This is a genomic window from Marinobacter sp. (assembly GCF_040882185.1).
Taxonomy (GTDB): Bacteria; Pseudomonadota; Gammaproteobacteria; order Pseudomonadales; family Oleiphilaceae; genus Marinobacter.
The window spans coordinates 1-109,044 of record NZ_JBBEBW010000017.1 but is presented as its reverse complement, the minus strand read 5'-3'; the positions used below and the strand labels follow the sequence as shown (position 1 = coordinate 109,044).

General features: G+C 56.2%; 93 protein-coding genes, 2 pseudogenes and 1 riboswitch. Of the genes and pseudogenes, 47 read left to right on the top strand and 48 right to left on the bottom strand.

Annotation, left to right across the window (positions count from 1 at the left end):
- The 4 genes and pseudogenes from WEB64_RS10090 to WEB64_RS10075 all read right to left on the bottom strand — a co-directional run.
- A pseudogene (locus WEB64_RS10090) lies at positions 1-279 on the bottom strand (energy transducer TonB); the annotation flags it as partial.
- A complete protein-coding gene (locus tag WEB64_RS10085; RefSeq protein WP_368058952.1) occupies positions 276-686 on the bottom strand; it encodes an ExbD/TolR family protein in 411 nt (136 codons plus the stop codon). The pseudogene WEB64_RS10090 and the gene WEB64_RS10085, both read right to left, overlap by 4 nt.
- 3 nt (positions 687-689) lie before the next feature.
- The gene (locus tag WEB64_RS10080; protein ID WP_368058950.1) at positions 690-1,091 is read right to left on the bottom strand and encodes an ExbD/TolR family protein; all 402 of its coding nucleotides are present in this window, start codon (positions 1,089-1,091) and stop codon (positions 690-692) included.
- Positions 1,078-1,845, bottom strand: a complete 768-nt coding sequence (locus tag WEB64_RS10075) for a MotA/TolQ/ExbB proton channel family protein (RefSeq protein ID WP_368058948.1) — start codon at positions 1,843-1,845, stop codon at positions 1,078-1,080. The genes WEB64_RS10080 and WEB64_RS10075 overlap by 14 nt, the downstream gene beginning before the upstream one ends.
- Positions 1,846-2,004: 159 nt before the next feature.
- Between WEB64_RS10075 and WEB64_RS10070 the strand changes: the two genes are divergently transcribed.
- Positions 2,005-4,365, top strand: coding sequence for a diguanylate cyclase (locus tag WEB64_RS10070; RefSeq protein ID WP_368058946.1), 2,361 nt, complete (start codon positions 2,005-2,007; stop codon positions 4,363-4,365).
- A 12-nt stretch (positions 4,366-4,377) separates the two neighbouring features.
- Here WEB64_RS10070 and WEB64_RS10065 read toward each other — a convergent pair whose 3' ends face one another.
- On the bottom strand, positions 4,378-4,665 hold the full coding sequence (locus WEB64_RS10065; RefSeq protein WP_368058944.1) for a ferritin: 288 nt from the start codon (positions 4,663-4,665) through the stop codon (positions 4,378-4,380).
- Between the two features lie 82 nt (positions 4,666-4,747).
- On the opposite strand from WEB64_RS10065, the gene WEB64_RS10060 reads away from it, so the two are divergent.
- Complete coding sequence (locus WEB64_RS10060; protein ID WP_368058942.1) at positions 4,748-5,671, top strand: DMT family transporter; 924 nt, start codon at positions 4,748-4,750, stop codon at positions 5,669-5,671.
- On the opposite strand, the gene WEB64_RS10055 is transcribed toward WEB64_RS10060, so the two are convergent.
- Complete coding sequence (locus WEB64_RS10055; protein ID WP_368058940.1) at positions 5,651-6,424, bottom strand: sulfite exporter TauE/SafE family protein; 774 nt, start codon at positions 6,422-6,424, stop codon at positions 5,651-5,653. The two genes, WEB64_RS10060 and WEB64_RS10055, sit on opposite strands and share 21 nt — an antisense overlap.
- An 87-nt stretch (positions 6,425-6,511) precedes the next feature.
- The gene (locus WEB64_RS10050; protein WP_368058938.1) at positions 6,512-7,609 is read right to left on the bottom strand and encodes a hypothetical protein; all 1,098 of its coding nucleotides are present in this window, start codon (positions 7,607-7,609) and stop codon (positions 6,512-6,514) included.
- 68 nt (positions 7,610-7,677) lie between these two features.
- Between WEB64_RS10050 and WEB64_RS10045 the strand changes: the two genes are divergently transcribed.
- The 3 genes from WEB64_RS10045 to WEB64_RS10035 all read left to right on the top strand — a co-directional run bounded on the left by WEB64_RS10045 (position 7,678) and on the right by WEB64_RS10035 (position 10,505).
- Positions 7,678-8,229 (top strand): glutathione peroxidase, encoded by a 552-nt coding sequence (locus WEB64_RS10045; RefSeq protein ID WP_368058936.1) that lies wholly within the window; start codon positions 7,678-7,680, stop codon positions 8,227-8,229.
- Between the two features lie 82 nt (positions 8,230-8,311).
- Positions 8,312-9,811, top strand: coding sequence for an amidase (locus tag WEB64_RS10040; RefSeq protein WP_368058934.1), 1,500 nt, complete (start codon positions 8,312-8,314; stop codon positions 9,809-9,811).
- A gap of 118 nt (positions 9,812-9,929) precedes the next feature.
- Positions 9,930-10,505, top strand: coding sequence for a hypothetical protein (locus WEB64_RS10035; protein WP_368058932.1), 576 nt, complete (start codon positions 9,930-9,932; stop codon positions 10,503-10,505).
- A gap of 137 nt (positions 10,506-10,642) precedes the next feature.
- Here WEB64_RS10035 and WEB64_RS10030 read toward each other — a convergent pair whose 3' ends face one another.
- The 4 genes from WEB64_RS10030 to WEB64_RS10015 are packed head-to-tail and all read right to left on the bottom strand — an operon-like array spanning position 10,643 to position 14,708.
- Complete coding sequence (locus WEB64_RS10030) at positions 10,643-11,779, bottom strand: HupE/UreJ family protein (protein ID WP_368058930.1); 1,137 nt, start codon at positions 11,777-11,779, stop codon at positions 10,643-10,645.
- Positions 11,776-13,014, bottom strand: a complete 1,239-nt coding sequence (locus WEB64_RS10025; protein WP_368058928.1) for a hypothetical protein — start codon at positions 13,012-13,014, stop codon at positions 11,776-11,778. Before WEB64_RS10025 ends, WEB64_RS10030 begins: the two co-directional genes overlap by 4 nt.
- A complete protein-coding gene (locus tag WEB64_RS10020; RefSeq protein ID WP_368058926.1) occupies positions 12,974-13,216 on the bottom strand; it encodes a hypothetical protein in 243 nt (80 codons plus the stop codon). Before WEB64_RS10020 ends, WEB64_RS10025 begins: the two co-directional genes overlap by 41 nt.
- A gap of 10 nt (positions 13,217-13,226) precedes the next feature.
- Entirely contained in the window at positions 13,227-14,708 is a 1,482-nt protein-coding gene (locus WEB64_RS10015) for a DUF4331 domain-containing protein (RefSeq protein ID WP_368058924.1), read from the bottom strand.
- A gap of 211 nt (positions 14,709-14,919) precedes the next feature.
- Here WEB64_RS10015 and WEB64_RS10010 point away from each other — a divergent pair, with 211 nt between their 5' ends.
- Positions 14,920-15,474: a sigma-70 family RNA polymerase sigma factor gene (locus tag WEB64_RS10010; protein WP_368058922.1), complete on the top strand. Its 555-nt coding sequence runs from the start codon at positions 14,920-14,922 to the stop codon at positions 15,472-15,474.
- The gene (locus tag WEB64_RS10005) at positions 15,471-16,166 is read left to right on the top strand and encodes an anti-sigma factor (RefSeq protein ID WP_368058920.1); all 696 of its coding nucleotides are present in this window, start codon (positions 15,471-15,473) and stop codon (positions 16,164-16,166) included. Before WEB64_RS10010 ends, WEB64_RS10005 begins: the two co-directional genes overlap by 4 nt.
- 74 nt (positions 16,167-16,240) lie before the next feature.
- Here the strand turns inward: WEB64_RS10005 and WEB64_RS10000 are convergent, their stop codons facing one another.
- Positions 16,241-17,629 carry an HDOD domain-containing protein gene (locus tag WEB64_RS10000; RefSeq protein WP_368058918.1) on the bottom strand — a complete coding sequence of 463 codons (1,389 nt, stop codon included), beginning with the start codon at positions 17,627-17,629 and terminating at the stop codon, positions 16,241-16,243.
- A gap of 213 nt (positions 17,630-17,842) precedes the next feature.
- Here WEB64_RS10000 and WEB64_RS09995 point away from each other — a divergent pair, with 213 nt between their 5' ends.
- From WEB64_RS09995 to WEB64_RS09985, 3 genes are read left to right on the top strand one after another with little or no spacing between them, the layout of a single operon-like run.
- Positions 17,843-18,850: a methionine ABC transporter ATP-binding protein gene (locus WEB64_RS09995; RefSeq protein ID WP_368058916.1), complete on the top strand. Its 1,008-nt coding sequence runs from the start codon at positions 17,843-17,845 to the stop codon at positions 18,848-18,850.
- Positions 18,850-19,515, top strand: a complete 666-nt coding sequence (locus tag WEB64_RS09990) for a methionine ABC transporter permease (RefSeq protein WP_368058914.1) — start codon at positions 18,850-18,852, stop codon at positions 19,513-19,515. Before WEB64_RS09995 ends, WEB64_RS09990 begins: the two co-directional genes overlap by 1 nt.
- A 33-nt stretch (positions 19,516-19,548) precedes the next feature.
- Positions 19,549-20,328: a MetQ/NlpA family ABC transporter substrate-binding protein gene (locus WEB64_RS09985; RefSeq protein WP_368058912.1), complete on the top strand. Its 780-nt coding sequence runs from the start codon at positions 19,549-19,551 to the stop codon at positions 20,326-20,328.
- An 89-nt stretch (positions 20,329-20,417) separates the two neighbouring features.
- Here WEB64_RS09985 and WEB64_RS09980 read toward each other — a convergent pair whose 3' ends face one another.
- Positions 20,418-21,071, bottom strand: a complete 654-nt coding sequence (locus WEB64_RS09980) for a peroxiredoxin (protein ID WP_368058910.1) — start codon at positions 21,069-21,071, stop codon at positions 20,418-20,420.
- 253 nt (positions 21,072-21,324) lie between these two features.
- On the opposite strand from WEB64_RS09980, the gene WEB64_RS09975 reads away from it, so the two are divergent.
- The 3 genes from WEB64_RS09975 (at position 21,325) to fghA (ending at position 23,887) form a co-directional block, all read left to right on the top strand.
- Positions 21,325-22,236 carry an alpha/beta fold hydrolase gene (locus WEB64_RS09975; RefSeq protein ID WP_368058908.1) on the top strand — a complete coding sequence of 304 codons (912 nt, stop codon included), beginning with the start codon at positions 21,325-21,327 and terminating at the stop codon, positions 22,234-22,236.
- Between the two features lie 340 nt (positions 22,237-22,576).
- On the top strand, positions 22,577-23,005 hold the full coding sequence (locus WEB64_RS09970) for a CBS domain-containing protein (protein WP_368058906.1): 429 nt from the start codon (positions 22,577-22,579) through the stop codon (positions 23,003-23,005).
- Positions 23,006-23,038: 33 nt separating this feature from the next.
- Positions 23,039-23,887: an S-formylglutathione hydrolase gene (fghA, locus tag WEB64_RS09965; RefSeq protein WP_368058904.1), complete on the top strand. Its 849-nt coding sequence runs from the start codon at positions 23,039-23,041 to the stop codon at positions 23,885-23,887.
- Between the two features lie 4 nt (positions 23,888-23,891).
- Here the strand turns inward: fghA and WEB64_RS09960 are convergent, their stop codons facing one another.
- Entirely contained in the window at positions 23,892-24,782 is an 891-nt protein-coding gene (locus tag WEB64_RS09960) for a DUF6279 family lipoprotein (protein WP_368058902.1), read from the bottom strand.
- A 125-nt stretch (positions 24,783-24,907) separates the two neighbouring features.
- Positions 24,908-26,029: an HD-GYP domain-containing protein gene (locus tag WEB64_RS09955; protein WP_368058900.1), complete on the bottom strand. Its 1,122-nt coding sequence runs from the start codon at positions 26,027-26,029 to the stop codon at positions 24,908-24,910.
- Positions 26,030-26,341: 312 nt separating this feature from the next.
- Here WEB64_RS09955 and WEB64_RS09950 point away from each other — a divergent pair, with 312 nt between their 5' ends.
- Positions 26,342-27,334: a GGDEF domain-containing protein gene (locus WEB64_RS09950; protein WP_368058897.1), complete on the top strand. Its 993-nt coding sequence runs from the start codon at positions 26,342-26,344 to the stop codon at positions 27,332-27,334.
- On the opposite strand, the gene WEB64_RS09945 is transcribed toward WEB64_RS09950, so the two are convergent.
- Positions 27,335-28,723 carry an MATE family efflux transporter gene (locus WEB64_RS09945; protein WP_368058895.1) on the bottom strand — a complete coding sequence of 463 codons (1,389 nt, stop codon included), beginning with the start codon at positions 28,721-28,723 and terminating at the stop codon, positions 27,335-27,337.
- A 272-nt stretch (positions 28,724-28,995) separates the two neighbouring features.
- Here WEB64_RS09945 and WEB64_RS09940 point away from each other — a divergent pair, with 272 nt between their 5' ends.
- The 4 genes from WEB64_RS09940 to msrB all read left to right on the top strand — a co-directional run bounded on the left by WEB64_RS09940 (position 28,996) and on the right by msrB (position 32,935).
- Complete coding sequence (locus WEB64_RS09940; protein WP_368058893.1) at positions 28,996-29,349, top strand: hypothetical protein; 354 nt, start codon at positions 28,996-28,998, stop codon at positions 29,347-29,349.
- A gap of 105 nt (positions 29,350-29,454) precedes the next feature.
- Complete coding sequence (locus tag WEB64_RS09935) at positions 29,455-30,156, top strand: response regulator transcription factor (protein WP_368058891.1); 702 nt, start codon at positions 29,455-29,457, stop codon at positions 30,154-30,156.
- Between the two features lie 4 nt (positions 30,157-30,160).
- A complete protein-coding gene (locus tag WEB64_RS09930; RefSeq protein WP_368058889.1) occupies positions 30,161-31,654 on the top strand; it encodes an ATP-binding protein in 1,494 nt (497 codons plus the stop codon).
- Between the two features lie 132 nt (positions 31,655-31,786).
- A complete protein-coding gene (msrB, locus tag WEB64_RS09925) occupies positions 31,787-32,935 on the top strand; it encodes a peptide-methionine (R)-S-oxide reductase MsrB (protein WP_368058887.1) in 1,149 nt (382 codons plus the stop codon).
- Between the two features lie 63 nt (positions 32,936-32,998).
- Here msrB and WEB64_RS09920 read toward each other — a convergent pair whose 3' ends face one another.
- Positions 32,999-34,021, bottom strand: a complete 1,023-nt coding sequence (locus tag WEB64_RS09920; protein WP_368058885.1) for a methyl-accepting chemotaxis protein — start codon at positions 34,019-34,021, stop codon at positions 32,999-33,001.
- 294 nt (positions 34,022-34,315) lie between these two features.
- On the opposite strand from WEB64_RS09920, the gene WEB64_RS09915 reads away from it, so the two are divergent.
- Complete coding sequence (locus WEB64_RS09915) at positions 34,316-35,428, top strand: App1 family protein (protein WP_368058883.1); 1,113 nt, start codon at positions 34,316-34,318, stop codon at positions 35,426-35,428.
- 53 nt (positions 35,429-35,481) lie between these two features.
- On the opposite strand, the gene WEB64_RS09910 is transcribed toward WEB64_RS09915, so the two are convergent.
- From WEB64_RS09910 to WEB64_RS09895, 4 genes are all read right to left on the bottom strand, one after another.
- Positions 35,482-36,792 carry a TRAP transporter large permease subunit gene (locus WEB64_RS09910; RefSeq protein WP_368058881.1) on the bottom strand — a complete coding sequence of 437 codons (1,311 nt, stop codon included), beginning with the start codon at positions 36,790-36,792 and terminating at the stop codon, positions 35,482-35,484.
- The gene (locus tag WEB64_RS09905) at positions 36,789-37,334 is read right to left on the bottom strand and encodes a TRAP transporter small permease subunit (protein WP_368058879.1); all 546 of its coding nucleotides are present in this window, start codon (positions 37,332-37,334) and stop codon (positions 36,789-36,791) included. Before WEB64_RS09905 ends, WEB64_RS09910 begins: the two co-directional genes overlap by 4 nt.
- 84 nt (positions 37,335-37,418) lie before the next feature.
- Positions 37,419-38,465, bottom strand: a complete 1,047-nt coding sequence (gene dctP, locus WEB64_RS09900) for a TRAP transporter substrate-binding protein DctP (protein WP_368058877.1) — start codon at positions 38,463-38,465, stop codon at positions 37,419-37,421.
- Between the two features lie 145 nt (positions 38,466-38,610).
- Complete coding sequence (locus WEB64_RS09895; protein ID WP_368058875.1) at positions 38,611-40,203, bottom strand: class I adenylate-forming enzyme family protein; 1,593 nt, start codon at positions 40,201-40,203, stop codon at positions 38,611-38,613.
- A gap of 153 nt (positions 40,204-40,356) precedes the next feature.
- On the opposite strand from WEB64_RS09895, the gene WEB64_RS09890 reads away from it, so the two are divergent.
- The 13 genes from WEB64_RS09890 (at position 40,357) to WEB64_RS09830 (ending at position 53,114) form a co-directional block, all read left to right on the top strand.
- Positions 40,357-41,142: an SDR family NAD(P)-dependent oxidoreductase gene (locus tag WEB64_RS09890; protein WP_368058873.1), complete on the top strand. Its 786-nt coding sequence runs from the start codon at positions 40,357-40,359 to the stop codon at positions 41,140-41,142.
- A complete protein-coding gene (locus WEB64_RS09885) occupies positions 41,142-41,600 on the top strand; it encodes a PaaI family thioesterase (protein ID WP_368058871.1) in 459 nt (152 codons plus the stop codon). The genes WEB64_RS09890 and WEB64_RS09885 overlap by 1 nt, the downstream gene beginning before the upstream one ends.
- A 66-nt stretch (positions 41,601-41,666) precedes the next feature.
- Positions 41,667-42,890, top strand: coding sequence for an acyl-CoA dehydrogenase family protein (locus WEB64_RS09880; protein ID WP_368058869.1), 1,224 nt, complete (start codon positions 41,667-41,669; stop codon positions 42,888-42,890).
- Positions 42,891-42,905: 15 nt separating this feature from the next.
- Positions 42,906-43,673 (top strand): SDR family NAD(P)-dependent oxidoreductase, encoded by a 768-nt coding sequence (locus WEB64_RS09875; RefSeq protein WP_368058867.1) that lies wholly within the window; start codon positions 42,906-42,908, stop codon positions 43,671-43,673.
- A gap of 50 nt (positions 43,674-43,723) precedes the next feature.
- Positions 43,724-44,812 carry a phosphotransferase gene (locus WEB64_RS09870; RefSeq protein ID WP_368058865.1) on the top strand — a complete coding sequence of 363 codons (1,089 nt, stop codon included), beginning with the start codon at positions 43,724-43,726 and terminating at the stop codon, positions 44,810-44,812.
- Positions 44,809-45,570 (top strand): 5'/3'-nucleotidase SurE, encoded by a 762-nt coding sequence (gene surE / locus WEB64_RS09865; RefSeq protein ID WP_368058863.1) that lies wholly within the window; start codon positions 44,809-44,811, stop codon positions 45,568-45,570. The genes WEB64_RS09870 and surE overlap by 4 nt, the downstream gene beginning before the upstream one ends.
- Positions 45,571-45,640: 70 nt before the next feature.
- Positions 45,641-47,317, top strand: coding sequence for a long-chain fatty acid--CoA ligase (locus tag WEB64_RS09860; protein WP_368058861.1), 1,677 nt, complete (start codon positions 45,641-45,643; stop codon positions 47,315-47,317).
- Between the two features lie 163 nt (positions 47,318-47,480).
- A complete protein-coding gene (locus tag WEB64_RS09855; RefSeq protein ID WP_368058859.1) occupies positions 47,481-48,344 on the top strand; it encodes a branched-chain amino acid ABC transporter permease in 864 nt (287 codons plus the stop codon).
- Positions 48,345-48,346: 2 nt separating this feature from the next.
- Positions 48,347-49,375 carry a branched-chain amino acid ABC transporter permease gene (locus tag WEB64_RS09850; RefSeq protein WP_368058857.1) on the top strand — a complete coding sequence of 343 codons (1,029 nt, stop codon included), beginning with the start codon at positions 48,347-48,349 and terminating at the stop codon, positions 49,373-49,375.
- Positions 49,368-50,135 (top strand): ABC transporter ATP-binding protein, encoded by a 768-nt coding sequence (locus tag WEB64_RS09845; protein WP_368058855.1) that lies wholly within the window; start codon positions 49,368-49,370, stop codon positions 50,133-50,135. Before WEB64_RS09850 ends, WEB64_RS09845 begins: the two co-directional genes overlap by 8 nt.
- Positions 50,122-50,829, top strand: a complete 708-nt coding sequence (locus tag WEB64_RS09840; RefSeq protein WP_368058853.1) for an ABC transporter ATP-binding protein — start codon at positions 50,122-50,124, stop codon at positions 50,827-50,829. The genes WEB64_RS09845 and WEB64_RS09840 overlap by 14 nt, the downstream gene beginning before the upstream one ends.
- Before the next feature lie 55 nt (positions 50,830-50,884).
- On the top strand, positions 50,885-52,036 hold the full coding sequence (locus WEB64_RS09835) for an ABC transporter substrate-binding protein (RefSeq protein WP_368058851.1): 1,152 nt from the start codon (positions 50,885-50,887) through the stop codon (positions 52,034-52,036).
- 40 nt (positions 52,037-52,076) lie between these two features.
- Positions 52,077-53,114 carry an NADP-dependent oxidoreductase gene (locus WEB64_RS09830; RefSeq protein ID WP_368058849.1) on the top strand — a complete coding sequence of 346 codons (1,038 nt, stop codon included), beginning with the start codon at positions 52,077-52,079 and terminating at the stop codon, positions 53,112-53,114.
- Positions 53,115-53,228: 114 nt separating this feature from the next.
- On the opposite strand, the gene WEB64_RS09825 is transcribed toward WEB64_RS09830, so the two are convergent.
- Together WEB64_RS09825 and WEB64_RS09820 are read right to left on the bottom strand one after the other, a co-directional pair.
- Entirely contained in the window at positions 53,229-54,374 is a 1,146-nt protein-coding gene (locus WEB64_RS09825; RefSeq protein WP_368058847.1) for an acyl-CoA dehydrogenase family protein, read from the bottom strand.
- A 10-nt stretch (positions 54,375-54,384) separates the two neighbouring features.
- Complete coding sequence (locus tag WEB64_RS09820) at positions 54,385-55,581, bottom strand: acyl-CoA dehydrogenase family protein (protein WP_368058845.1); 1,197 nt, start codon at positions 55,579-55,581, stop codon at positions 54,385-54,387.
- A 502-nt stretch (positions 55,582-56,083) separates the two neighbouring features.
- Between WEB64_RS09820 and WEB64_RS09815 the strand changes: the two genes are divergently transcribed.
- Positions 56,084-57,244, top strand: a complete 1,161-nt coding sequence (locus tag WEB64_RS09815; protein ID WP_368058843.1) for a TAXI family TRAP transporter solute-binding subunit — start codon at positions 56,084-56,086, stop codon at positions 57,242-57,244.
- Between the two features lie 97 nt (positions 57,245-57,341).
- Positions 57,342-59,327: a TRAP transporter permease gene (locus WEB64_RS09810; RefSeq protein ID WP_368058841.1), complete on the top strand. Its 1,986-nt coding sequence runs from the start codon at positions 57,342-57,344 to the stop codon at positions 59,325-59,327.
- 150 nt (positions 59,328-59,477) lie between these two features.
- Here WEB64_RS09810 and WEB64_RS09805 read toward each other — a convergent pair whose 3' ends face one another.
- From WEB64_RS09805 to WEB64_RS09740, 14 genes are all read right to left on the bottom strand, one after another.
- Complete coding sequence (locus tag WEB64_RS09805) at positions 59,478-60,821, bottom strand: HlyD family type I secretion periplasmic adaptor subunit (protein ID WP_368058839.1); 1,344 nt, start codon at positions 60,819-60,821, stop codon at positions 59,478-59,480.
- Between the two features lie 50 nt (positions 60,822-60,871).
- Positions 60,872-70,105, bottom strand: a complete 9,234-nt coding sequence (locus WEB64_RS09800) for a calcium-binding protein (RefSeq protein ID WP_368065586.1) — start codon at positions 70,103-70,105, stop codon at positions 60,872-60,874.
- Positions 70,106-70,131: 26 nt separating this feature from the next.
- The gene (locus WEB64_RS09795) at positions 70,132-70,941 is read right to left on the bottom strand and encodes a hypothetical protein (protein WP_368058835.1); all 810 of its coding nucleotides are present in this window, start codon (positions 70,939-70,941) and stop codon (positions 70,132-70,134) included.
- Positions 70,938-71,540, bottom strand: coding sequence for a hypothetical protein (locus WEB64_RS09790; protein WP_368058833.1), 603 nt, complete (start codon positions 71,538-71,540; stop codon positions 70,938-70,940). Before WEB64_RS09790 ends, WEB64_RS09795 begins: the two co-directional genes overlap by 4 nt.
- 1 nt (position 71,541) lies before the next feature.
- Positions 71,542-71,853, bottom strand: a complete 312-nt coding sequence (locus WEB64_RS09785) for a hypothetical protein (protein WP_368058831.1) — start codon at positions 71,851-71,853, stop codon at positions 71,542-71,544.
- Positions 71,854-71,874: 21 nt separating this feature from the next.
- Positions 71,875-72,564, bottom strand: a complete 690-nt coding sequence (locus tag WEB64_RS09780) for a hypothetical protein (protein ID WP_368058829.1) — start codon at positions 72,562-72,564, stop codon at positions 71,875-71,877.
- Between the two features lie 35 nt (positions 72,565-72,599).
- A complete protein-coding gene (locus WEB64_RS09775; protein ID WP_368065585.1) occupies positions 72,600-74,690 on the bottom strand; it encodes a calcium-binding protein in 2,091 nt (696 codons plus the stop codon).
- Positions 74,691-74,798: 108 nt separating this feature from the next.
- Positions 74,799-75,593, bottom strand: a complete 795-nt coding sequence (locus tag WEB64_RS09770) for a hypothetical protein (protein ID WP_368058825.1) — start codon at positions 75,591-75,593, stop codon at positions 74,799-74,801.
- Positions 75,590-76,210, bottom strand: a complete 621-nt coding sequence (locus WEB64_RS09765) for a hypothetical protein (protein WP_368058823.1) — start codon at positions 76,208-76,210, stop codon at positions 75,590-75,592. The genes WEB64_RS09770 and WEB64_RS09765 overlap by 4 nt, the downstream gene beginning before the upstream one ends.
- 1 nt (position 76,211) lies before the next feature.
- Positions 76,212-78,365 (bottom strand): peptidase domain-containing ABC transporter, encoded by a 2,154-nt coding sequence (locus WEB64_RS09760; protein ID WP_368058821.1) that lies wholly within the window; start codon positions 78,363-78,365, stop codon positions 76,212-76,214.
- A gap of 261 nt (positions 78,366-78,626) precedes the next feature.
- Complete coding sequence (locus WEB64_RS09755; RefSeq protein WP_368058819.1) at positions 78,627-79,820, bottom strand: glycosyltransferase; 1,194 nt, start codon at positions 79,818-79,820, stop codon at positions 78,627-78,629.
- Positions 79,821-79,987: 167 nt separating this feature from the next.
- On the bottom strand, positions 79,988-81,154 hold the full coding sequence (locus WEB64_RS09750; RefSeq protein WP_368058817.1) for an acyl-CoA dehydrogenase: 1,167 nt from the start codon (positions 81,152-81,154) through the stop codon (positions 79,988-79,990).
- A gap of 54 nt (positions 81,155-81,208) precedes the next feature.
- Positions 81,209-82,414: a 3-oxoadipyl-CoA thiolase gene (locus WEB64_RS09745; protein WP_368058815.1), complete on the bottom strand. Its 1,206-nt coding sequence runs from the start codon at positions 82,412-82,414 to the stop codon at positions 81,209-81,211.
- A gap of 217 nt (positions 82,415-82,631) precedes the next feature.
- A complete protein-coding gene (locus tag WEB64_RS09740; protein ID WP_368058813.1) occupies positions 82,632-83,561 on the bottom strand; it encodes a 2-hydroxyacid dehydrogenase in 930 nt (309 codons plus the stop codon).
- Positions 83,562-83,866: 305 nt separating this feature from the next.
- Between WEB64_RS09740 and WEB64_RS09735 the strand changes: the two genes are divergently transcribed.
- A complete protein-coding gene (locus tag WEB64_RS09735; RefSeq protein WP_368058958.1) occupies positions 83,867-84,661 on the top strand; it encodes an IclR family transcriptional regulator in 795 nt (264 codons plus the stop codon).
- Between the two features lie 90 nt (positions 84,662-84,751).
- Here the strand turns inward: WEB64_RS09735 and WEB64_RS09730 are convergent, their stop codons facing one another.
- Positions 84,752-86,164 (bottom strand): alpha/beta hydrolase, encoded by a 1,413-nt coding sequence (locus WEB64_RS09730; RefSeq protein ID WP_368058811.1) that lies wholly within the window; start codon positions 86,162-86,164, stop codon positions 84,752-84,754.
- Between the two features lie 352 nt (positions 86,165-86,516).
- Here WEB64_RS09730 and WEB64_RS09725 point away from each other — a divergent pair, with 352 nt between their 5' ends.
- The 6 genes from WEB64_RS09725 to WEB64_RS09700 all read left to right on the top strand — a co-directional run bounded on the left by WEB64_RS09725 (position 86,517) and on the right by WEB64_RS09700 (position 94,841).
- Complete coding sequence (locus tag WEB64_RS09725) at positions 86,517-88,610, top strand: 3-hydroxyacyl-CoA dehydrogenase NAD-binding domain-containing protein (protein WP_368058809.1); 2,094 nt, start codon at positions 86,517-86,519, stop codon at positions 88,608-88,610.
- Positions 88,611-88,624: 14 nt separating this feature from the next.
- The gene (locus tag WEB64_RS09720) at positions 88,625-89,809 is read left to right on the top strand and encodes an acetyl-CoA C-acyltransferase (RefSeq protein ID WP_368058807.1); all 1,185 of its coding nucleotides are present in this window, start codon (positions 88,625-88,627) and stop codon (positions 89,807-89,809) included.
- A gap of 31 nt (positions 89,810-89,840) precedes the next feature.
- Positions 89,841-91,643: an acyl-CoA dehydrogenase gene (locus WEB64_RS09715; protein ID WP_368058805.1), complete on the top strand. Its 1,803-nt coding sequence runs from the start codon at positions 89,841-89,843 to the stop codon at positions 91,641-91,643.
- Positions 91,644-91,864: 221 nt separating this feature from the next.
- Entirely contained in the window at positions 91,865-92,971 is a 1,107-nt protein-coding gene (locus WEB64_RS09710; RefSeq protein WP_368058803.1) for a zinc-binding dehydrogenase, read from the top strand.
- Positions 92,972-92,982: 11 nt separating this feature from the next.
- Positions 92,983-94,398: an aldehyde dehydrogenase family protein gene (locus WEB64_RS09705; RefSeq protein WP_368058801.1), complete on the top strand. Its 1,416-nt coding sequence runs from the start codon at positions 92,983-92,985 to the stop codon at positions 94,396-94,398.
- A 17-nt stretch (positions 94,399-94,415) separates the two neighbouring features.
- Positions 94,416-94,841, top strand: coding sequence for a hotdog fold thioesterase (locus tag WEB64_RS09700; protein ID WP_368058799.1), 426 nt, complete (start codon positions 94,416-94,418; stop codon positions 94,839-94,841).
- Positions 94,842-94,860: 19 nt separating this feature from the next.
- On the opposite strand, the gene WEB64_RS09695 is transcribed toward WEB64_RS09700, so the two are convergent.
- Complete coding sequence (locus tag WEB64_RS09695; protein ID WP_368058798.1) at positions 94,861-95,559, bottom strand: crotonase/enoyl-CoA hydratase family protein; 699 nt, start codon at positions 95,557-95,559, stop codon at positions 94,861-94,863.
- A 210-nt stretch (positions 95,560-95,769) separates the two neighbouring features.
- Between WEB64_RS09695 and WEB64_RS09690 the strand changes: the two genes are divergently transcribed.
- From WEB64_RS09690 to WEB64_RS09680, 3 genes and pseudogenes are all read left to right on the top strand, one after another.
- Complete coding sequence (locus tag WEB64_RS09690; RefSeq protein WP_368058796.1) at positions 95,770-96,039, top strand: hypothetical protein; 270 nt, start codon at positions 95,770-95,772, stop codon at positions 96,037-96,039.
- A 21-nt stretch (positions 96,040-96,060) separates the two neighbouring features.
- Positions 96,061-96,513, top strand: coding sequence for an SRPBCC family protein (locus WEB64_RS09685; RefSeq protein WP_368058794.1), 453 nt, complete (start codon positions 96,061-96,063; stop codon positions 96,511-96,513).
- A pseudogene (locus WEB64_RS09680) lies at positions 96,512-96,751 on the top strand (superoxide dismutase family protein); the annotation flags it as partial. The gene WEB64_RS09685 and the pseudogene WEB64_RS09680, both read left to right, overlap by 2 nt.
- Before the next feature lie 345 nt (positions 96,752-97,096).
- Here the strand turns inward: WEB64_RS09680 and yghU are convergent.
- The 7 genes from yghU to WEB64_RS09645 all read right to left on the bottom strand — a co-directional run bounded on the left by yghU (position 97,097) and on the right by WEB64_RS09645 (position 104,470).
- Positions 97,097-97,981, bottom strand: coding sequence for a glutathione-dependent disulfide-bond oxidoreductase (gene yghU / locus WEB64_RS09675; protein WP_368058792.1), 885 nt, complete (start codon positions 97,979-97,981; stop codon positions 97,097-97,099).
- A 118-nt stretch (positions 97,982-98,099) separates the two neighbouring features.
- Entirely contained in the window at positions 98,100-99,404 is a 1,305-nt protein-coding gene (locus tag WEB64_RS09670) for a TRAP transporter large permease (protein WP_368058790.1), read from the bottom strand.
- Positions 99,394-99,888, bottom strand: a complete 495-nt coding sequence (locus tag WEB64_RS09665) for a TRAP transporter small permease (protein WP_368058788.1) — start codon at positions 99,886-99,888, stop codon at positions 99,394-99,396. The genes WEB64_RS09670 and WEB64_RS09665 overlap by 11 nt, the downstream gene beginning before the upstream one ends.
- 74 nt (positions 99,889-99,962) lie before the next feature.
- Positions 99,963-100,970, bottom strand: coding sequence for a DctP family TRAP transporter solute-binding subunit (locus WEB64_RS09660; RefSeq protein WP_368058786.1), 1,008 nt, complete (start codon positions 100,968-100,970; stop codon positions 99,963-99,965).
- Between the two features lie 135 nt (positions 100,971-101,105).
- Positions 101,106-101,732, bottom strand: a complete 627-nt coding sequence (locus WEB64_RS09655) for a QsdR family transcriptional regulator (protein WP_368058784.1) — start codon at positions 101,730-101,732, stop codon at positions 101,106-101,108.
- A 126-nt stretch (positions 101,733-101,858) separates the two neighbouring features.
- Positions 101,859-102,593 carry a 3'-5' exonuclease gene (locus tag WEB64_RS09650; protein WP_368058782.1) on the bottom strand — a complete coding sequence of 245 codons (735 nt, stop codon included), beginning with the start codon at positions 102,591-102,593 and terminating at the stop codon, positions 101,859-101,861.
- Positions 102,593-104,470: a putative nucleotidyltransferase substrate binding domain-containing protein gene (locus WEB64_RS09645; RefSeq protein ID WP_368058780.1), complete on the bottom strand. Its 1,878-nt coding sequence runs from the start codon at positions 104,468-104,470 to the stop codon at positions 102,593-102,595. Before WEB64_RS09645 ends, WEB64_RS09650 begins: the two co-directional genes overlap by 1 nt.
- A gap of 150 nt (positions 104,471-104,620) precedes the next feature.
- On the opposite strand from WEB64_RS09645, the gene cobU reads away from it, so the two are divergent.
- A complete protein-coding gene (gene cobU / locus WEB64_RS09640; RefSeq protein ID WP_368058778.1) occupies positions 104,621-105,208 on the top strand; it encodes a bifunctional adenosylcobinamide kinase/adenosylcobinamide-phosphate guanylyltransferase in 588 nt (195 codons plus the stop codon).
- On the opposite strand, the gene WEB64_RS09635 is transcribed toward cobU, so the two are convergent.
- Together WEB64_RS09635 and cobT are read right to left on the bottom strand one after the other, a co-directional pair.
- The gene (locus WEB64_RS09635; RefSeq protein ID WP_368058776.1) at positions 105,179-105,784 is read right to left on the bottom strand and encodes a histidine phosphatase family protein; all 606 of its coding nucleotides are present in this window, start codon (positions 105,782-105,784) and stop codon (positions 105,179-105,181) included. The two genes, cobU and WEB64_RS09635, sit on opposite strands and share 30 nt — an antisense overlap.
- Positions 105,774-106,793: a nicotinate-nucleotide--dimethylbenzimidazole phosphoribosyltransferase gene (cobT, locus tag WEB64_RS09630; RefSeq protein ID WP_368058956.1), complete on the bottom strand. Its 1,020-nt coding sequence runs from the start codon at positions 106,791-106,793 to the stop codon at positions 105,774-105,776. The genes WEB64_RS09635 and cobT overlap by 11 nt, the downstream gene beginning before the upstream one ends.
- Positions 106,794-106,975: 182 nt before the next feature.
- Here cobT and cbiB point away from each other — a divergent pair, with 182 nt between their 5' ends.
- Together cbiB and cobD are read left to right on the top strand one after the other, a co-directional pair.
- Complete coding sequence (gene cbiB, locus WEB64_RS09625; RefSeq protein ID WP_368058954.1) at positions 106,976-107,899, top strand: adenosylcobinamide-phosphate synthase CbiB; 924 nt, start codon at positions 106,976-106,978, stop codon at positions 107,897-107,899.
- Position 107,900: 1 nt separating this feature from the next.
- The gene (cobD, locus tag WEB64_RS09620; protein ID WP_368058774.1) at positions 107,901-108,920 is read left to right on the top strand and encodes a threonine-phosphate decarboxylase CobD; all 1,020 of its coding nucleotides are present in this window, start codon (positions 107,901-107,903) and stop codon (positions 108,918-108,920) included.
- Positions 108,921-108,942: 22 nt separating this feature from the next.
- Positions 108,943-109,044, top strand: a riboswitch (cobalamin riboswitch). This riboswitch is flagged as partial in the annotation.

Below are 109,044 nucleotides of genomic sequence, written 5' to 3'. Positions count from 1 at the left end.
TGGCTCTGGCTCTGGCTCTGGCTCTGGCTCTGGCTCTGGCTCTGGCTTGGGTGTTGGTTTTGGTTGTTCCGGTTTCGGGGGTGTTTCAACCGGCTGGAGCTTGGGGGCGGCCGGTTTCGGATTGTCTGCCAGTGAGATCCGAATGGATTGCGCCGTATTGACGGCGCTTTGACCCTCCGGCTGATTGAGCTCGGGAGTGGCGGGAGCGGCCAGCAGCAGAGTAAGTGCCGTCAGCAATAACGATACCAACAGAATACTGATACGTGCGCCTGTGCTCACTGGCGGGGCTCCGTCAACAGTATGACGTTCTCATAGCCGCCGTCTTCCAGCAGACGAAACAGTCGTTCAAGGTCACTCATGGTGACCGTCCGGTCTGCGGCAATGCGCAGCTCCCGGTTGGCCTCGGGCTCTGACAGCGTACTTAGTAACGTGTCTGCATTTACGCTCTGGCCTTCGACGGACCAGTCGGTGCCGCTTTTTACCAGCAAATCTGCTTCCGGGGACTGCGGACTGCGTGGTTCGGACACGTTGGGCAATTCCGGTAACGGTGTCGCCGCCATCTGTCCGGCCACCATAAAGAACATCAATAGCAGGAAGACGAGGTTGATCAGGGGCAACAGGCTGTCTTCAACCCGCTCCATCAGGCTCTTGCCGCTTCCCGGTGGCGGCGGTACCAGTAACTCCATCGCTTAATCGCCTCCGGTTTCCGCTGAAGTTCGCTGCCAGCGTACTTTGAAGCCCGCTCCGTTCAGCTCGCTGAGACTGGTGGTAAAACCGGCCAGGGAGGCATCGCCATCGGCTTTCAGATTCAGCTCTCGGATACTGGCTGCCTGCAGGGCGGATACCAGCTCCTGGAGCTGCCAGCGCTGATCGTTCCAGCTCAGTTCACCGGAGCTTTCCAATATCACCAGTGGATGTGGCTCACCCTGGGTCGTCCCCCGGGAAGCGGTGCTGTTCTCAAGTTCCAGGTGTTCGGTGGGCAACAGCCGGGTCGTCAGCATAAAAAACACCAGCAGGATAAACACCACATCAATCAGCGGCGTGATGCGAATAGGCATCGGCCGCGAGGGTCGCGGACTAACCAGCTGCATGGGCTACTCGGTGTTTATGGACGGCGGGTTCTTCGCTGGCCTGATAGGTTGCGGCTACCTGGTGTGCCGCGGCTTCGGGAGCAGGCAAACGGGTCGAGATTATGCGCACCAGAATATCGTTGAGAGTGGTATTCAGTCGGCGCAGTCGGAACTCGATCCAGGCGGCCAGGGCGGCAAACGGAATCGCGATCACCAGGCCAGCAGCGGTGGTGGTCAGGGCTTCATAAATACCACCGCTGAGCTCGGCGGCCCCTGCCTGTCCGGTTGAGGCTGCCATCGCGCTGAAGGCTGCCATCATGCCCATAACAGTGCCTAGCAGACCCAGTAGTGGCGCCAGAGCGGCGATGACTTCAATGATCTTCAGCGGTGCCTCAAAAGGCTGTAACGCTTTCTGGGACCGGCGAGCCAACTCTTCGCGAAGTGCTGCAGGGTCAAGACGGTCCAGGCGTGCGCTCATCGCATAGGCCATAAGAGGCGCGAGAGGGTTTGCCCGGGCGAACCAGCCCGACGATGCTTCGATCTGCTCCGGTGTCTGCCGCGCCGGTTGCTGCTGCCATTGCTCAAGCGCCGAGCGTAGCCGACGGGTCATGCGGGGGGCGAACACGGCTCCGGATACCATCAAATAAAAAAAGGTAACCAGGCCTGTAACGGCGAGCCCGATCAGTACCAACATGACTGGGCCACCCATTTCGATCAATTGCTGTAAGGGTGTCAGTGCGGCGCCCGATGCTGCGGTGAGAGTAGAGTCCGACATGTGTGAGCCTCGTAAACTGAATAACGAAACAAATGATAACGATTATCGTTAAAGGTTTCCAGCCGTAACCGGAATTTTGAGGACTCTCTGGTACACTTGCGGCCGTAATCGCCCCTTGGGTGCTGTGGCCAGGTTTGACATCGAATATCCGGAGACATTTTGCGAAACACCCTGACACAATGGTTCGACAGTCTCGTCAATAGGGCCGTGCTGCTCGTTGTTGGCGTGACTGTTCTGACCGCCGTTATCGTGACGATAGTCAGTGTGCAGGTCAGCAGACAGGAACTGGAAGTTCAGGCGCGCGCGCAGGTGAAGACGGTTGCGAGTATGGTCGCCCTTGATGTTGACCAGAAATTAGCGGATCGATTTTTAGTCCTGTCCAATGTGGCTGAATCGCTAACGATGGAGCAGCTTACCTTCGAGTTGCGCGCGCAGTTGCTGGTCGAGCGGCAGGTTGCGCTGCATCACCTGTTTAACGACGTCTATTTGTTCGACCACCAGGGAGTGGTGTTGAGCCATTACCCCCTTGATGCGATGGAAATTGGCTTTGACGCCGGTCAAAGGAGTTATTTCAGGCAAACCAGCCTACAGTTGACGCCGATGGTATCGGAACCTTTTATCTCCTTCCCCAACGCTGAGCCTACGGTCATGATGACAGCCCCGGTTTTTGATCATAAAGGCCGGTTTATCGGCATTATCGGTGGCTCGATCGCTCTTGAGAGTGACAATTTTTTGGGTCGGGTGCTCACTAATCGTTTAGGGGAGTCGGGTTATCTCGGTATTGCCACGCGCTCTGGAATCACTCTCGCTCACCCCCGCGCTGATGAGGTGATGCAGCCGCTGCCGCCAGCCAATGAAGCACTGCAAGAGGCGGTGAATGGCTATGAGGGTACGCGATTTACGGTAAACAGCCTGGGGCGAGAGACGCTGGTCTCGGTCCAGCAGATGAATCAGGCACCCTGGTTCGTGATTGCGGTGTGGCCACTGGAGGAAGCGCTTGCTTCAATTAACCGACTTACCAGGCTCCTGCTCTGGGTCTCCCTCGCGGCCATCCTTATGTTGGCGCCGCTGGCGTGGTGGCGGTTCCGCAAACTGCTCGGGCCGTTGGGGAAGCTGGACAAACAAATCAACGAACGTCATCAGGGTTTGCGTACCATGCCCGTCGATGTCACCGGGGGTCGGGAAATTCGCGAGGTTGCGGAAACCTTCAATCAGGTCATGGAGGAGCGGGGACACGCGATGGCGTCCTTGGTCGAGCGTGAAGCTTTTTTCCGGTCACTCTCCCAAAGCGCACCGGTGGGCATCGTACAGACCGATGTGCTTGGTCGCATTGAGTTTGTTAACCCGGCCTTTGAGGCTATTATCGGCCAGTGTCTGGCCCAATTGCAGCGCCAGCACCTGATGACGGGAGTGTATGAGGGTGACCGCACCAGCGTCACAGTGGCCTGGCGGGAGGCTCTCCATCAGGGGCGCACCTATCGGGGTCAGTTCCGCATTTCAGATAAGCTATCCGGCCGGCTGATCTGGGTGGATACCATGACTTCGTCGATACAGACAGCGAATAAGGCTCTCGGCACCATTTCGATTGTCCACGACATAACCCATGAGCGAGAAATCGAAGAGCAGCTTAAAACGGAGCAGAGCCGTGCCGAGGGTATCCTCGGAGTTTTACAGGAGGGCGTTCTGCTGACGGATAACCAGGGTCAGATTCGTTATGCCAACTGGGCGGCCTGCAGCTTTCTCGGCGTGGTGGGTGATTGCGTCGGGCAATCCCTGTTTGATTTGTTCAGCGTTGAAGTCGAGGGTAAGAGTTGGACTATCAATGAATTTTTGGCCAAAGAAGAAATCGAAAGTCTTGATGCCGTGATGCGCAATACCCGTAATCAGGTGTTGGATGTAGAGCTGACAATGTTGCGATTGGGGCGTGACACACTCAACGAGCGTCTGGTATTTGTATTGCGGGACGACCGCGAGCGCCGACGGCACGAAGAGAAGCTGTCCTGGGAAGCAACTCACGATACTCTGACGGGCCTGCTCAACCGTCGTGGTTTCAATGGTACCCTCACCAAGTGGCTAATGGAGGCAAAAAACCTGGCGCGGCCGAGCGTACTGATGCTGATTGACCTGGACCACTTCAAACCGGTGAACGATCGGGGCGGCCATTTGCTTGGGGATGAGCTTTTGCGACGGCTGGCGGGCTGCCTTACCGACGCCGTCCGGCAATCGGATTTTGCGGCCCGGCTCGGGGGAGACGAATTCGGGATTATTCTGCCAGCCTGCGGCCTCGCCCGGGCGGAAGAGTTGGCTGAGCATATCAGGGTATCAGTGGAGAGCCTGCGGATCGAAAAAGACGGTGTATCATACGGCGTCACCGCAAGCATCGGTTTGACAGAGTTATCAGCCGATGACTCCGGCCCGCGCGAAACGGTAGCACGGGCTGATGAGGGGTGTTATGCGGCCAAGGCCCGGGGCCGGAATGCGGTGGTTACCGTACCAGCGCCACTCGTGGACACACTGTAGTTTCGCGATCGGCTAGTGATCGGCAATCTCATCTTCGGTAAACAGGAACTCCCGCAAGTGGCCGTCGAATTCCTTACTGTTGCGGCGCATCCACTCCAGGCACATGGCCGCGTGCTCCATTTCTTCACGCATGTTGTGCAGCAGAATTTTCTTCAGCGCTTCATCATCGCAGTCGTCAGCACGCTGACGGTACCAGTCCACCGCTTCCAGCTCCTCCATGATGGAGACGATACAGTGATGGAGGTTCAGGGTTTCTTTTGACAGTCGTTCGCGTGGTGCGTGCAAGTTGTCGCTGGCCATGAGGCAGGTTCTCCCGAAAGTATTAAGGACATTGAATGAAAGAGGCTCAGGATAGCAGGGATTCCGGTGTGGGTAGACCAACATGAACAAGGTTTCAGGTGATGCCGAAAGCCGTCGGCGTTCGCTGCGCCTGAAGGGCTTTCTTATAGCAGGGCTGGGCGTCTTGCTGCTGTCTCCGGATTCGCTGCTGGTCAAGATCACTGAAGTGTCACCGCTGGTGTTCCTGTTCTGGCGTGGCCTTTTTCTGGCTTTCGGTTTCACCGTGATCAACACCCTGCGTTACGGCCGCAAACTGCCAGTGGCGATGGTGAAAGGCGGCTGGGCCGGATTGTATTGTGCGTTTGCGTTCTTCCTCAGCACCGTTGGGTTTGTGACCGGTATCAAGTACACCGCAGCGGGCAACGTGCTGGTTATTCTTAACACCGCCCCCGTGATTGCGGCATTGCTGGCATGGGCCTTCTGGCGGGAACGTTTGCCACTTCGCACCTGGCTGTTGATTGGTGTTTGTGTGGGAGGCGCTACCCTGATGGCGCTGGGAGAAATGGGCAAAGGCGAACCTCTGGGCCTGATAATGGCCGGTTTAGCGGCCTTTGGGCTGGCTTCTAACCTGGCGGTGGCCAGATCCCGCTCTACCGTGGATATGAGCGTGATGCTGGTACTGGGGGCTTTGCTAACGACAGTGGTCGCAGCCGCATTGGGAGGTGCGCAGTGGCCGGGATGGCCGGACATGGGTTTTATCGCGCTATTGTGTCTGGGGTTTTTGCCTTCCGCCACCATTCTCATCCAGACCGGGCCTCGTTACCTGCCCGCTGCCGAAGTGAGCCTGTTGCTGCTACTGGAAACGGTCATCGGCACGTTTCTGGTCTGGGTGTTTCTGGCGGAGGTGCCGCCACCGCTGAGTTTCGTAGGCGGGGGTATTATTCTCGCGGCCCTGGCTCTGAACGGCGCGTTTGAAGCTTTTCGCCAGCGCCGTCGCAACGGCCGTTCAGGTAGGCCACCAACCTGAGGCCAACGCGGCCTGCCAAAGCAAACGCACTGCGAGCAGGGTCAGCAGCACATTGAATACCTGATGGAAACGCCGGTTGCTGAGCGTTGTCAGCAATCTCAGGCCCACCCAGGTGCCGAGGAAACCACAGGCGATCATGGCGGCAACAAATCCGATCCACTCCCTGAAGACAAAACCGGCGACTCCGAAAATCAGTGCTTTGGGCGCATGCTGGAGGGCCATTGCCGCGGCAAACGTAGCGACTGTGGCGTGCCGGTCGGTATGAATCTGCTTGATAAAGGCGGCCACCAGAGGCCCGCTTGCTCCCACAAACAGGCTGACAAAACTGGTCAGGGCAGAGGCGCAGAAAATACCGACCCGGCCAAAGGCTCGTTTGGGCAAGGCCGGTCCCCAGCAAAGGTAGAGTACAAATACCCCGATCGTCAGTTGCCAGAGATAGGCAGGCAGATCAACCAGTAACCAGGCCCCCAACGCCGCGCCTACCAGGACACCGGGTGCAAACGCGGTGATCACACGCCAGTTGATGTGACGCCAGGTCATGGCTACACGACCGCCGTTGGAGCCCATCTGGATCAGTCCATGCACCGGGATGACAGCAACGGGCGGCACCCAGAACGCCATCAGCACCAGCAGCAGCAGACCGCCACCGGCTCCGAGGCTTGCCGTTATCATGGAGGTAAGGACGGAGCAGGCCAGTAAGAACAGCACCACACTGGCTGGCAGCATTTCGGGCAATAGAATGGCAAGCTCCACAACGATTCCATCCTCACAGGGTGTTGGGTACTTTTAAAAGTACTGCTGGTAATAGTACTACTGGTATGAGTACCACTGGCATGCGTGCTACTGGCAGAAATCGGACGCACGGAGCTGTGAGGAATTGCACAGTGCCTCAGTAGCAAGCTGGACATCGGCCACGTAGTACAACGATGCAAGGCCAAGTCGGTTGCGACCAAGATTATGGAAAATCATGCCAAAGGCAATGTCCCCCGAGGTATAGCGGGCCTGATTCTCGGCAAAATACTCTGCTGGCCGTGCGAGCTCGTCGTCGGTAAGCAAGGTATTCACCCGCCCAACGCCGCCGTGATAGGCCTGAATCAGCAATAGCGTAAATAGCCGGTCGCGTTTCTTCTCCGGCAGATGGCCAAAACGTTCTTCAAAAGCCGGGCGGAGGTTGCGGGCATTCTGGCTCATCAGTTTCAGAGCGCAGTCAATCTGGGCCAGGCGGTGCCAGTGAGACCGGGGAGCGATGCCGCAATCGCTCAGAGCGGCGGGCGACAGCTGCAGGATACCTTTGGCGCCCGCCGTCGAATGAGCACGCTGCTGTCCGCCGCTTTCAATCAATAACTGGCCTGCGAGATAGCGGTGTAACTCCGGGGGCAGGTTAAGGCGCTCTTGTTCCAGCCGTTTGTTATAGACCTGTGCAAAACTGTCATGGAGGGATTTCGGTTCGTCCGCATTGCCCACCACGAGATCATCCCAGGTGCCCCAGATCAGTGCCGACGGAATGGTGCCCAGATAGCGCGCAACCGCGTTGTTCAGATCAACGTGAGGCTGTCGGCAGGCGAGCGCAAACGGATAGCCGGTCTGGCCTTGCTCACCTTTTGCCCAGACGTCTACCTGCCCCCGTTTCGCCAGCGACTGACGGGTTCGGTTCAACCCTGCCTGGGTGGCTTCACGGGTGTCTCCATCATCCAGGTAACTGATAAAACGGCCACGAATGTCATAAAAGATATGGCGGTCCTGGTCCGAGCAATAGCCGGACTCCGTCAGCACCCAGCGCCGGATGGTCGTAATGTTGTCGTAGACACCCTGACTGACCCAGTAAGGTGAATCCCGGACGATGGATTTCCAGTCTTCGCGGCCAGCCTCTACTGCGTAGCCCGGCGCCGCAGTACTCATGAGCAGAGCTATCAGGCCTGCAATGACCAGTGTCTTCATATAGGGCTGTTCCTGAGGGTAAATCCAGTCTAATCTGGAAAGCGTATAGGTTAGCAGGAGAGACGTCTATGAGTGCTAATCGGCTTTTTCTCGGTGGCTTGCTGGCGCTATTTAGTTTGGCTACCTCAGGTATCGCGCAAGCGGCCTGCCCTGACTGGCTCGACCATGACTTCCATGAGCTGCGGTCGAGCACTACCTTCAATATCTGTGAAGCCTACGGTGATACGCCGATACTGGTGGTCAATACCGCCAGCTTTTGCGGTTTTTCAGGCCAGTTCCGGGGGCTGGAGTCGCTCCACAAGACCTATTCCGGGCAAGGTCTGGCGGTGGTCGGCGTACCCTCTAACGATTTTCGCCAGGAAGCCCGCACCGAGGAAAAAACCGCCGAAGTGTGTTTCGTTGATTACGGCGTCACCTTCAAAATGACCTCGCCACAGAGCGTGCGCGGAGAGTCTGCCCACCCCTTATTTCGCAAGCTTGCAGAACTCAGTGGTAGCGAGCCCCAATGGAACTTCAACAAATACCTGATCGATCCGACCAGTGGCCAGGTTTGGTATTTCCCCAGCCATGTCAGACCCGGTGATGCCAAGATGACGGAGCAGATTGAAGCGTTATTGTAGTCGTCGTGTGATCTTTGCTCAGAGGTTCACCCGTCGATGAGTTACGGTATGCTGACAGTCTCCTTTGAAGCTGGAAACCATCATGAAGGAATCGGAATACCTGCGCTTTGATGCCGTAGCCCTGGCCGATCTGATCCGTCGTAAGGAAGTCACCGCGCAAGAGGTTTGTGAAGCCGCCATTGAGCGTGCCGCGGTTGCTAATCCCGGTTTGAATACGATTTGTCAGCCTCAGTTCTCCGAAGCATTCAAACAGTCAGTCCCGGCGGACGCTCCTCTCGGCGGCGTGCCTTTTCTATTGAAAGACCTGTGCCAGGAACAGGCCGGCTTTGCCTGCACTTCTGGCAGTCGCGCGCTACGTGACAACGTGCCGGGCCAGGATTCCGAATATGTCCGGCGCAGCAGAAAAGGCGGCCTGGTGTTTCTCGGCCGCACCGCTACACCAGAATTCGGCCTGAAGGCGGTTACTGAATCGGCCCTTTGGGGGCCAACCCGGAACCCCTGGAATACCGATCTCACGCCAGGCGGGTCCAGTGGCGGTTCCGGAGCGGCTGTGGCTGCGGGCATTGTGCCGATGGCGGGGGCAAATGATGGCGGTGGCTCGATTCGCATCCCGGCAGCCTACTGCGGCCTGTTCGGTCTGAAGCCATCTCGGGGCCGGATTTCGGCCGGGCCCCATGAGAGCGAGCACTGGCTGGGGGCCTCATCAGATCATGTTGTGACCCGGACAGTTCGCGACAGCGCCGCTATGCTCGACGTGCTGGCGGGCCCGGCTTCGGGTGATCCGTTCAGTATCCCGCCCCCCGTCGGACGTTATACCGACCTGATGCAGGAAATGCCCCGGCCACTAAAGGTAGGCCTGTTCACGGCCTCACCCTATGACACCGAGGTTGACCAGGCGTGTATCGAAGGGGTTGAGTCGACAGCTCACTTACTGGAAAGCCTGGGCCACCAGGTCGAAATCGCCAAACCGGAGTTTGACGGTAGGGCGCTGGCAAAATGTTACCTGGGGCTCTATTTCGGCGAAGTGTCTGCGTTGATGGCAAAGGCCCGTACTGACTTCGGGGCCAGGGACGCCGATTTTGAGCTTGAGACTCGCTTGCTTGGCATGCTGGGCAAAACGCTACCGCTGCCGGAGTATGTGCGACTGACTCAGCGCTGGAACGAGTTCAGCCGGGCCCTGGGCCTTTTTTTCGAGTCCTATGACCTGTACCTTTGCCCCACCACAGGTCGGATGCCAGCACGAATCGGTGAACTGGAAACCCCTGCACACTTGCGTCTGGCTTCCAGATTGATGCTGTTGCTCAAGGCGGGGCGTCTGGTACATAAAAGCGGGCAAGTGGATGAACTGGCGATGGAAAACCTGGCGCGCACGCCGTTTACCCAGTTGGCTAACCTGACGGGTACGCCCGCCATGTCAGTGCCTCTGTACTGGACCGGCGAAGGTCTTCCGGTGGGTGTGCAGTTTGGCGCCCCCCATGGGGATGAGGCCACGCTGCTGCAGCTGGCAGCGCAACTGGAGGAAGCCAACCCCTGGTTCGCCCACTACGAGCGAACCGAACGGCACTACGGATACGGTTTGTGATCCGATGACACAAACTGCACGTTTATCTTTACAGCGAGAACAGGCTATGCTGTTACTGTAGGAAGTGGTCATCACTTTCTGACCGTCCATGATGTGGCATCGAGGAGGCGTTTGAATTATGAACCAACCGATGGCAATCGACGAATTGATCTCTGTAGCACAGGCTGAGGCCATGGGTGAGCTTGATGCCCCGATGATGGCAATCGTTCTCTCCAATGATCAAAGCTACGACCTACCCATCAACTCTCTGGAAACCGATGCTGACAAGGCCCGTTGGGCGTTGATTCTGCGTGCTGCCCGTGAGCATGTGGAAGCGGACGCCGTTGCGGTACTTTACCCCGCCTGGACCACGGTCCGGGAAAAAAAGGAGGACGGTACTTCGGAAAAACCTTCTGATCCCATAGACACCTTGTTTGTCCAACTCCACACCCGTGATCGCATTTACTGGCGTGGCTTTGAGCAAATCCGGGACCCGCGGCACCAGCGTATTATCGGCTTCAAGCGGATACGCGCGTTGTCAACGGACTATAACCGGGAGGAAACCCCTTCAATAGCCGCCTGGCTGAACACCCTGTTCGACCCGCTGCCCAACGAAGGCCAGGAAACCGAAATAGACCGCGAGTTGGCGGATATGCTGGAAGAGCCCGAAGTAAGCGCGGCGCTCTACCCAAGACAACTGCGAGCACTGCACTGAAAACGGGATGGGGGTGACCTCTCACCCCCGAACCAACTATGCAGGAGCAATGTAGTAGCGATGAAAGAGCGACTTCAGTCGCGAAAATACCTCGGCCTCCGCCGTGTTCGCGGTTAAAATCCCTCCTACCAAGTCATTTACATCGCCCCGGCGCGTTCGACTACCCAGAAAAGACTGATGCAGGAGACCGCTACAATCATCGCGGGCACGGCTGCGCGGGCGTATAGCCGGTGGCGGCCAAGCCAGAACAGCAGCGGGAAGAAGATCACCAGTAGCCCAAGCTGCCCCAGTTCCACACCAATGTTGAATCCTGCCAGGGCGGTGACGGTTTGTGATACACCGCTGGTCAGATCTCCCAGCACGCTGGCAAAACCAAACCCATGGATTAGTCCGAATCCGAAAGCCAGCTTCCAGGTCTTATTACCCAGTATCGGCCAGAACACATTCAGTGCCGCCACGACGATAGACAGTGCAATTACCATCTCAACCCACGCAATCGGCAATGTGACAACATCCAGTGCGGCCAGTGCGAGGGTGATCGAGTGTGCCACCGTAAACGCCGTTACAATGCCTGCCAGTTCCAGTAACCGGGTTGAAAACGACACCGCAGCACGGCCAGAGGCGGGTTGACTCCGCTGTTTCTGGCGAACATAGGTCGCAGGTAATATCAGCACCAACAAGAACAGAATGTGATCAAGCCCGATCAGCAAATGAATCACGCCTTCGTAGAGGAAGGTAGCGAAGGTGCTTAACACGGACGGCTGACCGGCGTTCAGATCAAGGCGATTACTGTCCGGCCCGAGTACGGCGAGTGATTCGCCCTCGGCAGTTGTCCACTGGACCAGCCCCCGGTGCAATGGGTCAACCTCGAACAAAAGCTCATAATTGATGCCGGTCGGGCTGGCACCGTTTGGGCACTGAACGTTGTAACTGGCGGCAGCATAGGCGCCATCACTGTGACGTGAAAGCCCCCATTGCTGACCCGCGAGCGCACAGTGGCCCTGATTGCTGAGGACGGTGACACCCTCGGCCACGAGGCCGGTAATATCAGATCGGGCGGCCCGGACTTCAGCACCGGTGATTTGTTGGTCGTTATTGGCATCCAGAGGTAACACCAATGCCAGGTCTCGCAGCGCCAGATCGACACGCAGAGTGGTGGTGTCGGGGTTACTCTGGTCCAGGTAGAGAAAACTGTCGCTGGCCTTGTGGGCGGCCACGGTGGCACTGCCCAAAGCCATGGTCAGTAGCAGGCACCATTGCATGGAATATTTCATGGCTGTACCTCAGGATAACGTGCATCGTGCTGATTCATCGCGGCCAGCCATTCGCTGGTGGTGTCTGTAGCAGCCGAGTCGCCCGTGGCGCTGGCGGCCCGCAATAGCAGCCTTGTATCCATCGGCTCGCGCTGGTCTTGCCAGTTGTCCAGGGCGTAGCTCAGGGCCTCATCCGGTTGCTGCTGAATATCAAGCAGAAAGCGGGCGTAGTCGCGCTGATGCAGTAGGTTGCCGCGCCAGCGGGCTTCAGTGAAGCGCTCGTCCAGCGTCGCTATCAGGCTTTTTGCCTGCCCCGATCCGGTCGCTTGCAGCGCAATGGCTCTGAGCACGGCGAGTGAGTCGACGTCGTTATAGCCGTCTGTCAGCTCGACCACCTGCTCATAGCGTTCGGCCTGAATCAGCCAGTCTGCCAGTTGCGTGCGGCTGTATAGATCATCCGGGGCCAAGGCCAGTACATTACGCCAGTGCTGTTCCGCTTCGGCTTGGCCGAGCTGAGCAGCAATATCAGCCAGAGTGCCTTCGGCCCAGATAAGCGCGGTGGTATCGCCCTGACGTTGGGCTTGTTGCGTCAGTGCGTTCAGGTCGGCATAGGCGGCCTCTGCCTGCCCGGTGCGGGCCGACACCTGAGCCTTGCAACTGGCGGCAATAAGGCCGGGATAGCGCTTTTCCAGTTGTGTGCAGGCTGTCGCAGCTTCGGCGTACCGGCCCTGGACAATCTCCAGGTTGGCCAGGGTCAGCAACGCCTGAACACGATTCTGGTCACCGGCATCCCCGGTCAGTACTTGATCCAGATCGGCACGGGCATCGGCAAATCGGTGCAGGCTTTGCCACAGGGTCGCCCTGAGCACGAGTAGCCGGTCCGTCATACGGCCCGCTGGCCAGTCTTGCAGCAGGCGTTGGGCGTAACCCAGAAAACGGGGATCGCCTTCGCTTCGGGCCTGCTGTAGATGTGTCTTAACCTTATCCGCAAGCTCTTCAGCGCTGCGAATGTCGGTGGGTTGAGTGACTGACAGGTTCGGCAAGGTAAGCAGAACCTGATCATCGGAGAAATCATCGACTATAGGAGCTGGTGCGCTGAGTGCCGGGGCCGACCAGGTCAATGCCAGTAGCCCCGAAAAAACCCCGCCCCGAAGGGCAGGGAAAATAACCGTCAGCCGGAGACCGGTTGAAAACTGACGGGCACACTCACGCGCATCAGAACAGCTCGTCAAAGGCCTGTTCATTAGTCTGATCATTGAAGCTGAACTCCAGATCATTGATATTGACCGCTTCGCGGGTATCGTTGGTATTGTTGATCTCGTCCTTCACAAACTGCGTGAAGTCCTGACTCTGGGCCACATCGGGCCCGTCGTTCCGGCTACTGCCGTTACCGTTGAAACACCCGGCCAGAGACAGCCCGAGCAGGGCCACCCCGAATAACTTCATAGTGAGTTTCATCAGTCACTCCTTACGAGTTGGGTGAGCCGGCAATGGGTGTTGCCAGGTACGGGAACACGGTTTGCAACTCGGCGGGATCAAGTTGAACGCCGTCGGTAAACGGAGCGTCTTTGTTCGGTGCGTCAGTGGTCAGAGCACCCATGACAACCCGCAGGGCAGAATCCACCACGTCATCGACCGGACGACGGCCATTCGGGAAACCGGCATTGTCGCCACCCAGCACACCCAGATCGTTCTGGCTTGCGGCGGCGGTTGCCGGAATCGCGGGATTAAGACGTAGCATTTCCGAGGCAGTCACACCGGCAGGCATGTTGACGTCCGGCACGCCGGTCAGGAAGGCGGTGACAAGATCGTTACGCGGGAAGTTGTCAGGTGCTACGGCACCGGCACCACCGAACAGGATTTCCAGCAACTCTGGCAGCGTCGGATGGGTGACATAGTCGATAAACTGACCATCACCGGAAGGCTCACTGGCGTTGAAGGCATCTTTGTCCTTCAGGCCAATAACCACTTCGTTAACCAGCGGCATGCCGAGACGGGAAACCTGCGCATAAGCACCGCCTTCGACGGTTGCACCCTTGTCATTGGCCATTGGCGCCGGGTTGATCACCCGTGCCTGGCGGACACTGGCGGTGGTCCAGGCGCCTATGACCGGACTGCCGGTGCCATCCATCGCGGTATTGGCTGAGCCGGTCAGGCAGGCGGTCGGAACTTCGAGAGCAAATGATGTGACGTTCTTGTCAGCCAGATCGCCAGGGCCTTCCGCATCACGGGCGCCCAAGGGGTTGGTATTGACCAGATCGAAGATTTCACCGAGGTTTACGGCAAAGGCTTCTTTGCGCTGGCCCACAAAGACTCGGCCGTTGGCACTGCATCCCGGAATGGCAATTTCGTTGACGAACCCATCGGCGTAAGCAGCGTAGTCGCCGAAGGATTTGCCGCCGATGTTGTCCAGAGGCTTGCTGAACGTCTCGGTACCGTTAGTCACGTTGGTGGCTACCTGCCGGGTGCCGGACCGACGATCGCCATTGATCACTGTTACGGTGTAATCTTGGCTGAACTGGACATTGGCCGGATCAGAAGCATCGCCAATGTTCTTGAGCGGAACCGAAACCATTTTCTGATTTCCGTCCGGGCCGACAGCCAACTGAATGTCATTGAGCATGTCGCTGAATTTGAACTGGAAGGTCAGGTCTTCAGTGGCATCGCCATTGTTGTCGATGTGAATCTCGTAAATGGCATCCTCATCCAGATCAAAATAGTTGGGTCCGCCGTAGGCATCCTGCAGGGGCAGGTAATTGGCGATCAGGGTGACGAAGTCTTCGCGGCCCGCTTCATAGCTGCGAAACATGTAGAAATCGGTGCCGTCCACTTTGGGAACTTCTGTGATAAACGGCGCTTCCCGATGGCTGGAAGCCTGGCTGACACCGGCAGAAAGGCAAATTCCGGCAATCGCGATCGCGAGGCCGGAGCGTTTTACGAGTGTGTTCATTCCGTATTCCTCATCTATTGTTAGGGTGGTCCGGGAGAATTAAGGGTTCTCCCAATCAATGAGCGGTTGCGAGATCGCAAAAGATGCACCAGATAGCAAAAAAATCGTGAAATAAACGATCAGCGCATCTTTCGGGTCGAGCCGGGCGTACTCATGGCATGTCCCAATGACCGAGTAGATACCAATAACGAGAACGAGCGAGGATTGCTTCATGCTTGAGGACTCAACACAGGATGAACTGATGACTCTGCTGGGTGCCGTAGCGCGTCACGACAGACGGGCGTTCCAGCGGCTATACGAGCAGGTTTCAGGCCGAATGTTTGGCCTTTGCCAGCGCCTGGCTGGCCAACAGGAACTGGCAGAAGAAGCGTTACAGGACGCCTTTATCCGTATCTGGCACCACGCCAGCGAATACCACAGTGATCGGGGTTCTCCCATGAGCTGGATGATGACTATTGCCCGCTACCGGACTCTGGATCTGATTCGTGCTCGCAAGGTACGCCGGACCGCCGGCGATGACGCATTGAATAGTGCTGAAGATGAGCGAGCGGGGCCGTTAGAGGCGACGCTGCAGATGGACGGTTCGGCGGCGCTGACCGGGTGTCTGGATGAATTGAGTCCGTCACAGCGGGACAGTATTTTGCTGTCTTATTATCGCGGGTTTACCCATGACGAGCTATCGACTGCTATGAGTACGCCGGTGGGCACAGTAAAAAGCTGGATCCGGCGCGGGTTACAAGCTTTGAAGAGGTGCCTTGAACAATGAAAAAAACACCAGAACGCATTGAGAGTCTGGCCGCGGAATACGTGCTAGGCTCATTGACAGGCCCGGCGCGCAAGCGTTTTGAACGCTGGATGATGGAATCATACCGGGTACGCCAGGAGGTCTGGTCCTGGGAGGAGACACTGAGTGGGCTGGGCCAGGTAGTGCCGGCAGAAGCGCCCCCCGAACGTGTTTGGACGGCTATAGAGCGACGTTTATGGCCTGAACAGGCACCTTCAAGACCATCCTCCGGGTTCAGCTGGCTATGGCCGAGCTGGGGCTTGCTGGCGACGGCCGCTGCGGTCTTGATGGCGGTATTGCTGGTGCAGCAACCGGAGCCTGAGCGCTTTCCTTTACTGTCGGGTGCTATCGTCCAGGAAGATGTCAAAGATCCGCTTTGGCTGGTGAGTGAAGCAGGCGATGACAATCGCTTGCGCCTCAGACCGGTCGCCGCCGAGGCTGCTCAACCAGACCGGGATTATGAGCTGTGGGTGGTACCCGAGGAAGGCCAGCCGCTGTCCCTGGGGGTGATTCCGGTCGGGGACGATGTGCTGCAGATAGAGCTCAATGATTCCGTTCGCGCCGCCCTGGAAAAGAGCCGTACTCTGGCAATCAGCCTGGAACCAAAAGGTGGCTCCACTACAGGTGCGCCCACAGGGCCTATCCTGCACGTAACCAAGCTGTACGACCTGTAATCAGGTGCTTCTTGAGCCCAGTGAATTGGCCTGAGCAAGCCCGGGAAATCCCGGGCGTTAGCGCCCGAAAGCTTTTAGTGGCTGGATAGCAGTGTAATGCACAATTGTGCGTGCTGAACAAAGTGACTAAAGGAGATGAGTTGAGTGGCATCGGGTACTGCGTTAATGTCGGCGTTGTCCGCATAGAACATGCCGACCAGTCGTCCATTCGCCAGTAGCGGGCCCGTCAGCGCGGGCACCTGGCAGAGCCAGGGATCGGACCCCGGGGTCCCGGCCTGTCGGGCTGGCTGATAGATACCGCACACTTTTTGCGGTAGCAGAACGCCCAGTTCGCCGGTGCCGTCCCGTGCCACCACGAAGGCTTCACGCCAGGAATCGGTGCCGGGGCCTGCTACCTTGCGGGGGATCAGTTTGTTGCCGCTGCGGTCTGCCATCAACAACGCGACCCGCCTCATGCCGACGGCTTTTTGAATACCGTTAATAACAAGCTGGCAGACCTCGTTAATGTCGGGTTTGTTGGTCAGGCTGTGGCTGAGTTCCCGCAATATCTGAAGTTCCAGGGCTGGATCGGTGGGTGGGGCCGCTGATGTTTGCGGTTTGGTTGCTTCACGGCCGTCGGGTAGCAGCGCAGCAACCTGGGGTATACCAAGGGAGTTGGCAATCTTGGAGGCTTCTCCTGCGTTGATCCGAACCTGGTCCCGCACCGTGGCGGTGGATTCACCGACTTCTCCGGCCAGAGCGTCCAAGACCCGGTCCATTTCCGCGCCACGCCAGCCTTTCTCTGACAGTCGGGCCATCTCGACGCTGTGCCGCACCAGGCTGGAGGCTTTTGAATTGGGCTGGCCCGCAGACACCACATCTTTGATGAACGGTCCAAGGGACCAGGCGTCCACCAGCCCCCGGGTAATCTCGACAAAGGTGGTCTTCAGAACTTTTTTCTGCGCCGCGACGGCAGGCTCCCCGCCCTGGAGGAGGAGTTCCAGCTCATCAGCCTGCTCGGTATCGCAGGACCAGAAGGCCAACTCACCGATGTTCATTAACAGCGCGCCGATAAACACTTCCTCCAACGCCTGCTCATTCCTTTTCGGCAAAAGGCACCGGGCCTGCACGGCCGCATGAAGTGCCCGGGCAAGACATTGCAGCAAATGGGAGCGGTCGCTGCGGGCAAGCAAGGTATCCACAATCAATGACGAGATGGCCATGGATTTGACGGCGTCAAAACCGATCAGCGTGATGGCACGGCTCACAGTGCCGACCTGGGTGCGAGTCTGGTTATAGAACACCGTATTGGAAAGCCGCAGAACCTGGGAGGTGAGCTGAGCATCATTGAGAATAACGTCTGCCAATTGATGAACAGTACTGCTGGTGCTGTCAGCCAATTCATTGATGCGGCGAAGTGTGTTTGCCAGCACTGGCAATTCGACCTTGCTGAGATAATTGACCCAGGCCTGTGTTGAGTTCATTCGTGGGGGCTGTGTTGTTGTGGTCGTGACCAATGAATTTCTGAGCCTCTTATTGTTAAAATTACCTGACTGTAATAATCCTAGCGCATCTGCTAATCCACCGTTAGCAGTTCCGGTAAGTGGTTACAAAACCGCACACTCGGGTTCACCCACCGATTAAGCTATACTGGCGCGTTCTTATTAGCTGCACTCACAAGGTTGCAAGGTTACTTCGTGATTGAATTTGATCAGGTTCAGAAATCCTTTCAGGTCGGCGGCCGGGCGATCCCCGCATTACACCCGACCAGCATAACCATCGAGACCGGTGAAGTGTTCGGTATTGTCGGTCATTCCGGCGCGGGCAAGTCGACGCTGGTCCGTCTGATCAATCTGTTGGAACGGCCCACCGGTGGGCGAGTCCTGATTGATAGCGAGGACGTGACCGGCTATGACGCCAGCGAGCTTCGGGCGTTCCGTCGCAAGGTCGGAATGATCTTCCAGCATTTCAACCTGCTGTCCTCGAAAACAGTGGCGGACAATATTGCGTTCCCCATGCGGCTGGCGGGTATTTACTCGCGTAGCGACATCAACACGCGGGTGGAAGAGCTGTTGGTGCGGGTCGGTCTGTCAGATCAGGCCAGCAAGTACCCTTCGCAATTATCCGGGGGTCAGAAGCAGCGGGTTGGCATCGCCCGCGCTCTGGCTTGCCGCCCGACGATTCTGCTTTGCGACGAAGCCACCAGTGCGCTTGACCCCCAAACTACCCAATCTGTCTTGCGTCTGCTGGGCGACATTAACCGCGAGCTGGGCCTGACCATTGTACTGATTACCCATGAGATGGACGTGGTGCGCCGGGTCTGTGATCGGGTAGCGGTAATGGATGCGGGCCAGGTAGTGGAAATGGGCCGCGTAACGGACGTTTTCCTGCATCCGCAACATCACACCACTCGTGAATTTGTCATGGAGAGTGAGCACATTGACCAGAAGGAGGCGCAGCAGGACCTGGGCCGCGCCCAGGGACGGATTCTGCGGCTGACTTTTCGGGGCGATGCGACCTATAAGCCGCTGCTTGGCCAGGTCGCCCGGGATTCTGGCGTCGATTTCAGCATTTTGTCCGGGCGCATTGACCACATTAAAGAGACGCCCTACGGCCAGCTTACACTTTCATTGGTCGGGGGAGACCTGGAGCTCGCCATGCAAACCCTGAAGGCCGCCGATGTTCACGTGGAGGTGGTGCGCTGATGGAACAGTTACTGACTAACGTGGACTGGACAGAAATTGGCTGGGCAAGCTGGGACACCCTCATCATGGTGGGGCTTTCGTTATTGTTCAGCGTGCTAATCGGATTACCGGTGGGTGTGCTGCTGTTCCTGACCGGCAAGCGTCAACTGCTGGAACAACCCGTGGCTTATGCGGTGCTGTCGTTTGTGGTGAATATCCTGCGGTCGGTACCTTTTATCATCCTGTTGATTGTGATGATTCCGGTCACGGTGATGATTATCGGCACCTCCTTGGGGGTTGCCGGGGCGATACCACCCCTGGTGGCAGGCGGCGCGCCGTTTTTTGCCCGACTGGTAGAGACTTCCTTACGTGAGGTAGACCGGGGCATCATCGAAGCGACCCAGGCTATGGGCGCGACAGTTCGCCAGGTCATCACCGGCGCCCTCCTGCCAGAGGCGCTGCCGGGCATCATTGCGGGCATTACCGTAACGGCGATCACGCTGGTCTCTTACGCGGCCATGTCAGGGGTTGTTGGCGGGGGTGGTCTGGGGGATCTGGCTATACGCTTCGGTTATCAACGATTCCAGACGGACGTGATGGTGATTACAGTAGCGCTTCTGGTGATTTTTGTTCAGTTACTGCAGATGGCGGGTGACCGCCTGGTGCTTTATTTCAGCCGGCGCTGACCGGCACATTTCGAACTAAAAATGAGGATTTTTATGAAAGCGACAAGATTTCTGGCTGCGGTGGCGCTGTTTGCGGTGTTTTCTGTTCAGGCCGCCGAGAAACTCAGTATCGCCGCGACCGCGGTGCCCCACGCTGAGATACTGGAATTCATCAAGCCTGACCTCAAAAAACAGGGCGTAGACCTGGAGATCAAGGTATTTACCGATTATGTTCAGCCAAACGTTCAGGTCAGCCAGTCCGGTATGGATGCCAACTTCTTCCAGCACCAGCCGTACCTGACGGAATTTAATGACGGTCGCGGTACCAGCCTGGTCAGTGTGGTGGGTGTGCATGTTGAGCCCTTCGGTGCCTACTCCAGCAAGATCAAATCGCTGGATGATCTGAAAGACGGTGACACGGTCGCAATTCCCAATGATCCGACCAATGGCGGTCGTGCTTTGTTGTTGCTGCAAAAAGCCGGGCTTATCAAGCTGAAGGACAGCAGCAAGATCACCGCGACTCCGCGGGACATCGCTGAAAACCCGAAGAATCTGGATTTCTACGAACTCGAGGCCGCTACCCTGCCGCGAATCCTCGATCAGGTCGAGCTGGCTATGATCAATACCAACTACGCGCTGGAAGCGGGCCTGAACCCGAACGAAGACGCCCTGATTATTGAAGGCTCGGATTCACCGTATGTGAACATTCTGGTTTCCCGGGAAGACAACAAGGATTCGGAGGCGATGCAAAAGCTGGCTGAAGCCCTGACCTCTGACGCGGTTAAGGGCTATATTGAGGAAAATTACAAAGGCGCCGTTGTACCGGCGTTCTGAACAGGCAGGCCAGCGTTCTGAAAACACAGGCAATAAAAAACCGGCCAATGTTCACTGGCCGGTTTTTTTGTGGCTGAGGTCCGAATGACTTACTCGCCGCCCCAGTTTACTTTCGGGTCGGGCGTCATGCGCAGATACGGTCTGACTGCCTTATAGCCTTTCGGGAACCGTTGCTTGATTTCATCCTCGTCCTGCAGGGATGGCACAATCACCACATCATCGCCGCGTTCCCAGTTCCCAGGCGTAGCGACCTTGTGGTGCTCGGTCAGTTGCAGGGAGTCGATAACCCGCAGAATTTCATTGAAGTTCCGCCCGGTACTGGCCGGATAGGTGATCATCAGGCGTACTTTTTTGTTCGGATCAATGACGAACAGTGAGCGCACGGTGAGGCTGTTATCCGCGTTCGGGTGGATCATGTCGTAAAGTTCGGACACTGAACGATCCTGATCCGCTATGATCGGGAAGTTAACGGTGCAACCCTGGATTTCGTTGATGTCCTTGATCCACTCATGATGGGAGTCGACGGCATCCACACTCAAGGCGATAGCTTTGACATCGCGCTTGGCAAATTCATCTTTAAGCTTTGCCGTCAGGCCCAGCTCCGTGGTGCAAACCGGCGTGAAGTCGGCCGGGTGAGAAAACAGAACACCCCAGCTATCGCCGAGCCACTGATGAAACTGGATTTTGCCTTCACTGGAATCCTGCTCGAAATCCGGTGCGGTATCACCTAGACGTATACTCATATTCGCTCCTCCTCTTCGGGAAAGACTGACTACTCATTAGTCAGCATTGTTTTCAGCAACTCTACATACCTAGTGCCATAAATAGTGCCCGGTAAACCAAAAACCAAGGTCTTTAGGGGCTTTTGATACATTATTTTGCGCTAAGGTTATGTCACCCTCTAACCCGGCGTTCGGCTAAATGACCCCTTTAGAGTGATTGGCAACCCGGTTAAATCCGTTAAGCTTGAAAGATAATCAACAGTTATGGCAGAAAATGATCACGATATCGAGTGAACCGCTGGAACAGCGTATTGAGGCAAATGGCCTTTGCTTTTGTGTAGAGAGCCGTGGCAACCCGGAGGGCGAGCCCGTTATCTTTGTGATGGGACTGGCGGCCCAGATGACGTTGTGGCCGGAGGCGCTGCTGGACGCTTACGCGACGGCTGGTTATCGGGTAATCCGGTTTGATAACCGGGATATAGGCCTGTCGACCCATTTGAAGGACCGCCTTAACGGTCATCCTGTGTCCGTGATGGCCCGGCATCGGTTGGGGCTTTCAATTGATGCCCCCTATTCGTTGAGGGAGATGGCGGCCGATGTGGCTGGCCTGATGGACGCCATGGGGCTTGCCAGCGCGCATCTGGTGGGCGTGTCGATGGGCGGTATGATCAGTCAGATTGTGGCCGCGAATTGGCCGGAAAAGATACGCAGCCTGACCCTGATCATGACGTCAACCAATAGCCCCCGGTTACCGTTACCCCAGTCGAAGCTGATCTGGAAACTGGCGGGGGTCGGTGTCAAAGGCCAGGATGAGACCGCTGTGGTGGCCCGCTCTCTGGACTTCTGGAGGGCCATTCAAAGCCCTGGTTTCCCGCCCCGGGAAGACGATGTACGTGCCAGGATTACCCAGGATTTCCGTCGTAGCTACCATCCGGCTGGCATTCTTCGACAGACACGAGCCATCATGGCAACGGGCAGTTTGTCGTCGATGACGCGACGAATTCGGGTGCCGACGCTGATTATTCATGGCAAATCCGACCCACTGGTCCGTCCGGTGGCAGCGGAGCAGTTGAAATACCTGCTTCCCCACGCCCGTCTGGAGATGATCTACGGCATGGGACATGATCTGCCAGAACCTTTGCTGCAAGATTTTGCGCGCATGAGCCTTGAGATGATTAGCGCTTGACCGAATTTGCTCCTGAGAACGACTACGGCACCAGTTGAACCCGCGCCACTTCGCCTTCAAAGCGCGGACCAGCGAATCTGATGCAGGGTGGCTGTCGAACTGAGTTTCTGGAACAGGTTTCTGATCCGGTCTGTTATCAAATCCAGTTGAGTCACCATGGCTTCCCTGGTGGTTTCATCCAGGATAAGCAGAAACTGTCCGCCCGTAACGAGACCGGCGGTATCGCGGGATCGGCCTCGTCGCTATGCGCTTGAAAATCCGGTTCGGAGTTTGTATTTCCAGTTTCGGTCCCCATTGCCTATGGTTATAGAGAGAGTTGTCCGACAGGAGGATGTTAACCATGCGCTCAATCAAGGTCAGTGATGTGATGTGGAACCACATAGAGCCAATCCGCTGTGGCACGCCCTTGACCAAGGTGGTCAAGGCGCTTCTGGAGAACCATGTAACGGGTTTGCCGGTCGTTGACGCACAGCGGCAGGTACTGGGGTTTGTCTCGGAGCAGGATTGCATTCACGCCTTGCTGGTGAGCAATTATCATTGTGAGGGCGAGCCGCTCGTTGATGACGTGATGTTCAAGGAGCCGGTAACAATAACTGCAGATATGGCCCTGGTGGATGTGGCCCAGAATCTGGGCCACGGCAAGCCAAAGGTCTATCCGGTGACCGATCACGGTCGTCTGATTGGCATTGTGACACGTAGTGCTATTCTGGCAGAACTGGCGCGGGCTGGTTGCGGTATAACCCTGCCGAAGTTTGCCAGAGCCGATTAGCAAGCAGCGATCTAATGACAATTTGGGGTATTTATGGAGTTACTGTCCACCAACGTGAGCTTTAACGGCGAGCACCGTCGTTATCGTCACGCTTCGCCCGTGCTGGGTTGCGATATGGAGTTTGCAGTCTATCTGCCACCTAAAGCGGTAGCGGCCGACCCGGCAAAAGTGCCAGTGTTGTACTGGTTGTCTGGCCTGACCTGTAATGATCAGAATTTCATGCAGAAGGCGGGGGCTCATAGCCGCGCTGCGGAACTTGGTATGGCCATCGTGTGTCCCGATACCAGCCCACGGGGCACGGATCTGCCGGGAGAGCACGAAAGCTATGATTTCGGTAGTGGGGCCGGATTTTATATCAACGCCATGCAGGAGCCCTGGTCGAAGCATTACCGCATGTACGATTATGTCGTCAGTGAGCTGCCCGAGCTGGTTGAGCAGAATTTACCGGTGTCGGACCAGAGAGCAATCAGCGGTCACTCCATGGGGGGCCACGGTGCTCTGATATGTGCGCTGAAAAATCCTGGCCGCTATCGTTCAGTGTCGGCATTTGCCCCGGTCTGCAATCCGACCGAGTGTCCCTGGGGTGTGAAGGCGTTTTCCAGCTATCTCGGGGCTGACCGGGCAGACTGGGCTGAATGGGATGCAACACTGCTGGTTTCCGGCGCATCGGAACGGCTGAAGCTGCTGATTGATCAGGGCACGGCAGACGATTTCCTGTCAGAGCAGCTTAATCCTGAAGCGTTGGCTGATGCCTGTGAGCAGGTTCACCATCCCATCCGGCTGCGGATGCACCAGGGCTACGATCACAGTTACTTTTTTATCGCGTCCTTTATTGATGATCATCTGGATCATCACGCCGAAGCATTGGGCCTGCGTGCCTGAGGCCTCAGCCCTGGCAGCTCAGAGCGTCGAAATCCTGGCGCAGGTTCGCCAGCTCGCTCGTTAGGTGACTGCGCTGTTGGGGTTTTGACTGAGCGACCAGATCACTCATCAGGCTGGCCAGTGCGGGGCCGCTCCGGGAAACCATGGCCTGATATCGTTCGCCGCGCACTTCGGCATTGTCCTCAATGAGTCGGACCATGGCGGAATTGAACCGCTCGCTCTGGCGCTCCTGCAATACCTCCAGCAGAGCCTGCTGCCAACGCGCACGGCCCTCCAGCCAAATTGCTGTCTGGCTCCCCCGCGCCCGATTAAAGGCTGCAACGGTGGATTTTTGCTCATTGTTCAGGGAGCCCAGCCAGCGCTCCGCCCGTTCAAGGATGCGCTGTTCTCGCCGTTGTAGCGACACAGTGGGATCCGGGTCAAGAAACTCTGCTTCTGTTTCCGCCTGATTGGCGGCCATGTTGCGGGTTAGTTCGTCGATCTGCTCATCGGTCAGGGTGGCTAACAAAGCTGTGGCGATGGGCGTGACCTCCATCAGCAGGCGGTCCAACGCCAAAATCAGTTCCGATTGCCAGCCTGCAATATCCTGCTCATCAAGGGGCAGGTTATCGATGTCTGATTCCAGTTCACTTAGCCAGTCTGCATAGCGGGGCAATTCGGTGCTGCAATGCCACCGCCGGAAGGTTTCAATAGACCGATTGAGCTCAGCTTTCTGATCGCCCGTGAGGGTGACGTAGTCTTCCACCCACCAGACGATGCCCCAGTCTGCATAGCGATAGGCCATGCGGGTCGAGCTGCAGGCGGTTAGCAGGGTAAAGGCAATGATCAGGCTGAAGGTGGCAAACCTGCGAGGCACCAGGCGCCGAAGTTGGCCATTGTAGAGCACAGTATTCACACTTTACCTCCAATATCCCGAGTATTTTATTTACGCACCGCAAGCGCTCCCGGCTCACTGTCCAGACAGTCAGGAGTATGTGTGTGGAGGCGGTCTCTTGATCAGTAAAAAGACTAATGCTGTGTTCAGTCAAATTCCCAGAGCAGACCGAAATCCATGGACGGCAGCACATCCACGTCTTCAATCACACGAATGCTGAACTCCAGCAAGCTGCAGTCACGCTTGCAGGCGCGGTGGTAGAAATCACCTTTGGCACCAATGATGGCCTGGGCGGTGGGCCCGGTATGGCGGGCGGGCCGATGAGTGATAACCGCCACTTCGGCGTTGGCGAGCCGGACCAGACAGCCAGGCGGGTAAGGGGTCAGGGCGTTGAGTAAGGCTGAATTGATTTCCGGCCTTGCGCTGTCGAGGGCGGCGCTTCGAATGGCCTTCATGGCGTCAGTGACCGTTAACCGGTCACGGTAGGCGCGTCGGGTGATCATGGCAGTGTAATGCTCAGCGAGAGCAAGAATCTGGGCTTCCGGCAAAGTGTTTTCGCAGGTCAAGCCGACCGGATAACCGGTGCCGTCATGATGTTCGTGGTGCTGCTCAATGATGGTCAGTAGCTGCCGGTTTTTTATGCCCGCTTCCCGTAGAGCTTTTGCGCTCAGCAACGGGTGCTTGCGGATCACTTGCCGCTGCTGGTCGGTCAAACTCCGTGCCGAGCGGTTGAGTTTATCGAGAAACGGTAGCAGCGCCAGGTTTGCTGTCAGGGCCGCACCCAGAAGCACCAGTACACGGTTTTCTTCAAAACCCAAGGCCCGGGCAGTGAAGTGACAAATAATGGCGTAGAACAGGGTTTGTTCATAAGCCGTAGGTTCGACCGAATAAAGATGGACCAGAGCCAGGCTTGGGTCCGGTGCGCTCAGGCAAATGTCGTCAATCAGGCGTGCCAGAGCGGTCAGTCGTTGAGACGCGTCGCTCTGTCGGTCAGAAATAGCCGTGAGGGTGGTTTCCAATTCCCGCAACAGGCCGGGGTACTCCTGAAAAGGGTTGCAGGTCCGGATGTCCTCAACCAGCTCCGGTTTAAATTCCACCGGCTTACGTGGATAGAAAAGCGCGCGCTCGAAGAGCTGCTCAAGCAGGGATTCGCTGTGTATTACATGGCCCTGGCGCAGTAGCACATTGCCACTGACGTCATACACGGTCCACGGGAGCGGCTTGCCAACCACCAGCGCTCCGGGGGCAACTCGGACAAGATCGGACACGCTTAGATCATCACCTGTTTTTGTTGTGGGTATGCCAAGGGGCACGGGCTAGAGTCAGGATTTTATAAGCAATTCGGAAAGTTTAAACCATAAAGGTTTTCGTGTCTTTGTACCGATGCAGACGTTTAGTGATTGTGTCGCTAATGCAAGTATTTTGTCATCTTTGGTAATTTTTTGACCTCCGTTACCGGATTGGCCAAAGATTTGATCTATGATGTTTGGCAGGCACTCATTTGGTGCCCTGATTTCCTGGCTGCCCGGTTGGCGCGCCCCAACCCGGTGAATGAATGATCGCGCCCTGGTTCCACCGATATGCTGTACCGCTTGCGCAATAATTTCCGATTGTCGATCATCACGATGCTGGGCGTGTGTGCCATTCTGGGCATCACTCCTTTTGCTATTTTCCGGTTTGTACAGGGTGACCTGCTGGCGGGCACCGTCGATACGGTCATCATGCTGTGTATCGTCATTACCATGAGTTATGCCTGGATCACTGGCGATACTCGCCGAAGCGGGTTCTGTATGGCTATCATCGCATGTGCCGGAGGGGCGACGGTCGCATCCGTGCTTGGCACTATCGGACTGTTCTGGCTTTTTCCGCCGTTTATCACCAGTTTCTTCCTGACACCACCGCGACTGGCCATTATCATAAACCTGTCCACGCTGCTGGTTTTGATGGTGTTCAATATCGGTTTTCAATCATTCGAATACATGCTTTCGTTTGCCACCACCGCTGTCGTTGTAAGCGCTTGCGCCTATATTTTTGCGTTGCGCAACGAAACCCAGCGGGTGCGGCTGGAACAGCTCGCTATACTGGACCCGCTGACCGGCGTCAAAAACCGCCGGGCGATGGAGCAGGAGCTCAAGTCGGCAGTCGCATTCCATCAGCGTAGCGGTCTCTCATACGCTCTTGCAATACTGGATCTGGACCATTTCAAACAGGTCAACGACGATCACGGCCATGCCGTGGGCGATGAGGTGTTGCTCAGTTGTGTGCAGATTATTCTCAAGCATACCCGCAGGACGGACCAGTTGTTCCGGTTCGGTGGTGAAGAATTCGTATTGCTGTTACCGGGCGTGGACGACTACGGCATGCGGTCGGTGTTGCGCAATGTATACCGGGTATTGCGCCGGGACCTGAAATGCCCGGGCGGCCCTGTTACCGCCTCATACGGACTCACTTTGTTGAAGGACGACGATACGCCGGATTCCTGGCTGGCGAGGGCAGACGCTGCACTTTACCAAGCGAAAGAGGATGGCCGGGACCGGGTAGCGGTAGCGGGTGAGGCCGAAGCCCTGGTGTGATCAGGCCGTGCGCGGCGAATAGCGGAACAGACGGATGCCCAACAGAATGCTGGCCGAAGCCAACCCACCTGTAAGCCCGACCCAGAAACCCGCTGCACCCATCGCCGGTATAATCAGGTCGGTAAAGGTAAGTGCGTAGCCCAGCGGTAATCCCAGACCCCAGAACGAAAACAGCATGATAATCATGGGTACCCGGGTGTCCTTGTAGCCCCGCAATGCGCTTATGCAGGTTACCTGGATCACATCGGCAATCTGGAACAGGGCCGCAAACACCAGCAACGATATCGTCACCTGCTGCACCGCGGGATCACTGGTGTAAAGCTGTGCAATGGGCGATGCCAGCAGAAACAGCAGCAGTGCAAATACCAGGGCTACTGCAGCCGCCAGAATCAGCGAACTGCGAGACAGTAGTCGGGCTGTGTCAGGTGCGCGCGCCCCGATCAGAAAGCTGACCCGCAAGGTGAGCGCCATGCCAATGCTCAGGGGAACCATAAAGAGCAAACTGACGACATTCAGGGCGATCTGGTGACCGGCCACAATCACCGGCCCCAGGGGCGCCAGGAACAGTGCGATCACCGAAAACATGCTGGCTTCTACGAAAATGGTAAAGCCAATGGGCACCCCGAGCTTCAGGATCAAGCTGATTTCCTGCCAATGGGGTTTGACCCAGCCGGTGATCAGGTTGTAATGCCGATAGGTTTTGCTGCGGCTCAAATAGACCAGCAAAGCCACCATGGCGACGCCGTTGGAAATCGAGGTAGCCCAGCCGCACCCGATGCCCCCCATGGCAGGCAAACCGAATTTCCCGTAAATAAAAATGTAATTCAAGGGCAGGTTGACCAGGGTGCCGAGCACCGAAAACGCCATGATGACCTTGGTGTGCCCCAGGCCATCGGTGAGGCCCCGCAATGCTGCCATCAGCAGCATCGCCGGAATGCCCCAGGCAAAAGCACTGAGGTAGCCCTGAGTAACAAAAGCCGTATGGCGATCCAAACGCAGGGTATCCAGTACCGGCCGCACATTGATCAGCAATAGAATCATCAGAACCGCTGCGCCAGCGGCGATGTAAATACCCTGCCAGGTGTCGGGCATGATACGACTGAACAGACCACCGCCCCGGTGACCTGAAATGATTGGCTGCAACGCGCTCAGGGTGCCCATGAAAAGCAGGAAAAGTGGCATCCACAGGCTGCTGCCGATGCCGACAGCGGCAAGGTCCTCGGCGCTGGCATGGCCCGCCATCACGGTATCAATAACACCGTTGGCCATCTGGGCAAGTTGCGCAATAAGAATCGGCCCGCCCAGCAACGCCAGGGTTTTCCATTCTGCCAGAGTGCGCTGGACCAGTGGCTGGCGTACTTCGGGAATGGGCTGGTGCGTTTCGTCCACGGGTAAGGCCTGCATCAGGGGTATAGGGCTGTGTGCGGGGCTGGATGATACCCGTTTTGCTGTCAGAAATAATGCTTTGGTATTTGATACAACCGCACAGGGGCTTCTTTACCTGCTGCGCATTGCCTTCATCGTCTCCGTGATGATTTCGTGATCTTTCCGGGATAGATTCTTTAGTCGTACGTTAGGCCTCCGTGAGCCCGTTTGGTCATGATTGTCCTCAGAGCCCGGGGCACTTGCCTCGGACCAATAATGAATACAGGGAGAAGTTTATGAAAACGCTGACTCGAATGTTTCTTGCCACTGCGATCACGGTTGCTGCCATGGGTGTTGGCACGTCACATGCTGAAGAGATGAAAAAAGACGGCATGATGAAAGATGATGGCATGAAGCACGGCGATATGAAAAAAGATGACGGCATTATGGGGAAAAGTGACAACACCAATCACGGCGATATGAAAAAAGATGGCATGATGAAAGATGACGGTATGAAGAAAGACGGCATGACGCACGATGACATGAAGAAAGATGATGGCATGATGGGGAAAAGCGACAACACGAATCACAGCGATATGAAGAAAGATGGCATGATGAAAGATCATGACATGAAAAAAGACGATAAATAAATCATAGACAGATGTCTGACGTTGCACGTGCATCAACCGCCCGGTCCGCTCCCGGGCGGGTCTGTTTTGGCTGGCAATAAACACCGGCCCGGAGCCAGGGAACTTATGACACGCACCGTATTGATTGTTGAGGATAACCCCGGCATCGCCCAGCTTGTGCGCATGCATGTGGAAGACCTGAACTGCAAGACCGTGGTCTGCGACCGGGGCGATACTGGCCTGGCGCGATTTCGGCAAGGTGGAATTGATCTGGTAGTGCTGGATCTGATGCTGCCAGGGCTAGACGGGTTGTCCGTGTGCCGGGAGATCCGATCACAGCCGGGTTACATCCCGGTTTTAATGCTGACCGCCAAAAGCTCGGAACTCGACCGGGTGCTGGGTCTTGAGATGGGCGCGGATGATTACCTCATCAAACCGTTCAGCGTTGCAGAACTCTCTGCGCGAGTGAAGGCGCTGTTCCGGCGGGTGGATGCGATGGCATCAAGCCCGGCTCCGGCTACTCCGGACCAGCCGATAGAGTGCGAGGGTCTGGCCATTGACCCGGTGCGCCGACGGGTTCAGTTCAACGGTGTGGAAGTGGAACTGACCGCGCGGGAGTTTGACCTGCTTTGGCACTTTGCCAGGCACCCGGGCCGGGTGTTCAGCCGGATGCAGTTGCTGGATACCGTCTGGGGCTATAACCATGACGGCTACGAGCACACCGTCAACACCCACATCAACCGCCTGCGCGGCAAGATTGAGCAGGACCCGGCCAACCCCCGTTTTATCCAGACGGTGTGGGGCGTCGGTTACCGGTTTCGGGACTGAGCCCATGATCAGAACCCTTTATACCCGGCTGGCCCTGGGACTGTTTGTCCTGCTGGTGGCGGTGGGTCTAGTGTACTCCGTTATCAGCCTGTATTCCCTGCGGGAGTACAATGCCTCGTTGAATCAGGAACTGAACCGGGACCTTGCGAAAAAACTGGTGCAGGACCGCAACCTCATCAACGAAGGCCGCCTGGATGAAGCCGCCCTCAAGGAGCTGTTCTCCCTCTATATGGCGATCAACCCCAGCATTGAGATTTACCTGCTCGACCGCGAAGGTCGCATACTGTCCTACTCCGCTGACCCGGAGAAGATCAAGCGCAACCAGGTGTCGCTGGCGCCGATCCAACGACTGCTCGATGACATGGCGGCCTATCCGGTGCTGGGGGATGACCCCCGCAGTCATGATCGGCAAAAGGTCTTTTCCGTTACTCCTATTCCCTCCGCCGACAAGCTCGAAGGCTATCTGTATGTGGTGTTGCGGGGTGAGGAGTACGACATGGCAGAAACCATGGCCAGAAGTGGGCATTTTATTGAAATGAGCGCCTGGGCGGTGGTGATCAGCCTGGCTTTCGGCATGGTTGCGGGGCTGGCGGTATTCCGCCTGCTGACCCGACGATTAACCCGGCTGACCGGGCTGGTAGAACAGTTCGAGCACACTGGCATGAGTCGCCAGCCTCCACAAACCTGGCAGCAGCAGCGGCCGGAGGTGCGGGACGAAGTGGATTATCTCGGGGTTACCTTTGATCATATGGCTCAGCGTATTGCCAGCCAGATCGAAGAATTGCAGGACAAAGACTCGTTGCGGCGTAGGTTGGTGGCGCAGGTTTCCCATGATCTGCGAACCCCGTTGGCGTCCATGCAGGGTTATGTCGAGAGTCTGCGCATGAAACGGAAAGTGCTTTCCGACGCTGAACAGGAACGCTTCCTCGATATCGCTTTGGAAGAGGGCCGACGTCTTGGCCGCCTGGTGGATGAATTGTTTGAACTGGCCGCCTTGGAAGCCCGGGAAAAGCAGCCACAACCTGAGCCTTTCGCAGCGGCTGAGCTGATTTACGACGTCTCCCATAAGCATGTGCCCGAAGCGGAACGTAAAAACCTGGTGCTCAATGTTTCCGGCTCACTTTCCTTACCCCTAGTCTACGGTGATCTGGCCATGACTGAGCGGGTGCTGGATAACCTGATCAGCAATGCCATTACCTACAGTCCCGCCGGTGAGTCGGTTGAACTGGCGCTGGCGCTGGAAGGCGAGCGGCTCACAGTGCGGGTGAGTGACGCGGGCCCAGGTATTCCGGAGCAGGACAGGCCCCACATATTCGAAGCCTTCTATCGCGGTGATGCCCGCAACACTAGCGGGCACGCCGGGTTGGGACTGGCTATTGCCCGGCGTATTATGGAAATGCAGGGTGGAACGATCAGCGTGTTCAATAATCCGGTGTGTGGCGCTACCTTCGAGATCCGCCTGCCTGTGTACCAGGACAATGATCTGCCTCCGAAATGATCCTAAAGGTGTTATAAATTCGTAATAACTCCCAGATCAAAGCGTGAACTTTTACCAACACACTGGGAACTGTCCGCACAACCCGGCTGTCTCTACAGTCGGGGCGCGTATTTCGCAAACGAGGTGACTAGTATGGATCGTCAAATATTTTACGCAGCACTGGTGCTGATTGTCGGGCTCATTGGCTTTAAGGCCAGTGCCACCGACGACACAGCCCCCAAAGATTCACAATACGCCCCGACCGATGCATCCCTTGAGGTGGCTACCTTTGCCGGTGGTTGTTTCTGGTGTGTTGAAGCCGGCTTTGAAAAGATTCCCGGTGTGGTCGAGGCGGTCTCTGGCTACAGCGGTGGTGATGAGAAAAATCCTAACTATCAGCAGGTCGCTGGCGGCCAGACTGGTCACACCGAAGCGGTTCAGGTTTACTACGATCCTGAGGTCATTACCTATGAGGGCTTGCTGCAAGGGCTCTGGCGCATGATGAATCCGACCGACGTTAACGGTCAGTTTGTAGACCGTGGCAAGCAGTATCGGCCGGGGATTTTCTACCACAACGCTGAGGAAAAACGCATAGCCGAAAAGTCCATTCAGGCCCTTGAGGAAAGTGGCCGCTATGACAATCCGGTGGCGATTGAAGTAACCCAGTTTGAGTCATTCTATGACGCAGAGGAGTACCATCAGGATTACTACGAGAAAAATCCGGTGCGCTACAAGGTTTACACCTTCAACTCTGGCCGTTACCAGTTCATAGACGACGTTTGGGGAGAGGATCGGGAAATCGACTACGCCGATTATCGCCCCGATGCCAAGGCCGAAACCTCTGACCGTCAGGGCTATCAAAAGCCCAGCGAGGAAGAACTTCGTGAACGGCTGACCGATATCCAGTACAAAGTTACTCAGGACGACGCCACTGAGCGCCCGTATGACAACGAATACTGGGACGAAAAACGTCCCGGCATCTATGTCGACGTGGTCTCCGGTGAGCCGCTGTTCCTGTCCACTGACAAATACAAATCCGGCACTGGGTGGCCGAGTTTTATCCGGCCCATCAGCCCCGAACTCGTGGTTGAGAAAGAAGATCGGTCCTGGTTCGGGGTGCGTACCGAGATTCGCAGCACTCTGGCAGACTCACATCTGGGCCATGTGTTTACCGATGGTCCGGAGCCCACTGGCCTGCGTTATTGTATGAACTCGGCCGCGCTGAAGTTTATCCCGAAGGCTGATATGGCCGACGCCGGTTATGGTCAGTACGTTGACCAGGTTAGAGAACCCATTAGTTGAAGCGTATGGGATCGCCAGCGGCTTTCTCAAGTGTTCTGATCAACGACGAAGTACCGGCCCGATTTACATCCTGAATCGGGCAACCTGGGCCTGCAAGGCCTCCCCCAGACGCGCCAGCTCATTACTGGCGCCCGCCACTTCGGTTGAATCACTGGCGGATTGTTCACTGACATCCCGAATCAACGTGACGTTCTGGTTAATATCTTCCGCAACGGCGGTTTGCTGTTCTGCCGCGGTTGCGATCTGGCTATTCAGCCGGCTGATATCTTCGACCGCACGGGCGATCTCTGCAATTTGCTCGCCAGTGGATTGGGCTTTCTCCAGAGTCCGGTTCGCCAGCTCCGAGCCTTGCCCCATGGTCACGACGGATCCCTCTGCACTGTTCACCAGATTGTTGACCAGGCTTTCGATCTCGGTGGCGGAGGTTTGGGTGCGTTTTGCCAGCGAGCGCACTTCATCTGCCACCACCGCAAAACCGCGACCCTGCTCACCCGCGCGTGCCGCTTCGATGGCCGCGTTCAGTGCCAGCAGGTTGGTTTGATCAGCCACTGACTTGATCACATCCAGAACCGACACGATGTTCTGGGTATCAACCTGCAAACCCTGCAGGCGCTTGGTGACTTCCAGTACTTTTTCATTCAGTTCTGTAAGATGACTCAGGGTTTCTTTGACCGCTGTCTCACCCGCTGCTGCTTTTTCATTGGCAAGATTAGCAGCGGTAAACGCATCACCGGCGTTGGTGGCCACATCGTTGGCAGTTGCTACCATCTCGTTCATGGCGGTGCCCACCTGGTCGGTCTGATCACGCTGCTGAGCAATACCCGAGCTGGTGCGCTCGGTTACGGCGGAGAGCTGGGTGGCAGAGGTGGCAATCTGTCCGGAATTGGAATCGATACTGCGCACCAAATCTCGCAGGTTTACTACCATGGTGCCCAATGCCGATAGCAATTGCCCAAGCTCATCACCGCGATTACTGCGGATGTCACCGCTCAAATCGCCGGAGGCCACTCGGGTTGCCAGACTGACCGCCTGCCGGATCGGGTGCGTGATGCTGCGGGTGAGCAGCCAGCCCGAAAATACGCCCAATACCACCAATAATCACAGACAGCAGAATCAGCAGGGCGATACCGGCCGCCAGCTTGATGCCGATTGACTAGTCAGAAAACAGTTTAGAGAAGGGCATGCTCGGGTTCCCGGGTAGTTAGAGTGACGCGTTATCGTCATCTGTCTCACGCAACCCTTCGTATCGACCGGAACTGGAATAAGTTGAGGCAATTTAGCAAATTGCCTCATAACATTGAGCTTGGGCGCGATTGCTTGCAGAATCAGTGATCCTGCCTGTATCAATGGTAGCTCCATTTACGTTTAGCTGAGGAATCAATGCCCCTTCGTCGCCAACCCATAAAGCTTGCCGTAGCCTTGCGCAAGGCTCTTCATATTCTTGCGTCACCGGTTAAGGGCGATAATGGCCGGGGCGGGCTTTTTATCCATGCTTATCGGGGCTACGGATCCAGCCAACAGCTGTTTCTGATGGGGCGTGTGTTTCATCAACCAGGGTTTGGTTCGCGCTTGCGGGAGGACCGAGTGCGCCGGGACCTGATTGATTTGCTTAGACGCTTGCTGCGCAAGCCAGTGGTGAATGCGAAGGTGCGGGTCTGTTACAAGGATGCGGAGCAGATCGTGCATACCGACCGCCATGGTTTTTTTCGTGTAAGCATGGCCTTGTCGACCATGCCCTCGGACGTGCTTTGGCATTCAATAGACCTGTCATTGATTGATCCGGTAGATGAGCGTGCGACTACGACGGGCGAGTTTTTCACGCCGGCCTCGACGGCCCGCTATGGGGTGATAAGTGATATTGACGACACCGTCGTTTATACCGGCGTGGCGAGCACCGCCAGAATGATGTGGCGCCTGTTTGCCCAGGGAGCGGAGAGTCGGATGGTCTTTCCCGGCGTGTCGGCCTTGTATCAGGCATTTTACGATGGCGCCTCCGGCCACCAGGGCAATCCAATGCTGTATGTCTCGCGTGCGCCCTGGAGTATCTATCAGGTGCTGGTGGAGTTTTTCCGAATGCATCATATTCCAGTGGGGCCGATCCTGATCCTGCGGGAATGGGGGCTAAAACGCGGTAGTCTGTTACCCCGGCGTGCCAAGGATCATAAGCTGGAGGTGATCCGGCAGATGCTGGCGATTTACAAGGATCTGCCTTTCGTGCTCATCGGCGATAGCGGTCAGCACGATCCTGAAGTGTACACCCGCATTCTGCGGGAGCACCCGGGGCGTATCATTGGCATCTATATCCGGGATGTCAGTAATGACGCAGGGCGGGAAGAATCGATTGCGACGCTGGCCCATGAAGTCAAAGCAGCGGGCAGCGATCTCATGTTGGCCTCGGATAGCCTGGTGATGGCTCAGCATGCCGTTGAGCAGGGCCTGATTTCGGCGGATGCGCTGAATACGGTTAAGCTCGTTCAGGACCAAGAGGAGTAGGCCCCGACAAATAGCCGGGGCCTGGGGAATCGATCAGCGCTGTCCTGCCAGCTTCAAAAGAACAACTCAGGCAAATAGGTGGCGATCTGCGGGAAAATCATGATCAGCGCCAGCCCGATGATTTCCACAATGACGAACGGGATGATCGACATGTAGATGTCCTTCATGGTGATACTCGGCGGCACCACCCCTTTCAGGTAGAACAGGTTGAAGCCGAAGGGCGGCGTCATGTAGCCGATTTCCATGTTGATCACGAATAGAATGCCGAACCAGATCGGGTCAAACCCGAGAGATTCCACAATCGGCATGAATACCGGCAGAGTAATCAGCATGATGCCGACCGGGTCCAGAACCATGGCGAGCAGGAAGGTGATTAGCATCATTGAGAGAATGATGCCCCAGGGGCCGCCGGGGATCATCTGCACAAATCCTTCGATCAGCTCCTGCGCACCCATACTCTGATATGCGGCACTGAAGGCATGAGCGGCAAACAGAATCCACATGATCATGCCGGTCAGCTTGAACGTGCGAATGGCCGCATCGTTAATCAGTGCCCAACTGAATTTGCGATACACCAGCGCTGAAACCAGCGAACCCAGCACACCCACGGCAGCAGCTTCAGTGGGTGTGGTAATGCCGCCGATGATAGAGCCCAACACCATAATCACAATCAGGATTGGCAGGATCACGGCTCGCAGGGCATGAAATTTTTCCGGCCAGGAAGCACGCTCTTCCGGAGGCAGTGCCGGTGCGAGATGAGGCTGGAAGTAGCAGCGGATAATAATGTACGCGATGGTGAGAACCATCAGCAGGATGCCCGGTAATACACCGGCTGCGAACATCTGGCCCACCGACACACCGGTAATCAGGGCGTACAGGATCATCAGGATGCTGGGCGGAATCAGAATGCCCCAGCCCCCGCCTGTGTTTATACACCCCAGGGCCATATTCTTGTCATACCCCCGCTCCAGCATCGAAGGCAGGGCGATGGTACCCATGGCAACCACAGCGGCCCCGCTGATACCGCACATGGCGGCGAAGATGGCACAGATAAACAGAGTGCCGATGGCCAGACCGCCCCGAACGCCACCCCACCACATGTACATCATGCGGTAGAGGTCATTGGCAACGCCGGTTCGCTCCAGAATCATCGCCATAAAGACAAACAGCGGTATGGCGACCAGGGTAAAACTGCCCATGGTGCCCCAGATCTGGGACGCGACCATGTAGAAGGAGTCGAAGCCCCAGGTAAAGTAGAGAAAGACCACGGATACGCCGCCAAGCACAAAGGCCAGCGGCAAACCAAGAATCAAAAAGAACAGCAGGGACCCAAAAAACAATAACGTCAGGACTTCAATGCTCACAATGGATCTCCTGCAGACTGTCCCGCGTCGGGCTTGTAGTAGCTCAGGTTGAAGGCTATGGCGATGTCCTGGAGCAGTTTGACGATACCTTGCAGCACCAGCAGGCCGGCACCCAGAGGTATCGCCGCTTTGATGGGCCAGATCGGCGGGTTCCAGGCCGAGTAGGTGGTTTCAAGGTTTCCAATGGATTCCTGGGCCATGTCGATGCCGAAATACAGCAACGCAAGGGTAAAAATAAAGAATACGATGGAGGTTACTATATCCAGGCCTGCCTGGGTGCGGCGGCCGAAATGGGAATACAGCAGGTCTACATTCACGTGGCCCCGATGGGCCATGATGTAACCGCCGGAAAGAATCGCATAGACGCCGAACAGCATCTGGGTGAGTTCGTTGGTCCATACCGTGGGAGCATTCAGTAAATAGCGGAAGCCGACTTCCAGCAGCAGTAGCACAAACATGACAGCGACAAGCCAGGCGACCCATCTTCCGATAAAGCCATTCAGGCGGGTGACGCCGTTCATGAATGCGGTGAGCGCACGCATGGCAACCTCCGGTTAACAAAACTGTGACTGACAAAAAACCGGGCAGCCTGCAATGAGGCATGCCCGGCGTATTGGTTTGCTGGTTTAAAGGTACCCGAGATCCGTCAGGTAGCTTTTCAGCATGTCCAGAGCTTTCTGGGCATTTTCGCTACGCTTGCCTTCTTCGTCCCACATGCTCTGGGCGGTCTTGACCAGGCGGTCCTGAACATCATCCGGCAAGGTGTTGATCTCAACACCGTCTTCGGCGATCGCTTTGGCGAGGGTAATGCGCTCTTTATAGAGGTATTCGTTGGTGCGTACCCAGAACTGTTCGTCCAGGGCCTGCTTGACGATTTTCTGCATGTCTTCCGGCAGCTTATCCAGCGCTTTCTGGCTGACGATGATGGCGTCGGTGCCAGCGATGTTCAGGCCGGGTTGCACGTGATATTTGGCCACTTCATACAGCCCCATGCTGGAAGCGCCCTGAGCTGCGCCCCAGTGAGCGCCGTCCACAACGCCGGAATCCAGCGCGGTATAGAGTTCGCCGCCAGGAATATAGGACGCAGCGGCACCGGCTTCAGTCAAGAATTTCTGTAGCGCGCCAGAGGAGCGGATCTTCAACTTGGTGAAGTCTTCCCAACTGTTGATGGGGTTCTTGACGACCATCTCGGTTGGATAGACTTTGTCAGTCGCCCAGTAAACGCCGTGCTCCGCTGCTTCGTCCCGCAGCATCTGCTCGAACCCGAGATTCTGGTGGAAATAGGCCGCTTCCCAGACATTCCGAAAAGCAAACGGCAGGCCTGACGCAATACCGGCAAGGCTTATCTTGTCCTGGGCGTAGGCCGGAGAGATAGTACCCATCTCAAGAATACCCCGGCTGACGGCGTTGAACGTCTCCTGGGCCTTGAACAGCGCGCCAGATTCGTAGAGCTGAAGCTTCAGGCGGCCATCGGTGCGCTCTTCGATCACATTTTTCAGGCGTACCAGACTATCTTCATAAGAGCTGCTGGAGCCGGGCCAATGGGACTGTACCTTCCAGGTGAAGGTGTCCTGGGCAGCCGCCGGGCTGACAGCCAGTGCTGCCGAGACGCCCAGAGTGATGGCGGAAGCGTAAACGGCGAATTTCTTGCGGTAGTGAGTAAGCATTTTCATGGCATTACCTCTTGTTGTTGTGTCTCTTACTATGTCGTCAGGTTTTTCGTTTCTATTTCGCACTGCGGTATTCTGGACTGCAAGGCGAATTAAGATTTTCTGAATCTACCACATGACTCGCCTTTTGCAATAGGTTAGTCGATGTCTATTGGTTCAGGTAATCTGCTCGGAGTTCCCGTTTCAATACCTTGCCAATGGTGTTCCGGGGCAGATCGTCCCGAAATTCAACTGCAGACAACCGTTGGGCCTTGCCGAGACGAAGGTTTGCCCATTCGAGAATATCGTCGGCCGACGTCGTGGTGCCAGTCTTTCTCACGACCAGCCCCAGCGGTGTTTCCCCCCAGTACTCGCTGGGAATGCCGATCACGGCGGCGTCGCTCACCTCAGGGTGCGCCAGCAGAATTTTCTCCAGGTCGACCGCGTAGATGTTAAAACCGCCAGAAATGATCATGTCTTTACGACGATCCAGAATATAAAGGAAACCATCTTCGTCGAGCCGTCCCATGTCACCACTTTTATAGAACACCTCTCCCTCGGGGCTGGTCCAGAGTATTTCACGGGTTTGCTCATCTCGATTGCAATAGCCCCGCATCATGGCGCCAGCACGGCCAACTATCTCCCCGATTTCGCCCACGGGCAAGGGGCGGAGCTGCTCATCAAGTATACGGACCTCGGCGCCTTCGGTGGGTTTGCCAACCGACTCCCACTTGTCAGGATGCTGGCCGCAATCAAGGCTGGTGGAGATGCCGCCTTCCGTCAGCCCATAAACTTCGATCAGATTGCCCGGCCAGCGCTCCAGCGCTTCAGCAATGACTTTGGCCCGCAACGGAGCGCTGGTAGACAGCTTGAGCTGGAAGGCAGATAGATCAAAGCGGTCGAAGTCCGGCTCTGCCAGAATGCGTTGGTACTGCACCGGCACCAGCATGGCGTGGGTGACTTTGTGGGCCTGTGCCAGCTCCAGAAATTGGTGTGCATTGAATTTCGGCATGATGACCAGGGTACCGCCGTTAAACAGGGTCGGCAGCACGGACACCAGCGTGGTGTTGGAGTACAGGGGTGTCGAAACCAGGTTGATGGCATCTCCATTCAGCCCATTGGTTGTCATACGGCGAATCTGCCGGGACCGGAACCGGTAGTCGTGAAGTATGCCCTTGGGGCTGCCTGTCGTCCCGGAGCTGTAGATGATATTGAAAGCATCATCAAGGCCCACCCTGGCGGGGTCAGGCTTTCCAGAGGCGCCCTGCACCCAGTCTTCAAGGCTGATGGCGCTGTCATCGGGGCGATAATCTAGACCGATGCGTTTATTCGCAGCAATGTGACTGAGATGGTCGCGGACTTCACCATAAAGGCTGTCATTACGGTGGGAGACAAACAGAAAGCGGGCGTCGCAATCATTGATCATCAAGGCCAGGGATTCGCCACTGGCCATGCCGGACAGCGGCACCATACAGCCGCCAGCGATCAGCGTGCCGAGGTACAGGGCGACGAAATCAGCACTGTTTTCGGACAGCCCGGCGACGGTGTCGCCGGTGGTCAGGCCCTGGGCCCGCAATTGATTGGCAAAGGCGTTGGCGCGGTTGAGGAAGCGCTGCCAACTGATCGTGTGGTCGCCCTCTATGAGTGCAATTTTGTCGGGCTGGGTGTGGGCATACTCTTGAACCTTCCAACCGATGGCGTCGAGGGTTTCCGAATCGTTTACCGGTGCATAAACAGGCATTTTCTGCACGTAATCTTTCATTTCGTAGCCTTTGATGATTGTTGTGTTCTGACTAGTGAAATTAATTTCCGAATATATTGACTCAAAACCGAGAGGCATGACAAATTAAATGGAGTTCGCAGTAATACACCAATTACTCGCAGTAACACGCCAATTATAAGAAAGGAACATCCCATGAAGCGTTTTAGCGAACGGGTAGCCCTGGTGACCGGCGCTGGCAGTGGCATTGGTCAGGCCACAGCCGTCCGGCTTTCCCGAGAGGGTGCAGATCTGGTTCTGGTGGATCAATCGGAAGCCGGGTTGGCCGAAACCCAGGGCATGCTCGCGGAAGACTCACGGGTGATGAGTCGTGTGATGGATGTGTCAGATGAGGTGCAGGTCAAAAAACTGATACGGGACACCATCAAAGCCTTTGATCGTATTGATGTGCTCTGCAACAACGCCGGCATCGCCGGTCATCATCCGCCTATCACCGAGCAGGATGAGGGTGAATGGCAGCGTATTCTGGACGTTAACCTGATTGGCCCAATGTTGTTCATCAAGCACGTAGCGCCTCATATGCAGAGCCGCCGTCAGGGCGCGATCGTTAATACGGCGTCGGTGGCGGGTATCCGCTCCGGTGCTGGTGGCAATGCGTACAGTGCCTCCAAGGCGGGGGTTATCAATCTCACCATGACGGCAGCCTGTGACCTGGGCGGCGACAATATCCGGGTGAACGCGGTGTGTCCTGGCCTGGTTGAAACCGGCATGACCCAGCCGGTATTTAATTATGCCCGCACTCACGAAAAAGCTCATAAACTGGGTTCTCGCTGTGAATTACGGCGCTACGGCGCGCCGGAAGAGATTGCAGCCGCCATTCTGTTTCTCGCCAGCGACGATGCCAGCTACATTACGGGGCAGGCGCTGCCGGTTGACGGCGGCAATACTGCGTCATTGAACCTGCCGGGGATGAAAGTGTAATGACCGAAACAGACAGCCATATCGATATCACGGATGTAGATGTAGATGTAGAGCAACTGGGGGGCTTTCACCAATTGCTTGGTTACCGGCATGTCTCCTGGGAAGAAAACCGCGCCGTGATCGAGTTGAAGCTGCAACCCAAACACATCAATCTGGGGGGTGTTGTTCATGGCGGGGTGCTGACCTCGCTGCTGGATGTGGTGCTGGCTAACGCGGGCACCTATTGCCCCTACCCGGGTCGCATGCGTAAAGCAATCACCCTGTCACTGACCACCACGTTCACCGGGCAATGCTCCAGTGGAACCATCCGGGTGACGGGCGAACGCCGGGCCGGGGGGCAGCGTATTTTCAATAGCACCGGCGAGGCCCGGGACGAGGCCGGAAATCTGCTGGCCATTGCCGAAGGCACCTTCCGGCTCAGAACCGGCAGCGAAAAGCCCGATGGCGTACCGATCTGACCGGACGACTCCGACTGAGCCCGCCCGACTGCTTTTATTCAGAACAAACACAAGAGGCACTGAACCATGTTTGAACTCTCAGACAAAGCCAAGCATTTGCAACAGCAACTCATCGAATTTATGGATGCGCACGTTTACCCCAACGAACACGTGCACCATGAGCAGATCGCGACTGCGGAAAACCGCTGGGCATCGACGGCCATTCTGGAAGAGCTGAAATCCAGGGCCAAGGCTGCCGGTTTGTGGAATCTGTTTCTACCGGAAAGTGAATTTGGCGCCGGGCTGAGCAACTTCGAGTACGCTCACCTTTGCGAAATCATGGGGCGTTCCCATATGGCACCGGAAGTATTCAACTGCTCTGCGCCCGATACCGGCAACATGGAAGTACTTGCGCGCTACGGTACGCCGGAACATCAGGAAAAGTGGCTCAAACCCCTGTTGAACGGTGAGATCCGCTCCTGCTTTGCGATGACGGAACCAGCGGTCGCTTCCTCCGACGCCACCAATATTGCCTGCGAGATTCGCCGGGATGGTGACGAGTATGTGATCAACGGGCGTAAATGGTGGTCTTCCGGTGCCATGACCAACACCTGCAAGATTGCCATCGTGATGGGTAAGACCGATCCCACAGCCGCCCACCACGCCCAGCAATCGATGATCCTGGTGCCGTTTGATTCGCCAGGGGTGAAGATTGTGCGGCCGTTGACGGTGTTTGGCTACGACCATGCCCCCCATGGCCACGCCGAAGTGGTTTACGACAACGTGCGGGTGCCGGCATCGAATATCCTGTTGGGTGAAGGCCGCGGCTTCGAGATTGCCCAGGGGCGTCTCGGTCCTGGCCGTATTCACCACTGCATGCGCACTATCGGAGTAGCGGAACGCGCCCTGGAAGCCATGTGTCAGCGGGTGAACGAGCGTGAAGCCTTTGGCAAACAACTGGTCAGGTTTGATTCCATCCGCAAGGATATCGCCCGTTCCCGGCTGGAGATTGAGCAGACCCGTCTGCTGACACTTAAGGCAGCTCATATGATGGACACGGTTGGCAACAAGGTGGCCCGTCAGGAAATTGCCATGATCAAGGTTGCAGCCCCCAGTATGGCCCTGGCAGTACTGGACCGCGCGATCCAGGCCCACGGCGCCATGGGCGTTTGTCAGGACACCTTCCTCGCTTCCGCCTGGGCGCATATCCGCACCCTGAGACTGGCGGACGGCCCGGATGAGGTGCATCTGGACAGCATCGCCAAGATCGAACTGCGCGACTACCCGAAAGCCCAACCGGCCAATCACTGAAACGGAGTCTGAATCATGACCAATCCACTGTTTGATATGACCGGCAAGGTCGCCCTGATTACCGGCTCCACCAAAGGCATTGGCCGCTCGATTGCTGAGGAAATGGCCCGTTGTGGCGCCCGGGTCGTAATCTCCAGCCGTAAGGCCGAGGTTTGCGATCAGGTTGCAGGCGAGCTCAAAGCCCAGGGTTTCGAGGCTATTGCCATTCCCTGCCATGTGGGCAAGAAAGCGGACTTGCAGAATCTGGTAGACAAAACCATTGCCGCTTGGGGCCGGATTGACGTGTTGGTGTGCAACGCCGCGACCAATCCGGTTTACGGACCGACTCAGGAGATGACTGACGAAGCCTGGGACAAGATCATGGACACCAACGTCAAAGGCTCGTTCTGGCTCACCCAGATGGTGCTGCCGGGCATGGCAGAGCGGGGTGACGGTGCGGTGGTCATGCTGTCCAGTATTGCTGGCCTGCGGGGTAATACTGTGATCGGCACCTACGGGGTGTCCAAGGCGGCGGAAGCAGCGCTTGCCCGTAATTTGGCGGTAGAGTGGGGACCGAAAGGCATCCGGGTTAATGCTATTGCACCGGGCCTGATCAAGACGGATTTTGCCAAAGCGTTGCTGGAAGACCCGGTGCGTGTAAAGCGCGCCGAAGAGAAGACACCTCTGCGTCGCATTGGCGATCCGGTTGACATCGCAGGCCTGGCTGTTTTCCTGTCGACCCCCGCCAGTGCCTATATCACCGGCCAGGTCATTGTGGCGGACGGAGGCGAGACCGCCTGTTAAACAGGTCGTATCAAAAACCCTATGGTTGAGGGCACAAAGTTGAGGGCACGATGACGGAAAGCAGGAAAAACACCGACCCGGAGTTGGTCGAGGTGCTGGAAGCGCACCGCCTGGACGAAACAAAACTGCTGAGCTGGTTACAGGCCAACATGTCGGGAATCGGCAATCGGCTGGAGATCAAACAGTTCCAGGGCGGGCAATCCAATCCGACCTATTTGCTGACAGCCGACAGCGGTCGTTACGTGCTGCGCAAGAAACCGCCGGGCAAAGTACTACCCTCGGCCCACATGGTTGAGCGCGAATACAAGGTGATTCGGGCATTGTCTGAACACACCGACGTGCCGGTGCCAAAAACCCGCGTATTGTGCGAAGACAGTGACATCATCGGTACGCCGTTTTACGTAATGGACTTCATGCCGGGCAGGGTAGTCAGTCATCCGGCCCTGTGGGATCTCGACTTTGGCGAACGTACACCGGTGCATGAGGCCGCCATGGATACACTGGCGGCGCTGCACCAGGTAGACGTTAACGCTGTCGGTCTGGGTGATTTTGGTCGCCCGGGCGGGTACGTCGCGCGGCAGGTCTCCCGTTGGACGAAGCAGTATCAGGCCTCCCGCACCGGCGAAATGCCCGCCATGGACAAGCTCATGGTTTGGCTGCCTGAGAACCTGCCGCAACATGATGAATGTGCCATTGCCCATGGCGATTATCGTCTGGGCAATCTGATGCTGGCCGACGACAAACCCGAGATCATTGCTATTCTGGATTGGGAGCTGTCCACCCTGGGCCATCCGATTGCCGATCTGGCCTACTACTGCCTGCCTTATCACCTGCCCAACGATTTGACCGGCATGCGCGGTGTGGTCGGGGAGGATCTGGCAGCGCTCGGGATTCCTGATGAACAGGCCCTCATTGAGCGTTACTGCCAGCAGGCTGGCCGGTCTGGTATCGATGACTGGCACGTGTTTCTGGCATTCTCGTTGTTTCGGCTGGCAGCAATTATTCAGGGCGTCTACGCTCGGGCGTTACAGGGTAATGCCAGTAACGCTGATGCACTGCAGGTCGGAGAACGTGCCCACGTGCTGGCTGAAGCTGGCTGGCGCATCGCCCAGCAAGGCAAACAGGGAATCCAATCATGAATGAAGCGATGGTGAAGCGGATTCTGATTACCAACGACGACGGCATCGCCGCCCCGGGTCTGGAAGTGCTGATCGATATTGCCCACGCCCTTGCGGAAGAGGTCTGGGTGGTGGCGCCGGAACATGACCGCAGCGGTGCGGGTCAGAGCATTTCACTGCATACGCCGCTGCGGGTCTATCAACACGCCAACCGGCGTTACGCGGTGTCCGGGACGCCAGCCGACTGCGTGCTGTTCGCATTGGCGGAATGGTTTGGTGAAACCCCGCCGGATCTGGTGCTCTCCGGTGTCAACAACGGTGCCAATATCAGTGATTCGGTACAGTACTCCGGTACCGTCGGCGCGGTGCTGACGGCAGAGCACATGGGAATCCCTGCGATTGCCCTCAGCCAGGCCTACCTTAATCGTGACGGTATCAACTGGGCACCCGTGAACGTCTGGGGTGAACGGGTCATCCGCGCGCTCTGGCAGCCCGAGCAGCCCTGCTGCTGGAATGTAAATTTCCCGGCCTGTGAGGCGGACGAAGTTCGCGAAATGCGCTGGGCCCGGCAATCCACGGGCTCTATTCAACGTACCCAACTGCTGGCGGGCCAGGATGCCCGCAATTTGCCGTACTGGTGGCTCGGGTTCGAGCGCAGCTCACGTCATATTGTGGCGCCGGATTCGGACGTGGCCGTACTGCGGGATAACGCCATTGCGGTAACCCCCTTGCGCAGTGAGGCGGGCTTGCCCGGTGGCGCAACGATGGTGGTGTTGTAGGTCATTTCTTCTACACGAATACGATTCACACAAGCGCTGTTCAAAAAGTGCTATTGGGAGAATAACAAACATGTTCACACGACATTACGGGGTCTGGCCGAAAGAGCTACCAAAGACCATGACGCTGCCCCAGACCAGTGTGTTTACCAATCTGGCGATCTCGGCCCTGCGGTATCCTGACCATACCGCCATCATCTATTACGATAGCAAACTCAGTTATCGGGAGTTATTGAGCGAGGTCGAAGCCCTAGCGGCTTACCTGCAGGCGCAGGGGGTCCGTAAAGGTGATCGGGTGATGCTGTACATGCAGAACTCGCCCCAGTACGTGGTGTCCTATTACGCTATCTTGCGGGCGGATGCCGTGGTTATACCGGTCAACCCGATGAATCGCGCCGCCGAGCTGGAACACTACGTTGCCGATACTGGCGCCCGGGTGTGTCTGGCCGGGCAGGAGCTGGTGAGTTTTCTTGCCCCGCTGATCGGTCCGTCCAATCTCGAACAGGTATCCAACCTCGAACAGGTAGTGGTGGCCTCCTACGGGACTTACGTGAAAGCTCCAACGGACCTGGATCTACCGCCAGAGGTGGCCGCTCCGGTGACGCCTTTGAACGCTCCTGGTTTCGTCGCCTGGGAAGATGCACTGAACTCTGCAGGCCAGCCCTCGGAACACACGGCTGGTCCAGAAGATCTGGCTGTAATCCCTTACAGCTCCGGCACCACCGGCGCCCCGAAAGGCTGCATGCACACTCATCTGGGGGTGATGGCGACGGCCGTTCACCGGTCATTCTGGAATGCCAGCACGGCCAGTGCGGTGCACCTGGCCACCTTGCCGTTTTTCCATGTCACTGGTATGCAGGGCTCCATGAACAGCCCCATCTATTGTGGCTCCACCAGCGTTATCATGACACGCTGGAACCGCACCACGGCAGCACGGCTGATCGAGCGCTACAAAATCACCGGCTGGACCAACATCGTTACCATGGCGGTGGACTTCCTTTCAAACCCGGATATCGGCCAATACGACCTCAGCAGCCTGAATACCATTGGCGGCGGCGGAGCAGCGATGCCCGCACCCATTGCCCGCAAGCTGAAGGAGATGACAGGCCTCGATTACATTGAAGGCTATGGTCTGTCTGAGACGATGGCGGCTACCCACATTAACCCGACTAACCGTCCCAAGCCCCAGTGCCTGGGCATACCGGTGTTTGATGTGGATTCCCGCATCGTGGACCTGGAATCCCTGGAAGAAAAGGCAGTCGGCGAGGTCGGTGAAATCGTCAGTCGCGGTCCGCAAATCACCGTTGGTTACTGGAACCGTCCGGCTGAAACCGAAGCCGCATTTATCACTCTGGATGGCGAACGCTTCTTCCGTACCGGTGATCTGGCCTATTACGATGAAGAGGGCTATTTCTTCATGGTGGATCGGGTCAAACGGATGATTAATGCTTCCGGTTTCAAGGTCTGGCCCTCCGAGGTGGAGAGCCTGATGTACCGTCACCCTGCGATTCACGAGTGCTGCATCATCTCATCACCTCATCCCAAGCGGGGCGAAACAGTAAAGGCCTGCATCGTGCTCAATGCCGATGCCCAGGACACCACCGCCGCTGACATTGTGGCCTGGTGTAAGGAGGAAATGGCCGCTTACAAGGTTCCTGAAATCATCCAGTTCGTCAGCGAGCTGCCGAAGTCTCCGACCGGCAAACTGATGTGGAAGGCGTTGCAGGACCTGGAGTGGCAAAGAGAATGAGTCAGAAGGTGGGGTCCGCAGAGCGGAACAAGGTTTTATCATTTGACTGTGCCGCTCTGCACTGTACTCTCTTGTATTCTCTTATTAGCTCTACGCTCTGATGAACTGAAAATAGAAGCAGTAGTTCTGAGTCCCGACAACAACAATTTAACGGGAGACTGGCTTGAACCTTTTCCTTCAGCAAATCGTGAACGGTTTGACCCTGGGCAGCATTTACGGATTGGTTGCCTTGGGGTTAACGCTCGTTTACGGCATCCTGCACATTCCCAACTTCGCCCACGGTGCGCTCTACATGGTGGGCGCTTTCATGTCGTACTTCCTGATGGTGGATGTGGGCGTCCATTACTGGTTCGCCATGGCCGGCGCCGCAGTGATTGTTGCGGTGCTGGCCATCATCTGCGAGCGTCTGGTGTTTCATCCGCTCCGGCATTCTCCACCCATTCACGACAAGATCGCGGCCATTGGCATCCTGCTGTTTCTGGAGGCCGTGGTGCAGATGTTCTGGGGCTCGGATTTCCGCCGCATGTCCTCGCCGTTTACCGGCATCCTGAATTTCGATGGGCTGATCATTCCCGAACAGCGGTTACTCATCATCGTGGGGGCGCTAGCGCTGATGGCGGGCTTGCAGGTGTTCCTGCGCAAGACCATGACCGGCGCCACCATTATTGCCATGGCGCAGAACAGGGAAGGGGCGTTTCTGGTGGGTATTGATGCCAACCGCGTGGCAATGATGACCTTTGCGATCTCCGGCGCCCTCGCGGCTATTGCCGCTACGCTCTATGCGCCGATCAATCTTGTTTATCCCGCTATGGGCCACCTGGTGATCATGAAAGCCTTCGTCATCATCATACTGGGCGGTATGGGCAGCATTCCCGGTGCCATTGTGGGCGGCATGATCATCGGCTTTGCGGAGGCATTTGGCGGCTTCTACATCTCTACTGCCTACAAGGACATCATCGCGTTCGGTTTGCTGGTGGTTATTTTGTCCATCCGTCCCCAGGGGCTGTTTGCGAAAGGGGCGCACTGACCATGTTGCTAAAAATTGCTGCTCTGTTCATGAAACCATGCGCCAAGATGGCCATGCTTGCCTTTGCTCTGGCATTTCCGTTTCTCGCCGCTAACGAGTATCAGGTCTACGTGATGGCGACTGCCTTCATATGGGCGATCGCGGTCTACGGTCTTAACATTATCACCGGCTATTGTGGCCAACTGAACCTGGCCCACGGGGGTTTTTTTGCCATTGGTGCCTACACCCTCGGGTTGCTGACGGCGGATTATGGCTGGAGTTTCTGGCCTGCGTTTGTCAGTGCGCTGGTAGTGACGGCGGTGCTCGGCTTTCTGGTGGGCGTGGTCTCTCTGCGCCTCAAGGAGCATTACTTTGCCATCTTCACCCTCTGTGTGGGGTTCATCATCTACCTGCTGCTGGATAAATGGGAAGAGCTAACCCACGGCGCCATCGGCGTGCGTGATATTGCTGCCCCCTACGGCTTCGGACTGGTCGATTTTACTGACACCACGCCGTTTTATTATCTGGTGCTGGCCTTTCTTGTACTCGCCATGTGGTTTATCAGCCGGTTGTCGAACTCCCTGCTCGGGCGCACGTTTATTGCCATCCGAAACGGCGACCGACTGGCCGAGTCCCTGGGTATCAATGTGATGCGCAACAAGGTGCTGGCGTTTGTGCTGTCTACTACCTACGCCGGTCTGGCCGGGGCGCTGTATGCCGGTATGGTGCGTTTCATCGGCCCGGAAGAAGCCAACATCAATCATACCTTTGACATGATCACCTATCTGCTGGTGGGCGGTATCGGTACGCTGTCCGGTCCCTTGCTGGGAACGTTGGGTCTGGTCTGGATCACGCAATCACTGCAGTTTCTGGAAGAGTACCGGATGATCATATTCGGGCCGCTGCTGGTGGTGCTCGTGATCTTCTTCCCACGGGGTATCGTGGGCTCTTTCCTGACCTGGATTCACCGTAAATCCCAGGCTCTTATACCCGCCGATAAACACAAAGACCGCAAGGTTACCCCTGCCAAGGAGGTCGAGAACAATGCTTAAAGTCGACAACCTGACCAAGATGTTCGGTGGACTGGCGGCGGTCAGCAATGTGTCAGTGGAATTCGAGGCCAACAGGGTTAATGCCATTATCGGTCCCAACGGGGCGGGCAAGAGTACCTTTTTCAACCTCATATCCGGCACCCATAAGCCCACCTCCGGTACCATTTTGCTGGAGGGTAAAGATGTCACCATGCTTCCCTGTGACCAGATCGCAGGGTTGGGCGTCGGCCGCACTTTCCAGACCACCAACCTGTTTGAACAGGCGACGGTGCTGGACAATCTGATCGTCGGCCACCGCTTGCGCACTCGCTCTGGTCTGTGGGATGTGCTGATCAATTCGAAGCGCCTGCAAGGCGAAGAGCGGGCCTGTCGCAAAAAAGCCCGGGAAGCTCTCGATTTCGTTGGTTTGACTCATATCGAAAACCGTTTTATTGCCGACATCACCCAGGAAGAACGCAAGCGCGTGGCTTTTGCTCTTGCGCTGGCGACAGACCCGAAGATACTGCTGCTTGATGAGCCCGCTGCCGGGGTTAACCCTGAGGAAACCGAGGGTCTGGCGGACCTGATGCGAAAGATGATCAACCACGGCCTGACCGTGTGCCTGATTGAGCACAAGATGGACATGATCATGGGCATTGCCGACAAGATTATGGTGTTGGACCACGGTGAGAAGATCGCCGAGGGCACGCCAGAGCAGGTCCGTAATGACCCCGCTGTGATCGAGGCCTATCTGGGGGGTGACGAAGATGCTGCAGCTTAAACACATGGATGTCTGCTACGGCAGTTTCAAGGCTCTCAACGACATTTCCATGACCGTCAACTCCGGTGAGTTGGTGGTGCTGCTCGGGGCTAACGGTGCGGGCAAGACCTCGCTGTTCAACATGATCAGTGGTCTGGTTCGGCCCTCGGCGGGCGAGGTTGAATTTGAGGGCCAGCGTCTGGACGGCCTCAAACCCAGCGCCGTCGTTGCCACTGGTGTGGTGCAATGCGCTGAGGGCCGCAAACTGTTCCCACAGATGAGCGTGGCACAGAATCTGATGCTGGGCGCTTATGTGCACCGACGGGACAAACAGGGTAATCGTGACCGTCTGAAGGAAATGTACGAATTATTCCCGATTCTTGAAGAAAAGAAGCACCAGCCAGCTGCCTCACTGTCAGGCGGGCAACAGCAAATGGTAGCGATCGGTCGGGCAATGATGGGTCGGCCGCGCCTGCTGATGCTAGACGAGCCATCGCTGGGTCTGGCACCGCTGGTCGTGCGACAGATGTTTGCCACCATCAGCCAGATTAACAGCCTTGGTACCACTGTTCTGCTGGCGGAACAGAATGCATTCGCGGCGTTGAAAATCGCCAGCCGCGCCTATGTAATGGAAAATGGTCAATTGGTTATGGAGGGGGACCGGGAGGCCATGCTGGGTAACGAAGAGGTGCGAAGAGCCTATATCGGAGCCTGACTGGCAAACACGACACGAACCGATTTACGACATGCAAATAAGCAGGGAGAACACCATGACAATTATAAAAACACTTGGCCGTGCGATTGCCGCGACAACTCTGGGTCTGGGATTATGCGCTACTGCGGCTGCGGATGAAGTCAACATTGGCTTCACCGGGCCGCTGAGTGGTGGCGCTGCGCTATACGGGGAGAACACTCTCTCCGGCCTGCGTATGGCGGCTGAAGAGATCAACGTCGCTGGCGGATTTGAGATAGAGGGTGAACAACACACGGTCAATATTGTTGCGCTGGATGATCGTTACTCCCCGGCCCAGGCGGCCACCAATGCCAAGCGCCTGAAGCAGCAATCCAGTGTGTCAGCGGTGTTTGTGCCTCACTCCGGCGGTGTCTTCGCGCTACAGGACTTCAATGAAAAAGACAATTTTCTCGTCATGGCTTATACCAGCGTGCCCTCAGTCACTGAGCGCGGCAATGAGCTGACCTTGCGGATTCCGCCGACATTTGACGGTTACGTGCGGGCTTTCACCACTTACGCGCAGGAAAATATGGGTGACACCCTGGGTATGGGGGGAGCCACTCACGAGTACGCCAAGATTTGGGCCGACATGGTGGAAAAAGAGTGGACTGATAAAGGCGGTGAAGTGGTGGTGAGCAACCCGATGGATTACAACAAGTCGGCGGACTTCTACACCGGTGTCAGTCGTATCATCGCCTCCACTCCTGAGGTGATGTTTGTGGGCGGCGCCTCCGAGCCCACCGGCCTGGTGGTACGGCAGGCGCGTCAACTGGGCTTTCAGGGTGGTTTCATGCTGATGGATCAGGCCAAACTGGATGAGGTGGCAGAAGTCGCTGGCGGCCTTGATATGATGGAGGGGGCGATCGGGGTGGTGCCACTGTCCGTTTACGACACGGACTCAGCGCGTAATTTTATCAAGCGCTACAAAGCCGAGCACGACAAAATCCCCGGGTCAGAAGCCGCCTATAACTATCTTGCGCTGCATGCCCTGGTGGCCGCGATGGAGCAGGCGGATTCCCTGGAGCCGAAGGCCATCCGTGCGGTCATCAGCGATGCTATCCGTGATATGGACGATGACAAAAACCCGATGGCGGTGAAAGAAATTACCGCCAACGGCGGTTTCGTCACCGAAACCACCCTGGCAGTGGTTGAAGATGGCAAAATCGTTCAGAAAGAAATCAAAAAGTAACGCCTGAAATATCGCTACGAGTAAGGGTGAGGGTAGATCAATGGATATGAATCAACAGTACATTCTGGCCGAACGCCCCAAGGGTATGCCTGACAACACTCACCTGGTGCTTACCGAAGCACCCATGCCGACACCGGGAGACGGCGAGGTTCTGCTGCGAACCATTTACCTGTCGCTAGACCCCTACATGCGGGGCAGAATGAACGCGGGCACCTCCTATGCCCGCAACGTGGATCTGGGTGACGTGATGACCGGGCGCACCGTCAGTGAAGTCATAACCAGTAACAGTTCCACCTGGACCCCCGGTGATATCGTGGTCAGTGATAACGGCTGGCAGCGTTACGCGGTGGCCAGGGCGGACGGATTGGTCAGACTCGATCCAGAAGAGGCACCGATCAGCACCGCCGTCGGTGTTATGGGAATGCCTGGTTTTACGGCGTACGTCGGTCTGCTGGATCTGGCACAACCGAAAGCGGGCGAGACCGTTGTGGTTTCTGCCGCTGCCGGTGCTGTTGGCCAGGTGGTAGGCCAGTTGGCCAAGATGAAAGGCTGCTATGTGGTGGGCGTGGCTGGAGCACCAGACAAATGCGATTACGTGGTCAGGGAATACGGCTTTGACGCTTGCGTTAATTATAAAGACGACGACTTCGAGGCGCAGTTAGCGGCAGCGTGCCCCAACGGTATTGATGTTTACTTCGAAAATGTTGGTGGCCGAGTATTTGATGCGGTTATGGACCTGGTCAACGACTTCGCCCGCATTCCGGTCTGTGGCCGTATTGCCCACTACAACATGACGTCGCTGCCCGAAGGGCGGGACCGGCTGATTCCGTTTATGGGCAAGGTACTGGTTAAGCGCCTGATGTTGCGGGGCTTTATCCAGTCCGATCACCACGACCGGCTACCGGATTTCCGAAAGGACATGAGTCAGTGGATTCAGCAGGGCAAGATCCGTTATCAGGAAGACATTGTCGACGGGTTCGAAAATACCGTCAGCGCCTTTCAGGGCCTGCTGCAAGGGGCCAATCGTGGCAAGTTAGTGGTGCGGGTGGGCGACGATCCGACCTTAAGCGCAGATTAGGCCCAGAGGCGCGGTTCTTTATCCGCACAGCGGAGCTTTATCCCAGTCAGACGAACCAAAAAAAAGGGTGGCACTAAGCCACCCCAAGGTCATCTTCAACGCGGTTCCGTAGTATCAGTCTGCGGTAGCAAGCAGAGCGGCAAACTGTTCCAGATGATAGTCGTCGTCACCCAGTTGATGGTTGATCATGATCAGTCGCTTGGCGTAGTGGGCAAAGCTGTATTCCCAGGTCATGCCGATGCCGCCGTGCATCTGGATGCCGCTTTCGGCAATAAACTGCCCGGCCCGGCCGGTGACGTTTTTGGCGGCAGCCAACACGCGCCGACGCTCATCGCTCTGTTCATTGTCCGCAACGCTCGCCGCCAGAATCGCCATGGAGCGCACCTGTTCAAGATCCGAAGCCATATCCACCATACGATGCTGTAACACCTGGAACTGCCCGATGGGCACGCCAAACTGTTTGCGGGCCTTGAGGTAGTCCAGTGTCATGGCGATCGCTTCTTCCATCACGCCAATGGCTTCTGCGCACAAGGCGGCGATCGCGCGACCGGCCTGATATTCAATGACCTCGCCAGCGTTACCTACCTCACCCAGCAGGGCATCAGCCGAAACCTTGACGTTATTGAGAGTGATATCGCAGCCCTTGAACCCGTCGTTGGTGGGATAGGTGCGACGTTCAACACCCGCACTCGCCGGGTCTATTGCAAACAGGCTCAAGCCGCTGGCGTCCCGGTCATCGCCACTGGTGCGGGCAGAGACGATCAGCAGATCGGCACAATGACCGCCTATGACCACGGCCTTGCGACCGTTCAGGGTGTAGCCATCACCAGAATTTTCGGCGCGGGTCTGAACGTCATTGAGATTATAGAAGCTCTGGGGCTCCTGTAGACCAACCGCCACTTTCAGTTCACCGCTGGCAACGCCAGGCAGCCATTTTTCATGCTGGCTACCGTTGCCCGCCTGGGAAATCAGGCCACCCCCGAGGATGACTGATTGCAGGTAAGGCTCCAGGCAAAGTCCGCGACCCAGCTCGGTCATGACCGATTGCAGCTCGACGCCGGTGCCATCAAAGCCACCCAGTTCTTCGGGGAAGGGCACGGCGGTCAGGCCCAGTTCACTGAGATGCTGCCAGAATTCGGCGCTGTAGCCCAGGTCTGTTTCGCTGTATTCCAGGCGCTTTTCAAAGCTGTATTCGCCCCGTACCAAGCGAGCCACGGTGTCCTGCAGCATCTGCTGCTCTTCCGTTAAATTGAAATCCATGGTCGCCTCCTTAAAGCCCGAGAATCATTTTGGTGACGATGTTCTTCTGGATCTCGTTAGACCCGCCGAAGATCGACAGCTTGCGGTTGTTAAAGTACTGGGCCGTCATCGGTGCGGCGTCAGGATCGGACAGGAATTCCCCGTCGTAATCAAGATCCAGTTCTTCCTCGACAAACGGCAGTGCATAGGGGCCGATGGCCCGGCGAGCGAGGTCGTTAATGGACTGGCGAATCTCGGTGCCCCGCACTTTCAGCATCGAACTTTCGGCGCCGGGCATACCGCCACCTTCCACGGCCGCGATGATGCGCAGATTGCTGATGCTGGCGGCCATCAGATCAATATCGACCTTGGCAATGCGCTGGCTGAAGGTTGGGTCTTGCAACAATGGTTTACCATTTTTCAACTGTCGGCTGGCCAGTCGCTTGAGATGGGCCAGGGCCGCTTTGGACAGACCAATACCGGCCAGGCCGGTGCGCTCGTAAGTCAGCAGGTACTTGGCGTAAGTCCAGCCTTTATCTTCTTCGCCGACCAGGTTTGCCACCGGAACTTTTACGTTCTCGAAGAACACTTCGTTAACTTCGTGTTCGCCGTCCAGAGTAATAATCGGACGTACGGAAATGCCCGGCGTGTCCATATCGATTAACAGAAAGGAGATACCCTCCTGCTTTTTGACTTCGGTATTGGTCCGCACCAGACAGAAAATCATGTTGGCGTGCTGGCCCAGAGTGGTCCAGGCTTTCTGGCCGTTGACAATGTAGTGGTCGCCCTCGCGCACTGCTCGGGTATTCAGCGAGGCCAGATCGGAACCGGCGCCGGGCTCGGAGTAACCCTGGCACCACCAGTCCTCCCCCGTCAGGATACGCGGCAGATACTGTTGCTTCTGCTGTTCATTACCGAACTTGATGATCACCGGCGCAACCATGTTGACGCCAAAGGGAATGGAGCGGGGGACACCGTAGCGGCAGGACTCTTCATCCCATATATGCTTCTGGACCGGGCTCCACTCGACGCCGCCGTATTCTTTTGGCCAATGGGTGGCATACCAGCCCTGAGCATTGAGGATGCCTTGCCAGCGTAGATGGTCTTCTTTGGATAAGCGTCGGAAACCCTTCACTTTCGCAGCGATATCGGCCGGCAGTTCCTGATCCAGAAAAGCGCGGACTTCGTCCCGGAAAGCAAGCTCTTCCGGCGTGTAGTTTAAGTTCATTGGCTAACCTCTCGGTTCGTTCTAGCGAAAACATATACCGCATAGCAGAATAGAGTAAGAATGAATGATCCGACCTTTTCTGTCAATTCTCTGAATTCTGGGAAAACCTGTCATGTATACGTGGTTTGGCAGAATTTAGTTTTGTAGGGTTGTTGTGAGATCAGACATTGTTTATATTCGAATTTACAAAAATGAGTATTGCATTGCGGAACTAAAAAATAATTTAGTACCGCAGTGCGAAACTAGAACCGGCTAATTAAGTCGAATGACGGTTCTGCATTTTTGTAGTGTCATCCAGTGTCTGGAGGTCGGGCTTTTTGCTGGCTTTAATCAGTAAAAACGTCCGGGCTTGTTTTTACAAGAGTGTAAGTTTGTAAGAGACAACGCCACAGGTTGACTATACTGATCTTGCTCTGATCAAACGTTTTGATCCGACCGTTGCCTTGCGTGTCACTATCGATGCCAAGTTTCGTGACCGGATAACCACACAGGACAAAGTACGATGCATAAAATCAACAAAAGCCTGCTCGTCGGTGTATTAAGTGCTGCACCGCTGTTCGCCCACAGTGCCGAGAACGTCGAACTGCCAGGTACCCTCGCGATGACCGCGTACGGAACCGGGTCGGCGGGTTATACCCAGATGGTGTCCATCGGCAACCTGCTCCAAAACGAATACGGCACCTCGGTGCGCATCCTGCCCGGTGAAAATGATGTCTCCCGCATGACGCCGTTGCGGATGGGACGGGTACCTCTTTGTGCCTGCGGTATCGCCAGCTACTACGGTGCGGAAGGTGTATTGCTCTTCGCCGATCCCGACTGGGGACCGCAACCCATTCGCCTGATCAGCACATCGACGGCAAGTTTCGGCCTCGGCGTCGCCGTTGCCGGTGATATCGACGTCAAAACACCGGCGGATCTGAAAGGCAAGCGCATAGCTTACATCCGCGGTGATGATGCCTTGAACGTGGGTACCGAAGCCTTCCTGGCGTTCGGCGGACTCACTTGGGACGACGTTGAACGGGTGGAATTTCCAGGCTACGGCCGGTCTTTTGAAGGCATCGTGGCCGACCAGGCCGATGCTGCGTTCACCATGAGTGTTGCTCCCCCTGCCCAGCAATTGGCCGCCAGCCCACGAGGCATCGTCTGGCCGGAACTGGACCCCGACAATAAAGAAGGTTGGGAGCGCCTCCAGACCGTAGCACCGTATTTTCAGCCTCACGAAGCGACGGCTGCTGCCGGTGACAACTACGGTAAAGACAGCCCGTGGATCGGCGCCAGCTATCCGTATCCTATCTTGGTGGGCAATGAGGATCTGGACGATAAGACCGCCAGCAGCCTCATCCGTGTGCTGATTGAGGATCATGACAAGTACAAGGACGCCGCACCCGGTAATGCTGGGTACTCACTGGAAAACCAGAACATGAAGTGGGTAATTCCCTATCATGATGCGGTTGTCGAGTACTACAAGGAAATCGGCCACTGGACCGATGACATGCAGGCTCATCAGGATGAATTGGTTAAACGTCAGGAAATCCTGCAAACCACCTGGAAAACATACATGGACTCCAACCCGCCGGAAGCCGGAGACGAGTTCCGCAGCGGTTGGATGGAAGCCCGTGCCAAAGCACTTGAAGCCGAAGGCATGAAGCCGGTTTTCCGTTAAAACCTGACCCGTGGCGCCGGGGTGTTGATGCAGCGATTGCAACAATGCCCCGGCGTTTTTCGTTTTTATTCATTAACGCACCGGAGCCTCTGATCACATGAGCTTGCCACAGGAACAACCTGTTAATCCGGGTGAAATATCCGGCATCCGTAAGTTAGAGGGGTTCTGGCTGTGGGTGCCCAGAGTGGCTACCCTGGCACTGACCCTACTGGCAATCGATTACCTGTTTAACTTTGGTTTCTTCACCATCGTGACGGCGGTGGAGAGCCAGTTTTTCTATACCGTGGTGGCGCTGATGTTGCCACTGGTTTTTGTGCTTTGGCCTGCCTTTAACAAAGCTCCCCGCAATAGGGTGCCCTGGTACGACGTCATACTGTTTTTGTTTGCCGTCTCTGTGTGCGGGTTCTTCGTGTTTAATGCCGAGCGTATTCTCGACAGCGGTTGGGAATACGACGCCCCCTATTTTGCTATTGTCATGAGCTTCCTGTTTTGGGGCGTAGTACTTGAAACAGCGCGCCGTGCCGGTGGCTGGCCGATCGGTATCATTGTAGCGGTCGCAAGCATATATCCGATTTTCGCGGGTGTAATGCCGGGCCCGATTCAGGGATTCCCATCGTCACCTGCCCAGACTGCCATTTATCACGCTATGAGTCGTGAAAGCGTCATGGGTATTCCATTGCAGGCATTTGCCAATCTGGTCATCGGCTTTTTGCTGTTTGGTGTGGCTTTGCAACAGACCGGTGGCGGCAAGTTCTTTATCAATCTGGCCTTTGCCCTGCTGGGCCATGTCCGGGGAGGACCGGCCAAGGTGGCGGTATTCTCCAGCGGCCTGATGGGGTCCATGAGCGGCAGCGTTATTACTAACGTGCTTACTACCGGCGTGTTGTCCATCCCGGCCATGCGGCGGGTCGGCTTCGGGCGTTCCTATGCAGCCGGTGTTGAAGCCTGTGCGTCTACTGGTGGCGTGCTGATGCCGCCAGTCATGGGTGCGACGGCGTTTATCATGGCCAGCTTTCTGAATATTTCATACGGTACGATTGCCCTGGCGGCGGTGGTTCCCTCGTTCCTGTACTTTATGGGGCTGTTTATCCAGATTGACGCCTACGCTGCGCGCCACGAGCTCAAAGGCCTGCCAGCGGACGAACTTCCATCCCTGCGCCAGACCATGAAAGAAGGCTGGTACTTCATTTTTGTGTTCGTGCTGCTGATCTGGCTATTGTTCTTCCTGCGTCGGGAGGCGATTGCGCCGTTCTATGCCACTGCGTTGCTGCTGGTGATCAATCAGGTGCTGCCATACCAGCGCTGGGGCTGGAAGGATGTTAAAGACTTCTTCTCCAGCGCTGGTAAGCTTTTTGCGGAGCTGATCGCGATTCTGGCAGGGGTCGGTTTGCTGGTGGGGGCGCTGTCGGTTACCGGTATGTCGGGCACCATCGCCAATGACCTGATTTTCCTCGCCGGGGGCAATACGCTGGTGCTGCTGTTTATGGGGGCGGCGACCAGTTTCATCCTGGGGATTGGTATGACCGTTACGGCGGCTTATATCTTCCTGGCGGTGGCCCTTGCTCCGGCGCTGATCAACGGCGGAGGAATGGATCCCCTGGCGGTTCACCTGTTCATCCTGTACTGGGGCATGCTGAGTTTCATCACGCCGCCGGTGGCTCTGGGTGCCTTTGCTGCGGCTTCGGTAGCGGGTGCCCGGCCAATGGAGACCGGGTTCCAGGCCATGAAGCTGGGCAGCGTGATCTACTTCATTCCGTTCCTGTTCGTGTTGAATCCGGCGCTGATACTCCAGGGTTCCTGGGATGAAATACTGGTGGTGCTGTCCCAGGCCATTGTAGGTGTCGCGTTGATTGCGGGCGGTATGCAGGGTTATCTGCTGGGCATTGGTAATCTCTCGCTTTACCGGGTGATGCAATGGCCTATACGCCTGGCATTGATTGCCGGCGGTATGCTATTGGCGATCCCCGGCGGTGGTCCGGTGCCGTTCACCAATCTGGAGTTGACGATGATCAGCGCGGTGCTGATTGTGCCCGCTCTGGTGCTGGTGTGGTGGTCTAACCGGGGTGAGAAGCAGGCTGTGTAAACTATACTCTGGCAAGAACGTACTCCACAAAAGCCTGTCTTTACAGTAGGCTTTTGTGAACCTTTGGTTTGCATGGTGGCATATGCCGAGCCTCGGGTTCGACTCCGAGTCAACAACGGAGATTCCCAGAGCACGGCACTTTGCACTGCCTCACCGCTCTTTGCCAGCATAGTCGAGGGTGCGCCTGATCGGTGAGAGCAGGTACTCCATGACGCTGCGTTCGCCGAGCTTGATTTCAGCTACCACCGCCATGCCAGGCCGGAGCTCAAGGCGCTCACCATCCTTCTCAAGATGTTGCTCTACAGGAGTCAGAATGGCTTGGTAGGCACTCTGCATTTGATTGTTAGGCGACGCATTTCCGTCTCCCTCATTCCTATTTGAATCCGGACTGACCAGGCTCACTTTCCCCTCAACCGTGCCAAACCGCTGAAACGGGAATGCCGCGAGCTTAAGCCGCGCTACCTGCCCCGTCTTTACAAAACCCACATCCTGATTTTGGATATAAACCTCAGCCTGCAATGGTTCATCGTTCGGTGTGATAGTCATCAGCACCGTGCCTGATGGCACCACATAACCTTTGGTGTGCGTCGCTAAATTCTTGATAACACCAGCTCTCGGAGCAACCAGCGCCAACAACTGATTCCGATATTCACGGGCCTCAAGTTCTGCTTGCAGCTTTGCCTCACGGTCTTGCAATTCGTTGCGCTCGCGCAGAAGCCGCTGGCGGTACTCTGAGCCAATACGTTCGAGGCGAGCCCGGATCTCCCCTAGTTGCCCCTCCAATGCTACGATGTGCTCATGCTGAAGCTCCAGATCCCGTTCAGTTTCAATGCGCTCCCTTCGGCGATCCAGAACGTCGAGTGCCGCTATGGCACCGTTTTCTGCTAATTCTGTATAAGCGGCTTCGCTGCGGCGAAATATAGGAAGTATGTCCTGTAGTTTTTCCCAAACCTCCCCAGCTCCGGCCAACTCTGCCTCAGTTCGGTTAAAAGCCGCCCTCTGTTCAGTCACTGCATCGCGATTAGCTTCACGATTTGCCATAAGTTGCTCGCGAACTTGGTCAAAGAGAACTGGGTCGTCCTCTGACTCCAACAAGAGTTCTTCGCCTCGAAGCTCTGCCTGCACTCGCCGCAGTTGGAGATTTACTACTGCAATTTCTCGAATCATCTCCCCAGTTTCAACTTTGGATATTCGGGCGTCCATCTGCATGAGTTCCTGACCGGACTCTACGCGCTCACCCTCTCTTACCAAGATGTCAGCAACACGCCCACCCTCAAAGGGCTGAACAATCTGCACCCGGTTTCTGGGCACAAGCGTACCCTCTGCGCGAGCGACAATATCCAAGCGACCAAAAAACGCCCAAAGTAGTAGCCCTAAGAGCAGAAGCAACAAAGTCGCCAACATAGCCCGGGGCAACGGTGACGGTGGCTCCCGCCAGACTGAAAGCAGCTTTGGCGAAAAATCGTGGGTGTTCTTGTTGTCATTCTTTTTCATTATCTGCTTTTCTATAAAAGAGTCGGCAGAGCCGACTCTTTTATTCACCATTAAGCTATTGTCAGGGACTGCGGCTTTTCACCCAATTCAGGGTCCGTCAGCGCACCGATCAACCCGGAGGCCGAAGGATCACCAATGGTGCCGCTGGCTCCAAAATGGTGTGCAATGTTGCCTCCCAGTGCCGCGTCGGAGTCATTCTCAAGGTGACTCGCGAGCAACCCATCGGTTACAGCCCATCTGTCTAGGCCAGACGCTTCAAATGTTTCAGCCAACTGATTGAAGTCAAAGTGCTGGACCCGGCCACTGTGAAGTGGGTCAGACGAATCGGCGTCAAAGTCTTCCGATGCCTCCATAATCAACTGCAGGGTTACCTGTGGAGTATTTTCTACGGCGGACTCATCCCAACCTTCAAAAGTGACAGAGCTTTCTTCACTGGCTTTGCTACCACGTCCGGGATGACCTGGGTCGTCGCCAAACTCGAGTGTCAGATCTCCGTTTTCGCGGGTCAGCGTCAGATCTGCCAAACGGAATTCGCCTCCCACAGACAAGGTATAGCTGGATGCATCATTCGCCATGATCCGGTCCGCACCACCGCCAACATTGTAGAGCACAACATCGCTGCCACCGCCGACCGTGATCGTGTCCGCCCCGGCACCACCCGCGAGGAGATCGTTTCCATGCCCCCCCAAAAGAAGGTCGTCCCCCTCGCCGCCAAGCAGCAGATCGTTCTGACAGCCGCCGTCCAGGACGTCGTTGCCGGAACCACCGGCGAGCATATCAAAGCCCATGCCCCCAACGAGCGTGTCTCGGCCGCTGCCACCGTAGAGACGATCATTACCGGCTTGGCCGTAAAGGCGATCCTTGCCGTCCTCGCCGTAGATAGTATCTCGGCCGCCGCCAGCCAAGGCCTGGTCGTGGCCGCGGCCAAGGTGGAAAGTGTCATCTTCCTGTCCGGTACCGAAGCTATCACTACGGCGAGAGCCTGCAACAGCCTGTTCCGAAGCCTGGAGCTCCGCCAGCGTGGCAGAGCTGCCGTCGGCGAACTCGATTGAGCTTACGGGCGCTGTACCGTCCGCATCCAGCGCAAAGTCTATGCCTTGATCGGCCAGTTCGTTGCCGTTGGTGTCCAGAAGGCGCAGGTGCACGGTGGTGGTGTCGTCTGCCGTGCTGCTACGGGCCACGAGATTGGCAGCTGTAAGGACGCCGCCAAAGCGGAGCTTATTGGTCCCGGCTGTGTCCTCAATAAGGTTCAGGCCATCACCTAACTGGTAGAGGTATGTGTCGTCACCATCGCCACCTCGAAGAAGATCTGCGCCGCCGCCGCCACTGAGCACGTCATTGTCACCACCGCCCTCTAACACGTTGTTGCCAACATTGCCCTGAAGGCGATTGGCCGTCTCCGTGCCGATACCAGTGAGGTTCTCCTCTCCGGTCAGGGTCAGGTTCTCCAACTGGCTTCCAAGGCTATAATTCACGGCGCTTTCGACCGTGTCGGAGCCACCGCCGGCAGCCTCCACAAGTGTATCCGCGAGAGAGTCCACCACGTAGGTATCGTCGCCTGCGCCGCCCACCAGCCGGTTGCTTCCGCCGCCGCCATCGAGCCGATTGGCCGCTGCATTGCCGTAGATAAAGTTGCTACCTGCACTACCGGTGCCGTCGATAGCCGCGCCTCCAGTCAGCCGCAGCTCTTCCACATGCTCGGGCATAACGAATGTGGCGGTACTGTAGACCAAGTCGTAGCCGCCGTCGGCCTGTTCGGTGACGTCATCCGTGTACCAGCGCACTTCGGGCTCGGCGCTGTCAACGGCCAAGCTGCCGTCATGAGTATTGGTACCGAAGTCACCAAATGTGCTGCAGCCATATGTCTCAATATCACAGTCGGGCTCACCGTCACGGGCCACTGAGCCACCGTTGCCTTTCCTTCCCTTAGGCTGGCCAGCATTAACACCGCCCTTACTGCCGGGGTTGCCCGGAGAAGTGCCCGGGCCGTCGTTCCAATTGGTGTCATGGCCAGGAGGCGGTGCGTCTTCACCATTGCCAACACCTTCGTTGCCCTTACCACGTGAGGGCGGGCAATCGGTACCGCCGTGATCATCATCGTCGCCACCGGAGCCATCGTCATCACCGCCACCATCATCCGGCGTTTCAATAATTTCGCTGTAGCCCTCCACGTAGTAAACGTCATTGCCCTGGCCGCCAGCCATGGTGTCCAACCCGATGCCTCCGTCGAGCGAATCGTTGCCGGCGCCACCGATTAATGCATCTTCGCCAGCGCCACCATACAACTGATCATTGCCGTTGCCGCCATCAAGCGTGTCTACCCCATTACCACCATAAAGGCGGTCATTGTTGCTGTTAGCCAGTAAATCCCCACCGTAATAAGAGTCGCCGCCATAATACGAAGACCCTCCGTAGCCATAATCGATTGCTGCCAGGCCGTCATCACCGCCGTAGAGGTAATCGTCGCCCTCGTCACCATAGAGCGTATCGTCGCCTGAGCCACCATCTAGGTAGTCGTTACCGTCGCCGCCGCTGAGCAGGTCATCGTTTGGAGTAATTTGGCTGGTGGAACCACCGTAGCCGTAGGAGCCGCCATAGCCGTAGTAACCACCATAAGGATTACTGCTATTTATGACTGCGTCATCGCCGCCGTAGAGGTAATCGTCACCGTTGCCGCCGACCAATGAGTCGTTGCCGCCAGCTCCGTCGATATCGTCTTCGCCGGCTTCACCCTGGAGCGTGTTCGCGTAGTCATTACCAACCAGGGTGTTGTTGAGCGCGTTGCCAGCGCCGGACGTAGTAGATTCACCTGTAAGCACAAGGTTTTCCACGTTCTCGCTAAGATTGTGACTGACACTGCTCTCAACGGTGTCCACACCCCCATCAGCCTGCTCCACTGACTGATCAGCGCCCGAGTCTACAATGTAGATATCGTCGCCAGCGCCCCCTGCCATGATGTCGCCGCCAAAACCACCATCCAGATAGTCGTCGCCGCTACCGCCATTCAGTCGGTTGGACGCCGCGTTACCAAACAGGCGATTGTCCAGCCCGTTGCCAGTTCCCTCGGTGGCGTCGCTGCCGGTCAGGAAGAGGTCTTCCACATTGTCTGAAAGGGTGTGCGTGACGGTGCTCTCGACCACGTCAAAGCCTTCTCCTGCGGCCTCAACGATTTCATCATCGGCATCGTCCACAATGTAGATATCGGAGCCACTTCCACCCGCCATGTTGTCAGCACCCTGACCACCATTGAGGTAGTCGCTGCCGTCACCCCCGAGAAGCGTGTCGGATCCAGCCTGACCAAGAAGGCTGTCGCCACCAGCACCGCCTTCTATGACGTCGTCACCGTCGCCGCCGTGAAGTGTATCGCTGCCCGCCTCGCCGAAGAGCCGATTGGCTCCAGCATTACCCTGAACGAAGTTGTTACCCGCGTTGCCTCGACCTACTTCGGCCGGGCCATCCGTAAGAATGAGGCGCTCCACATTCTCTGCCAAGGTGTGATCGACAAAGGCCTCGACGGTGTCTGTACCCCCAAACGCACCCTCCACGACAGTATCCCGATCACTGTCAATGATGTAGGTGTCATTGCCGAGACCGCCTTCAAGCACGTCCGCACCCTCGGCCCCGTAAAGGGTATTAGCGCCGCTGCTGCCGACAATATAATTGTTCAGGCTGTTTCCAGTGCCATCCACACGACCGCCAGTGAGCACCAGGTTCTCTACATTGTCATCCAAGGTGTAGGAATCGGCAGATTGAACGGTATCAGTGCCCTCGACGACGGCTTCCAGCACTGTGTCATCGACATCCACCAGGTAGATGTCATCCCCCTCACCACCACTTAACCGGTCGGCTCCTCCACCTCCCGACAGCACGTCATTGCCACCACCACCAATGAGATTGTCATCGCCGTCACGGCCTTCCAGGCGATTGTCCAGAGCGTTGCCCTGAATCGTGTTGTCAGTGCTGTTACCCGTGCCATTGAGAGCCTGGCCGCCGACCAGTTGCAGCTCCTCGACTTCCGCACCGAGCGTGTACGACACCGAACTCTGCACGGTGTCGTATCCGTCACTGGTATTCTCAATAGTCTGGTCACTAGCGTTATCGACAATGTAGGCATCATTCCCATCGCCGCCATACATCGTGTCGGCACCAGTCCCTCCATCGAGAGTATCGGCCCCTACGCCTCCCTTAAGCGTGTCGCTACCAGCACCACCCTCAAGCAGATCGTCTCCGACTCCACCGTCGATCACATCGTTGCCAGCGCGGCCCTGCAAATAGTTACCAGCGTCGTTGCCGGTAAGCGCATTGTTTAACGCATTGCCGATACCCTGGGTTGCGCTCCCTGCCAGGGTCAGATCTTCCACGTTGTCGCCAAGCGTGAGGTCGATACCCGAGATAATGTGATCACGACCTTCGTCCTCCATCTCCATTACCTGGTCGCCAGCACTGTCCACCAGATATTCGTCATCGCCAAGCCCGCCTTCCATCGAGTCTGCGCCGACGCCCCCGTCCAGCACGTCATCGCCGTCAAGGCCAATAATTCTGTCATCCCCGACAAGGCCCTGAAGCCGGTCTGTTGCATTGGTACCACGAAGAACATCGTCACCGTCGGTGCCGCTAAAATCAAAGCCCAAATTAATAAATTGCTCGTAGTTAAGCACCGTCCCGTCAGCAAACTCAAATCGATCAATGCCCGTGCTTTCATAGGGTTTGAGCGGATCAAAGCCCTGTATATGAACAGCATCATCACTGCCGTCGAGGGAGATTTTCAACGAGCCAATACCCAGATTTATCCCGCTGAGCTGGATGCCACCACCGAAACGAAGAACGTTGGAGCCGATGTCGAGAATGCTGATGTTGCCATCGCCATAGCCGAAGCTGTAGGCATCAAAACTGTCACCACCAGACAACAGGTCGTTGCCAGCGCCGCCGGAGAGAAAATCAAATCCGGCTCCGCCCACCAGGGTATCGTTTCCATCGCCACCAAATAGCTGGTCAGTACCATCGCCACCGGCGAGGTAATCGTCGCCTTCATCGCCGAAAAGCCGGTCGTCGTCGGCACCGCCAGAGAGATAGTCATCACCGGTGCCACCACCAATCAGGTCATTACCAGCACCGCCAACAAGCGTGTCATCGCCGCTATAGCCTAGCAACTGATCGTTGCCAGAGCCGCCATCCAGATAGTCGTTGCCATGAAAGGTGGCGTTCACCCAGCTTGCATCGCCGTATAGAAGGTCGTCGCCATCGCCGCCAAACAGATTGTCAGCACCACCGGCGCCGACCAGGTTGTCATCCCCGGTTCCGCCTTCCAGGTAATCGTTACCGTGAAACTCGCCCGCGACGCTCTGCGCATCGCCGTTCAGGCCGTCATTGCCAGCGCCACCGATCAGGGTGTCGTTGCCACCATGGCCAATCAGCGTATCATTGCCCTCGGCGCCGTCCAGATAGTCGTTTTGGTGGTCTGCTCCCTCCAGATCCGACGAATCGCCCAAGAGGGAATCGTTGCCCGCTCCACCAAACAGGGAATCCATGCCGCCGCTGCCGACCAGCACATCGTCGCCTTTACCACCGTCCAGAATATCATCACCGTGATACTGGGCGTCCAGATCGACGACGTCTCCAAAAAGCCGATCGTTGCCTTCGCCGCCAACCAGAACATCTGAACCGCCACTGCCGATCAGTTGATCGTTGCCTTCGCCGCCATCCAGAAAATCGTCGCTGTGCGCCTCGGCGGGGGTGCCACCACCGTCGCCATCAAGGGTGTCGTCACCCACATCACCGGATAAGCGATCACTACCGCCGCCACCAATGAGGGTATCGTTACCGGCACCGCCCTCAAGCCGGTCATCTCCCTGAAATTCTGGAGCAACACCGCCGCTGTCACCGAGAAGTGTGTCGTTGCCTTCACCACCTCGCAGGGTGTCGTTTCCACCGCTACCAAACAGCGTGTCATCGCCAGCATTGCCATCCAGCACATCATCCCCGTGATACTCACCGGTAATACTGCTGACATCACCGTCCAGGATATCGTCACCATCACCACCGCGAAGTCGGTCGTCTCCACCGGCCCCGGTAATCTCATCGTCGCCCGCACCACCGTAGATATGGTCATCGCTGTGCAGTTCCGGGTCCATATTGCTCGCTTCACCAGCCAACTGGTCATTCCCGGAGCCACCGAAGATCAGATCAGCGCCGGTGCCCCCAACAACGACATCATCGCCAGCTTCGCCATTGAGGATATCGTTTCCGTCATTGCTGTCGCCGCTACCGCCGAATATTTGGTCGTCGTCAGCGCCCCCGAAAATTACGTCGGAACCGCCCCCGCCAAACAGGATGTCATCACCTTTGCCACCGTCTATGAAATCATTGCCATGTTCGCTGGTGGCAATTCGCCCGTTATCGCCATTCAGGGTGTCGTTGCCTTCGCCTCCAATTAAGGTGTCATTGCCTCGGCCGCCAAACGCAACATCGTCGCCGCGTTCTGCATACACCACGTCATCGCCACCATGCGCACTGATGTAATCATTGCCCGCACCTGCATAGATGAGGTCGTCTCCGGGCGCAGATGCAGGCCTGGAGAGACTGTTGGTGATCGATGCAGAGTATGTTTTACCTTCACCCGAGTCAGTCACGTTCAGGGATGCTTGCCAATCAACTCCTGAAACATCCCACTGTTCGTAGGCTGTAATATCGTCATCACTATTGCCTTCCGGCGTATAACGGGTCCGCGGTATATAATCCCGATCCCCGAAGATGAAATCGTCTCCGGCTCCGGCAACCAAAGTGTCATCAGCACTCCCACCAGAGAGCACATCGTTGCCAATTCCCCCCACCAAAAGGTCGTCGCCTTCCATTCCAGCAAGAAAGTCACCGCGCTCACCACTGCCACTGGCGGCATTACCATCGAGGATTGCTTGCTCCAGCGGCACCTCGGTGTCGCCGTATAGCCGATCATTTCCGGGGTTTCCAGTTACGTCTGCAACAAGCACATCCGAGCCTGCTCCCCCCTCAAGGAGATCATCACCCGGACCCGCTGCAAGGCTGTCGTCGCCGTCACCGCCCAACAGATGGTCGTCGCCACCGGCTAGAGCAATCAGGATGTCATCACCACCTCCCCCTTCAACCGTCTCGTTGCCGGCGCCGTCGAAAAGAACGTCGCTCTGGCCTGGAGCATTTTTCAGTGGTGTCTCAAATACGCGATTTCCAAAAGCGTCATAGTCGTATTGAAAACCCGGTTCGCCTGCATCGGTGTCGGCCCACACATAATCGCCGACAATCTGTTGATCACCACCGGTCTCATTATCTGCAAGTTCGTCCGCCTCCAGAGTAATCGTGATCGACATCGGGTCAGTCTCCGCATCGCCGTCCTCGTTCTGATAAATCGCTTGCAGGTTCAGATCCGCACTGGCGTCAATATCGCCATCACTGACCAGAGAGAAGTCGAGAGCCTGCTGGCCTTCCTCAAGTGTCAGAGTGATGTCACCCTTCGCAAACTGCAGAACTTCGCCGCCAGAACGCACGATGACCGTATCCGCTCCCGAGCCGTCCAACGAAAGAACAATGCGGCCACCCGCTTCGGCGGGGTGGTTGAGTTCCAGTTGAAATCTCTGCGCGCCACCCTCGGCAAGTGTTGTTGAGCCGGTACCATCAGTATTAGTCAGGGTAATGTTGCGTTCAGGATTGAGCTCAATCCCCAGGTCACCGTTGCGGAAATCGCGGATCGTGATTTTGTCGCCGGTCTCAAATCCCGGGCCTGTTATTTCAAGGGTCCCTCCATCCAGAGAGCCGTCCACGAGGGTGTAGACGGTTTCGCCGTCGGCGCTTTCCCAGACGGTATGGCCATCCTGCTGTGCGCCGGTTTCGTTCGTACCTTCCAGCGCTGTTTCCCCATCAATTAGGATTTTGCCTTTGCCGTCGATATCGAAAATGGTGTCGGCGCCGTCACCTGCGCTGAAGTGGTACTCGTCTACGCCCATACCACCAAGTAGTTCATCGTTCTCTGTGCCGCCAATGAGAATATCGTCGCCGTGGCGTCCCTCAAGCCGATCCTTACCCTGACTGCCTTCGAGGTAATCGTCTTCGCGACCGCCAACTAAGGTGTCATGGCCATCTCCGCCATAGAGTCTGTCTGAGCCAGCGCCACCTTCGAGCAGTTCACCACGGTCTGTACCAAAGATAACCTGGTCATTTAGCCCGGGAAATGAAGGGTTGCCTCCTGCCGAAATCCGTGACTCAAAGTCTTGATAGAGCGTATCGTAATCTTCAAGCCGAAAAGCAAAAAACGTATTAATGTAGTCGGCCCGGTCGCGTAGATACTCGTCTGTGTAATTCTCGACATTCAGTTCAGGATCATCGTATATCGGAAGGTCATTGTTAACGGCAAAGAAGTGGCCGTTGACCAATGCATAGAGGGTTGCTGGATCGGTTTTGGCTCGCTCCGCCAGCACCGCAGGATCAACATCACCAAGAAATTCTTCTTGTAACTCCGCTACAGTTAGATTTTCATCACCAACGGCGGCGATAATAGCTTGAATGTTTTCCTGGTAATAACGAGGAATGGCATCATCTCGAAAGAGTTCATTAGCGGTTTGGCGCAAGGTTTCAGAGGCAAACGAGCTACCTGATAGTTGTTGAACCAGATATTCGCCAAACGACTCCTCCCAAGAGTCCGGCACAATATACGAAATCCCTTTTCCGGCAAGCCAAGCAACACCACTCACAGCACCCAGCACCACAATAGCACTACCTAGGCTGGTAATTGCACCAGCTGTCGCTGCCACAGCTACAGTGCCTGCAATAGCGCCTGACACACCCTCTAACAGGGTGGTGGCAGATTTTTTTGTTTCTCCCTCTTGAATAAGATTTTCGAACTGAATGGCATTGAATGCGACGCCAGCTGGCTGTGCAATGCGACCCATATTTTGCAAAACCAATGAAAGTCTTTCAGTGTTTTTAACAGCCCCTGCAACCTGATCTAGCTCTTCGTCGGCTGCCTCAACAGCCTGTGACCAGAAGGTCTTCATTTGCTCAAATCCAGCCTCGAGCGCCTGTTGTCCTTCCAGAGATCTGGGCCTTGATAGCCATAGTGCCTCAAGCCGTTCGGCGAGACTTAAATTCCCGAATGCTCCCGATTGCACCTCAAGAGCTTGTTCAAATTTTGTTTGAAACTCTTTGAGGCTCAAATCAGTATTTTTCAGCGATTCAATTCCAGTGAGTATCGCACCAGCCAATTCTTCAAGATCGAGTGATTCGTTATTCTCATCTTGTTGGTTATCTGTACCAGCCATAGTAGAAATCTCCGTATAATATTTATTTAAAGCCTTTTAGATCGGCGGTATAATTCCTGTACAAAACTCCACGCCAATGAACAAAATAACGTAAGTGCAAGCCACCAAAATATATGAAAACTAGCAAGCTTAAGGCTGGTTGAATGGACAATCTCGGATTTTCCAACATCAAAATACCCGGCCCAGAAAAAAAGAGCATATATCGGATAAATACAAAGGAGAAAACAACCAATACAACCTATGCGTAGACGCACCTTACTAATTGTACGCCAGACTGCCGGATGCTGGTTGGCTATCTTATATATGAATGCAACCACTCCGAAAAAATGAATTACACTCAGCTGTGCTTTGGAAGCATCAAGAGACATTTGCCTTAACTCTAAAGGCAAGCCAGAAATAGAAGGTATAACTTTCTCCATGCCCATAAAAAATACTCGAACCACCCCAAGATCAGCTATCCAGTCCCATGGAAAGTAGGCGGTGGTGAGAACGAACAATGCCAATGCGACATAAAATTCCCAACGCATCATAAAGTACAACGGCATATTGCGATTAAGTTCATCCAGTGTCATATTCTTTGCGTAATCAGGTAAATGATATGATCGACGACCTCGTTTCTTCACGAAATTATCCCACCTACTATCAAAATTATTATTCTTCGACTGAATTCCTGCCCTCTCAGAGTGGCGATAAAACCCGCTGTCTTTAACTGTCGGACCACTTTGGATTTCGGATGCTAGCGCGTCTTTACCACTAGTACTTTTGATAACGGACTTGGATTTCTGTTTAGGGTTCGGACTGGAGCGTTGCAAACTTTTGCTATCAGTCGGTTTCATTGCTCACCCTCTAAATTCTTTGATTCAATTTTAAGCCGGTATAGTTCTAGTGCTTTCTCAGCTTTTCCTTCGGGTGTTTTCAGGTAAGCTTCTTCCTTTAACTTTTGAGACTTTGCTACGAATGGCTTGAACGGCCGCCCCGGAATTATTCTGTAGCGGTCAGCCAATGTATCAATTTTCGAGTACTCACCGAAGTTCAGAGCCTTTTCCGCTTGTGCAATGATATTAGGGCGTTGGTTTTCAAACTCGTTAATACGATTCTGCAATTCCCATTCGCAGACCAAGCCAATTGCAACCAGGGCTGCGATAATTACTCCGACCATCAAATGATGATCATATAGCGGCACGCGGGTCTTAACGTGAAGTCGGCGACGGACGGGCGACGGTGAAAAAGCGGTCAATAAGGCCGCCAGCATGGCACTGAACCAAAAGCTGTTGAGCACGGCGCCCACTGCGATAGCAGCAAAAAATGCCGCCACATACCAAGGAAGCATACGCCAGATAAGGGCGCGCACTTCGCCCGGGCGGCGAACAATCTTGGGACCACGCGCGCTCCAGGTTTCTTCGTCTTCCGGTGTTCTCGGGTCATTGAGATTCATCCTAGTCACTGACCTCATTTTGATGGGTTAAATGCTTATCAATTACAAGCCCTCTTGGTACCAAATGCGTAATAAACACAGGTGTCATCTTGCCTCGAAGCTTATTCACCGTCTGCGCGAACTGTTCGGCAGTTGCCGCATCCAATGCACTTGTAGCTTCGTCAAAAATCAGAATCTGTGGACGCTTAAGCAAAGCCCTCGCAATGGCCAAAAGCGCGACGTAAAAGCCCTTGCAGTCATCGTTTGTTATCAATTGATCTAATCTGTTGTACTGTTCAGTCGTAATCGTCAATCTTTTGTCATTGAGGGCCATCTCTTAACTCTCCTTGTATATTCAGTCGCAGCGCTCAAATAATGGTTGCACGACCCGCTGGTGAATTCGGTCAATTGCATCCAGCTTGTCAAAAGGATTTCCGAAAATTGTGTATTTCAAGGTCAGTTTGTTGCAGGTTTTGGTCCAGACGTAGCAGATAGAATGTTCTGGAAAATCATTTGAATTCGGATCTTCCATTGAACAGCTAATCTGGAGGGGATTTCCCTCTTGCTTCGAGTAGTATCTTCTCGAATCGTCCCCAATTTTCCGAACAAGGAAACGTTCATCGTCGACAAAACTTTCTACCTGGCCATGTTCTGCTGCAAGTTCGGTCTTCACTCTGAGTTGAGCATCAAAATCTGACGGGCTTATTTGAACTTTCACTTCGCTTCGTACACCGTAGAGTTGATTGAGTTTATTGCTGATCTCGCTCCCCTCGGGAAGGTTAATGTAAAGCGATTCTCTGGCCCTCCCATAGCTGGGAACGAGGGGGTAACCAATGCTGCCTGAAATCTGATACATCATGGCATAACAACTTCGTTTCTCGTCGTAGAAGGTGTTCTCGATTTCCCCCAAGAATGGAAAGCCATCTTCATACAGACACTGCACCACACGCTGAGCCTTCTTAGAACCACCGCTAGCCTCAACATTGTCATGTTCGTTCTTCACTGCCAACAGGGCCACAATCACCGCCACTAGTGCGGCAAGCACTATAGAGACTCGCTTAGTTCTTGCTTTTACTGTGATCAGGCATGCTCCGTACTCGCGCTTTCAGCGCTCGCCGAATGCCGATGACTCTCGACCAGACGCCGCCAGTATGGAAACACATAGACATGGGTGCCAAACGCGTCGTAGTCATACTGAAAACCCAGTTCATCAGCATCGGTGTCTTCCCACACAGAGTCGCCGGTGACCTGCAGACCAGCACCTGTCTCATTATCTGCAAGTTCGTCCGCTTCCAGAGTAATCATGGTCGACATCGGGTCAGTCTCCGCGTCGCCGTCCTCGTTCTGGTAAATGGCTTGCAGGTTCAGATCCGCACTGGCGTCAATATCGCCATCACTGACCAGAGAGAAGTCGAGAGCCTGCTGGCCTTCCTCAAGTGTCAGAGTGATGTCACCCTTCGCAAACTGCAGAACTTCGCCGCCAGAACGCACGATGACCGTATCCGCTCCCGAGCCGTCCAACGAAAGAACAATGCGGCCACCCGCTTCGGCGGGGTGGTTGAGTTCCAGTTGAAATCTCTGCGCGCCACCCTCGGCAAGTGTTGTTGAGCCGGTACCATCAGTATTAGTCAGGGTAATGTTGCGTTCAGGATTGAGCTCAATCCCCAGGTCACCGTTGCGGAAATCGCGGATCGTGATTTTGTCGCCGGTCTCAAATCCCGGGCCTGTTATTTCAAGGGTCCCTCCATCCAGAGAGCCGTCCACGAGGGTGTAGACGGTTTCGCCGTTGGCGCTTTCCCAAACGGTATTTCCGCCATCACGAGCGGCAACCTCATTTGTGCCAACAAGCACCGTGTCGTCGCCGATCAGAATACGGCCAAGGCCGTCACTGTCGTAGAGAGTGTCCGAGCCGTCGCCCGGCTGGAAGCGGTATTCATCGAATCCGGTGCCGCCGCTAAGTTGGTCATCGTCTTTACCGCCAACCAGGATATCCTCTCCGGCACCACCAATAAGAGTATCGATGCCTTCGTTACCTTCGAGGTAATCTGCTTCGCCCAACCCGACCAGTATATCTTTGCCATCACCGCCATATAGTCTGTCCGAACCGAGATCCGCACCTTCAATTTTATCCCCTTGGTCAGTACCAAAAACAACCTGGTCTTTTAATAAACGAAACGAAGGATCGGCACCTGCCGTGATTCCTGACTGCAGATCCCGATATACCGTATCCCCTTCTTCAAGCCCAAAGGCAAAGACACTGGAGACATATTCGGCGCGATCGCGCAGGTACTCGCTGGTAAAATTCGCAACGTCCAAGGCGCGGTTGTCATATACGGATAAATCATTCGAAATTGCGAAGAAGTGGCCACGATCCAGCGCATAGCGAACGGCCGGATCGGTTTTAGCGCGCTCAGTGAGGGTCGCTGGATTGATATCACCCAAGAACTCAGTTTGGAGATCTGATGGCTCTAGCCCCGAGTCTTTAACTTCCGTAAAAATGGCTTGTACATTCTCTTCTAAATATCTGGGAATGGCCTCATTGCGGAAATTTTGGTTTATTCTTTGACGCAACAGATCGCGGTTAAAATTTTCAACCAGAAACTCGCCAACGGCGGTTTTCCACGCGTCTGGAACCCGTTGCGATACGACGTATTGAATACCTAAGGCAGCGCTACCTATCGCTGCTATGGTTAGTGCGGCAGCCCCAAGTGTGAGAGCCCCTGGGGCAGCAAGCAATATCAAACTACCAGCGACTGCTGTGGAGGTGGCTTCTAGCAGGAGCGAGCCAGCTTCCTTTGACTCACCTGCTTGGACATGGCTGTCAAGTGCAACCGTATCCACGGCTAAACTAATAGATCCAGTGGCTCCGCTCAATTTACCTAGCGTGTTCAAAGCCCGACTCAGCAACTTGGTGTTAGTTATCTCTTGGCCTGATGCTGCTAACTCAGCCTCAGCTATTTCTAACGACTCAGCCCAGTAGGTTTTTATGGTGCCGAAGCTTGCCTTTAAAGCTTGCTGAGCCTCAACTGAATTGGGTCTCGCGAATGCGGCGAGCTCTAACCGCTGGGCCCGCGTAAGATTATTCAGAGCGTTAGTTTGATCGTCGAGTGCGTCCAGGTATTGTGTTTGAAATTCCTCAATACTGAGATCCGCTTTGGTCAGCGAGCTCAACCCAGTCAGCAGTGCTGACGAATAGTCCTCAATATCGAGTATTGGCTGATCATTGTTCTCTTGATTTGTTGAATCGCTCATTCCCTAAACCTCCTTAATTCCTTTGCATTAATGCTGTTTAGCTTGTCGGATTACTTCCTGCAGTCCGCTCCACGCCATCGCCAGAACGACAGTCAAAAGCAACCAGAAAGCGGTGTGGCTTGCTGCAACCTGAAGAAGATTTGCATGCCAGCCCTCATCAAGAGTGCTGTTGAAATGGCCAGCCCAGAAGAAAATTACGTATACAAAGACGATGCCCGCCATGGACATACCAATCGAAATAGCTGCAAACCGGGTCTTACTGGCCACGCGCCACACAGCAGGTTGCTGAGTCAGCAATTTAAAGGTTGACGCAACAGCACAGCAAAAATGGATAAAACTAAGCTGAGTTTTAGACGCATCCAGCGGTAAATGACGTGCCTCCTTTGAGAGGCCACTGATGGACGGCACGACCTGTTCCATCGCTGTCACAAAAATTCTGGTGATGCCCCAGTCAGCCAACCATTGCCATGGGAAATATGCCGTGAAAAACACGAACGTCGCCGAAATGAAATAAAACTCCCAGCGCATCAAAAAGTAGAGCGGGAAAGACCGATTCATTTCATCAAGAGTCATTTCACGAGCATGTTCCGGTAATGAGAGCCCTTTCTGACGCTGCTTTCGAATCTCTCTGTTCCGTAGCTGCAGTGTTTTCAGCTTCTGTGCATGAGTTCGTGAGGTTTTATCATGCGCTTCTCGCAAATTTTCGAGATACTCAGGCGATGCTAAGCGCTCGTCACTACCCGGAGCGCTAGTCAACTCATTTTTCTTGTCCGGGCTCGCCCCGCCGGCCGCTCCGGACGTATCTTTATCGTCGGTATTCATCGCTCACCTGCGGAATCTGCGCCAGCCTCAGCCTCTCGTCGCGAATCCCGCTGACGTCGGTACTGATCCAAGAAAACTTCGGTAAATGCTTCGAGACGTTCTTTTTCTTCTTTCTGTTTCGCTTGCGCTTTAGACGCAATTGCCTCAAGCGGTTGACCAGGTACCACGTCAAATCGCTTTGCTAGTGCATAGACTGCTTGATAATCACTTCTCTCCACCGCCTTTTCTGCTCGGGTAACAATCTGTTCTCGTTGTTGATAGAAGTCATTTATGCGGCTCATTACCTCTAGCTGACAGATTGCAGCGAGCACCACGATCACCAAAATGCCAAGCCCCAAAATCTGCAGGCGCCCATTAAGCTGGCACCCGCTATCGAATCGAAGCCAACGGCGAACTGGCGACAGGAATATTACGGTCAGAAACAGCGCAAACGTCGCGCTCAACCAAAAGCTGTAAATGATCGAGCCTGCAGCTATCGCGGCAGAAAAAGCAGTGGCGCACCAACGCAGCATGCGCCAGAGCAGAGCACGAACCTCGCCGGAGCGGTATACAATAGTGGCGCCACGGCGCTTCCAGGTCTCTTTCTCTTCAGGCGTTCTCGGATCCAGTATCTTCATGTTATCCAGCCAAGCCGCGTTGAAGGGTCAGGTGCTCGTCGATTGCAAGTCCCCGGGGCACCTGATGGGTAATGAATACCAAGGTCACTTTGCCCCGAAGCTTATTCACGGTCTGGGCGAATTGCTCCGCTGTAGCGGCATCAAGGGCACTGGTGGCTTCGTCAAAGATCAAAATCTGTGGACGCTTGAGCAAAGCCCTCGCAATAGCCAGCCGCTGCTTTTGTCCACCGGAAAGGCCAACACCGCGCTCACCGAGGGCCGTCTGATAACCCTCGGGCAACCCTTCAACCGTCTCGTGGATTTCGGCGAGGCGGCACGCCTGCACAACCTGCTCAAAAGTCGCGTGAGGATTAGCAGCAATAAGGTTGTCATAGATAGTGCCGGAGAAGAGCTGCGTCTCTTGAGGTACTACGCCAAAATGGGCACGCAACTCGTTCGCAGTCAGATTGCACACATCACGGCCGTCGATGAGTATGCGACCCTCAGTAGGACGATAGAAACCCTGAAGCAATTTGGCCAAGGTGCTTTTGCCACAGCCCGACGGACCGGTCAAAGCAACTGCCGTTCCGGGCTTGATGGTCAGGTTCAGGTTGCGGTAAAGGGGTGGTCGATCATCCGCGTAGCGAAATCCGAGCGACTGAATCTCAATCTGGCCTTTGCCGCCCGGCGCCCGTGAGGGTGTGAGGCTGTAGGGTTCCGCAGGGGCGTCCATTACGTCACCAAGGCGCTTTACTGCAATGTTAGCCTGCTGAAACTCCTGCCATAGCCCTACCAGTCGCAGCACAGGCTGAGACAGTCGGCTGGCAAACATCTGGAAGGCCACCAGCATGCCGACGGTCATGGTGTTCGTAGTCATCACAATCCATGCGCCCACGCAGAGAATCGCAAGGGACTGTATCTGTTCAAGGGTATTGGCAGAGACGTTGTAGGTGTTGAAGAGGTTGCGTGCACGGAAACTGGAACCGAGGTAGCTGGCCAGGTAGTCGCCAAAACGGTTGCGAAGCTGTGGTTCCATTTGGAGAGATTTCACCGTCTCCATGCCGGTAATGTATTCAACAAGAAACGCCTGGTTGCGAGCACCAAGCTGGAACTGCTCATTCAGTCTTCGGCGCAGGGCGGGGGCAATAGAGATACTGATGATGGCTATTGCCAACAGGATTCCAAGCACGATAAGCGTAAGCTGCCAACTGTAGAAAAACATGACCGCCAGAAAGACGAACATGAATGGCAGGTCCAGCACTAATGTGACGGCGGCCCCGGTAATGAAACTGCGAATGGTTTCGATGCCCTCGATGCGTGCTACCAGTGTGCCCGTGGGGCGCTGTTCAAAGTAGCGCATAGGCAGGCGGAAAAGGTGGGAAAACACATTCGCGCCAAGCACGGCATCAATTCGGTTGCCGGTGTGCAGGACAAGGTATTGCCTGATCCAGGTCATGATGGCGGTGAATATAGCGAACATCACCAAAGCAACCGCTACCACCAGTAGGGTGTTGAGGGTGTTGTGAACAATGACTTTGTCAATGATTACCTGGGTAAACAATGGCATGGCCAGGCCCAGCAACTGAATCGCGAGCGACGCGATGATTATATCCCGCCACACGCGCTGATGACGCAACATCTCGGGGATAAACCAACTGAAACCGAAGCGCTTCGGCTCGGCGTGAGCCTCATCCTCGGGTGGCGGAGTATCGGCGGGAAGAACACCAAGTGCCAATGGTTCGAATCGCCGGTCTGCCTCCTCAACACCTGCAGTATGTGGCGTATCGCTGCCGGGTTCGAAGTAAAGGATGCGCTCGCCGTCGGCCCTGACGACCAAAGCGGGGCATAGTGTTGTTTCTCCGGTATCGGAATCTTCGCAGGCTGGATCGTTTAGTTCCGCCCGCTGGTGCACTACACAGGGGAGCTTTTCTGACTTCAAACTCGCAAGAGTGCCACGGTGAAGCTCGACAACGAACCCGAGGGCTTCTGAGGCCTGCTGAAATGAGGCACGCGTGTATGGCGGCGGGAATTGCTCCAGCAGCATTTTTTGGTCGAACGGAAAACGGTGAACTCGACAAAGACTGCCCATCATCCAGACGAATGACTCTCGACTGATTGGTGGATCGACGAACTCCTTGAATTTTGCGTTAAGAGCTTCTTGAGCTGTCGCGCTCAAACTGCACCCCTTATTCTTCCTTGATTTACGTTCCGAGCCTGACTAGCAACATTTGACCTAAGCTCGCTGTACATCGCATCCATGCACATAAGGCATGATTGGTGCTTTTCCCTTCCAGCTTATGTTCTAGCCGGATTCGCAAATGATGGCGAAACTGCTTCAAAAAATGGCAAAAACGAAACTATTAGAATTGTTAACTAATGTCAATGATTGAAGCGAGCTTTTGCAGCGCTATAACTGAGACCAGGATTCATTTGGGGCTCAGCGCATTAACAGTTGCTCACAACGTTCGACGATTTTCAGGGTGGCGTCCGCTGGCGTCGTTACCGCGTGCTTACACGCAAAAGCGCGAGCCTGCTCAATACGTGATGCGCTGAGCGTTCGCTCCAGCGCCCGTGGAAGACTTGAGAGCGCATCCGATGCGACCACTTCGCCCAGACCCTGAGCTTCCACTCGCCGCGCCAACGCGTACTGCTCCATTTGAAGGGGGATCAGCACGACGGGCCGGCCAGCAAGAAGAGCGGCGACGACGGTCTCGTGTCCAGCATGGCAGATTACTGCATCACAGGTTTTGAAGGTTTTGACCAGGTCGTATGGCCTTGAGCTGATTCGCAAAGTATTGGATGCATGCTTTTGCAGCGCTTCCGGGGTAATGCCAGGGGCAAAGATCTCGGCTTCATGGCCAGATTGTTGAAGGGCTTTGATCGTAGCGTCGAAGTGAGCCCCCGGAGGTTTCACATAAGCAAATACTCTTGGCTGACCGCTGTCAGACCAGGCTGGCAACCGCCCTGAGGAGGCCTGAGTTGGAAGCCCCCAATAGCATGCAGGCTCCGGACGTTCATAATGATCCAGCTCCCGCAACGTGCACAGAAAAGCTTCATCTACCTTGAAAATGTCGCAAACATTATCAATTCGGGGCTGACCAAGTTCCTTCGCGACGCGTTGGATAACCTGAGTTACTTTCTTTTCAGCATTCAGGGCGCGCGCGCGAACCCCTGGAGAGATCGACCGAAAGGCCGGCATGGGCGTAACACCGTCAGGAGGGAGGCTGTATCCACTGCCTATGGCCGCGCACACGAAAGATTTGCCACGGGCAGCAAACAGCGCAGTCGGCGCGTAGTCGCAGAGCAGCAAGTCCGGTTTGAGGGCGTCAAACGTATCGCTCCAGGCCCGGACCATGCCGTGTAAACCCGGCGCACTAAGGTAACCAAAGTGCTGGAGGATCTCCGGCATACTCACAGGATGTATCGGCGCGCTGCGGGACTTTGGCATCCACAATGGCGCCTGCACGACTGACGCATGATTCAGACCATCAAGATGCTGCACTCGAGAAAGGTCTCTGAGCACGAGGGTTACTTTGTGGCCTTGTTCTATAAAGCGAGGGACCAGCGCGGCGAAACGCCCCAGATGACCCAGATGTCCTCCAAGTTCCCAAACACCAACTATGTGCGCCATTGAATAACCTGATTTGCCCAATGGATTTTTTATCGGGCGTATTGTGCCACAGGCATACGAGCACAGGATGATTTCGTTGAATTAGAGCCAAGCTGCAGCAGGGCAAGCGCATAAAAAAGGCAGGGCCGTGAAGCCCTGCCTTTTCTGTTCTAGCGTAACCGTCAATGTCAGCCGAAAGCAGGAATACCCGTCTGTCCACGGCCCAGAATCAACGCATGGATATCGTGAGTGCCTTCATAGGTGTTGACTGCTTCCAGGTTCATCACATGGCGGATGACATGGTATTCGTCAGAGATACCGTTTCCGCCGTGCATGTCCCGGGCAACCCGCGCAATGTCCAGCGATTTACCGCAGTTGTTGCGCTTCATCAGGGAAATCGCATCCGGTGAGGCTTCGCCAGCGTCCATCAGGCGACCGAGCTGCAATGCACCCTGCAGGCCAAGGGCAATCTCGGTCTGCATATCCACCAGCTTCTTCTGGATCAACTGGTTGGCAGCCAGGGGCTTGCCGAACTGCTTGCGCTCAAGGGTGTAGTTGCGGGCCGCATGCCAGCAGAACTCGGCCGCGCCCAGGGAGCCCCAGCTGATACCGTAACGGGCTTTGTTAAGGCAGCTGAACGGACCTTTCAGGCCTTCGACATCCAATTTGTTCTCGTCCGGGCAGAAAACCTCGTCCATAAAGATGGAACCGGTCTCGGAAGCCCTCAGGGAGAACTTACCTTCGATTTTGGGCGCGTCCAGGCCTTTTGAACCGCGCTCCAAAACAAAACCGGTGACGGTACCGTCAAGCTTGGCCCAGATCACGAATACATCGGCAATCGGTGAATTGGTGATCCAGGTCTTGGAGCCGCTGACCAGATAGCCACCGTCGACTTTTTTGGCACGGGTTTCCATGCCGCCGGGATCGGAGCCGTGGTTAGGTTCGGTCAGACCGAAACAGCCGACCAGCTCGCCGGAGGCGAGTTTCGGCAGTACACTTTTTTTCAGTGCTTCCTGGCCGAAGGAGTAGATCGGATGCATAACCAGCGAGGACTGGACGCTCAACGCCGAGCGATAGGCAGAATCCACCCGCTCAACTTCCCGGGCAATCAGGCCGTAACACACGTGGTTCAGGCCGGGCCCGCCGTATTCTTCTGGCAGGGTGGCGCCAAGCATGCCCAACTCACCCATATCGGTGAAGATCGAGCGGTCGAATTTCTCGTGACGGTTGGCTTCGATAATGCCAGGCATCAGGCGTTGGTCACAAAAGCCACGGATGCTGTCCCGAACCTGACGCTCGGTTTCATCCAGTTGCTTGTCAAAATGCAGTAGGTCATCCCAGGGTGCGGAAGCCATTGGTTATCTCCTGAAAATTAAGGTGTCTTTATGACCGGTCAACACCGGCCTGGTTCAGTCCGTGACCCGCTCAATAACAGCGGCAATACCCTGGCCGACGCCGATGCACATACTGATCAGCGCGTAGCGGCCCTGAATCTGTTCGAGCTGACGCGTCGCTGTCAAAGCAATGCGGGCGCCCGAAGCGCCCAACGGGTGCCCGACTGCAATGGCGCCGCCATTGGGGTTCAGCCGTGGGTCGTCACCTGCGATGCCCAGACGAGTGGTACACCCGAGTACCTGGGCTGCAAATGCTTCATTGATCTCAATAACATCCATATCCTTCAGCGTCAGACCGGCTCGGGCCAGGGCTTTTTCACTGGCCGGTACCGGGCCAAAGCCCATAACGTTTGGCTGCACCCCGGCGATGGCCGCAGCAACAATGCGCGCCCTGGGCTTAACGCCCGCTTTCTCACCCGCAGCCCGTGAGCCGATAAGCACGGCTGCCGCCCCATCATTGATGCCGGACGCGTTCCCCGCCGTCACTATGCCGTCGGCGAATAATGGCTTCAGCCCTGACAATGCCGCCAGGTCAGACTGCGGACGGGGATGCTCGTCCTTATCAACGGTGACGGGGGGCTTCTTGCGGCCCTGGGGCACCTCGATAGCCTGGATTTCTTCATTATAGAAGCCCGACTTCAGGGCTGCCTCATAACGCGCCTGACTTTGTGCTGCAAAGCGGTCAACCGCTTCGCGGCTCAGCCCCAGCTCACGGGCAATATTGTCGGCAGTTTCCGGCATGGTGTCTGCACCGAACTGGCGCTCAATGCCCGGATTGGGAAAACGTGCCCCGATGGTACTGTCGAAGGCCCGAAAATCCCGACTGAACGGGGTTTCGCTTTTCGCCATCACAAACGGTGCCCGGCTCATGCTCTCAGCGCCGCCTGCTACAAACAACTCACCCTCTCCACAGCGGATAGCTCGGGCAGCGTCAATGATGGCCGCCAATCCTGAACCGCAAAGACGGTTCACGGTGAGGCCGCCGGTTTCTACTGGTAATCCCGCCAGCAGGCCCGCGTGACGCGCAATGTTACGAGCATCTTCACCGGCCTGATTGGTGCAGCCTGCGATGACGTCTTCATAGAGACCTTTATCAAACGCGTTTCTCTCAACCAGGGTTCTGATCACGCTGGCAAGCAAGTCGTCAGGGCGGACTTTCGCCAACGCTCCGGCGTGGCGACCAAACGGTGTTCGCAGGCCGTCATAGATATACGCACTCATGGCATCTCCAGTCTTGCAGGAATTAGTTGATAGCAAGTCGGTTATAAACGCGAGCTTGTCCTGTTAAAAATACTAATAGTGTTTCATTATGCGAAATACAGTTTTGTATTAATAGACAATCAAGATTAATCCGGGTGCTACCTAAATGCAAGCCACCTCGCGGCCCCTTGCGATTAACCGAAATGCCCGCTCTGAGCCTCCGTCAGGCCTGCAGGGCTCAGTAGCCGCGGTCGATGTCCACGATACCGCTAATCGGCTTGCCTTCGGCGTGATCACGTATCTTGCCGGTAATCTGCTCGAGCGTGTCGTCCCGTAATGTGCGGGCAGACACATGAGGGGTAATAGTGATGTTGCCCCGGGCCCAAAAAGGATGGCCCTCCGGCAGCGGCTCTTTAGTGAAGACATCCAGTACCGCACGGATAATCTGGCCTTCGTCCATGGCTGCCATCAGGTCCTCTTCCACCAGGTGTTCACCCCGGCCCACATTTATAAGTACTGCATCAGGCTTCAGCAGACTGAGCGTTTCCCGGTCTATGATGCCTTGTGTTGCTTCCGTCAGCGGCAGGGTGTTGATAAGCACGCGGGTCTCGCCGAGGAATGTTTTGAAGTCGTCTCCGCCGGACCAGGTGGTGACGCCGTCAATGTCATGCTCTCCCCGAGCCCAGCCGTGCACTTTATAGTCCAGGTTCGAGAGGGTGCGGGCTACGCGCTTGCCGATATGGCCAAGCCCCATGATGCCAATGGGCCATTCGCTCCGTTTAATGGGGCGGTGAATTTGCCAGCGGCCCTCGGCATTCTGAGCCCGGTAGACATCCATGGTGCGGGTGATATCAACAAGCTGGTGCATCACATATTCGGCCATTTGAACGGCCATGCCCGCATCTTCCAATCTCACCACCGGAATATCAGTAGGCAGATTCGGAACTTTCAGCAAGCCATCAATACCTGCCCCGAGGTTGAACACGGCCTTGAGATTCTTCTCTCTTTCAAACAATTGTGCGGGTGGCTTCCAGACAATGGCGTAATCAGCGTTACAAGTGGGTGCTTCCGGGTCCCAGACGTGAATGTCAGCATCGGGCAGCAGAGCCTGGATGGGAACGGTCCAGCGTTCGGGCTTTGGATCGCCTGCTACAAACAGTATCTTCATGCGTGTTGTCCTATTTTATGTGACAATTTTGAGCTAAATGTTTCGCAAGGCAAAATAAGTTACCAAAAAAAACTATCAGAGCCGGGTGGAGATGTCATTATTTGGCCACTACTATGAAACATAAAGAAAGACTGTTTCAAATTTGGCACGACTTTTGTTTTTTGTCAGTGGTACTTCAAACGGTCACAGATTAAAATGCGTCCACTAAACATTCATTGCAGATAAACCAGGGCCATGGCGACACGCACGGCGTTGGAGGATACCTGACCACTATGACTGACCAATTAATAGAAAACCCGGAGCTGATGGTTGCTTCCGGCGAAGCCAAGCCCGTCAAACCGGAGAAAGACCGGAAGTTTGTAGAGGCGTTGTCCCGGGGCTTGGACGTACTGCGGGCTTTCAGTCAGGGGTCGGTGATCCTGGGCAATCAGGATATTTCACGGCTCACCAACTTACCAAAGCCGACTGTCTCCCGTATGACCTACACGCTAACGCAACTTGGTTACCTGAGTTACAACCCGGTGCTGGAGAAGTACCAGCTCAGCTCAGGTGTGCTTGCGTTAGGCTACGCCTACGTGTCCAACCTTAAGGTGCGCCAGCTCGCCAAGCCTTACATGGACGAGTTTGCCCGCCGCACCAATATGTCCGTGGGCCTGACCTGCCGTGACCGCCTGCATATGATCTATGTAGAAAATCGGTTGCCCCCGGAGGCTTCGCTGTTGCGGATGGAAATCGGACTCAAACTGCCGATGGCCACCACGTCTGCTGGCCGTGCCTATTATTGCGCCGTTAGTGATAAAGCTCGCAAAGTGCTAAGAGATTCCATGGCCGAGAAATATGGCCCGGAAGTATGGGCCGAAAAGCAGGATGGTCTCGAACGCGCGATGGAAGATTTCAAACAGTACGGCTTCTGCCTGTCGATGGGTGAGTGGGACCGTAATATCAATTCCGCTGGCGTGCCCGTGCGGCTTCAGGATGGCACCATCATGGCGCTGACATGTGCGGCCCCTTCCTATCTTATTTCTGGCGAGAAACTGCGGGAATCCATCGCACATCAGCTCGCGATGCTGGGTAGTGATATTGAATCGCTGGGGGTGTGAATCCTTAATCCAGGTATGAAAATTGATTCGAGAACTGAAAAGGGAGGCCGGGGAGCCTCCCTTTTTTATCGCATCTGAACGACAGCGGGATCAGTTCAAGCTTGAGCAGGCGTCCATGAAGGCGCTGCGAGCAGGGTCTGAGTACTCGCAGCCATAGGCTTCGTCAGCAACTTGCGCGGCATCGAGCACGTTATCGCCGTCGGGTTTGTCGTCGTTTATGACCCAGTTCGCCAGATCACTGAACGCCGTTATTTGTTCGTCCGCTGTAAAGTCACAATGGCCCGGTGCGCGAATGGCGCGTTGTACCAGCAGGTCAGCGCTGCCATTGGCAATTGCACGGCGCCGATAGATCTGTTCGTGCACAAACGGCACATACAGGTCGCCCAGGCCGTGAATCGTGAGTACCGGCACCGTGAATTGTCCGTTGATTTCGGGGATGTATCGCAGCCCCTCAGATCTTGGGGCATTGGCTGTCGGGTCACCTTCTACCCGCAGAATGGTGTTATTGAACGTATTTTCTTCAGCAGATTGACTTGGGTCATTGTCCAACTGATAAACGGTGTCGGTGTTGCCGGTCAGATCCTTCTCCAGAATACCGTTCACTGTGCCGTCACGACCGCCGGTTCCCATGACTACGTTGTAGTAGCCACCCCGGAAGCCCGCCTCGAACACCGGCCGGTCACCGCCGCTGAGGTTCCTGGCGATGGCCTCCAGCTTCAGGCCGTCTGCAGTGGGAACCCCTTGTTCGGTAAAGGACGGTACGGTATCCCAGAGCACTGCATCAATGGCGGGCTGGTCAAAGTCCGCTGGAAAGCTGTCGGGGCCTAACCCGGCAACGTGCTGTGCGGCAAAGGTGAAATCCAGCAGATAATCGAATTCATGTGTGCCGCCCACCACGCCACACATTGGCAGCGCACCATCATATAAAACCTGGTTGCGAGCCGATGACAGTGTTTCCTGTTCCACCGCTGCGGCAGCCACATGACCACCCATGGATTGACCGACAATAAACGTCTTGACGGGTGCCGTCAGGGTTCGGCCATTATCTTCTGCAATGGTTGTGAATTTCAGTGCCAGTTCGTTAGTGTCCTCAACGCCAGCTTCAACGTCGTAGTAATTCTTACTGTAACTGGAGGCAGCCCAGGCGTAATTGTTCTCGATCAGCCACTCGCGTATCGATGGGTTGCTGACCGTCAGTTCTTCCCCTGTGCCGCGGTAACCGTGGGTCCACATAACGAGGATGCCGTTCCAGTTCTCCGGAACTTCAACGCGGTAACCCGCACCGTTATCCATCACGCCGTGCCAGGTGTCGGTAGTCGTGTCCTCCGACGAATCGAAGGGCAGTGTGGCCGGATCAACGGCATAGCTTCGGGCATCCTGTGCACGCACTGACGACTCTTCCACGGTCGTGTCGGAGTCATCATTGCTGTCGCTGCCGCAAGCGGTGAACAACAGGCTGGATGTGAGTAACAGGGTATACGTAAGGGATTTTTGTAAAACCATCGGTTGTTATCCTTAGTGATAGTCAGACAGGGCGCGTACGCCCAAATTCGTTATTTTTGTGGTTTCATGTTTTGCCTAGCAAAACTCCGTGCTGACAAAACATGAAAATTAAGGCAGTTGTTTGTTAATTCGTCAAGGCGTTCGTTTATAGGTGTATCCTGTTTCGCAAGTCTGATTTGAGTTGAAAGCCGCCAAATGGTCGTAGTACATTGCTAGACCGTTCCGCTTAATAAAACTTAATTTCGAAAAACGATTCTTAAAACACACACTGGTTGAAGTCGATGTATGCGGGCTGTTGTGGTAACGCTTTGTCTGCAATGATCCGTCATCTATTTATTCCGGGAGGAGAGTTATGTCTGAAGTCGTAAGCTATGATCGCGAAGGTGCCATTGGCATCATCACCGTGAATTACCCGCCGGTGAACGCTCTGGGGCACGCTGTGCGCACCGGTTTGCTAGAGGCCCTGAAGCAGGGTCAAACCGATAACGACGCCAAAATGCTCCTGGTGGTTTGTGAGGGCCGCACCTTTGTTGCCGGTGCAGACATCCGCGAGTTTGGCAAACCCATGCAGGAGCCGGGTCTGGTCACGGTGATCAATACGTTCGAGAGCAGCGATAAACCCGTGGTCGCCGCCATCCATGGCACCGCCCTTGGTGGCGGGCTGGAACTGGCGCTGGGCTGTCACTACCGCATCGCCCTCGACAGCGCCAGGGTCGGACTGCCGGAAGTAAAGCTGGGGCTGCTGCCCGGCGCGGGTGGTACCCAACGGCTGCCCCGTCTGACCGGTGCCAAAAAAGCCCTGGAAATGATTACGACCGGCGAATTCGTCAAGGCCGACGACGCCCTGGAAGCGGGCATCATTGATGCCGTCGCTCAAGGGGACAACAGTCGTACCATTGGGCTTGAGTACGCAGCCAAACTGATCGCAGAAGACAAACCGGTACGCCGTGTTCGTGATATCACCGACAAGATCTCCGCCGACCAAGGCACTGAGGTATTTGAAGCGTTCCGCAACAATCTGACGGCTAAGGCCCGCGGCCTGTTTTCTCCGTTCAAGTGTGTTGATGCGGTGGAAGCGGCGTTCAGCCTGCCATTTGACGAAGGCATGAAGCGCGAGCGGGAACTGTTCATCGAGTGCATGGAGTCGCCCCAGCGTGGTGGTCTGGTGCATGCCTTCTTTGCCGAGCGGGAAGTCTCCAAAGTGCCGGGGCTGCCGAAGGACACGCCGGTACGGGATGTAAAAAGTGTCGGTGTTATCGGTGCTGGCACGATGGGCGGCGGCATAGCCATGAACTTCGCCAACGCTGGCATCCCGGTCACCATTGTGGAGCTGAAGCAGGAGGCGCTGGACAAAGGCCTCTCGGTGATCCGCAAGAATTACGAGAGTTCTGCCAAAAAAGGCCGCATCACCACGGCCCAGGTGGAGGAGCGCATGGCTCTGATCAAGACCAGCCTGTCCTATGACGACTTCAAGAGCGTGGACCTGGTGATTGAGGCGGTGTTTGAAAATATGGATATCAAGAAACAGATATTCGGCCAACTCGACAAGGTCTGCAAACCCGGCGCCATACTGGCATCCAACACCTCGACTCTGGACATCGATGAAATAGCCTCTGCGACCAGCCGTCCGGAGGATGTCGTTGGCATGCATTTCTTCAGCCCGGCCAACGTAATGAAGCTGCTCGAAAATGTCCGCGGCACCAAAACCTCCGATGAAGTCAAAGCCACCGTCATGGCGCTTGCCAAGAAGATCGGCAAAGTGGGCGTGATGGTCGGCAACTGCTACGGTTTCGTGGGCAACCGCATGCTGCATCGTCGTGGCGCAGAAGCCACGGCCCTGGTCAATGAAGGCGCCTCGCCGCAGCAGGTCGATAAGGTGCTGACCGACCTGGGCTTCCCCATGGGCCAGTTCGCCATGTCGGATCTGGCTGGTATTGATGTTGGTTACAGTATCCGCAAAGAACGCCGGAAGTCCGGTGAAGACATTCCCGCCAACTGGATGGACACGCTGGCGGAAGAAGGCCGATTGGGTCAAAAGACCATGGCCGGTGTTTACCAATACGAGGAAGGTAATCGTAAGCCGGTGGTCGACCCCAAGGTAGACGAACTGATTGCTGGTTTCCGCAAGGAGCAGGGCATCGAGCCTCGGGCTATCACGGACCAGGAAATCCTTGAGCGTTGCATGTACGTGATGGTCAATGAAGGTGCCAAAATTCTGGAAGAAGGCATTGCTGACCGCTCGCTGGACATCGATATTGTCTGGATCTACGGTTACGGCTTCCCTGCTTATCACGGCGGCCCGATGTTCTGGGCTGACCAGGTCGGTGTTAAAACCATCTACGAAACCGTTAAACGATTCCACGATACCGTCGGTGGTGATCAGTGGAAACCTTCGGAACTCCTCGCAAAGCTCGCGAGTGAGAACAAGAAATTCGGCGACCTTTAAAGGAGGCATTGATTATGTCTGACGCAGTTATTGTATCCACTGCCCGTACCGGCCTCGGCAAGTCCTACCGGGGCGCCCTCAACAATACCCACAGTGTGGACCTGGCCGGGCATGTTATCCGGCACGCCGTTGAACGCGCGGGTATCGACCCTGCCATTGTGGAAGATGTCATTCTCGGCGCTAGCTTCCATGAAGGGGCCCAGGGCCGCAACATGGCCCGTTTGGCTGCGGTTCGTGCGGGCCTTCCGGTCACCACTGCTGGTATGTCGATCAACCGTTTCTGTAGCTCTGGCCTGCAAGCTATCTCGCTCGCGGCCCAGCGGGTGCTGTCCGAAAAGGTGCCCGCCATGGTTGCCGGGGGTGTTGAGTCCATCAGTCTGGTGCAGAACGAGAAGATGAACGCGTTCCACGCTACCAACGACTGGCTGATGAAGAACAAGCCAGAACTCTACCTTGCAATGATCGAAACCGCTGATATCGTCGCGCACCGTTACGGAGTCAGCCGCGAAGCCCAGGATGAATATGCCCTGATCAGCCAGCAACGTACCGCCGCTGCCCAGGACGCAGGCTACTTCGACGACGAAATCGTGCCCTATGACGCGGTCATGAAAGTGAAGGACAAGGAAACCGGCGAAGTCAGCGAAAAGAATGTCACGCTGACCAAGGACGAGTGCAACCGCCCCAACACCACGCTGGAAGGCCTGGCGGGTTTGCAGCCGGTGCGCGGCCCTGAACATTTCATTACCGCAGGCAACGCCAGCCAGTTATCCGATGGCGCCTCCGTGTGCCTGGTGATGGACAGCACCTACGCCGAGAAAAACAACATCGAACCCATGGGCATTTTCCGTGGCTTTGCCGTTGCCGGATGTGAACCGGATGAAATGGGCATCGGCCCGGTATACGCCATCCCGCGTCTGCTGGAGCGTAACGGCCTCACCATGGACGACATTGATCTTTGGGAGCTCAACGAAGCCTTCGCCTCCCAGGTGGTGTACTGCCGTGACAAGCTGGGCATTCCCATGGACAAGCTCAACGTGAACGGCGGCTCGATTTCCATTGGTCACCCGTACGGTGTCACCGGCTCCCGCCTCACAGGCCACGCCTTGATTGAAGGTAAGCGCCGGGGTGCGAAGTATGTCGTCGTTACCATGTGCATTGGCGGCGGCCAGGGTGCAGCCGGGTTGTTTGAAGTCGTTTAATCAGGAGTCTTTAAGTTAACAGGAGCGCCGCATGCAGCAGAAAATCATCAACTCTCAGGATCTCGCCTTTCAGCTTTTCGAGCTCCATGAGGTAGAAAAGGTCCTGGGGTTTGAACGCTATGCTGACCACAGCCGCGAGACCCTGCAGGCGGCGCTCGACCTGGCCCTGAAAGTGGCCACTGAAGAATTCGCCCCCCACGCCAGACTGGTGGACGAAGAAGAACCCATATTCGAAAACGGTCGGGTTACCATGCGCCCGGAAGTAAAAAAAGCGCTCGATGTCCTGCGCGAAACTGGCTTGATGGCCGCCAGCCAGGACTACGAACGGGGCGGCATGCAACTGCCAGCCGCCGTGGCCCAGATGTGTGTTGGGCTGCTCAAAGGTGCGAACGTAGGCACTCAGGGCTACGCTGGTCTCACTATTGCCGCCGCCAATCTGATTGTCGCCCAGGGCTCGGAACATCAGCAGCAAAAGTACGCCGAACCCATGATGGCGGGGCGCTTTTTCGGCACCATGTGCCTGACCGAGCCCCACGCGGGCTCGTCCCTCGGCGACCTACGCACCCGCGCAGAACCCCGGGAAGACAGTAGCTACCGCCTGTTCGGCAACAAAATCTACATCTCCGGCGGCGACCACGAACTCAGCGAGAACATCATTCACATGGTGCTCGCCCGGCTGCCAGACGCCCCTGCCGGCGTTAAAGGCATTTCCCTGTTCATAGTGCCCAAGCTGCTTGTTAACGACGACGGCAGTCTCGGCGAACGCAACGACGTCGCCCTGGCGGGCCTGATACACAAAATGGGTTACCGCGGCACCACCTCCACCATGCTCAATTTCGGCGAGAAAGACGGCGCTGTTGGTTATTTGGTAGGCGAGCCCAACAAAGGCCTCGCCGCCATGTTCCACATGATGAACGAAGCCCGCATCGGCGTTGGTCTGGGCTCGGTCATGCTTGGCTACACAGGCTATCTGCATGCCCTGGACTATGCCCGCGAACGCAAACAGGGACGCCCAATAGGCGATAAAGACCCCAGCAGTCCGCAAGTTCCATTGATCCGCCACGCCGACATCCGCCGCATGCTGCTGACCCAGAAAGCCTACGTCGAAGGTGGCCTGGCTCTGTGCCTGCAAGGCGCGGTACTGGTAGACGAGAAAAAACACGCGCCAACCGAAGACCAGCGAAAACTCGCCGCTGGCCTGCTGGACGTGCTGACGCCTATCATCAAATCCTGGCCGTCCCAATTCTGCCTGGAAGCCAATAGCCTCGCGATCCAGGTTCACGGCGGCTACGGTTATACTCGCGAGTATCCGGTGGAGCAGTTCTACCGCGACAACCGCCTGAACCCGATTCACGAGGGCACCCACGGGATCCAGGGCATTGACCTGTTGGGACGCAAAGTCTCCATGGCTGGCGGGGCGTTCTTTAAGGAGCTGATGAACCGCATCGAAGCCACTATTGGCGAAGCCCAGGACAATGCTCGTCTGGCTGCGTGTGCGAGCCAGCTACAGCGGGCAGTCACAGCTATGACTACTGCCACCGAGGCGGTCAATGCCGAAAAGAGCATGGGCAACCTTGAAAAAGCCCTGGCGAATTCGTCCCTTTACCTGGAAGCTTTCGGCCATACCGTCGTTGGCTGGCTCTGGTTACGCCAGGCCCTTAAAGCCACGGGTGGCCTGGAAGGAGAAGGCAGGCAGACACCGGATTTTTACGAGGGTAAAGTAAAAGCCTGCGAATTTTTTGCCCGATATGAACTGCCAAAGGTGGTGAGCCTGAGCGAGTCGTTGAAAACTGTCGACACCACCGCATTGGATATGTGCGACGCAGAGTTTTAATCATCCAAGCCAGTAGTGATTTAGCTGATTCGGTTTTAAATGGACTCCGAACGCAAAAGCATGAGTGCGAGGGTGGCAGCGTCTCTTTGAAAACCGTGCATTGCCAGGGATGGCAATGCCGAGCCCCCATGGATGGGTCCACGGCGTGTTTTCAGAGAGACGCTGCCATCCTTGCACAACACTATTCCAAGCGGACTAGAGGATAAGGGGAGAAACAGTAAATGGATAGAAAAGCAAAAGCCGTCATCTGCCGCGAATGGGGCCAGCCCGTTCAGGTCGAAACCATCAACGTTCAAGGCCCCAAACGAGACGAAATCACCATCAAAATTGCCGCCTGCGGCGTTTGTCATAGCGACCATTCCGCCACCACCGGCAAAATCCAGTATCCGCCGCCGCTGGTGCTCGGGCACGAGGCAGCTGGTGTCATCATCGAAGTGGGAGAGGGCGTAACCGATTTTCAGGAAGGCGACCATGTAGTCAGCTCCTTCATCTCCATGTGTGGAAAATGCCGCCAGTGCGTTCGGGGCCGCCCGGTGCTTTGCGAAAATGCCCGCAAAGCCATGTTTACCCTGCCCGACGGCACCGTTCGCACCACCGACTCAGAAGGCAAAGACCTGAACGTCTTTGGCGCCTGCGGCGTGATGGCGGAGTACGCCACCCTTCACGTCGATAACGTCGTCAAAATCGAACCAGGCGTGCCCTTGCAGAACGCCGCACTGGTGGGTTGTGCGGTCATGACCGGCGTCGGTGCCGTCTTCAATACCGCCAAGCTTGAGCCTGGTTCCCGGGCAGCAGTCTTCGGTGTCGGCGGCGTTGGCCTCAACGCTATTCAGGGCTGCCAGACCGCGGGTGCCGAAATGATCGTGGCGGTGGACACCAGTGAGTCAAAACTGGCGACAGCCCGGGAATTTGGCGCCACCCATACGATTAATATCAATGAAGTGGAAGATGTGGCCAAAGCCGTGAAGAAACTCACCGGTGGTGTGGACTACGCCTTCGAGTGTGTTGGCGCCGGCACCGTGGTCGCTCAGGCTTATAAATGCCTGGGCCGTGGCGGCACCGCGGTGGTGGTAGGTGTTGCCGACATGAAGGACCAGACCAGTTTTGGCACCTTCTCGATGCCCGCTGATGAACGCACCATCAAAGGCAGTTGGCTGGGGTCGGCCCGCCCGCAATACGATTTTCCGAGAATCATCGCCCTGTATAAAGCGGGCAAACTCAAACTGGATGAACTCGTCACCCGCACTTACACCATCGAAGAAGCGCCCCAGGCGTTCGACGATATGATAGCTGGCAAAAATGCCCGCGGCGTGATTGTGTTCGATTGAAGGAGCAAACCATGAAGAATCTGAACAAGAACTATATTAACGGTGAATGGGTTGAATGGCGCGGCGACACCATTGATGTAAACGAAGCGGCGACCGGGGATGTCATTGCTAAAGTACCTGCCTCCGGCCGTGCGGTAATGGAACAGGCCATTGAATCTGCCCAGTCAGCATTCGAAAGCTGGTCGGAAACCTCCCTGGATCAGCGCATCAAAGTGATCGAGCAGCTTCACGCTGGCCTGAAAGAACGTGCTGCCGAAATCGCCGAAACCGTCAGCCGTGAAGTGGGAATGCCCATCAAACTGGCTACCGGTATCCAGGCCGGGTTGCCCGCGACCGTGACCGGCAGCTACCTTAAAATGCTGCCGGATTTCCCGTTTTCCGAGCAGGTGGGAAACTCAGAAGTGCAGAAAGTGCCGGTGGGAGTGGTGGGGTGCATCACGCCCTGGAACTATCCGCTTCACCAAGTCATTCTGAAAGTCGTGCCTGCGCTGGCCGCCGGTTGCACGATTGTGCTCAAACCCAGTGAGATTGCGCCCATGAGTGCTTACATCCTGGCGGACATTCTGGATGGCACCGACCTGCCCAAAGGCGTATTCAATATGGTGTGTGGCCTGGGCGAGGACGCCGGTGACACCTTGATCAAACACCCGGCCGTTCGAATGGTGTCTTTTACCGGCTCCACCCGAACCGGCAGCCTGATTGCCCACGCCGCCGCAGACGATTTCAAACGCTTCGCGCTGGAAATGGGAGGCAAATCTGCCTCGGTTATTCTCCCGGATGCCGACCTCAAAGCAGCGGTAAAGGGTACTGTTAATAACTGCCTGCTCAACTCCGGACAGACCTGCACTGCGCTTACCCGCATGCTGGTACCGGCCGACCTGCACGATGAGGCCTGCGAACTGGCCGCGGAGGCTGTCGGAAAGATGACTCCGGGCAACCCGCTGGAAGAAACAACACGCCTGGGGCCTCTGGCCTCTGCCCAGCAACGGGACAAGGTCATCGACTATATCAAGCTGGGTATTGAAGAGGGCGCGACTCTGGTGACCGGCGGGCCGGAAGCGCCCGACGGGCTGGAGGCGGGATACTTCGTCAAAGCCACAGTGTTTGGAAACGTGAAGCCCGGCAGCCGCCTCGCCCAGGAGGAGATATTCGGACCGGTGCTCTGTATCATCCCCTACCAGGATGAGAAAGACGCTATCCGAATTGCCAATGGCACCGATTTCGGACTCTCCGGCGCGGTCTGGTCTGGTGATCAGGACAACGCCAAAAAGATCGCTGGTAAGTTGCGCACCGGGCAGGTGTTTGTCAACGGCGGCGCCTTTAACCCCCTGGCACCGTTTGGTGGTTTCGGGCATTCCGGCATCGGTCGGGAGTTCGGCAAGTGGGGGCTGGAAGAGTTTCTTGAAGTGCGCTCCCTGCAACTTTAACTGAGGTAGAATAAAGCATGAGTATCTGGACCGTTACGCCCACGGTGGGAGACATACAGGCCCGTTGCCGGGAAACCGCCGTGGAAAATCTCGGCATCGAGTTTCTTGAAGTGGGTGATGATTTTCTCAAGGCCCGTATGCCGGTGGACAGCCGTACCGTTCAGCCTGCCCGTATTCTCCACGGCGGCGCCTCGGTGGTGTTGGCGGAAACCCTCGGCAGCGTGGCTGCGAGCCATTGCCTGCGTAAAGAGGGTCAGCTGGTGGTCGGTCTGGACATCAATGCCAACCATATCCGTTCGGTCACCTCTGGCTGGGTACTTGGGACCTCCAGGCCCCAGCATATCGGTGGTTCCACTCAGGTCTGGGAAATCCGGATCGAGACCGAAGAGGGCAAACTGGTCTGTATTTCCCGGATCACCATGGCGGTGATTAACGCGCGCTGAGACGTCGAACAAGGGTTGTTCAACCCGTAAGCCCCAGGCTTTCCGCATCCTTTTCGATGCACCGATCCAGTAGCGCCAGATACTCGGCTTTGGCTTTAAGCTTGGTTTGCTGATGGGCCCTCATGTTCAACTTCTGGAACTGTTGAGCGAGTTCGTTTGCCCTCGCCATCAGCTGCTCCGGGGCAACAACTTCATCCAGGAAACCTGCTGCAACGGCGCCTTCGGGACTGAAGATTTCAGCGTTAATCACCGAACGGTAAAAATGCGCGGGCGCTAACCGGTGCCGCGCAATCTCAATACCCGCGTGATGCATGGTCATACCGATGGCCACCTCATTGAGGCCCAGCTTGAAGCTGCCTTCAATGCCAATGCGGTGATCCACTGACAGCAGGATAAAGGCTCCCTTCGCAATCGCATGACCACTACAGGCACCCACTACCGGTAACGGAAAAGCCGCCAGGCGGCGAGTCAGTTTGGAACCGATGTTTACGAGGGTCGATGCTTCCTTTGGACCTTTCTGCATTTCCTTCAGATCATAACCGCCGGAGAAAATACCGGGTTGGCCGGTCAGAATAACCACGGCCTTGTCCTGTTCAGCGCGATCAAGCGCCTGGTTCAGGGCCTCCAATACCTCGTGACTCAGCGCATTTGCCTTGCCATTATTGATGACAATTGTCGCGATACCGTCATTCAGTTGGTAACTTACCAGATCGGTCACTGGTCTATCCTCTTGCTGTGGTTGTCGTATTGTCGGGGGCGAACTGTGCCTTCCATATTTCTCATTTGATCCATTAACATGTCAATGATGTTTAAAAGGTTATCTCGGTAGCAGAGCTAAGAGGTTTCTTCTAAAAGGATAGAGATTATCGCACAGATAATTGCAGGACGGTTTGACGACCAGGAAAGTGCAGAACATGTACATCAGGCTTTGCAGGAAGCTGGATTCGAGAAGGCTTCGCTATCGGTTTTCTTTGTTAACCCCCATGGCCAGCATGAGGTACACCCCGTAGGTGGGGATGAAAGCGTTTCCCCCGGCGCGGAAGGAGCAGGTAAAGGTGCATGGGCTGGTGCCGGTGTTGGGGCAGCAGCGGGGGCGGCCGCAGGTTCGGTGGCAGGGTTGGTTGGGGCTGTGCTGGGCGGCGGCTTATCTGAAGAATGCTCAGCGGCAGCGCTGACGGATTTGCTACCCCTGTCATAAGTTAAAAGTCGGGACCAGAGCATGCAAACCATTGTCGTCAAACGTACCATAGCGGCCCCAATCGATCAGGTATTCGAGCTTCTAAGCGACCATGCCGGTTATTCAGCGTTTGCAGGTATCAAAGACGCCAGATTACTGAAGGCAGGACTGGACGACCCCAACGGTAACGGAGCCGTGCGTCGAATTGATCTGGGAGCGGTGTGGTTTGAGGAGGAAATCAGTAATTTCCAGCGTCCGACGACTATGGACTACAAGATTCTTCGCTCCCGTCCTCCCATGCAACATCAAAGCGGCCAGATTCGGCTGCAGCAAATACCGGAAGGTACCGCCGTTACCTGGACCTCGGTTTTCCGCGTCAGTATTCCCGTGATCGGTCTCGTGCTCTCTCCCCTCGCAGCCCATGCGGGTGAGAAAGCCTTTGGCTCGATTCTGAAAACGATTGACCGGAAATTGACCGGGAAGGCAAAGCGCTGACGGCCATCTCGGAGATCTCCCTGCACTCTTTGTCAACTCGCAAGGCGAATCAACCAAGCCTGAGTTAGCGCCAAGACTCTCGCTGGATGATTTCGCTGGACGCGCTGTGGTGATTCATCAGAATGGAGATAATTACTCAGACAACCCGGAGCCCCTTGGAGGCGGGGGCAGCCGGGTAGCTGCGGGGTCGTTAGCCAAGCGTAAATTCAAGGCCGCCTCGGCACTATCCCGCACTTGATGGACGAGATCGAGGAAGAAAAAGAGACTTATGACTTCGAGCTGCATGGTAAAACATTTTCAACACTACGCTTCCATCAGGGAGTTCGCTTTCCAGAAGCGAAGCTCCGGCTTGAAACTTCTTACCGATGGCGAGCTATGTGCGTTCCCAAAAACGCGGTTAAGCGAAATTTTCTCCGAATCCTTGCTGCTCTGTAATATATTTTTCATGATCGCGTCGAGGGATCAGGCCATTCTGGAGGAGGACATCAAGGGTCTGCTGAGTCTATCTCAGGGTTCCCCTGATAGGTGAACCCCGGGATAGATGAACCCTACAGTAATTTACCTCTTGGTTCCGTCTGACCGCTCAATCGTTACTTTCAAGTGGGTTCTCAACTTTGTCCTGGGTTCGCATCTCGAAATCACTGGCGTCGTGCCGTTCATGCAATTGCTCGCTGGGTTCGCCCCAGGTCCGGTTCACCATGCGGCCCCGTTGTATACCGGGCCGTTGACCTAGTTCTTCAGTCCATCGCAGCACGTGCTTGTAGCTGTGGGCTTCCAGGAATTCTGCCGCCTCATAGACTTTATTGGTCACGACCGCGCCGTACCAGGGCCAGATCGCCATGTCGGCAATGGTGTATTCGTCGCCCGCGATATACCGGTTGTCTGCCAACTGCCGATCCAACACGTCCAGTTGCCGTTTAACTTCCATGGTGAAGCGGTTGATGGGGTACTCGTACTTTTCGGGTGCATAGGCATAGAAATGCCCGAAGCCGCCGCCCAGGAAGGGCGCACTGCCCATCTGCCAGAATAGCCAGTTCATGGTTTCGGTGTGCTTGGCAAAATCTTTGGGCAGGAACTCGCCAAACTTTTCGGCCAGGTAAAGCAGGATGGAGCCAGACTCAAACACGCGGATGGCGGGGTCATTACTGCGGTCCATCAGGGCGGGAATCTTGGAGTTGGGGTTTACGCCCACAAAGCCACTGCCGAACTGTTCCCCTTCGGTAATACGAATCAGCCAGGCATCGTACTCGGCTTCCCGAATGCCTTTCTCCAGCAATTCCTCCAACATGATGGTGGCCTTGACTCCGTTGGGAGTGGCCAGGGAGTAAAGCTGGAAGGGGTGTTTGCCTACCGGCAGTTCTTTCTCATGAGTGGGGCCAGCAATCGGGCGATTGATCTTGGAGAAAGCTCCGCCGCTCTCGGCATCCCATTTCCAGACTTTTGGTGGCGTGTAAATTGGATCGCTCATGATCAGAGGCCCTCAATGTTGGAGGTAGAGTTTGGAGATGTTTAAAGGAACCGGAAGGGTAGCGGTTACGAAAGCCACTTCCCATGAGTTTTACCCACTACGTCCGGCTGATTTGCTCTTACCACGGCCCCACCACATACCCGAGTTTGTCCGGCAACCACAGCGCAATTCCCGGTATCAGCATGACCAGCAACAAACTCACCGCCATCGCAGCGACAAATATAAAGGCCCAGCCGATGGTGTGCTCCAGGCGGATGTTGGCGATACGCGTCGTTACCATCAGGTTGACGGCAACCGGTGGGGTGAACTGGCCAATGGCAATGTTCATGGCGAGCAAAATACCGAACCAGATCGGGTTCCAGCCAAAATGGTTCATCAACGGCAGGATGATGGGAATCAGGATCAGGTAGATCGAAATGGCATCCAGGAGCATACCGGCAATCAGTACCAGCACCATTACCAGACCCAGCAGAACCCAGCCGTTATCCGACAGGGATAGCAGACTATCCGCCAGGTGCTGGAACGTACCGAGGGTAGAGCCCGCCCAGGCAAAAATACCAGCCAGCGCGATGATGAACATAACCACGCCGGAGGTGACGGCGGCGTCGGTCATAAGGTTCCAGAGGTCCTTCAGGCTGAGATTGCGATATACCAGACAACCGATAATCACGCCGTAGGTGACCGCGACCACTGCCGCTTCGGTGGGTGTGAACAGCCCCGAACGCAGGCCCCCGAGAATAATTACCGGAGCAAACAGGGCCGGCAATGCGGCCTTGAAGCTGGGCCAGAAAGGCGGGCGTTCGGCGGTTTCCGGGTCTTCCCAGCGGTACTTTTTTGCAAAATACATCGCAGGGACGAGCAATGACAATCCGGCCAGTACGCCGGGGAACAGGCCCGCGGCAAACAGGGCACGTAAATCCACGCCCGGTACCACGATAGAGTAGAGAATCAGGGCAATCGAAGGTGGAATCAGAATCGCAGTGGAGGATGAAGCTGCGATGAGGGTGGCCGAAAACGGCTGCGGATAACCGGCCTTGCGCATGCTGGGCAGCATGACCATCGCCACCGCTGCGGCATCTGCCGGGCCGGAGCCACTCATGCCGCCCATTATGAGGCAGACGATCACCGCCACCACGGTCAGGCCGCCGTGCCGGGGGCCGATGATGGCCTGGGCAAAACGCACGAGACTGGCGGCTACCCCGGCCCGCTCGAAAATCAGGCCGGTGAGAATAAACAGGGGGATCGCAATCAGCGGATATTTGGCCACGCTGTTGTAAGTATTGGTACCGAAGGTTGCCAACATATCAGGGGGCAACCCCGTGAGAATGCCCACTGCGCCGCCTACGCCCAGGGCAATTGCGACCGGAACACCCATCAGCAGCGCCAGCAGGAAGGCGCCGATCATCAGTATGTCAGGACTCATGGATAACCTCTGGCCCTTCCTTGCCCCGCAGGCGATCGATGAGGTTCTGGGTCAGACGAATGATGATGGCGACAGCCAGCACGGGCAGCCAGATGACGTAAATCCAGTTCGGCAGTCCGAGCCCCGGGGACAGGGATTCCCATTGGTATTCCTGCAGCGTCAGAGTGCCTCCATACCAGGCAGTAAGGCCCAGCACGATGACTCCGGCCAGCCACTGAAAAACGTAAACGACTTTTTTGGCTTTAGACGGCAGGTGATGCTCGATCAGCTCAATGCGAATGTGCTGGTTATCGCGAGCCGCCACCGCAGCGCCGCCAAAGGTGACCAGAACCAGCAGGAACACCGAGAACTCTTCGGTGAAGGCAAAGGAGGCATCGGTGGCATAGCGGACAATCACATTGCCCAGACTGATCACGCAGATCGCGATTAGCGCCAGGGTCGCCAGCCAGGCTTCAGGCCGGAACTTCGGGGGTCGGATGGGCATGGCTACTCCGGTTCAGGCGGTCGGGACAATCACGCGCCCACCGGGTTGGCGGGCACCTGGACACGCCGGCTTTACTACTGACTATTGGCAACCGCTTCCTGGGCTGTTTTCACCAGATCTTCGCCGATGCGGGGCGTCCACTTCTCATAAACAGACTGGGTCGCTTCCACAAAGGCGTCGTGTTGCTCCTGAGTGAGTTCGGTGACTTGCACACCACGCTCTTTAATACCTGCGAGGGTGGCATCCAGCTCGGCACGGGATTTTTCGATCTCCCACTCGCCTGCGTCAATAGCAGCTTGTTTGAGGAGTTCCTGATCTTCCGCGCTGAACTCGCTCCAGACGCTGTTACTGACAGCAAACACCAACGGGTCTGCCATGTACCGCCAAAGTGTCAGGTGCTGTTGACCAACCTGATCGATACGCGCGACGTCAAAGACCGAGAGCGGATTTTCCTGCCCATCCACGGCGCCAGTGGTCAAGGCTGGCTTGGCATCAGCCCAGCTCATCTGGGTGGGGTTGGCACCCAGGGCGGTGAAGGTGTCCTGGAACAGCGGCGAGCCAACGACGCGGATTTTCAGGCCCTCAACATCCGCAGGCTCTTTGATCGCCCGCTTGGAGTTGGACAGCTCCCGAAAGCCGTTTTCGCCCCAGGCCAGTGGGGTAACGCCGCGCTTTTTAATGGCCGCGAAGATGGCTTCACCCGCCTCGCCCTGAGTAATGGCATCGATGGCGGCGTAGTCCGGCATCAGGAAGGGCAGCGAAAACAGGTTCAGCTCGGGGACCTGAGGTGACCAGTTGATGGTGGAGCCTACGGCCATATCGATTATGCCGGAGCGCATGGCGGAGAACTCTTTGGTCTGGTCGCCGGAAACCAGCTGGGAGTTACTGTAGATTTTCATATTGATCCGCCCGTCAGAGCGCTCTTTTACCAGCTCCACCCATTTGTCTGCAGCCTGCCCCCAGGGGAAGGCGGAGGGTAGAACGGTGGAGACGGTGTATTCGTCCTTGTACTCGGCATGGGCGATGGAACTGAACAACAGGGTAGCGGCGGCAGCGGCAATAAATGTGCGACGTTTCAGCATCTCGTTTTCCTTTTTATTGTCATTGATATGGCAGCAGCGGCCTGAGCACAAATGACCTCCGCAGTAACGGAGTATAAGAGGGGTTTTCCCCCGGACGCAAAATAAAAACGACAAGCCCGTTATCTTTTGTGCCTGTCAGCTCAGGGTGCCACCCAACAGTATCCGCACAGCTTTGCAGGCATCGTCCAACTCTTCCTGGCGGGGTTCGCGGCCACAAATGATGTCGCTGTACAAACAGGATTCTGCCAGCCGAACCATAAAGTACGACAAGCTTTCGGTTTTCATCGGCGGGCTGAGGTGACCGTCAGCGATCTGCTCCCGCAAGGTGCGGGCGTTGGCTTTAACCACCCGGCTATGAATGGGCGAACGGGTGGACGTGAGTATACGCAGGGCGTATTCGGGGTCTTGGGTGATGAAGGTTCGCAAAGGCTTGGAGTGCAGCAGGGTTTCGTTGATATAGCGGTACACCTCGACCACGTAATCGACGCCGCTGCCGGGGGTCAGTTCCAGGGCTTTGGCGCGCAACGGCTCGTAGGTGGACCATAGCACCTCACCGATCAGCAGGTCTTTGTTGCCGACCCAGCGGAATAGTGTTGCGCGGCCAATACCCAGTTCTTCCGACAAAGCCGCAAGATGAATCCGCTCCCCCTTCAGCCAATGTTCCCGGGCTCTGCGAAAAGCATCCTGTGGGGTCAACCTGGCAGGTTTCGGAGGGCGGGTTTGCCCGGTTATCTGAAAATCAGAGCGTTTTGCCCCCACCACGTTTACCTCTTCTCGGTGATATCGGGGAAAGTTTGTTTACGTGTACATAAGGTCAGAGTGATTTATGAGATTACTGGCCCCCCATACCAAAAGCAATCTGGGGTATGAAGGGCACCGGGCGGACTTTCAGAACCAGAGGTCCCCGATCGGTGTCTCCGGGCTGAAGTGGTGTTGGATCTGCGCTTGCAACAACTCGGCCGAGGCCAGGGCATCCGTCAGCGCGTGATGGGGAGGGTAATGGGGCAAGCCATAACGGCTGCGGCTATCACCCAACCGGATGGACAGCGGGGCTTTACCTCTTAGACGGCCAAACCAGTTGGGATGCCTGTTCGGATGCAGATGGGCCTCGATGGCCATAGTATCCAGAACCGGAAACTCAATGCCCTCCTTGAGTCGCCACCTCAGCGCGACATCCAGAAACGGTCGTTCAATGCCCCGGTGATGCACCACCACAATTTTTCCGGCAAGTGCAGTCAGTAAATCATCCAGAATTTCGGACAAATCCGGGGCCTGGAGGATATCAGTGTGAGTGATGCCGTGGATGGTGACGGAGCCCTGATGCAGTGGTAGCGGGGGCCGCACCACCCAGTGCCTGGCATCACGGCACCGGATGCGACCCAGCGACATGGGTACCAGGCCAATGCTCACAATGGAATGGCTGTGAGGATCAAGGCCGGTGGTTTCAAAATCGAGGGCAACCATGGGAACGTCGGATATCTGCGTTTCCGGTGCCACCGTGCCCGCTCCGTAAAATGCTTTCAGATGAGGGTCCGTGGCTTGGTCCTTTAGAAGATTGAGCCGCGCCGGCCAATCGATCACCCCCTCAGGATCGGGATTGCTGGAACTATCAGATAGGGACATTATTGGATGGCTCGTCCTGTCGACGCATGGTATCGGTAGCGCAGGAATTTCTGTGCGTTACTAAGTATCTGAAAGGCATCCTTGAGGTTACGACGCTCGAAGGTGGACAGGTCTTCCGGGCGGACATTGTTGTCCGGTTGCTGGCCAGCTTCGATGGCGGCCGCCTGATGCCTAATTCGCACGATGGCAATGAACTCCAGGGCGTCCCTCAGGTTCTCTACGCTGCCATGGGGCAACAGTTGGGTTTCAGCAACCGCGCGCAACCGCGCAAAAGAGTTCTGGGCCTTGGAGCCACAAGCCAGGGCATGCACCCGAATCAGGTCGGATATGGGCGCGGTGCCACGACGCTTGAGGTTGATGGTGTCATTCTGTTTGCCATCCTGCTCCATCACAAAGGTGCGGAAGAACCCCAGCGGCGGGGTTCGGTTGAGGGCGTTACGGGCGAGCAGGGCGAGGAACACCTGGCTCTTCTGGGCTTTCTCCGCCACTAGGGTCTTGAGTTCCTCGGTGTAAGCGGTATTGCCGTAGATGCCTTCAAGGTCAAAGAAGATGTTGCTGTTCAGCAGGGCTTCCGCCTTTGGGTTTTCAATCCAGTCGGTAAAATAGCTTTTCCACACACTCAGGGGCTGACGCCATTTGGTATTGGTGGCCATGATGTCGCCCGTACAATAGGTGTAGCCGCAGGAGGCCAGGCCGTCACTGACGAACTTAGCCAGCGCCTTGAAGTATTCATCGTGTTCGGCCGGGTCAAAGCTGTCGTCCAGCACCATGGCGTTGTCCTGGTCAGTGACCACGAGCTGTTCATCCCGGGCCATGGAGCCCAGGGCCATAAAGCAATAGGGGATCGGCGGAGGTCCAAGTTGCTCCTCGCCAAGGGCCAGCAGGCGTTGACAGAAGCTGCGCCCGATACCGGCCATCGCACTGCCGATCATATGGGAATTGGCGTCTTCGTTGACCATGCGCACATAACTGTCACGGACATCCTTACTGACGGCGGTTAGCCCGCGCACATCCTTCTGGCGGAAAATATTACTGACCACGAACAGCGTGCTCTGGGATTCATATTTAACGATGTCCGACAGGCCGATGATGCCCCGGGGCTCGCCATTATGGATGACTGGCAGGTGGTGCACGTTGTTATGTAGCATCATCAGCATGGCTTCGAATATAAACGCTTCGGAACTGATGGTGATCAGGCCCTCGGTCATGATGTCCGCCACCGGCGTTTCTGACGGCATGGCTTCAGTGAGTGCCCGGGTACGCAGATCGCGGTCGGTGATGATGCCTTTCATAACCGGCTTGGTGCCAGTTTCGTCCATCAGCAGTAGGGCCGAGACGCCCTGTTCGGTCATGATTCGAGCGGCTTCCTGCAGTCTTACGGTAGCAGGCGCAGAGACTGTCTCTCGGGAGATCAGCCGGGTTACCTTCGCGCTCATCAGGTTGCTTGACTTGCCCTGGCGTTCAACGGCTGTGCGCAGGCGGGTGCGGTCTTCGATCTCGACAAAATCGGCGAAACTGTCTTCAGTCTCCCACAGTTCCTGAAACATCACCGCCGGAATGCAGTAGATCAATGTATCTTCCAGAGCCTTGGCGGGAAAACGCACCATTTTGCCCATCATCAGACCGAACTGGCCAAAGATGTCGCCTTCAGTCAGGCGGTTGTAGAGCTCTCCGGAACGGCGGAACACTTCTACTGCGCCACTGCGAATATAGTGCAGTTCGGTGCTGGGCTGACCAACTTCCAGAATCGTCGAGCCAGCGCGGAAATAAGCGACTTCGACCTGGGCGACAATTCGGTCCAGCGTGGTCTCCGGTAATTGATCAAAAGGCTCGTGCCGAGCCAGATGGTTACGGATTTCGATGAGTTCGGCTTGCATGTTTCGGCATCCCTGATGAAACGGGTGACATAAATAAACCGCTTTCGGGCACTATACTTCGGGCACTATAGCAGTGCGGCACTGCGATGGGCCAAAATTGGCGATCACCATGACGTACTTTGTAATCCGCCAGAAAGGAAATACCTGTCTATGGCAATGAAACATACCTTGGCTATGGCAACGAAACATACCCTGGTAACCGGTGGCATCCGCTCGGGTAAAACCGCACTGGCGGAGCAGATAGCCATGTCCTCCGACACGCCCGTAACCTATATTGCGACAGCGACGGCCGGAGATGGCGAGATGACGGACCGGATTCGTCGCCATCAGGCGGAGCGGCCCGAGAGCTGGGGCCTGATTGAAGCGCCACTTGGCCTCGCCCGCGCGTTGGAAAAAGCGGCGGAGGGTAATAGCCCGCTGCCGTGTCTGCTGATCGACTGCATGAGTTTGTGGGTGAGCAATCTATTGCACGCTGGCGAACAGGTATTCAACGCTGAGCGAAAGGCATTTCAGGGGGCTTTGGCAAAGTATCCGGGTGAGGTGATTATAGTCAGTAACGAGGTGGGGCTGAGCACCGTTGCCATGGACCCACTGACCCGGCGCTTTTGCGATGAACTGGGCTGGCTGAATCAGGCATTGGCGCAGCATTGCCATCGGGTGATGATGAGCGTAGCCGGTTTGCCATTGGTGCTCAAGGATTGCTCTCGCTCAGCCGTGGGAGAGGAGACAACTGAGTGAGCCGTGATCGCTGCGGTCCAGCCGGACCCGGCTGCGACAGGCATAAGGGACCTGAATGGCGGACAGCACTCGCTCTCGTGGAATCCCCATGATGTGGCCGACCACTACCCGCACCACCCCGCCATGGCCGACCAGCAAAACCCGCTGACCGGCGAGACCTTCAGTCCATTCCTGCCAGGCAGCCTCGACGCGCACCTGGAAGTGGCTCAAGCGTTCGCCACCCGGCGGGGTATTGAGCTCGGCGTCGGCCCAGAACCGTGCCAGTCGCTCTTTGCCATAGCGGGTCTGGATTTGCTCCACCGTAAGGCCTTCCCACTCGCCGAAGCCGATTTCCCGCAGCCGGTCATCGCTGTGCAGGGGGACTCTCAGACGTTCGGCGACGGTTTCCCCAAACTGGATACAGCGCTCCATGGGGGAACTTAACACCACATCCCAATGCTCCGCTGGATCAATGACCGCATTCATTTGCCGCCACCCCAGTTCGCTGAGCGGGTCATTTTTGGTGCCCCGGAACATCGGGCCGCCTTCTGGTTCACCGTGCCGGATCAGGTCGATAATCGTGGTTTCATGGTTCATCAGAGCTTCCCGAGTCAACACCGGCATCGTCAAAGCTGGCCATCTCGTTGTGCAGGGCGCAGGCCTGGCGCAGCAGTGGCAGGGCTATGGCAGCGCCGCTGGCTTCGCCCAGGCGCATGTTCAGATCCAGTAACGGTCGTGCCATCAGAGCGGCCAGAATCCTGCTGTGGCCGGGCTCACCGGAACGGTGGGAAAAATGCAGCCAGTCAGCCAATCCGGGCTGTTGCAGCACCCCGACCAACGCTGCAACTGAGACAATAAACCCATCGACCAGGATCGGAATACGCCGGTGGGCACAACCCAGCATGGCACCAGTGAGTGCAGCGATTTCAAAACCGCCCAATGAGGTCAGAACCGACAAGGGCGTGACATCGTCACCGTGACGTCGCAGTGCCTGCGCCACCACGGCGGTCTTATGCCGTACACCGGTCACATCCAGCCCAGTGCCAGGCCCGACGATGACTGACGGCGCTTCCCCTAGCAGGACACAAGCGACTGCCGCTGCACTGGTGGTGTTGCCGATACCCATATCACCGCCTATAAATAACTGAGCGCCTGTGTCTGCAGCCCGTTGCGACACCTGATGGCCAGCTTCAAGCGCCTGACGAACTTCAGCCTCGGTCATTGCGGACTGCAACGCCAGATTGGCGGTACCCGGGCCGATGCGGTTGGTCAATACGCCGGGCAGGTCGGGTAGAGGCTCGACAGTGCCCAGGTTGATGACTTCCAGGCTGGCACCAAGATGTCTTGCCAGCACGCTGATGGCCGCGCCACCATGGGCAAAATTGGCGACCATCTGGCCGGTCACCTGTTGGGGAAATGCCGAGATCCCTTCGGTGCAGACGCCATGGTCGGCGGCGAAAATACTGATCTGTACCTGGTCCACTTTGGGGGTGTCGGTATCTTGCTGGCCACAGAGCAGGACGGCCAGTTCCTCAAGCCGTCCAAGAGAGCCCGGGGGTTTCGTCAGCACACCCTGATGTTCCCGGGCACGACTGATTCGAGTAATGTTTACGGCGGGAGGCGGCTGGTGCCAGAAGGTCAGATCGGTCAAGGTTACAGCTCTGGGTTGGGAATCAGTGAGTGATGGTGTAACGCACCATGGGGGCTGTCAAGTACACTAATCGGACTCGCAACGGCTGGCACCCAGCTACTGTTGCATAAGGCAGAGGGTGAACTGTGGATTCATTTCTGGGCTCAGTGCTGGTCTGCGTGGCCGCCGTTGGGGTGGATTACTGTCTGGGAGAGCCCCGCCGATGGCACCCGCTGGTTGCTTTCGGCAGGCAGGCAGAACGGATTGAACGCAAATTGAACACACCGTCGGGTCAAAGTGTTGGGCAGGGTGCGCTGGCAGTCGCGCTGATGACAGGGCCACCGGTATTGCTGGCGGTGCTGCTGATGTTCTGGCTGCCAACGGGGGCGCTCTGGGTGGTGTCGGTGCTCGTAGTGTGGTTGGCGTTGTCGCTGCGGGGACTGACCGAGCATGCCCGGGCCGTTGAATATCCGTTACGGGCAGGGGCTATCGAACTGGCCCGCACCCAGGTGGGCCGGATTGTGAGCCGCAAGGCCGAAGCGCTGGATGAAAGCGGGGTAGCTACGGCGGCCACGGAGTCGGTTCTGGAGAACGGAGCCGATGCCGTGTTTGCGACGATTTTCTGGTTCCTGGTGGCAGGCATTCCCGGGGTTGTTCTTCATCGGGCTGTGAACACCCTGGACGCCATGTGGGGTTATCGCAATGAGCGTCTTCTCACCTTTGGCCGCGTCGCAGCCCTGCTGGACGATGCGCTTAACTGGATACCGGCACGACTGACGGCCCTGACCTACGCACTGACTGGCAGAACCCGAACCGCGTTTCACTGCTGGCAAAACCAGGCCCATCTCTGGGACAGTCCCAATGCCGGCCCGGTGATGGCCTCAGGTGCAGGCGCCCTGAGAGTCACCCTGGGGGGGCCTGCCCCTTATACTGGCGGCATTAAACAACGACCCCTGCTGGGCACCGGCCCCAAGGCGAGTTCGTTCACTATTGACCAGGCCATAAGCCTTGTGCGCCGGGGTGTTTTTTTGTGGCTGGCCACGTTGTTGGTGCTGGCCGTTCTGTTCGGCGGGCTTTCATAACATGTCGGAACGACCCGTCCACGGTGGCCGGTTGCAGGCGGCTGCCCGAGCCCACAACATTCCGGTTGAGGACTGGCTGGATCTGTCCACTGGCATTAATCCGGAGGGCTGGCCGGTTCCCCCGGTTCCTGCTGAAGTCTGGCGTCGCCTGCCGGAAGACAACGATGGTTTGGTCGATATTATCCGAACCCAATTCGGCGCTCCTGATTACGCCGGATGTGTTCCGGTACCGGGCACCCAGGCTGCAATTGAAGCGCTGCCGTTCCTGCGGCCACCCTGTCGGGTAGGTATTCCTGAACCGGGCTACAGCGAACATGGCCATTGGTGGCGGCAAGCGGGCCATGAGGTGGTCCCACTCGCCCTGGAGCTTGCCCGCAGTGATCCTGAGTGGGCGAGTAGTCTTGACGTACTGGTGTGGGTTCAACCCAATAATCCTACCGGTCTGGCGCTGTCGCCGGACCAGTTGCTGGAGTGGTATGACCGGCTCGCCGGACGCGGGGGCTGGCTGGTAGTGGATGAAGCGTTTGCAGACGGCCTGGATGAGCTCAGCCTGGCCCGGGCCACGGGTTCTGAAAATCCCGGATTGGTGGTCCTGCGTTCTCTGGGCAAGTTCTTCGGCTTGGCGGGTCTTCGTGCCGGAGCGGTGTTGACGGACGCGACCATTGCCGCCCAGTTGCAAAAGACCATCGGCCCCTGGGCGCTCAGCGGCCCCGCCCGCTACCTCATGGCCCTGGCCCTGGAGGATAATGCCTGGCAGAGCCGGGCGACCGTGACCCTGATTGAGGAGAGTTCGCGGTTGGCGGCGTTGCTCGACCAGTTCGGCCTGGCACCTTCTGGGGGCACGCTGTTATATCAGTATGTTCCCCATCCGGACGCAGGGCGAATTGCCGAAGCGTTCGCCCGGAACGGCATACTGATACGGAGCTTTCAGCAACCACCCGCACTGAGATTTGGTTTGCCGGGTGACGAGACTCAGTGGCAACGGTTGCGCAACATCCTGTCCCGGATCAATTGTAATTGACCGCTGGCAGGGCGATTGATAGCCTTGCATCACTTTTTCAGGTGCTTTCGCACAATGCGTGCGCGAGTGAAACGGGAAGTCGGTGATAATCCGACACTGCCCCCGCAACGGTAATTGAGTTAAG

What these genes read in the sequence shown, in the direction of transcription:
- WEB64_RS09730 (WP_368058811.1), bottom strand. Translation starts at nt 86,164, where the DNA reads ATGGTTTTACAAAAATCCCTTACGTATACCCTGTTACTCACATCCAGC.
- WEB64_RS10060 (WP_368058942.1), top strand. Translation starts at nt 4,748, where the DNA reads ATGAACAAGGTTTCAGGTGATGCCGAAAGCCGTCGGCGTTCGCTGCGC.
- WEB64_RS10035 (WP_368058932.1), top strand. Translation starts at nt 9,930, where the DNA reads ATGAACCAACCGATGGCAATCGACGAATTGATCTCTGTAGCACAGGCT.
- WEB64_RS09685 (WP_368058794.1), top strand. Translation starts at nt 96,061, where the DNA reads ATGCAAACCATTGTCGTCAAACGTACCATAGCGGCCCCAATCGATCAG.
- WEB64_RS09840 (WP_368058853.1), top strand. Translation starts at nt 50,122, where the DNA reads ATGCTGCAGCTTAAACACATGGATGTCTGCTACGGCAGTTTCAAGGCT.
- WEB64_RS09990 (WP_368058914.1), top strand. Translation starts at nt 18,850, where the DNA reads ATGGAACAGTTACTGACTAACGTGGACTGGACAGAAATTGGCTGGGCA.
- WEB64_RS09705 (WP_368058801.1), top strand. Translation starts at nt 92,983, where the DNA reads ATGAAGAATCTGAACAAGAACTATATTAACGGTGAATGGGTTGAATGG.
- WEB64_RS09980 (WP_368058910.1), bottom strand. Translation starts at nt 21,071, where the DNA reads ATGAGTATACGTCTAGGTGATACCGCACCGGATTTCGAGCAGGATTCC.
- WEB64_RS10085 (WP_368058952.1), bottom strand. Translation starts at nt 686, where the DNA reads ATGGAGTTACTGGTACCGCCGCCACCGGGAAGCGGCAAGAGCCTGATG.
- WEB64_RS09825 (WP_368058847.1), bottom strand. Translation starts at nt 54,374, where the DNA reads ATGGATTTCAATTTAACGGAAGAGCAGCAGATGCTGCAGGACACCGTG.
- WEB64_RS09650 (WP_368058782.1), bottom strand. Translation starts at nt 102,593, where the DNA reads ATGTCCCTATCTGATAGTTCCAGCAATCCCGATCCTGAGGGGGTGATC.
- WEB64_RS09985 (WP_368058912.1), top strand. Translation starts at nt 19,549, where the DNA reads ATGAAAGCGACAAGATTTCTGGCTGCGGTGGCGCTGTTTGCGGTGTTT.
- WEB64_RS09870 (WP_368058865.1), top strand. Translation starts at nt 43,724, where the DNA reads ATGACGGAAAGCAGGAAAAACACCGACCCGGAGTTGGTCGAGGTGCTG.
- yghU (WP_368058792.1), bottom strand. Translation starts at nt 97,981, where the DNA reads ATGAGCGATCCAATTTACACGCCACCAAAAGTCTGGAAATGGGATGCC.
- WEB64_RS09665 (WP_368058788.1), bottom strand. Translation starts at nt 99,888, where the DNA reads ATGCCCATCCGACCCCCGAAGTTCCGGCCTGAAGCCTGGCTGGCGACC.
- WEB64_RS09885 (WP_368058871.1), top strand. Translation starts at nt 41,142, where the DNA reads ATGACCGAAACAGACAGCCATATCGATATCACGGATGTAGATGTAGAT.
- surE (WP_368058863.1), top strand. Translation starts at nt 44,809, where the DNA reads ATGAATGAAGCGATGGTGAAGCGGATTCTGATTACCAACGACGACGGC.
- WEB64_RS10005 (WP_368058920.1), top strand. Translation starts at nt 15,471, where the DNA reads ATGAAAAAAACACCAGAACGCATTGAGAGTCTGGCCGCGGAATACGTG.
- WEB64_RS10045 (WP_368058936.1), top strand. Translation starts at nt 7,678, where the DNA reads ATGAGTGCTAATCGGCTTTTTCTCGGTGGCTTGCTGGCGCTATTTAGT.
- WEB64_RS09815 (WP_368058843.1), top strand. Translation starts at nt 56,084, where the DNA reads ATGCATAAAATCAACAAAAGCCTGCTCGTCGGTGTATTAAGTGCTGCA.
- WEB64_RS09715 (WP_368058805.1), top strand. Translation starts at nt 89,841, where the DNA reads ATGCAGCAGAAAATCATCAACTCTCAGGATCTCGCCTTTCAGCTTTTC.
- dctP (WP_368058877.1), bottom strand. Translation starts at nt 38,465, where the DNA reads ATGAAAATGCTTACTCACTACCGCAAGAAATTCGCCGTTTACGCTTCC.
- WEB64_RS09810 (WP_368058841.1), top strand. Translation starts at nt 57,342, where the DNA reads ATGAGCTTGCCACAGGAACAACCTGTTAATCCGGGTGAAATATCCGGC.
- WEB64_RS09725 (WP_368058809.1), top strand. Translation starts at nt 86,517, where the DNA reads ATGTCTGAAGTCGTAAGCTATGATCGCGAAGGTGCCATTGGCATCATC.
- msrB (WP_368058887.1), top strand. Translation starts at nt 31,787, where the DNA reads ATGGATCGTCAAATATTTTACGCAGCACTGGTGCTGATTGTCGGGCTC.
- WEB64_RS09935 (WP_368058891.1), top strand. Translation starts at nt 29,455, where the DNA reads ATGACACGCACCGTATTGATTGTTGAGGATAACCCCGGCATCGCCCAG.
- WEB64_RS09735 (WP_368058958.1), top strand. Translation starts at nt 83,867, where the DNA reads ATGGTTGCTTCCGGCGAAGCCAAGCCCGTCAAACCGGAGAAAGACCGG.
- WEB64_RS09820 (WP_368058845.1), bottom strand. Translation starts at nt 55,581, where the DNA reads ATGAACTTAAACTACACGCCGGAAGAGCTTGCTTTCCGGGACGAAGTC.
- WEB64_RS09750 (WP_368058817.1), bottom strand. Translation starts at nt 81,154, where the DNA reads ATGGCTTCCGCACCCTGGGATGACCTACTGCATTTTGACAAGCAACTG.
- WEB64_RS09765 (WP_368058823.1), bottom strand. Translation starts at nt 76,210, where the DNA reads ATGAAGATACTGGATCCGAGAACGCCTGAAGAGAAAGAGACCTGGAAG.
- WEB64_RS10080 (WP_368058950.1), bottom strand. Translation starts at nt 1,091, where the DNA reads ATGCAGCTGGTTAGTCCGCGACCCTCGCGGCCGATGCCTATTCGCATC.
- cobU (WP_368058778.1), top strand. Translation starts at nt 104,621, where the DNA reads ATGGCAATGAAACATACCTTGGCTATGGCAACGAAACATACCCTGGTA.
- WEB64_RS09700 (WP_368058799.1), top strand. Translation starts at nt 94,416, where the DNA reads ATGAGTATCTGGACCGTTACGCCCACGGTGGGAGACATACAGGCCCGT.
- WEB64_RS09940 (WP_368058893.1), top strand. Translation starts at nt 28,996, where the DNA reads ATGAAAACGCTGACTCGAATGTTTCTTGCCACTGCGATCACGGTTGCT.
- WEB64_RS09670 (WP_368058790.1), bottom strand. Translation starts at nt 99,404, where the DNA reads ATGAGTCCTGACATACTGATGATCGGCGCCTTCCTGCTGGCGCTGCTG.
- WEB64_RS10010 (WP_368058922.1), top strand. Translation starts at nt 14,920, where the DNA reads ATGCTTGAGGACTCAACACAGGATGAACTGATGACTCTGCTGGGTGCC.
- WEB64_RS09930 (WP_368058889.1), top strand. Translation starts at nt 30,161, where the DNA reads ATGATCAGAACCCTTTATACCCGGCTGGCCCTGGGACTGTTTGTCCTG.
- WEB64_RS09635 (WP_368058776.1), bottom strand. Translation starts at nt 105,784, where the DNA reads ATGAACCATGAAACCACGATTATCGACCTGATCCGGCACGGTGAACCA.
- WEB64_RS09970 (WP_368058906.1), top strand. Translation starts at nt 22,577, where the DNA reads ATGCGCTCAATCAAGGTCAGTGATGTGATGTGGAACCACATAGAGCCA.
- WEB64_RS10000 (WP_368058918.1), bottom strand. Translation starts at nt 17,629, where the DNA reads ATGAACTCAACACAGGCCTGGGTCAATTATCTCAGCAAGGTCGAATTG.
- WEB64_RS10020 (WP_368058926.1), bottom strand. Translation starts at nt 13,216, where the DNA reads ATGAAACTCACTATGAAGTTATTCGGGGTGGCCCTGCTCGGGCTGTCT.
- WEB64_RS09745 (WP_368058815.1), bottom strand. Translation starts at nt 82,414, where the DNA reads ATGAGTGCGTATATCTATGACGGCCTGCGAACACCGTTTGGTCGCCAC.
- WEB64_RS09950 (WP_368058897.1), top strand. Translation starts at nt 26,342, where the DNA reads ATGCTGTACCGCTTGCGCAATAATTTCCGATTGTCGATCATCACGATG.
- WEB64_RS09755 (WP_368058819.1), bottom strand. Translation starts at nt 79,820, where the DNA reads ATGGCGCACATAGTTGGTGTTTGGGAACTTGGAGGACATCTGGGTCAT.
- WEB64_RS09905 (WP_368058879.1), bottom strand. Translation starts at nt 37,334, where the DNA reads ATGCGTGCGCTCACCGCATTCATGAACGGCGTCACCCGCCTGAATGGC.
- WEB64_RS10065 (WP_368058944.1), bottom strand. Translation starts at nt 4,665, where the DNA reads ATGGCCAGCGACAACTTGCACGCACCACGCGAACGACTGTCAAAAGAA.
- WEB64_RS09915 (WP_368058883.1), top strand. Translation starts at nt 34,316, where the DNA reads ATGCCCCTTCGTCGCCAACCCATAAAGCTTGCCGTAGCCTTGCGCAAG.
- WEB64_RS09785 (WP_368058831.1), bottom strand. Translation starts at nt 71,853, where the DNA reads ATGGCCCTCAATGACAAAAGATTGACGATTACGACTGAACAGTACAAC.
- WEB64_RS10075 (WP_368058948.1), bottom strand. Translation starts at nt 1,845, where the DNA reads ATGTCGGACTCTACTCTCACCGCAGCATCGGGCGCCGCACTGACACCC.
- WEB64_RS09800 (WP_368065586.1), bottom strand. Translation starts at nt 70,105, where the DNA reads ATGGCTGGTACAGATAACCAACAAGATGAGAATAACGAATCACTCGAT.
- WEB64_RS10050 (WP_368058938.1), bottom strand. Translation starts at nt 7,609, where the DNA reads ATGAAGACACTGGTCATTGCAGGCCTGATAGCTCTGCTCATGAGTACT.
- WEB64_RS09830 (WP_368058849.1), top strand. Translation starts at nt 52,077, where the DNA reads ATGGATATGAATCAACAGTACATTCTGGCCGAACGCCCCAAGGGTATG.
- WEB64_RS09645 (WP_368058780.1), bottom strand. Translation starts at nt 104,470, where the DNA reads ATGCAAGCCGAACTCATCGAAATCCGTAACCATCTGGCTCGGCACGAG.
- WEB64_RS09875 (WP_368058867.1), top strand. Translation starts at nt 42,906, where the DNA reads ATGACCAATCCACTGTTTGATATGACCGGCAAGGTCGCCCTGATTACC.
- WEB64_RS09795 (WP_368058835.1), bottom strand. Translation starts at nt 70,941, where the DNA reads ATGAAACCGACTGATAGCAAAAGTTTGCAACGCTCCAGTCCGAACCCT.
- WEB64_RS10040 (WP_368058934.1), top strand. Translation starts at nt 8,312, where the DNA reads ATGAAGGAATCGGAATACCTGCGCTTTGATGCCGTAGCCCTGGCCGAT.
- WEB64_RS09790 (WP_368058833.1), bottom strand. Translation starts at nt 71,540, where the DNA reads ATGAATCTCAATGACCCGAGAACACCGGAAGACGAAGAAACCTGGAGC.
- WEB64_RS09770 (WP_368058825.1), bottom strand. Translation starts at nt 75,593, where the DNA reads ATGAATACCGACGATAAAGATACGTCCGGAGCGGCCGGCGGGGCGAGC.
- WEB64_RS09975 (WP_368058908.1), top strand. Translation starts at nt 21,325, where the DNA reads ATGATCACGATATCGAGTGAACCGCTGGAACAGCGTATTGAGGCAAAT.
- WEB64_RS09880 (WP_368058869.1), top strand. Translation starts at nt 41,667, where the DNA reads ATGTTTGAACTCTCAGACAAAGCCAAGCATTTGCAACAGCAACTCATC.
- WEB64_RS10015 (WP_368058924.1), bottom strand. Translation starts at nt 14,708, where the DNA reads ATGAACACACTCGTAAAACGCTCCGGCCTCGCGATCGCGATTGCCGGA.
- fghA (WP_368058904.1), top strand. Translation starts at nt 23,039, where the DNA reads ATGGAGTTACTGTCCACCAACGTGAGCTTTAACGGCGAGCACCGTCGT.
- WEB64_RS09660 (WP_368058786.1), bottom strand. Translation starts at nt 100,970, where the DNA reads ATGCTGAAACGTCGCACATTTATTGCCGCTGCCGCCGCTACCCTGTTG.
- cobD (WP_368058774.1), top strand. Translation starts at nt 107,901, where the DNA reads ATGTCGGAACGACCCGTCCACGGTGGCCGGTTGCAGGCGGCTGCCCGA.
- WEB64_RS09740 (WP_368058813.1), bottom strand. Translation starts at nt 83,561, where the DNA reads ATGAAGATACTGTTTGTAGCAGGCGATCCAAAGCCCGAACGCTGGACC.
- WEB64_RS09850 (WP_368058857.1), top strand. Translation starts at nt 48,347, where the DNA reads ATGTTGCTAAAAATTGCTGCTCTGTTCATGAAACCATGCGCCAAGATG.
- WEB64_RS09890 (WP_368058873.1), top strand. Translation starts at nt 40,357, where the DNA reads ATGAAGCGTTTTAGCGAACGGGTAGCCCTGGTGACCGGCGCTGGCAGT.
- WEB64_RS09895 (WP_368058875.1), bottom strand. Translation starts at nt 40,203, where the DNA reads ATGAAAGATTACGTGCAGAAAATGCCTGTTTATGCACCGGTAAACGAT.
- WEB64_RS09720 (WP_368058807.1), top strand. Translation starts at nt 88,625, where the DNA reads ATGTCTGACGCAGTTATTGTATCCACTGCCCGTACCGGCCTCGGCAAG.
- WEB64_RS09860 (WP_368058861.1), top strand. Translation starts at nt 45,641, where the DNA reads ATGTTCACACGACATTACGGGGTCTGGCCGAAAGAGCTACCAAAGACC.
- WEB64_RS09845 (WP_368058855.1), top strand. Translation starts at nt 49,368, where the DNA reads ATGCTTAAAGTCGACAACCTGACCAAGATGTTCGGTGGACTGGCGGCG.
- WEB64_RS09805 (WP_368058839.1), bottom strand. Translation starts at nt 60,821, where the DNA reads ATGAAAAAGAATGACAACAAGAACACCCACGATTTTTCGCCAAAGCTG.
- WEB64_RS09710 (WP_368058803.1), top strand. Translation starts at nt 91,865, where the DNA reads ATGGATAGAAAAGCAAAAGCCGTCATCTGCCGCGAATGGGGCCAGCCC.
- WEB64_RS10030 (WP_368058930.1), bottom strand. Translation starts at nt 11,779, where the DNA reads ATGAAATATTCCATGCAATGGTGCCTGCTACTGACCATGGCTTTGGGC.
- WEB64_RS09835 (WP_368058851.1), top strand. Translation starts at nt 50,885, where the DNA reads ATGACAATTATAAAAACACTTGGCCGTGCGATTGCCGCGACAACTCTG.
- WEB64_RS10025 (WP_368058928.1), bottom strand. Translation starts at nt 13,014, where the DNA reads ATGATCAGACTAATGAACAGGCCTTTGACGAGCTGTTCTGATGCGCGT.